The sequence below is a fragment of the Sphingopyxis sp. HIX genome (assembly GCF_001468285.1).
In the GTDB taxonomy this organism is placed as follows: Bacteria; Pseudomonadota; Alphaproteobacteria; order Sphingomonadales; family Sphingomonadaceae; genus Sphingopyxis.
In genome coordinates this window covers 1-87,554 of sequence record NZ_LNSB01000020.1, presented here as the reverse complement: position 1 = coordinate 87,554, position 87,554 = coordinate 1, and the positions used below count along the sequence as shown (strand labels likewise).

76 protein-coding genes are annotated in these 87,554 nt (G+C 68.3%); 33 read left to right on the top strand and 43 right to left on the bottom strand.

All coding sequences use genetic code 11. The annotated features are described in order from the left end of the window. A partial coding sequence (locus ATE62_RS11390) for a tetratricopeptide repeat protein (RefSeq protein WP_231736246.1) occupies positions 1-641 on the top strand: 641 nt, incomplete at its 5' end. A gap of 13 nt (positions 642-654) precedes the next feature. Here the strand turns inward: ATE62_RS11390 and ATE62_RS11385 are convergent. After that, positions 655-1,941: a sensor histidine kinase gene (locus ATE62_RS11385; RefSeq protein WP_058808146.1), complete on the bottom strand. Its 1,287-nt coding sequence runs from the start codon at positions 1,939-1,941 to the stop codon at positions 655-657. After that, positions 1,941-2,669: a response regulator transcription factor gene (locus tag ATE62_RS11380; protein WP_197411673.1), complete on the bottom strand. Its 729-nt coding sequence runs from the start codon at positions 2,667-2,669 to the stop codon at positions 1,941-1,943. The genes ATE62_RS11385 and ATE62_RS11380 overlap by 1 nt, the downstream gene beginning before the upstream one ends. Positions 2,670-2,767: 98 nt before the next feature. On the opposite strand from ATE62_RS11380, the gene ATE62_RS11375 reads away from it, so the two are divergent. The 3 genes from ATE62_RS11375 (at position 2,768) to ATE62_RS11365 (ending at position 5,909) form a co-directional block, all read left to right on the top strand. Further along, positions 2,768-3,826: a type 1 glutamine amidotransferase domain-containing protein gene (locus ATE62_RS11375; protein ID WP_058808145.1), complete on the top strand. Its 1,059-nt coding sequence runs from the start codon at positions 2,768-2,770 to the stop codon at positions 3,824-3,826. A gap of 76 nt (positions 3,827-3,902) precedes the next feature. Next, positions 3,903-4,658: a hypothetical protein gene (locus ATE62_RS11370; protein WP_058808144.1), complete on the top strand. Its 756-nt coding sequence runs from the start codon at positions 3,903-3,905 to the stop codon at positions 4,656-4,658. Positions 4,659-4,808: 150 nt separating this feature from the next. Next, the gene (locus ATE62_RS11365) at positions 4,809-5,909 is read left to right on the top strand and encodes a pyridoxal phosphate-dependent aminotransferase (protein WP_058808143.1); all 1,101 of its coding nucleotides are present in this window, start codon (positions 4,809-4,811) and stop codon (positions 5,907-5,909) included. Positions 5,910-5,951: 42 nt separating this feature from the next. Here ATE62_RS11365 and ATE62_RS11360 read toward each other — a convergent pair whose 3' ends face one another. Next, entirely contained in the window at positions 5,952-6,872 is a 921-nt protein-coding gene (locus tag ATE62_RS11360) for a hypothetical protein (RefSeq protein ID WP_197411672.1), read from the bottom strand. 74 nt (positions 6,873-6,946) lie between these two features. On the opposite strand from ATE62_RS11360, the gene ATE62_RS11355 reads away from it, so the two are divergent. Beyond that, positions 6,947-7,681 (top strand): helix-turn-helix transcriptional regulator, encoded by a 735-nt coding sequence (locus ATE62_RS11355; protein ID WP_082662760.1) that lies wholly within the window; start codon positions 6,947-6,949, stop codon positions 7,679-7,681. A gap of 76 nt (positions 7,682-7,757) precedes the next feature. Next, a complete protein-coding gene (locus ATE62_RS11350) occupies positions 7,758-8,735 on the top strand; it encodes a threonine/serine dehydratase (RefSeq protein WP_058808140.1) in 978 nt (325 codons plus the stop codon). Here ATE62_RS11350 and ATE62_RS11345 read toward each other — a convergent pair. Further along, positions 8,711-9,496: a class I SAM-dependent methyltransferase gene (locus tag ATE62_RS11345; protein ID WP_058808139.1), complete on the bottom strand. Its 786-nt coding sequence runs from the start codon at positions 9,494-9,496 to the stop codon at positions 8,711-8,713. The two genes, ATE62_RS11350 and ATE62_RS11345, sit on opposite strands and share 25 nt — an antisense overlap. 92 nt (positions 9,497-9,588) lie before the next feature. Here ATE62_RS11345 and ATE62_RS11340 point away from each other — a divergent pair, with 92 nt between their 5' ends. Beyond that, positions 9,589-10,839: a hydrolase gene (locus ATE62_RS11340; RefSeq protein ID WP_082662759.1), complete on the top strand. Its 1,251-nt coding sequence runs from the start codon at positions 9,589-9,591 to the stop codon at positions 10,837-10,839. Here ATE62_RS11340 and ATE62_RS11335 read toward each other — a convergent pair. The 3 genes from ATE62_RS11335 to ATE62_RS11325 form a co-directional block, all read right to left on the bottom strand. Beyond that, positions 10,822-11,829: an alpha/beta hydrolase gene (locus tag ATE62_RS11335; RefSeq protein WP_058808138.1), complete on the bottom strand. Its 1,008-nt coding sequence runs from the start codon at positions 11,827-11,829 to the stop codon at positions 10,822-10,824. The two genes, ATE62_RS11340 and ATE62_RS11335, sit on opposite strands and share 18 nt — an antisense overlap. Beyond that, positions 11,826-14,396 carry an aconitate hydratase AcnA gene (acnA, locus tag ATE62_RS11330; RefSeq protein WP_058808137.1) on the bottom strand — a complete coding sequence of 857 codons (2,571 nt, stop codon included), beginning with the start codon at positions 14,394-14,396 and terminating at the stop codon, positions 11,826-11,828. The genes ATE62_RS11335 and acnA overlap by 4 nt, the downstream gene beginning before the upstream one ends. Positions 14,397-14,461: 65 nt before the next feature. Then, positions 14,462-15,325: a GntR family transcriptional regulator gene (locus ATE62_RS11325; protein ID WP_082662757.1), complete on the bottom strand. Its 864-nt coding sequence runs from the start codon at positions 15,323-15,325 to the stop codon at positions 14,462-14,464. Positions 15,326-15,387: 62 nt separating this feature from the next. Between ATE62_RS11325 and ATE62_RS11320 the strand changes: the two genes are divergently transcribed. The 3 genes from ATE62_RS11320 to ATE62_RS11310 are packed head-to-tail and all read left to right on the top strand — an operon-like array spanning position 15,388 to position 18,211. Next, complete coding sequence (locus tag ATE62_RS11320; RefSeq protein WP_197411671.1) at positions 15,388-16,458, top strand: isocitrate/isopropylmalate dehydrogenase family protein; 1,071 nt, start codon at positions 15,388-15,390, stop codon at positions 16,456-16,458. After that, entirely contained in the window at positions 16,455-17,822 is a 1,368-nt protein-coding gene (locus tag ATE62_RS11315) for an aldehyde dehydrogenase family protein (protein WP_058808136.1), read from the top strand. Before ATE62_RS11320 ends, ATE62_RS11315 begins: the two co-directional genes overlap by 4 nt. Then, positions 17,819-18,211, top strand: a complete 393-nt coding sequence (locus ATE62_RS11310) for a cupin domain-containing protein (protein ID WP_058808135.1) — start codon at positions 17,819-17,821, stop codon at positions 18,209-18,211. The genes ATE62_RS11315 and ATE62_RS11310 overlap by 4 nt, the downstream gene beginning before the upstream one ends. Here ATE62_RS11310 and astD read toward each other — a convergent pair whose 3' ends face one another. Both astD and ATE62_RS11300 read right to left on the bottom strand, forming a co-directional pair. Beyond that, on the bottom strand, positions 18,212-19,633 hold the full coding sequence (astD, locus tag ATE62_RS11305; RefSeq protein ID WP_082662756.1) for a succinylglutamate-semialdehyde dehydrogenase: 1,422 nt from the start codon (positions 19,631-19,633) through the stop codon (positions 18,212-18,214). A gap of 157 nt (positions 19,634-19,790) precedes the next feature. Then, positions 19,791-22,046 carry a TonB-dependent siderophore receptor gene (locus ATE62_RS11300; RefSeq protein WP_058818514.1) on the bottom strand — a complete coding sequence of 752 codons (2,256 nt, stop codon included), beginning with the start codon at positions 22,044-22,046 and terminating at the stop codon, positions 19,791-19,793. A gap of 140 nt (positions 22,047-22,186) precedes the next feature. On the opposite strand from ATE62_RS11300, the gene gcvA reads away from it, so the two are divergent. After that, complete coding sequence (gcvA, locus tag ATE62_RS11295; protein ID WP_058808152.1) at positions 22,187-23,089, top strand: transcriptional regulator GcvA; 903 nt, start codon at positions 22,187-22,189, stop codon at positions 23,087-23,089. 11 nt (positions 23,090-23,100) lie between these two features. Here gcvA and ATE62_RS11290 read toward each other — a convergent pair whose 3' ends face one another. The 6 genes from ATE62_RS11290 to ATE62_RS11265 form a co-directional block, all read right to left on the bottom strand. Continuing rightward, entirely contained in the window at positions 23,101-24,123 is a 1,023-nt protein-coding gene (locus ATE62_RS11290; RefSeq protein ID WP_058808133.1) for an arginine N-succinyltransferase, read from the bottom strand. Next, on the bottom strand, positions 24,120-25,244 hold the full coding sequence (locus tag ATE62_RS11285) for a PepSY-associated TM helix domain-containing protein (protein WP_058808132.1): 1,125 nt from the start codon (positions 25,242-25,244) through the stop codon (positions 24,120-24,122). The genes ATE62_RS11290 and ATE62_RS11285 overlap by 4 nt, the downstream gene beginning before the upstream one ends. Next, positions 25,241-26,635, bottom strand: coding sequence for a M20/M25/M40 family metallo-hydrolase (locus tag ATE62_RS11280; protein ID WP_231736245.1), 1,395 nt, complete (start codon positions 26,633-26,635; stop codon positions 25,241-25,243). Before ATE62_RS11280 ends, ATE62_RS11285 begins: the two co-directional genes overlap by 4 nt. Before the next feature lie 7 nt (positions 26,636-26,642). Then, complete coding sequence (locus ATE62_RS23875) at positions 26,643-27,407, bottom strand: hypothetical protein (protein ID WP_058808131.1); 765 nt, start codon at positions 27,405-27,407, stop codon at positions 26,643-26,645. Positions 27,408-27,563: 156 nt separating this feature from the next. Next, positions 27,564-28,979 (bottom strand): sensor histidine kinase, encoded by a 1,416-nt coding sequence (locus ATE62_RS11270; RefSeq protein ID WP_058808130.1) that lies wholly within the window; start codon positions 28,977-28,979, stop codon positions 27,564-27,566. Then, positions 28,980-29,648 (bottom strand): response regulator transcription factor, encoded by a 669-nt coding sequence (locus tag ATE62_RS11265; protein ID WP_058808129.1) that lies wholly within the window; start codon positions 29,646-29,648, stop codon positions 28,980-28,982. It lies immediately after the preceding gene. Between the two features lie 83 nt (positions 29,649-29,731). On the opposite strand from ATE62_RS11265, the gene ATE62_RS11260 reads away from it, so the two are divergent. Next, a complete protein-coding gene (locus ATE62_RS11260; protein WP_197411670.1) occupies positions 29,732-30,853 on the top strand; it encodes an ABC transporter substrate-binding protein in 1,122 nt (373 codons plus the stop codon). Positions 30,854-30,864: 11 nt separating this feature from the next. Here the strand turns inward: ATE62_RS11260 and ATE62_RS11255 are convergent, their stop codons facing one another. The 3 genes from ATE62_RS11255 to ATE62_RS11245 form a co-directional block, all read right to left on the bottom strand. After that, positions 30,865-32,184 carry a CitMHS family transporter gene (locus ATE62_RS11255; protein WP_269433967.1) on the bottom strand — a complete coding sequence of 440 codons (1,320 nt, stop codon included), beginning with the start codon at positions 32,182-32,184 and terminating at the stop codon, positions 30,865-30,867. A 156-nt stretch (positions 32,185-32,340) separates the two neighbouring features. Then, positions 32,341-33,996, bottom strand: coding sequence for a hypothetical protein (locus ATE62_RS11250; RefSeq protein ID WP_058808128.1), 1,656 nt, complete (start codon positions 33,994-33,996; stop codon positions 32,341-32,343). A 25-nt stretch (positions 33,997-34,021) separates the two neighbouring features. After that, positions 34,022-35,554: a serine hydrolase domain-containing protein gene (locus tag ATE62_RS11245; RefSeq protein ID WP_058808127.1), complete on the bottom strand. Its 1,533-nt coding sequence runs from the start codon at positions 35,552-35,554 to the stop codon at positions 34,022-34,024. Between the two features lie 219 nt (positions 35,555-35,773). Between ATE62_RS11245 and ATE62_RS11240 the strand changes: the two genes are divergently transcribed. The 3 genes from ATE62_RS11240 (at position 35,774) to ATE62_RS11230 (ending at position 38,573) form a co-directional block, all read left to right on the top strand. Next, positions 35,774-37,054, top strand: coding sequence for a putative porin (locus tag ATE62_RS11240; RefSeq protein ID WP_058808126.1), 1,281 nt, complete (start codon positions 35,774-35,776; stop codon positions 37,052-37,054). Continuing rightward, positions 37,055-38,260 carry a carbohydrate porin gene (locus ATE62_RS11235; RefSeq protein ID WP_058808125.1) on the top strand — a complete coding sequence of 402 codons (1,206 nt, stop codon included), beginning with the start codon at positions 37,055-37,057 and terminating at the stop codon, positions 38,258-38,260. 64 nt (positions 38,261-38,324) lie between these two features. Further along, the gene (locus ATE62_RS11230; protein WP_058808124.1) at positions 38,325-38,573 is read left to right on the top strand and encodes a hypothetical protein; all 249 of its coding nucleotides are present in this window, start codon (positions 38,325-38,327) and stop codon (positions 38,571-38,573) included. Positions 38,574-38,631: 58 nt separating this feature from the next. On the opposite strand, the gene rtcR is transcribed toward ATE62_RS11230, so the two are convergent. Continuing rightward, on the bottom strand, positions 38,632-40,221 hold the full coding sequence (rtcR, locus tag ATE62_RS11225) for an RNA repair transcriptional activator RtcR (RefSeq protein WP_058808123.1): 1,590 nt from the start codon (positions 40,219-40,221) through the stop codon (positions 38,632-38,634). Positions 40,222-40,526: 305 nt separating this feature from the next. Between rtcR and ATE62_RS11220 the strand changes: the two genes are divergently transcribed. The 4 genes from ATE62_RS11220 to rtcA are packed head-to-tail and all read left to right on the top strand — an operon-like array spanning position 40,527 to position 43,996. Then, a complete protein-coding gene (locus ATE62_RS11220; RefSeq protein WP_058808122.1) occupies positions 40,527-41,753 on the top strand; it encodes an RtcB family protein in 1,227 nt (408 codons plus the stop codon). Positions 41,754-41,784: 31 nt separating this feature from the next. Beyond that, complete coding sequence (locus ATE62_RS23635) at positions 41,785-42,204, top strand: hypothetical protein (protein WP_058808121.1); 420 nt, start codon at positions 41,785-41,787, stop codon at positions 42,202-42,204. Then, a complete protein-coding gene (locus ATE62_RS11210; protein WP_058808120.1) occupies positions 42,201-42,983 on the top strand; it encodes a nucleotidyltransferase domain-containing protein in 783 nt (260 codons plus the stop codon). Before ATE62_RS23635 ends, ATE62_RS11210 begins: the two co-directional genes overlap by 4 nt. Next, the gene (gene rtcA, locus ATE62_RS11205; RefSeq protein ID WP_058808119.1) at positions 42,980-43,996 is read left to right on the top strand and encodes an RNA 3'-terminal phosphate cyclase; all 1,017 of its coding nucleotides are present in this window, start codon (positions 42,980-42,982) and stop codon (positions 43,994-43,996) included. The genes ATE62_RS11210 and rtcA overlap by 4 nt, the downstream gene beginning before the upstream one ends. Before the next feature lie 12 nt (positions 43,997-44,008). Here the strand turns inward: rtcA and ATE62_RS11200 are convergent, their stop codons facing one another. From ATE62_RS11200 to ATE62_RS23630, 5 genes are all read right to left on the bottom strand, one after another. Next, the gene (locus tag ATE62_RS11200; RefSeq protein WP_231736244.1) at positions 44,009-45,634 is read right to left on the bottom strand and encodes an arylsulfatase; all 1,626 of its coding nucleotides are present in this window, start codon (positions 45,632-45,634) and stop codon (positions 44,009-44,011) included. A gap of 131 nt (positions 45,635-45,765) precedes the next feature. Beyond that, positions 45,766-46,719: a TauD/TfdA dioxygenase family protein gene (locus ATE62_RS11195; protein ID WP_058808118.1), complete on the bottom strand. Its 954-nt coding sequence runs from the start codon at positions 46,717-46,719 to the stop codon at positions 45,766-45,768. 36 nt (positions 46,720-46,755) lie between these two features. Next, positions 46,756-48,105 (bottom strand): MFS transporter, encoded by a 1,350-nt coding sequence (locus ATE62_RS11190; protein WP_058808117.1) that lies wholly within the window; start codon positions 48,103-48,105, stop codon positions 46,756-46,758. Next, entirely contained in the window at positions 48,102-50,519 is a 2,418-nt protein-coding gene (locus ATE62_RS23870) for a TonB-dependent receptor (protein ID WP_058808116.1), read from the bottom strand. Before ATE62_RS23870 ends, ATE62_RS11190 begins: the two co-directional genes overlap by 4 nt. Continuing rightward, positions 50,519-50,698, bottom strand: a complete 180-nt coding sequence (locus ATE62_RS23630) for a hypothetical protein (RefSeq protein WP_058808115.1) — start codon at positions 50,696-50,698, stop codon at positions 50,519-50,521. Before ATE62_RS23630 ends, ATE62_RS23870 begins: the two co-directional genes overlap by 1 nt. Positions 50,699-51,254: 556 nt before the next feature. Here ATE62_RS23630 and ATE62_RS11180 point away from each other — a divergent pair. The 9 genes from ATE62_RS11180 to ATE62_RS11140 all read left to right on the top strand — a co-directional run bounded on the left by ATE62_RS11180 (position 51,255) and on the right by ATE62_RS11140 (position 64,544). Then, positions 51,255-51,836 (top strand): ANTAR domain-containing response regulator, encoded by a 582-nt coding sequence (locus tag ATE62_RS11180; RefSeq protein ID WP_058808114.1) that lies wholly within the window; start codon positions 51,255-51,257, stop codon positions 51,834-51,836. Further along, on the top strand, positions 51,833-53,044 hold the full coding sequence (locus tag ATE62_RS11175; RefSeq protein ID WP_058808113.1) for a CmpA/NrtA family ABC transporter substrate-binding protein: 1,212 nt from the start codon (positions 51,833-51,835) through the stop codon (positions 53,042-53,044). Before ATE62_RS11180 ends, ATE62_RS11175 begins: the two co-directional genes overlap by 4 nt. A 247-nt stretch (positions 53,045-53,291) precedes the next feature. Beyond that, a complete protein-coding gene (locus ATE62_RS11170) occupies positions 53,292-54,524 on the top strand; it encodes a nitrate/nitrite transporter (RefSeq protein ID WP_058808112.1) in 1,233 nt (410 codons plus the stop codon). A gap of 2 nt (positions 54,525-54,526) precedes the next feature. After that, positions 54,527-55,729: an alginate export family protein gene (locus ATE62_RS11165; protein WP_058808111.1), complete on the top strand. Its 1,203-nt coding sequence runs from the start codon at positions 54,527-54,529 to the stop codon at positions 55,727-55,729. After that, positions 55,729-58,206 (top strand): nitrite reductase large subunit NirB, encoded by a 2,478-nt coding sequence (gene nirB / locus ATE62_RS11160; protein ID WP_058808110.1) that lies wholly within the window; start codon positions 55,729-55,731, stop codon positions 58,204-58,206. Before ATE62_RS11165 ends, nirB begins: the two co-directional genes overlap by 1 nt. Beyond that, on the top strand, positions 58,203-58,544 hold the full coding sequence (nirD, locus tag ATE62_RS11155) for a nitrite reductase small subunit NirD (RefSeq protein ID WP_058808109.1): 342 nt from the start codon (positions 58,203-58,205) through the stop codon (positions 58,542-58,544). The genes nirB and nirD overlap by 4 nt, the downstream gene beginning before the upstream one ends. Next, a complete protein-coding gene (locus ATE62_RS11150; RefSeq protein ID WP_058808108.1) occupies positions 58,544-61,141 on the top strand; it encodes a nitrate reductase in 2,598 nt (865 codons plus the stop codon). The genes nirD and ATE62_RS11150 overlap by 1 nt, the downstream gene beginning before the upstream one ends. Continuing rightward, the gene (cobA, locus tag ATE62_RS11145; RefSeq protein WP_082662750.1) at positions 61,131-61,964 is read left to right on the top strand and encodes a uroporphyrinogen-III C-methyltransferase; all 834 of its coding nucleotides are present in this window, start codon (positions 61,131-61,133) and stop codon (positions 61,962-61,964) included. Before ATE62_RS11150 ends, cobA begins: the two co-directional genes overlap by 11 nt. Before the next feature lie 321 nt (positions 61,965-62,285). After that, positions 62,286-64,544: a sensor histidine kinase gene (locus tag ATE62_RS11140; protein ID WP_058808107.1), complete on the top strand. Its 2,259-nt coding sequence runs from the start codon at positions 62,286-62,288 to the stop codon at positions 64,542-64,544. On the opposite strand, the gene ATE62_RS11135 is transcribed toward ATE62_RS11140, so the two are convergent. The 5 genes from ATE62_RS11135 to ATE62_RS11115 form a co-directional block, all read right to left on the bottom strand. Beyond that, entirely contained in the window at positions 64,530-65,147 is a 618-nt protein-coding gene (locus ATE62_RS11135; RefSeq protein ID WP_058808106.1) for a response regulator, read from the bottom strand. The two genes, ATE62_RS11140 and ATE62_RS11135, sit on opposite strands and share 15 nt — an antisense overlap. Positions 65,148-65,229: 82 nt before the next feature. Continuing rightward, positions 65,230-68,424, bottom strand: coding sequence for an efflux RND transporter permease subunit (locus ATE62_RS11130; RefSeq protein WP_058808105.1), 3,195 nt, complete (start codon positions 68,422-68,424; stop codon positions 65,230-65,232). 2 nt (positions 68,425-68,426) lie between these two features. After that, entirely contained in the window at positions 68,427-69,560 is a 1,134-nt protein-coding gene (locus ATE62_RS11125) for an efflux RND transporter periplasmic adaptor subunit (protein WP_058818512.1), read from the bottom strand. Next, the gene (locus ATE62_RS11120) at positions 69,557-70,822 is read right to left on the bottom strand and encodes a TolC family protein (RefSeq protein ID WP_058806742.1); all 1,266 of its coding nucleotides are present in this window, start codon (positions 70,820-70,822) and stop codon (positions 69,557-69,559) included. Before ATE62_RS11120 ends, ATE62_RS11125 begins: the two co-directional genes overlap by 4 nt. Positions 70,823-70,886: 64 nt before the next feature. After that, positions 70,887-71,225 (bottom strand): hypothetical protein, encoded by a 339-nt coding sequence (locus ATE62_RS11115; protein WP_058806743.1) that lies wholly within the window; start codon positions 71,223-71,225, stop codon positions 70,887-70,889. A gap of 171 nt (positions 71,226-71,396) precedes the next feature. Between ATE62_RS11115 and ATE62_RS11110 the strand changes: the two genes are divergently transcribed. Beyond that, positions 71,397-72,746: an alpha/beta hydrolase family protein gene (locus tag ATE62_RS11110; protein ID WP_058806744.1), complete on the top strand. Its 1,350-nt coding sequence runs from the start codon at positions 71,397-71,399 to the stop codon at positions 72,744-72,746. Here the strand turns inward: ATE62_RS11110 and ATE62_RS11105 are convergent. After that, positions 72,704-73,717: an XdhC family protein gene (locus tag ATE62_RS11105; RefSeq protein ID WP_082662748.1), complete on the bottom strand. Its 1,014-nt coding sequence runs from the start codon at positions 73,715-73,717 to the stop codon at positions 72,704-72,706. The genes ATE62_RS11110 and ATE62_RS11105 overlap by 43 nt on opposite strands. A gap of 51 nt (positions 73,718-73,768) precedes the next feature. Between ATE62_RS11105 and ATE62_RS11100 the strand changes: the two genes are divergently transcribed. Further along, complete coding sequence (locus ATE62_RS11100; RefSeq protein WP_058806832.1) at positions 73,769-74,344, top strand: nucleotidyltransferase family protein; 576 nt, start codon at positions 73,769-73,771, stop codon at positions 74,342-74,344. 25 nt (positions 74,345-74,369) lie between these two features. On the opposite strand, the gene paoC is transcribed toward ATE62_RS11100, so the two are convergent. From paoC to ATE62_RS11050, 10 genes are all read right to left on the bottom strand, one after another. Further along, complete coding sequence (gene paoC / locus ATE62_RS11095; RefSeq protein ID WP_058806745.1) at positions 74,370-76,577, bottom strand: aldehyde oxidoreductase molybdenum-binding subunit PaoC; 2,208 nt, start codon at positions 76,575-76,577, stop codon at positions 74,370-74,372. Positions 76,578-76,580: 3 nt separating this feature from the next. Then, positions 76,581-77,531, bottom strand: a complete 951-nt coding sequence (locus ATE62_RS11090) for an FAD binding domain-containing protein (protein ID WP_058806746.1) — start codon at positions 77,529-77,531, stop codon at positions 76,581-76,583. Continuing rightward, entirely contained in the window at positions 77,528-78,166 is a 639-nt protein-coding gene (paoA, locus tag ATE62_RS11085) for an aldehyde dehydrogenase iron-sulfur subunit PaoA (protein WP_058806747.1), read from the bottom strand. The genes ATE62_RS11090 and paoA overlap by 4 nt, the downstream gene beginning before the upstream one ends. Positions 78,167-78,343: 177 nt before the next feature. Further along, positions 78,344-78,991: an NrsF family protein gene (locus ATE62_RS11080; protein ID WP_058806748.1), complete on the bottom strand. Its 648-nt coding sequence runs from the start codon at positions 78,989-78,991 to the stop codon at positions 78,344-78,346. A gap of 1 nt (position 78,992) precedes the next feature. Continuing rightward, on the bottom strand, positions 78,993-79,514 hold the full coding sequence (locus tag ATE62_RS11075) for a sigma-70 family RNA polymerase sigma factor (RefSeq protein ID WP_058806749.1): 522 nt from the start codon (positions 79,512-79,514) through the stop codon (positions 78,993-78,995). Next, entirely contained in the window at positions 79,511-79,969 is a 459-nt protein-coding gene (locus tag ATE62_RS11070) for a DoxX family protein (protein ID WP_058806750.1), read from the bottom strand. The genes ATE62_RS11075 and ATE62_RS11070 overlap by 4 nt, the downstream gene beginning before the upstream one ends. Positions 79,970-79,972: 3 nt before the next feature. Beyond that, positions 79,973-80,671, bottom strand: coding sequence for an HvfC/BufC N-terminal domain-containing protein (locus tag ATE62_RS11065; RefSeq protein ID WP_058806751.1), 699 nt, complete (start codon positions 80,669-80,671; stop codon positions 79,973-79,975). Next, the gene (bufB, locus tag ATE62_RS11060) at positions 80,664-81,530 is read right to left on the bottom strand and encodes an MNIO family bufferin maturase (RefSeq protein ID WP_058806752.1); all 867 of its coding nucleotides are present in this window, start codon (positions 81,528-81,530) and stop codon (positions 80,664-80,666) included. The genes ATE62_RS11065 and bufB overlap by 8 nt, the downstream gene beginning before the upstream one ends. A 12-nt stretch (positions 81,531-81,542) precedes the next feature. Next, positions 81,543-81,839 carry a BufA1 family periplasmic bufferin-type metallophore gene (locus tag ATE62_RS11055; RefSeq protein ID WP_058806753.1) on the bottom strand — a complete coding sequence of 99 codons (297 nt, stop codon included), beginning with the start codon at positions 81,837-81,839 and terminating at the stop codon, positions 81,543-81,545. Positions 81,840-81,921: 82 nt separating this feature from the next. Further along, entirely contained in the window at positions 81,922-82,395 is a 474-nt protein-coding gene (locus tag ATE62_RS11050) for an Lrp/AsnC family transcriptional regulator (RefSeq protein WP_197411602.1), read from the bottom strand. A 118-nt stretch (positions 82,396-82,513) separates the two neighbouring features. Here ATE62_RS11050 and ATE62_RS11045 point away from each other — a divergent pair, with 118 nt between their 5' ends. Both ATE62_RS11045 and ATE62_RS11040 read left to right on the top strand, forming a co-directional pair. After that, on the top strand, positions 82,514-83,572 hold the full coding sequence (locus ATE62_RS11045) for a Leu/Phe/Val dehydrogenase (RefSeq protein WP_058806754.1): 1,059 nt from the start codon (positions 82,514-82,516) through the stop codon (positions 83,570-83,572). Next, positions 83,569-83,799 carry a hypothetical protein gene (locus ATE62_RS11040; RefSeq protein ID WP_058806755.1) on the top strand — a complete coding sequence of 77 codons (231 nt, stop codon included), beginning with the start codon at positions 83,569-83,571 and terminating at the stop codon, positions 83,797-83,799. Before ATE62_RS11045 ends, ATE62_RS11040 begins: the two co-directional genes overlap by 4 nt. A 3-nt stretch (positions 83,800-83,802) precedes the next feature. On the opposite strand, the gene ATE62_RS11035 is transcribed toward ATE62_RS11040, so the two are convergent. Genes ATE62_RS11035 through ATE62_RS11025 form a run of 3 tightly spaced genes read right to left on the bottom strand, consistent with a single transcriptional unit; the run spans position 83,803 to position 86,415 of the window. After that, positions 83,803-84,219, bottom strand: coding sequence for an acyl-CoA thioesterase (locus tag ATE62_RS11035; RefSeq protein WP_058806756.1), 417 nt, complete (start codon positions 84,217-84,219; stop codon positions 83,803-83,805). Then, complete coding sequence (locus ATE62_RS11030; protein ID WP_058806757.1) at positions 84,216-84,893, bottom strand: alpha/beta fold hydrolase; 678 nt, start codon at positions 84,891-84,893, stop codon at positions 84,216-84,218. Before ATE62_RS11030 ends, ATE62_RS11035 begins: the two co-directional genes overlap by 4 nt. Before the next feature lie 25 nt (positions 84,894-84,918). Next, positions 84,919-86,415 (bottom strand): 4-hydroxyphenylacetate 3-hydroxylase family protein, encoded by a 1,497-nt coding sequence (locus ATE62_RS11025; protein WP_058806758.1) that lies wholly within the window; start codon positions 86,413-86,415, stop codon positions 84,919-84,921. A gap of 101 nt (positions 86,416-86,516) precedes the next feature. On the opposite strand from ATE62_RS11025, the gene ATE62_RS11020 reads away from it, so the two are divergent. Continuing rightward, positions 86,517-87,506 carry an AraC family transcriptional regulator gene (locus ATE62_RS11020; RefSeq protein ID WP_058806759.1) on the top strand — a complete coding sequence of 330 codons (990 nt, stop codon included), beginning with the start codon at positions 86,517-86,519 and terminating at the stop codon, positions 87,504-87,506. Positions 87,507-87,554: the final 48 nt, after the last annotated feature.

Sequence of the window (87,554 nt, the reverse complement as noted above, 5' to 3'; positions counted from 1 at the left end):
CTCCCCCTCCGCCCCCGCCCGCACCACCGCCGTCGCCTGCCGGTATGCTCGCCGAAAAGGCCGCGCCTATTGTGGTCACAGGACGGGCAAGGGCGGCAGCGCCATCGCAGGATGTTCCGTTGGCCGTTTCGGCCGTGGCGGCCGACGACTATGCGCGCGGCGCGGAACGCGAAGTCGTCGTCACCGGCACGCGCGTGGCGAAAAGCGTTCCGATCGGCCGCGGCGACTGGAACGCCTGCACGGTGAACGACCCGAGCCAGGCGCTGCCGCGATGCCGGAAACTCGCCGGCAAGGCGCCCAAAGCGGTACGGCGTGACGCCGATACCCATCTTGCCGATGGCCTGAAGCAGGCGTGGGACGGCAATTTCGATCAGGCGATCGCGGCGTTCGGCGAGGCCATCGCGGTCGCCCCGGACCTTTCGGTCGCCTATCTCAACCGCGGCCTGGCCTATGATCGCCAAGGCGACAGCGAGGCCGCGCTTGCCGATCTCGACCGTGCGGTGCAACTAGCGCCGAAGTCGGCCCGCGCCTATTACAGCCGCAGCGTCCTGCTCCGGAAATATGGCAATCCCAATCGCGCGAGCGCAGACGAACAACGGGCCATCGATCTGGATCCCCGTTACCGGACGATCCTCCGGTAGGCGGCGGACCGGATCAACCGGCGTCGAACTCCAGCAGGAATTGCGTTCCCCGGCCATCGTCGGCATCGCGGCAGGAGAGGCGAATCCCGGTCGCATTGCAGAGCCGCCGCACGATATCGAGCCCGAGCCCGCTACCCGTGCTTGCGACGCCCCTTGCGAAGGGCTCGAACAGATGCGGGTCGTTGCCGAGCCCCGGTCCGGCATCGGCGATGACCAGCGCCGTGCCTTCGGCGCGAATGACCAGCTTTCCGCCCCCCGCATGCTGAAAGCCGTTGCCGATGAGATTGCCCAGAATGAGCTGGAGGGCGGCGGCATCGGCCATCACGCGCATGTCGGCCGGCACATCGACGGAAAGCTGCATCGCCTGCGCCGGAAAGCGAACCGCGGCGTCGGCCGCCGCCTTTTCCACCAGCGGCAGCAACAAGGTGGCGCTCCGGTCGCGACGCTCCCCCTCGCGGGCGACCGACAACAGAAGGTCGAGCGCCTGCGTCATGTCGGCCGCGGCGCCTTCGATCCGTCGCAAGGCCTCGGGGACGGGCGCGGGCAGGTCAGGACGCAGGGCGATGACATCGACCGCGCCGCGGATCACCGCGACGGGTGTCCGCAGTTCGTGGCTGGCGTCGCGGGTAAAGGCTCGTTCGCGGTCGACAAAATCGGCGATCCGGCGAAAGGATCGTTCGAGAGCCCCCGCGAGCAGGCCGATCTCGTTCCCGGGATAGTCGGCCGCGACGATCCGGGGAATGGCTCCGTCGGCACCGGCGATCTCGCGCGCGAGGCGGCCGAGCGGCGCTGTCGCGCGATGCGCCAGCCACCCGCCAATCAGTGCCGTCGACGCCGCGATGGCAAGGCCGAGCGCGAGCAGCATTTCGATCATCGCGGTGCGCTGCGGACGAACGATGAGGTAGCGGCCGACCTCGGCGACGGCGATGGCGGATCCAGCCGGGGCGCCGTCGCGGCCGGCATCCAGCGTGAAGCGCAGGATATGATAGTGGCGCCCCTGCTCGCCCGCGAATTCGATCCGCTGCGGGCTTTCGGCGAATTGCGCGCGCAGATCGGACGGGAGCCGCGCCGGATCGCGATAGATCCGGACATAGGCGCGCTCGGGCGGCAGCAGAACGGCATCGCGGCGCCAGCTCGCCTGCTGGCGACCGGCTTCCTCGGTCAGCGCCGCGACGAATTGCTCATCTTCGATCGCATAAGCGAACACGAAGGCGGCAAGGCCGAACACCGCGCTGGTGGCGAGCACGGCCGCGACGATGATCGCGACGATGCTTCGCCGCAGGCTCGATTGCCGCACCATCACGCCGGGACCACCAGCCGGAAACCGACGCCGTGCACCGTTTCGATCATGGGCGCGGCGAATGGCTTGTCGACGATCTGGCGAAGCAGGTGGATATGGGCGCGGAGCACGTCGGACGATGGCGGCTCGTCGCCCCACAGCCGGCGCGTCGCGTCGATACGCGCAACGGGATTGGGCGACATTTCGGCGAGCAGGAGCAGGAGGTCCCAAAGGCGGGGCGACAGGTGCAGCAGACGGCCGTCGCGCGTCGCTAGCCTCGCCTGGCGATCCACCGCCAGCGGCCCGATCACGAGACGATAGGGCTCCTGAAGGGTGGTGCGATGCGCGAGGGCGCCGATGCGCGCTGCCAGTTCGGCGAGCGCGAAGGGCTTGACCAGATAGTCGTCGGCCCCGCTCGCGAACCCGGCGAGCTTGTCACCCAGCGTGTCGCGGGCGGTCAGCATCAGGATCGGGATGCGGCGATCGGCGCGGCGCCGGACCTCGGCGCAAACGCTCAATCCGTCGCGCCGCGGCAGCGCCACGTCGAGCAGAACCAGATCGATCGGGCGGGTGAAGACGTCGCGCAGCCCGGCGTCGCCATCGGCGGCATAATGAAGGCGGTGGCCGATCGCTTCGAGATAGTCGATGATATTCGCCGCAAGATCGGCATTGTCCTCGACGAGCAGAATGTCGAGCCTGTTGTGCACATCGCCTCCCTGTCCCGGCCCGACCAGATAGCGCTGCTTCACGCGAAGCGCGTCAAAGAATCGTCAAAGACGCTTTTACATCCTTGTGACGCGCGCCGTGACATTCCTGCCCGTCCCGACAAACCGGCAGGAAACCGATAATGAAACTCTGGACAAAGCTTGCGTTGCCCGCCCTGGCCGGCGCGGTGGCCACCATCCCCCTCCCCGTGCACGCCGACACGGGTGCGGCGGAACGCGCGGGGCATGTGCTCATTGTCGTCAGCGGACACGGCCTCGACGGCGGCAAGACGCGCCCTGGGTTCGAAATGGACGAGCTTTCGCAAGCCTATGCGGTATTTACCGACAATGGGCTGACGGTCGATATCGCCAGTCCCAAGGGCGGCACGCCCGTGGCCGACGCGTTCGACCCCGACAAACCCTATAACCGGCGGTTCCTCGACGACCGCGAGGCCAGCGCCAAGCTCGAGACGGCACAAGCACTGCCGAGCGTGAAGGACAAGACATACGCCGCGATCTTCATCATCGGCGGCAAGGGCGCGATGTTCGACCTGCCCGTCGATCTCGACCTCAAACATCTGTTGGCGACCACCTATGGCGCGGGCGGGGTCGTCGGCGCGGTGTGCCATGGCCCGGCCGCCCTGATCAACGTGCCGATGCCGGATGGAAGCCGGCTGGTCGCGGGCAAATCGGTGACGGGCTTTTCCAACGAAGAAGAGGCCCTGTTCGGCAAGCGCTGGGCCGCCGCTTTCCCGGTTCTGCTCGAGGACGGGCTGCGCGGAGCCGGGGCGCGGTTCAGCGAGGCGCCGATGATGCTCGACCATGTGGTTACCGACGGCCGCCTGGTGACCGGACAAAACCCCTATTCGACCTCCAGCGCCGCGGAAGCGGTCGTTCGCGCCATGGGCCGCGTGCCCGTTGTCCGCGAGCCTTTCGCGGACGAACGAAGCATAGCGCTGATCGCTCGCGTTCAAGCGGGCGATGGCGCGGGCGCGCGCGCCGAGCTGGCCGCCGGCCCGTCAGGACACGATGTGCCGCTCATCGCCGCCTGGGGACATTATCGCGCCAAATCGCCCGGTGCCGACCGCGCGACGCTGAAGACGGCGATCGAAGTCATGGAATTGGCTTCGCCCTACTATAAAGAACCCCGGCTGGCGGCGGCGCTGACCGACGCCCGGCAAAAGCTGGCGGAAATGCCCTGATGGTCAAGCTTACGCGCCGGCGCGCGCTGCAGCCGGCGCCGCATTCCCTGCGCTGCTCTTTTTTTCGGAGATTGTCATGCCACACCCCGACCTCGTCAAATATGGCTTGGCGAGCGGCGCCGCGTTGCTGGCGCTCGTCACCGCTGCGCCGGCGGCCGCCTGCTCCGACCTCCCCAATATCTGTGCTGCGCAGGCTCAGCATCACCAGCAGATGATCGATATCGCCGCGACGTCGCCGCAGGGCGAGGAGGATCCGCGCTATGAAGAACCGCCCGCCGACCCGATGCGCGACCGGATGACCGTGGCGACCGGCATGGTCGCGCTGATGCAGGAGAGCGTCAACAATATGGTGAAGCGCGCCGAACTGATGAAAAATCCGCTCTACACCCGCTACGAGAATGGCGGCTGGGACTTTTTCCAGGATCATGCCGAGCCGGCGCCGGGCGAATATTGTGCGGCATTCTACTGGAAAAAAGACGGGTTTGTCCGACTGTCGGGCCCCGGCGGCGACTATGACGGCGCGCTGCTGACCTTTTGGAGCGACGACATTCCGCGTCCCGACACGGTCCGCAAGCTGCAGGTAACGCTGACGCAATCCGATGGAAGCCCGCCGCAGACGGTCGAGGCGCTGAACTATCATCTGGCCGGCGATGCCTATGGCGCCATCGCGCTGACGGTACCGTCGGTCGATGCGCTGCTCGACAATATGCTCGACAGCCACGGATTCGACGTGTCGATCAAGGGAAAATCGGTCGCCAAGGTCGATTGGACGGGTGGTTTGGCCGCGCGCGACCGGCTGAAAAAATGCGTGGCGAAGCGCGCGCGTAAATGACTGGGTGCCGCCCGACGCCCGCCCGGGACCGCATGATCGCGCGGACCCCGGCATGAGGGCGCGAATTCGCCCATATCCCTCGGTGGAGGGGTGGAATGATCGTCGATTGCCCGGCATCCTGGCCCCTCCAATCATGCGAGGGGCCATGCCATGCGTTACGCCAGACTGCCGATCGAGGTCGAATCTCCCGAAGAGTTCGGTTACGGGAATATCCGCAACAATCTCGCCGAAAGCTCGATCTCGGACCGCAAGCTGTCCGACCTCGGCCTGACCATTCCCGACCTCACCCTGCTCTACACCGAGCATCGCGGCAGTAGCGCGCTGCGCGCATTGATCGCGCGCGACGGCGCAGGCCTTTGCGCCGACGACGTGCTCGTCACGACCGGCGCGGCGGGGGCGCTGTTCATCATCGCGACCGCGTTGCTCGCGCCCGGCGACCATATCGTGGTGGTCCGCCCCAATTACGGGCTCAACCTCGAAACCCCGCGCGCGATCGGGTGTGCCATCGACTATGTCGACCTGACCTTCGACACCGGCTTCCGCATCGACGTCGACGCCCTCGCCGCCAAGGTCACGACGAAAACCAAGGTGATCAGCATAACCCACCCGCACAACCCGAGCGGAATCCTGTCCGACGAGGCCGAACTGCGCCGCCTGGCGGAGATCGCCGCCGACAACAACGCCTATCTGGTCGTCGACGAAACCTATCGCGAGCTGTGCTTCGGGCCGCTGACCCCGCTCGCGGCGACGCTCGGCAGCCATGTGATCAGCGTGTCGTCGCTGTCGAAAGCCTATGGCATCCCCGGCACGCGCATGGGCTGGCTGATCGTCAAAAACCCCGAACTGCACGAGATCTTCCTCGCAGCGAAGGAGCAGATCGCGATCTGCGGCAGCGTCGTCGACGAATGGATCGCCGAGCAGCTGCTGTCGCGAAAGGACGAGGTACTTGCCGAGACGCTCGCCGAAATGCGCGAACGCCGCGCGCGGGTGATCGAATGGATGGCGGGCGAGGATTTGCTCGAGTGGAACGAGCCGTCGGGCGGGGTCGTCGGTTTCGTGCGCATGCGCTCGGAGCCGGCGGGCGGCACCGCGGGCTTCTACGAGCGGCTGCTGAACGAGCATGGGACTTACGTGGCGCCGGGCCACTGGTTCGACCTGCCCGACAGTTATTTCCGCCTCGGCTATGGCTGGCCGACGCGGACGGAGCTGGGAGCGGGGCTGATCGCGATATCGGCGGCGCTGCGGGGATAGGCCAAGGCCGTCGCCCCCGCGAAGGCGGGGGCCGGCGGCAGCTCAGCCACTTAGCCGCTCCCACACGGTCTTGGCGATCGCGATGTCCTGCACCGCGACGCCGGTCAGGTCGGCCACCACGATATCGGTCTCGGCGAAGGCGACCGGATTTTCGAGCAGCGCGCCGAGTTCGACGAGCGATTCCGCCGCGACCAGGCCCGCGCGGACCGGCCAGCCCGCCTCGCCATGATGCGCGCACTGCACCGCGGAATCGACGATCAGCCGCGCTTTCGCAGTGAGCGCGGTTTCGAGTTCCTGCTTGCCCGGCGTGTCGGCACCGACCGCGACGATCCGCGTTCCGGGCCGCACCATCGCCTCGGTCAGCACGGGCGTCGTCGACGGCGTCGTGGTGACGATCAGGTCGGCGCGCGCACATAGTTCGGCGGGGCTCACGGCTTCGCCGCCCAATTCGGCCGCCAGCGCGGCTGCCCTGCCCGCGCTACGGCCATGGACGAGGATTTCGTCCAGACCCAGCAGCCGCGCGATCATTTCGCCCTGCATTTTCGCCTGGATGCCCGTCCCCACGACGCCGAGGGTCGTCGATCCCGGCCGGAGGATCGCACGCGCGGCGATCGCGCCGGCGATCGCTGTTCTTGTATCGGTGAGCAGCCCCTCGTCGCGGAGCATCGCCAGCTGCTCGCCCGTCTCGGCGCTCACCACGATCATGAAACCGTTGCTCGACGACAGCCCGCGCGCGGGGTTGCGGTAGAAGCTCGTCGCGAATTTGAAGACGAAGACCGTGTCGCCCGCGATATGCCCGCCCTTCACATGGCAGTCGCCGGGCGGGTCGGCGAAATTCAGATGCCCGACCTCGGCGAGTTGGACCTCGCCGCGGTGCAGGCGGCGAAACCCGTCCTCGATCGCCGCGATCGCCGCTGCCTCGTCCAGCGTCGCGACGATCTCGGGCAATTCGACTATCCGCATGTCGGTCATCCTGCTGTTGCACGACAAGCAGGTGTCAGCTTTGTCGGAATAGTCCATCCCCCGACGGAGGGATCATGGCTGCAACGATGCAATCGGCACTGACCACGATGATCGGCGCCATCGGCGACGCGGGCTTCGCCGCGGCCGCCGCGGAGGGATTACGGTCGGCCATCGGCTTCGATCTGGCGGCAGCGGTACTGCATCGCGCCGACGCGCCCGCCGAGCTTCTTTTCGACGGATTTGCGCCCGCGGGTTTCGGGCAGGGCCTCGCCAATTATTGCCGCCATACCCATGCGATGAGCCCGATGCTCCATCCCGCACCGATGCTCGGCGCGGTACGTGCGAGCGACTTTGCGATCGAAGGCGGCGCGCGACCCGGCGACTATCTCGTCTGGACGAGCGAAGAGGAAATGGGGTTCCGCACGCTCGGCTGGCCCGAACGCTGCGAGGAGATCGGGCTCTATGTCGCGGCGTTGGGCGGCGTCGTCGAGCTCAGCTTCTATCGCGAGCGCGCCTCCACCGCGCTTTCGCCCGCCGACCTAACGGCGCTGGGCACCTTGTCGGGCCCGGTCAAGGCGGCCTTCGATCGCCACGCGGCGCTGTGCCGCCCGGCGCCTTCGCTGGACCGCCTGACCACACGCGAATGCCAGGTTTACGACTTGATGGTCGCGGGCTGTTCGAGCGAGGCGATCGCGCTGCGGCTCGACATCAGCCGGCACACGGTCAAGGATCATCGCAAGCAGATCTTCCGCAAGCTCAACGTGGGCTCGCTCGCCGAACTGTTCGCGCAGAGCCGCCGCGCGAACTGATCCCTCCGAGGAGGGATGGCCGGCGCGCGCTGCGGCGCGCAAAGCCTGCGCGATACAGTCGGCGACGGAGCGCAGCATGGATCCTCTTTTCGAACAGATATGCGGGGCGCATGCCGCCATCCGGCCGCAGGTCGCGGTCACCCCGCTCGCCCGCAGCCCCGCGCTGTCCGCCGCGCTCGGCTGCGAGGTGTCGCTCAAGCTCGACTTCCAGCAGCCGACGGGATCGTTCAAGATCCGCGGCGCGACCAACAAGGTCCGCTCGCTGGACGACGCCACGCGCCGGCGGGGGGTGCTGACCGCCTCGACCGGCAATCATGGCATGGCGGTCGCGCGCGCGGGCGCGCTCGCCGGGGTCCCGGTCACCGTCTATGTCGGCAACGACGCCGCACCGATGAAGGTCGACGGGATCAGGGCGCTCGGCGCCGAGGTCGTCGTGGTCGACGGCCCCGCGGGCGACGCCGAGGCGACCGCGCGTCAGTGTGCGGAGGAAGAAGGCCGCACCTATATCTCGCCCTATAACGACCCTGCGGTGATGGCCGGCCAAGGCACGCTCGGTATCGAACTCGCCGAACAGGACCCCGACCTCGACGCCGTATTCATCGCCGTTGGCGCGGGGGGCCTGATGGGCGGCGCCGGAACTGCGCTCCACGCGCTCCGCCCCGGGGTCGAAATGGTCGGAGTCTGGCCCGAGGCCTCGCCGTGCATGCTGCGCGCGCTCGAGGCGGGCGCGATCGTCCCGACGCCCGAATTTCCGACCTTGTCCGACGGCACGCTCGGTGCGATCGAGCCGGGGTCGATCACCTTTCCTGCCTGCCAGAAGGTCATCGATACGCGGATCATGGTCGACGAGGCCGAGATCGCCGCCGCGATGAGGACGATCGCAGAGACCGAGTGCTGGATGATCGAGGGCGCGGCGGGCGTCGCTTTCGCCGGGCTGATCCAGCAGGCCGAACGCTATCGCGGGCGCAAGGTCGCGGTCGTGCTGTGCGGCCGCAACATCGCACTCGACCTGTTCCTGCGCACCGTCGGTCAGCCCGGCGAGCGCGCCGTATAGAGCGGAGTCCGGAAGATGCGGTCGAACCGCTCGCCGCGCTCGCGTAGCGCCTGTTGTTCGACGGCATCGAGCCGCGCCTCGCGCCGGTCGGCGGGCAGGTTGCGCACGGCCGAAAAGGTCGAGAAGAGCTGCCGCAGCGCGGCCGGGGTCATCGCGACCGTGCGGCGCAGCATGACATGCGCGACATCGACCAGCCCGGCGGCCGCCAGTTCGGTACAGCGCGCCTTGCTATCGAGCGAATAATGCCGCCCGGTCAGCAACGACGGCGGCCGCGCCAGGCCGTCGAAAAGCGCATTGAACAGCCTGTCCTCGCCGGGCTCCTGAAAGACGTTCCACCACATCGCGAAGGCGCCGCGGGGTTTCAGCAGGCGCCGGACGTCGCAGAGCGCCGATGCGCTCTCCAACCAATGGAACGACGTCGCGGCGACGATGAGATCGAAGCTGTGATCGCCGGCGATCGCCGGGCCGAAAGCGCGCTGATCGACGTCGAGCCGTGCCTCGCCCCAGTCGCGCAGATGCGCGGCGAGCGCGGGGTCGGGTTCGACCGCCGTCACGCGCGCAACGCCGGCGTCGAGCAGCCTGCGCGTCGCCTGCCCCGTGCCCGGCCCGATTTCCAGCACGCTGATACCCGCGCCGAGCCCGCAATGGTCGGCGAGCGCCTCGAACAACGCATCGGGGTAATCGAGACGCCCCGCGGCGTAACCCGCGACATCGGCGCCAAAGGCGGTGATCCCGACGGCGCGATCCAAAGCTTCGGTCATGCGAACTCCCTTCGCGCTCTGCCTAACGCCGAAAGCCTGTCCTTGCGCTGTCGCGACAGCGGCGTGACAGCGCCAAGTGACAGGACTCCCCTATGACTCCTCATGGCATCACCCGCGACGAAGCCGCAGCCCTCGCCTGGATCGATGGCCTCGGCCCCGCGATGCTCGACCGCACCCTCGCCTGGTCGGCGATCAATTCGGGCAGCTTCAACCTGCCGGGCTTGTCGCGGATGGCCGAGCTTGTCGGGACCGAGACCGAGCGCCTCGGCGGGACGACAGTGCTGCGCGACCCCGCCCCCTTCGCCTATCCCGACGCGCGCGGCGATTTGCAGCCGGTGCAGCATGGCCGCAACCTCCACTTCCGCCGCGACGCCGCGGACGCGTGCAACCGGGTGCTGCTCGTCGGGCATATGGATACGGTGTTCGGCGTCGATCACCCGTTCCAGGTGCCCGAACGGATCGACGCGCAGACCATCCGCGGCCCCGGCGTCGCCGATATGAAGGGCGGCATCGTCGTGATGCTGACCGCGATCGAGGCGCTGTCGCAAACGTCGCTCGCCGACCGGCTGGGGATCGAGGTGATCGTCAACGCCGACGAGGAAGTATCTTCGGTCGGCTCCGAGCCCCTGCTCGCCGAAGCCGCGCGGCGCTGCACCGTCGGGCTCGCCTATGAACCGTCGGCGACGCCCGAGGGTGTGCTCGCGGGTGCACGCAAGGGCTGCGCCAATTTCGCCGCAGCGATCGGCGGCCGCGCGGCGCACGCCGGGCGCAATCCGCACGAGGGCCGCAATGCGATCGTCGCCGCGGCCGACCTCGCCGGGCGCATCGCCGCGCTGACCGAAACGCGCCCCGACCTCACCGCCAACCCGGCGCGGATCGACGGCGGCGGGCCAGAGAATATCGTGCCCGACCGCGCCGTGCTGCGCTTCAACGTCCGCCTCGCCGACCCAGCCGACCAGACTTGGCTGCTCGACACCCTGGACCGGCTGGTCGCCGAGACCGCTGCGCGCCACGACGTGGAAATCGCACTGCACGGCGGGATCCAGCGGCCGCCGAAGCCGATGGATGCGCATCAGCGGCGGCTGTTCGATCTTGTCCGCGATTGCGGCGCGGCGCTCGACCTCGACATCGCATGGCAGGCGACCGGGGGCGCATGCGACGGCAACAATCTCGCGGCGCACGGGCTCGCAGTCGTCGATACGCTCGGCGTGCGCGGCGGTGCGATCCATTCGGACCGCGAATATATGCTCATCGACTCGTTGGTCGAGCGCGCAAAGCTGTCGGCGTTGCTGCTGATGCGCCTCGCGCGGATGGAAACGAGCTTCTCAGCGCCGCGCGAGTGACTCCAAGAAGGCGAAGGTCCGCCCGAGCGCGCGCAGGTTGGCCTCGCGCGTCGCTTGCGCCGTGTCGCCCATCAGGCCGTGGTCGACGCCCGGGATCATCAGCAATTCCGCGCTGCCGCCCGCTGCGCGGAGCGCCGTCGCCATCGCTTCGGATTGCGACGCTGCGACGGTTTCGTCCTTGGTTCCATGAATCAGCAGCATCGGCGGCGGGCTCTTGCCGACGCGGTGAAGAGGGCTCGCGGCGCGTGCCACGTCGCTGCAGATCGACGGATCGCAGCCGAGCAGCCTCGCGACATTGACGGCCGGCGTGTGCTCGAGGTCGAAGACGCCGTACCAGAGCGCCGCGCCCTGCACGCAGTCGCTTGCCACGGGCGCCTCGCGGTCTTCGAGCGCCGCAATCTCGCGTCGCTCGAGTCGGCCGGTCGACGGCTGGGGTTCATATTCGGGCGCGCCGCAGGTCAGCGCGGCCAGCGAAGCGAGATGCCCGCCCGCCGAGCCGCCCCAGAGGTAGATGCGCGATGCGTCCACTCCCAAAACGTCGGACTGCAGGCGAAGATGGCGGATCGCCGCCTTCACATCCTGGATTTGCGCGGGGAAACGCGCCTCGCCGCTCAGCCGGTAATCGACCGACGCGACGACGAAGCCGCGCGCCGCGAGCGAGGCGAGGACCGCCGGCCAGTTCTTGTAGGCACCCGACGTCCGGGCGTCGCCACGGCTCCACCCGCCGCCGTGGACCCACAGCACCGCCGGGCGCTTCCGGCTGCGATCGCGCGGCGCATAGATGTCCATGCGGATCGGCCGGTAGCCGTCGAGGTTCGATATCTCGACCTGCGGCCAGGCGACGACGTCGCCCGGAAAACCGATTTCAGGCTGCGGAAAGACGTCGGTCCGGACGGTCTTCGCCGCTATATCGGCCTCGACGGATGTCTGCGCCGTGGCCACGACACAGCTCGACAGCAGGGTGAAGAGCGCGACCCCGACGATCTTCATCCCGCCACCCCCTGCATATCGGCCCCAAGCCGCTGGAGCAGCGCAGGCAGCATGCCGCCGCGCGCGATGATCTCGCATTCGACGGCGGTGTCGGCGGCAAGGATCGCGGTCACTTCGCGCGTCGTCCCGCGATCCTCGATCGTCAGCCCGACCGCCGCGCCGGGCATGAGCGGCATCGCCGCGGGGAAGCGGATCAGCGCGTCGCTGGACAGCGTGCGCAGCGCCACCGCTTCGTCCACCGCGACGGTGAATGGAAGGATCGCCATATTGACGAGATTGCTGCGGTGGATGCGCTCGAAGCTCGACGCGATCACCGCGCGGACGCCGAGCAGCGCCGGGCCCTTCGCCGCCCAGTCGCGCGACGAGCCGGTGCCATAGCGTTCGCCCGCCACGATGACGAGCGGCGTGGCGTCGGCGGCATAACGCTCCGCCGCATCCCACAATGTCATCTCCTCGCCGCTCGGCGCATGGACTGTTCGCCCGGGGGCGATGCCGGGGCGGAGCAGATTGTCGACCGACGGGTTGGCGTAGAGCCCGCGAACCATCGCCTCCCAATTGCCGCGGCGCGCCGCAAAGACGTTGAGGTCGCCGGGCGTCTCGCCGCGCTCGATCAGATAGCGGGCAGCGGGGGTCCCCGCCGGGATCGCACCCGCGGGCGAGATATGGTCGGTGGTGACATCGTCGCCGAGCACCAGGATCGGCCGCGCGGTCGCGCCATCGAGCGGCGCGCGGGCCTCGGCGCGGACAAAGGGCGGCGGGCGGACATAGGTCGAGGCCGGATCCCACGGAAAGAGCATCGTCTCGGGCGCATCGAGCGCCGCCCATTCGGCATTCGCCTCCGCCGCATCATAGCGCCGCTGGACATCGTCGGGGGCGCGGGCGCTGGCGAGCAGAGCATCGACCTCCGCCGCGTCGGGCCAGATATGGCCGAGCATCACGGGCGTTCCATCGGCCCGATGCCCGATCGGGTCGCGCTCTATATCGCGCGCCGCATCGCCCGCGAGCGCGAAGGCGATCGCCATCGGCGGCGAGAGGAGGAAGCTTTCGCGCACCTCGGGATGCACGCGGCCGGGGAAGTTGCGGTTGCCCGACAGGACGGCGACAGGGGCCACGCCGCCAGCGATAGCCTCGAGCATGCGCGGTGCCAGCGGCCCCGAATTGCCGATACAGGTCGTGCAGCCGACCCCGACGATCGCGAAGCCGAGCGCCTCGAGCGGCCCCATAAGCCCGGCACGTTGCAGCAGCGCACCGGCGGCCGGAGATCCCGGCGCGAGCGACGTCTTCACCCAATCGGGCACCGCCAGCCCCGCCGCGACGGCGTTGCGCGCGAGCAGTCCGGCGCCGACCAGCATGCGCGGGTCGCTGGTGTTGGTGCAGCTGGTGATCGCCGCGATCGCGATAGCGCCCGCCGGCACATCGCCCGCCGCAACTCCTGCCGTGATGAACGCCGCCGTCTCTCCCGCGCCGCGCAAATCCTGCGGCCGCGTTGGCCCCGCCGCGCCGCGCGCGACGGTGGCAAGGTCGATCGTCAGCACCCCGGCATAGTCGGGCTCGGCGGCGGGATCGAACCATAGCCCCTGCGCGCGGCAATATTGTTCGACCAGCGCGGCGGCCTTCGGCGGGCGGCCGGTTTCGAGCAGATAGGCGATGGTGCGTGCGTCGACCGGGAAGAACCCCGTCGTCGCGCCATATTCGGGCGCCATATTGGCGACAGCGGCGCGGGTGTCCGCCGAAAGAGTGGCAACCCCGGGCCCGAAGAACTCGACGAAGCGGCCCGCGACACCATGCGCCCGCAAACGCTGGGTGACGAGGAGCGCCAGATCGGCCGCGAACACGTCGCGCGGCAATTCCCCGATTAGCCGGACCCCGACGACCTCGGGAATGCGCAGGATGACGGGAAGCCCCAGCATCGCCGCCTCGGCCTCGAGCCCGCCGACGCCCCAGCCGAGCACGCCGATGCCGTTCACCATCGGTGTGTGGCTGTCGGTGCCGATCAGCGTGTCAGGCACCGCCCAGTCCACCCCGTCGCGGTGCTCGACGCGCACGACGCGCGCCAGCCGCTCGAGGTTGAGCGTGTGCATGATACCGGTGCCCGGCGGGTGGACGGTCAATTTCTCGAACGCGCCGCTCGCCCATTTCATCAGCCGCAGCCGCTCGGCATTGCGTTCGCGCTCGCGCTGCATGTTGAGCGCTGCCGCGTCGGCACGCGCATAAAAATCGACCGCCAGCGAATGGTCGGTCGACACATCGACCGGTACCACCGGATCGATCCGCCCCGGATCGCCTCCCGCCGCCGCGAGGACGTCGCGCGCCGCGGCGAGATCGACGAGCGCGGGCACGCAGGTCGTGTCGTGCATCATGATCCGACCCGAAAAAAAGGGGAGCTCGACGTCCCGCCGCCCCTCGCCGATCCATGCGTCAAAGGCCGCCGCGCCGTCGCTTCCGCCCGCGCGCAAAAGATTTTCGGCTACCAGCCGGTGGATCACCGGCATGGCGTCGAGGCGCGCGCCCAGTCGCCCGCGAAGGTCGGTGATGCGGAGCTGCCGCCCTGCCAATTCGAGAATCATGATCGCCCTCGCAGGTTTCCCGCTCAGCTGGGTCGATCCATGACTTTTGTCAATTCAAAATGCAATCACTCGACGAGCCCGACCTTCGCGTCGAGCGCCTGACCGATATGACGGCGCAGGAAGTCGGCGGCGAGCAGCATGTCGCCGCGTTCGATCAGGTCGAGCAGCGCCAGATGTTCGCGGCACTGCTGATCGAGCCGCGCGCGATCGGCGTTGGCGCGGAACTCTATCAGCCGGCGCAGCCGATTCACGCGCCTTATCGCGTCGAGGAAAAAGCGGTTGCCCGACCAGGCGACGATCGTTTCGTGCAGGCCGGCGTTGATCGCGTAGAGCCCGACGCGCGGCAAGCTGGCGATCCCGCCTTCCAGCAGACGGCGTTGTCCAGCGCGCAAGGCCTCCATCTCGGCAGGAACGAAGCGATATCCGGGCTGCAGCAGCGCCTCGGTCTCGATCGTCGCGCGAAAGCGATAGGCCTGTTCATAGGCCTCGGCGCTGTGCAGCGTCGCGAGGAACAGCCAGCCATGGCCGGGGAGCCGCTCGACCCAGCCCTCCTCGGCGATCTGCGCCAGAACGCGCTGCAACCGCACGCGCGTCACGTCGAAGCGCCGCATCATCTCATTTTCGCTCGCGCGGTCGGGCAGATCGGCGGACAGGCGCGCCTCGACGATCGCGCTGTAGAGCGGGTCGTCGCCCTGCCCCGCTTCCACGGCGCCATCGGGCGCCCGCCGGACGAAGAAGCCACGATTAGCCCGCGCCTCGACGACGCCCGCCGCGGCCAACGCCTTCAGCGCCGCCGTCACCGGCGCGCGCGACACGCGAAAGCGGTCGGCGAGCGCCTGCGCTGCCAGATGCTCGCCCTCACCCAGCCCGTCGGTGCGGATAAGGTCGGCGATCTGTCGCGCGATCCGGTCTGCCAAGCGTTCACTCATGGCAACGACTTGAATCGACAAAATGCAATTTTCAAGCAAAAACGGCGCGCCGTGTCAGCGGCATGACAGCCAAGAAAGTGCAACAGACGCGCATGACCCGCATCCTCACACTTCCCGGCGATGGCATCGGCCTCGAAATCACCGAAGCGACGCTCGCCATCGCCCGTGCCGCCGCGGGCGACACGATCGCCTTCGAAACGACGGATATCGGCCTGGCGAGCCTCGCGGCGCAGGGCAGCACGCTGCCCGACGCGGTGCTCGATGCCATCCCGGGCGCCGATGGCGTGATCCTCGGCCCGGTCTCGCACTACGACTATCCCGCGGGGCAGCCCAATCCCTCGGCGAAGCTGCGCACCCATTTCAACCTGTTCGCGAACATCCGCCCGTGCCGCGCGCGCGAGGGCCTGTCGATCCTGCGCAAACCGATGGACCTCGTCATCGTGCGCGAGAATACCGAGGGCTTCTACGCCGACCGCTCGATGCACATGGGGCCGGGCGAATTCATGCCCGATCCCGACAGCGCCTTCGCGATCCGAAAGATCACCGCCCCCGCGGTGCGCCGCGTGGCGCGCGCCGCCTTCGAACTCGCCGCCGAACGCCGTCGCAGGGTGACCGCGGTGCACAAGGCGAATGTGCTGAAGCTGACCGACGGGCTCTTCCTGCGCGAGGTGCGCGCGGTGGCGGCGGATTTCCCCGATGTGACGCTGGACGAGGTGATCGTCGATGCCGCCGCGGCGCTGCTGATCCGCAGCCCCGACCGCTTCGACGTCATCGTCACCACCAACATGTTCGGCGACATATTGTCCGACGAGGCGTCCGAACTCAGCGGCAGCCTCGGCCTCGGCGGGTCGATCAACGCGAGCGACGATATCTGCGTCGCGCAGGCGCAGCATGGTTCGGCCCCCGATATCGCGGGTCAGGGCATCGCCAACCCGACCTCGCTGATCCTGTCGGCGGCGATGCTGTTCGACTGGCTGGGCCGCAAACGCGGCGACGCGGCGCTGACCGGCGTCGCGCGGCGGATCGAGACGGCGGTCGAGGCGGCGCTCGCCGATCCGGCGACGCGCACGCGCGACATCGGCGGCCCGCTCGACACACGCGGCTTCACCGACGCGGTGATCGCGGCGCTATGATCGCGACGATCGATCCGGCGACCGGCGAGACGCTCGCGCGCTTCGAGGTTCACGCGGTCGCCGAGATCGATGCGCGGCTCGGGGACGCCGCGCGCGCGCAGGCCATTTGGCGTTGGCGGCCCGCCGAAGAGCGCGCCGCGCTGCTGCCCCGTCTCGCGGCGCTGCTGCGCGCAGAAAAGGATGCGCTCGCGCTGCTGATCACGACGGAGATGGGCAAGCCCGTCGGCGAGGCGGCGGCCGAGGTCGAGAAATGCGCGCTCAACTGCGATTTCTACGCCGAACATGCCCCGGCGATGCTCGCCGACGCGCCCGTCGCGGCGGTTCCCGGCACCACCCTCGCCTTCGAGCCGCTCGGCGTGATCCTGGCGATCATGCCGTGGAATTATCCGCTGTGGCAGGTGGTGCGCTTCCTCGCCCCGGCGCTCGCGGCGGGCAATGGCGCGATCCTGAAGCATGCGGCGAACGTCCCGCAATCGGCGCTCGCGCTCGAACGGCTGGTGCGCGAAGCGGGCTTCCCCGAAGGGCTGTTCGCGAACCTCTTCGTCGAACCGGGCGATGTGGCCGCGGTGATTGCCGATCCGCGTATCGCGGGGGTGGCACTCACCGGATCGACCGAGGTCGGCGCGATCGTCGCGGGGCAGGCCGGCGCCGCGCTCAAGAAGCAGGTGCTCGAGCTCGGGGGCTCGGACCCGTTCGTCGTGCTCGCCGACGCCGACCTCGATCGCGCCGCAGCGGTCGCCGTAACCGCGCGTTTCACCAATGCCGGACAGAGCTGCGTCAACGCCAAGCGCTTCATCGTCGAGGCCGGCGTTGCCGATGCCTTTGCCGAGCGCTTTCTTGCCGGCATCGCCGCGCTCAAACTCGGCAATCCGCGCGATGCGGGGACGACCTTGGGTCCGCTCGCGCGCGGCAATCTGCGTGCGGCAATCGACGACCAGGTGCGGCGCAGCGTCGCGTCGGGCGCACAGCTCCGCACCGGCGGGACGATGCCCGAAGGACCGGGCTTCTATTACCCCGCGACCCTGCTCGACCATGTCGCGCCCGGCATGGCGGCGTTCGACGAAGAGACCTTCGGGCCGGCCGCGGCGATCGTCCGCGCCGCCGATACCGACGAGGCGATCGCGCTCGCCAATCGCACCAGCTTTGGCCTCGGCGCCTCGATCTGGACCGCCGACGCCGACCGCGGCCGTGCGCTCGCGCGGCGGATCGACGCGGGGGCGGTGTTCGTCAACGCGATGGTCGCGTCGGACCCGCGCGTGCCGTTCGGCGGGATCAAGCGCTCGGGCTACGGCCGCGAACTCGGCGAGGCGGGCATGAAGGAGTTCACCAACATGAAGACGATCCGCGTGGCGGACCCCGCATGAGCGCGCCGCAGGTTCTCGTGCCCGACGGCCTGCCGGTCAAGGATCGCGGCAACGGCATCGTGACGACCCCGCTGGTCACCGCGGGGCGCGGGTCGAAATCGATGCTCAACGGCATCACGCATATCGCACCGGGCGCCGCGGTGCCGCTGCATATCCACAATTGCGAGGAAAGCGTCGTCGTGATGTCGGGCCATGGCAAGGTGCATATCGACGGCGTCGAAACCCCCGTCGCGCCGGGCGTAACCAGCTGGATCCCGCCCGAGGTACCGCATTGCTTCCTCAACCTCGACGGCCGCGAGCCGCTGGTGATCTTCTGGACCTATGCCTCGGTCGATGCGACGCGGACGGTGATCGCGACCGGCGTCACCACCCGCATCGACGAAGAATGATCAGCCGACGCCCCTGAGCGTCGCGCGCTGATCGACGACCCGGTCGGCCTCGAGGCTGGCAACGGGCCAGGCGCAATAATCAGCCGCATAATAGGCGCTCGGCCGGTGGTTGCCGGACTCGCCGATCCCGCCGAAGGGCATGTCCGACGAGGCGCCGGTGATCGCGCGGTTGCGGTTGACCACACCGGCGCGCGCCTCGCCACGGAAGCGCGCCCACAGCGCATCGTCGTCGCTGACCAGCCCCGCCGACAAGCCGAAACGCGTCGCGTTGGCCGCGGCGAGCGCGGCGTCGAAATCGGCGACGCGGCGGACCTGCAGCACCGGTGCGAAAATCTCCTCGTCGGGGACGTCGAGCCCGGTCACGTCGAGGATCGCCGGACGCACAAACGCCGCCGAACGCCCCGCGACAGCGCCGAATGCACGGATCACCCGCGCGCCCAGCCCAACCAGGGTTTCGACCTGAACGCCGGCGCGTCCGGCGGCGCCCCCCGAGATCAGGGGTCCCATGAAGGGCTCGGGAACCTCGTCCCACGCCCCGATCCGCAGCCGGTCGGCGAGCGTCGCCACCGCGTCGACAATGGCATCGCCCGCCGTTCCTTCGGGAACGATCAAGCGCCGCGCACAAGAGCAGCGCTGCCCGGCGGTGATGAAGGCCGAGCCGGCGACGATCGACGCGACCGCGGCGGGATCGCCGTCCCAGGCGACAAGCGGATTGTTGCCGCCGAGCTCGAGCGCGAGGATCACCGCGGGCCGGTCCGCAAATAGCCGCCGGAAATGCGCGCCGGCCCCTACCGAGCCGGTGAAGAGCAGCCCGTCGATATCCTGCGCGACCAGCGCCGCGCCGGTTTCGCGCCCACCCTGCAGCAGGATTGCCGCATCCTCAGGTACCCCGGCGGCGTGCAGCGCCTCGACCAGCAACTGCCCGACCAGCGGCGTTTCCTCGGACGGCTTGAAGACGACCGTGTTCCCCGCGAGGAGCGCGGGCACGATATGGCCGTTGGGCAGATGGCCCGGGAAATTATACGGACCCAGGACCGCCATCACGCCATGCGGGCGGTGCTGGAGCCGCGCACGACCGAAGGGCGTGGCGCTTTCGCGCTGCCCCGCGCGCTCGGCCTGTGCCGCGATCGAGATCGCGATCTTGCCAATCATCGACGCGGTTTCGGCCCCGGCCTCCCACAGCGGCTTGCCCGTTTCGCGCGCGATCGATTCGGCGATCGCTGCCTGTCGCTCACCTAGGATTTCGGCATAGCGGCGCAGGATCGCGACCCGCGCGCCCACGGTGTTCCCTGCCCAATCGGGAAAGCCGCGCCGCGCGGCTGCGACCGCGCGCGCGCAATCGTCGCGCGACGCCGCCGCACCCTCCCACAGCGTCTCGCCGCTGGCAGGATCGACGGATATGAAGCTAATCGGGGCAGTCATCTTGATCTCCGGAAGAACCCAATGGCCACCGTTTATATGCGGATAGCTCAGTAAGGGGTGGAGAAAATGTCAGATAATATGCGAGTAATTCGATACTATATATTCGACTTTGGAATGAACCGGGGCGAGCCGCCGCCCGCCCCGGCATCCCACGGGATCAGAAGAAAGTCGTCTCGATCGAGAATTTCACCGTCGACGGAGCCGCCTGCGACAGCAGCAGGCCGGCGGTCGACGCCCAGTGGCGCTTGCCCGTGATATTCTCGGCACTGATGCGGAAGGTGGTGTCCACGCCCGCAATGTCGGTGGTGTAGCCGGCGCCGAGGTCGAACAAGGTGTGGCCCGGAATGAAGGCCTGGTTGCGCGAGTTGATCGCACGGTTGCCCGTGTAATAAACCGCGCCGTTGATGCTGAAACCGGGCAGCATGTCGGTGAAGCGATATTCGGTGGCGATCGAGAAGGTCCGCTTGGGCGCATTCTCGACCCGGTTGCCCACGATCGTCGGCGAGATCGTCGGGGTCAGGATCGTCGGCGAACCCGACGTATATTTGGCATTGAGGAACAGCGCGCTGGCATAGACCGACCAGTCGTCGGTGACATTGCCCGTCGCGCTGAGTTCGACGCCCTTGTACGTCGAGCGCCCGTCCTTCACCCAGCGGTTCGCGCCGTTGATCACCGCCGAATCGCGCTTGATGTTGAAATAGGCGGCCTGGAACAGGAAACCGCGCCACGGCTCCCACTTCACGCCGCCCTCATATTGCGTCGACGCGCTCGGCGGCAGCTGCTCGTTGGCGTTGACCGCAGTCGTGGGCGCGGCGGGCGTCGATTCCAGGCCCTCGATATAGGTGCCATAGAAGCTGAGCGATTCGAGCGGCTTGATCACCGTGCCGAACGACAGCGACGTCGGCGAGGCGGAGAAGGTCTTCAGCCCGGTATCGAGCCGCTTTTCCTGATAGTCGGAAATGCGGATGCCGCCCAGCACCTGAAGCCATTCGGTGAACTTGATGCGATCGAAGAGGAACAGCCCCTTGTCGGTGATCTCGGTCGGGTTGCTCGCCGCGGGCAGCGGTTCGCCGAGTTGCGGAATGGCGTGTGGATTGGTGATGCTCTGACGGCAGGTCTGCCGGGTCGCACCCGCCGGGACTGGCGTCGTCGGGAACCCCGCGCCGAGCAGCGCGCCGGTCGCGCTGTAGAAGCAGGTCTGCGCCGTGCTGGCCGACGACCGGTTCGCGCGGATGTTGATCGACCCGCCGAACAGCAGTTCGTGCTCGATGCCGAAAGTGTCGAAGGCGCCGGCGATCTCCGCGCGATAATTCTGGTTCTTGAACTTCGCGACCGGCTGGTAGCTGATCGACAGCGGGAATTCGCCGACCGGCCCGTTCGCCGGGTTGGTGTTCGGGTTGTTCGGGTCGATCGTGTTGAAATGGCGGGCACGCTCGAGCTGCGCGACGCCGGCGCTGACGACGATTTCCCACGCCGGGCTGAACTTCCAGATCGCCTTCGCGAGCGCGTTGGTTGCCTCGGTCCGGTTGAACGCCCAGTCGGGGCCGAAATTGGTGCTGGGATCGATCAGCGCCGGGATGGTGATCGCCGGGTTGAGGTTGGTCGGCGTCGCCGCGGGGACGGCAATGAAGCGATAGATGCCGGGCTCGTTGACCTTCTTGAAGATATGCTCGGCGTCGAGCTGGATCGTCAGCGTGTCGGCGGGCTTGATGTCGAACGCCCCCGCGAGCACGGTGCGGCGGCCGCGCGTGTTGTCGATGCCCGAGTCCGGCCGGTCGTAGACGCCGTTGATGCGGTAGCCGAGGATGCCCGTGGTGCCGCCGAAGTCGACATGGCCGCCGACGCGGCCGTGCTGGTTGCCGAAGACCTTCACCGCCAGATAGGGATCGAGCGTCGGGCGCTTCATCGTGAGGTTGATGATACCCGACGGCGTCGTGAAGCCGTAATAGAGCGCCGACGCGCCCTTCAACGCCTCGACGCGCTCCTTGTCCTCGAGCGGCAGGTCGGTGAGGTTGATGATCGGCAGCGTGCCGTTGAGGCGATAATTACCGCGATTTTCGACGTCGATGCCACGGATCGCGAGGTTGTTGTATACGGTCGGCGCGGTCTGCGACGTCGTGACGCCCGCGGTGTTGCGCAGCGCGTCGATCAGGCTGCTCGCCTGCTGGGTGTCGAGGACGTCGCGCGGGATGACCGCGATCGTCAGCGGCGTGTCGATGATCTTCGCGCCGCGGAAGCTGCCGACCTGCACCAGTTCGGTCCCGGTCTTGTCGGCGGTGACGACGATCTCGTCGAGCACGGGGCCGCCCTGCTCTTCGCTGGTCTCCGTATCCTGCGCGACGGCCATCGACGGCACGGCGAGGCCGCCCAGCGCGGCGCTCGCAAAAAGAAGCGACCTATGCAATTTAGTCATGATAATTTCCCTCCAATTTTTCCTGGACCCTCAGACTCGGGGAAATATTCTTTGATTTATCCCCACAAAAACTTTCATATCTGGCACGATTCCGGTTTCGCGTCTTGTGATCATTTCGCATGTGTTTATGATCGATGCTCATGAACGAACATGCGCGTCGCCTCCTGCCGCCGATGGCCGCCCTCCACAGCTTCATGGCCGCGGCGCGCCATGAGAGTTTCTCCAAGGCGGCCGAGGAAATCGGCCTGACCCAGAGCGCGGTGAGCCGTCAGGTCGCCGCGCTCGAGGACTGGCTGCAGATCGCGCTGTTCGACCGCAACGGCCGGCGGGTGCAGTTGAACGCCGACGGGCGCGCCTATGCCGACGCGATCGGCCCCGCGCTCGCGGCGATCCGCGTCGCCACCGCGCGCGCGCTGGCCGAGCCCGCCGAGACCGCGCTGCGCATCGCGACGCTGCCGACCTTCGGCATGCGCTGGCTCGCGCCGCGGCTGGGCCAGCTGACGCGCGATATGCCCGACCTGGTGATCGAATTCGCGGCGCGCAGCCACGAGTTCGACTTCGCCGAACATCATTTCGACGCCGCGATCCATTATGGCCTGCCGACCTGGCCCGGCGCCGAGCACGACCTGTTGTTTCGCGAGCGCGCGATCCCGGTCATCGCACCGCGGCTGCTGGACGAGCATCGGGTCGCGGCGCCGCGCGACCTGCTCCACTTCCCGCTGCTGGCGCAGGCCGAGCGTCGCGATGCGTGGCGTGCTTGGCTGCACCATATGGACGTGCCCACCGACCGCATGATCGCCGGCCCGACCTTCGAACATTTCCTGATGCTCGCGCAGGCCGCCGTGGCCGGCGCCGGCGTCGCGCTGCTCCCCAGCTTCATGATCGGGCCCGAGCTCGAATCGGGCGATCTGGTCTGCCCCTTCGACCAGGCGGTCATGGGGGAATCGGCCTATTATCTCGTCTATCCGGCTGGGCGGCTGAACAATGCCCGCTTCGCGCGTTTGCGCGAATGGATATTGGCCGAGGCGGCGCAGCAGCGCTGATCGCCGCGCCGTCATGGGCCCGCCTCCAGGTCGAGCGGCGACGCGCGAAGCGGCTCGCCGCGCTCCGCGCCGAGCGCCCTTGCCGCCTCGTCACCCAGCGCAACCTCGTCGCCATCCGCCAGCGCCGGGGCGACGGTGACGCGAAAGCGCGACAGGTCGGTCGTGCAGAGCAGATGATCCGGCGCGCCCGACGCGAGTATCTTCGGCGTCCCGGTCCGCGAGCGGCGGACGGTCGCGATCTGGTCGCGGTCGCAATGGACTTGCGGCCCGACGTCGAACACGTCGACATAGCCCTCGTAACGGAAACCCTCGCGCTTCAAGAGCGCCATCGCGGGCGCCGACGCGTCGTGCGGGCGGCCGATGACCGCGCGCGCCGCCTCGGGCAGCAGCTCGATATAGACGGGATGCTTGGGCAGCAGTTCGGCGATGAAATCGGACCCGCGCACCGCGCTCAACTTGTCAGCGGTCGCGAAATCCATGTTGAAGAAGCGCGCGCCGACCGCATTCCAGAAGGGGTTCTCGCCCTCGCTGTCCTGCCACCCGCGCATTTCGGCCATCAGCAGCGGCGCGAAGAGATCGGGCCGTGCCGCGACGAGCATGTAACGCGCCCGCGCGAGCAACGGCCCGGCACCCGTGCCTTTCGCACTCGGCCGCACCGCGAGCGTCCCGACCTCGGTCGTCCCGGTATAGTCGTTGGCCAGCGTCAGCATCTCGACGTTGCAGCTCGCGCCGACCGCCTGGCTGCGCTGCACCAGCCGCAGCCGCTTGTACGAAAAGAAGCCGAAGGGCGCGCCGACCGAAGGATAGAGCGCCGAGGTTCCGAGCAGCCGGCCGACCTCATCCTCGAGCACCAGCAGATAATGGGCATCGGCGCGGTCGATGCTGCCCGCGAAGCTGGCGACCGAACGCTCGACCTTGTCGGCCAGCGCGGCGTGATCGGCCGGCAGGGTCGTCATCCCCGGCCCCAGGCTTTCGGCTAGGTCGACCAAAGCCGCGAGGTCGCTCGTCTGGATGGGGCGCACGACGCGCATCATGCGGCTTCCGCCATCGAAGGCGCGGCGACCGCGGGCGCGCGCTTGCGCTTGCGCGACGTCCGCGAATACCAGAGCCAGAGACCGCTCGCCGACAGCCCCGCGAGCGACAGGCCCGCGATCACCGCCAGCAGCCGCGTCGCGGCCCCGCCGAACATGCCGTTGTGGACTATGACCAGCCAATCGACGATCTCGGTCCCCACCGGCAACGCGCCCGCGACATAATGGCCGACGTCGCTGCCGTCGTAGCGGTTGTAGTAGATCTGCTTCGTGCCCTCGGGACGAATGGTCAGGTCGCTTTCGAGATGGATCGCCGCGACGCGCCCGCCGTCCGAAAAGCGTATCTGGCGCAGCTCGGACGCGCCATAATCGGCGCGAGCCTTGGCAACGAGCGCGTCAAGCGGCACCATCGTCCTGCCGGGCTCTTCGGTCACCTTGGGCGATGGTTTGTCGGTGACCGCGGTAGCGAGCCGCAGCCCGTCGCGAAACTGCGGTTTCCAGACCATCAGCACGCCGGTGAGCGCCGACCCGACGAGCACGACCGCAACGAGCGCGCCGCCCGCGCGGTGCAGCGTCCGCCATTTGAGGTCGGCGCCGCGGTCGGTGATGACCTTGAGTCCTTGCTTGATCCGCTTGCGGCCCGGCCACCATATGATCGGCCCGGTGAGCGCCAGGAACAGCAGGCCGAAGCCTTCGATGCCGACGATCGTCTCGCCGACGGGGCCCGCCAGCAGGCTGTCATGCAGCAGGAACAGCCACTCGCCGGGCCAGGCGGTCAGCGAGCCGTCGCGCACGATGACCGCGCGATAGGGGTCGACCGCGGTCAGCCAGCGCGTCCCGTCCTTCGCGGTCAGCTTGAACAGCACCGCACCGTCGTCCCATGCGGAAAATTCGGCGCGACTGACGGGTACGCCCGGGTGCCGGGCCTCGACCGCGTCCATCAGCGCCTGCACCGGCGCGCGCGTCGCGGCGGGCTCGACGGTCATCGCGGGATGAATTCCCCGCTCGATCTCGTCGCGAAAGACGAGCAGCGCGCCGCTGAGCCCCTGCACGGTCAGCAGCAACGCCAGGGTCAACCCGACCCAGCGGTGCAGCTTGAGCAATTTGGGCTTCAAGGCCTTCATTTTGCGCTCGCGTAGGTCTTGACGAGGCGGTGGAGAAACTGGCGCGCGTCGTAGAGCGACTTCACGCGCACGCGTTCGTTGAGGCCGTGGACGCCGTTGCCGTCGGGATCGACGAAGATCGCAGAAATGCCATAGGTCGGAATGCCCGCCGAATTGAGGAAGCGGCCGTCGGTCGCGCCGGTGCTGATATTCGGGATCACCGGCACGCCGGGCCACATCTCGGCGACCAGCTTCTCGACGGGCTTCATGATCTCGGGCGTCAGCGGCGGCGGTGCGGGCACCGGGCTCGGCTCGTCGGCGGCAACGACGGTGATCCGCGGGTCGGCGACGACCTCGATCAAAGCCTTATGGATCGTATCGACGCTGGTGCCTGGCAGGATGCGGCAATTGACGTTCGCCTCGGCACGCTGCGGCACCGCATTATGCGCGTGACCGCCAACGACCTGCGTATTGGTGCAGGTGGTGCGGATCATCGCGTTCCACACCGGGTCGGCTTTACCGAGCAGGTCGAGCGCGGCGGGATCGTCCTGCCCTGCGCCGACGATCCGCATCGCATCGCCCTTCTCGCCCGGATAGAGCGGCGCCGAGCGCGCGAAAAAGTTGCGCACCGCTTCGCCCGGCATCGCCGGGAAATGATAATTGCCGACACGCGCGAGCGCTTCGGACATGCGGGTGATCGGATTGTCGGCGTGCGGCCGCGCGCTATGCCCGCCCGGCCCCGACGTCGCGAGCGTGAAATCCTGATAGACCTTCTCGCCGACCTGGATGCCGAAGGTGCGCGGCGCGCCCTTGTCGTCGAGCCAGCCCTTGCCACCCTCGTTGATTGCGAAGCCCGCCTTCAGCGTCTGCGGCTCGGTCGCGAGCAGATATTCGACCCCGTCGAAGACGATGTCGGTTTCCTCGCCGCAGGTCAGCGCGATCTTGATCGTGCGGCGCGGTTTGAACTTCTCCTCGCGATAACGGATCAGCGAGTCGACGAAGATCGCCGCCATCGCCTTGTCGTCGATCGCGCCGCGCGCGAAGAAATAGCCGTTCTCCTCGACCAGCTTGAACGGATCGCGCTCCCAATCCTCGCGTTTCGCCTCGACCACGTCGATATGCGCGACGAGCAGGATCGCCGGCGCCTTGGCGTCGCTGCCCGGAATCTCGCCGACCAGATTGCCGAACTTCGGGAATTTTTCGGGCACGACGACGCGGAACTGCCCCTCGGGATAGCCCGCCGCGACGAGCCTTGCCTTCATCCGGTTCGACGCGAGCGTGCAGTCGCCGTTCGACAGCGTCGTGTCGGTCTCGATCAGTTCCTTATAGGTCTCGCGAAAGCGCTCGCGCCCCGCGTCGCCCTGCGCCTCGGCCGCGGCCGGGAGCAGCAGCAGCGCGGCGGCAGCCAGCAAGCCGGGCTTAATGGGCAATGAGTTCGGCAATGCTGTTCTCCGTTTCGCTGCGAATGTCGCCCTTGCGCTTGTGCCAGCCCATCCATTCGGGGCTTTCGCGCAGGCCGACGCGCACCTTGTCGAGCACCTGCTGGCGCTTTCCGAAGGCCTGGAAATCGCGGTAGCGCTGGATGAAGAGCGAATCCCACGGCGCGCCGACCGCATAGCGGTTCATGTAGAGCTGGTAGCCCGACAGCGCCCCCTCGCGGATCCAGCCGTCGAACTGCGGCAGGACGTAGCCGGCGACATAGTCGCGATATTCGCCCGCCTCGCGGAACGAATAGGGGATGACATAATAGACCTCGCCGACGTCGAGATCATCCTGGCTCTTTTCCCACGACAGGTCGGCCGAATAGGTCGCGACGGGTTCGCCAAGCGCGAGTCCGGCGGCGTCGAGCCCGCCGGGCCGGCTGCGTTCGACCGCCAGCCATTGCTGGACGTCGGCGTAGCTCGCGAAATGGAGCACCGCCATCGCGTCCCAGACGTCGGGTTGGCGGTACCAGGAATAATAGACCTCATAGGCGGCGAGCTTGCCCTCGCGGCGAAGCGTCGCGAGGCGGTCGGCGAAGGGCCCCGCCATATGCCGCCGGAACTCGGTCCGTTTCGCGGCCTCGGCGCGATAGCTGACGATGAGCGTCCGCGGTCCCTCGGCGAGCTCGGGTGCCTCGGACGCCGATACGGGCGCGACCATGGTCAGCGCGGCGACGAGCAGCAGCACGGGCTGCAAAAGCATGCGAAGAACGCCGAATGGACGCACGTCTACTCCCTCCCTTGGAAGCTCCGATGAGACTCTGTGCGGGCTGCGCCCCGCGCCCGCCCTTTGCGGGCGATGTTTATGGGAGGAGCCTATGCAGGCTTCCTGTCACCGCGCTGTCACGTTGCGGGACGGTTACGACCGCATGTCGGTCGGCGCTTTTTCCGGCGCTGCAGAAGGGAATCGGACGGTGACGCGAAGCCCCGGCAGCGCGCCGCGATCGGCCAGTTCGACCGCGACGCCCAGGCTGTCGGCCAGCGCGCGGACGATCGCGAGGCCAAGGCCGCTGCCTTCGCGCCCCCGGTCGGGCGCGAGCCGCCCGAAGCGTTCGAACGCCGTCGCGCGCGCATCGGGTGGAATCCCCGGCCCATCGTCCTCGACGACGACCACGCCCTCTTTCGCCACCGACACCGTCACGACGCCCGCGTCGCGATTGTAGCGGATGGCGTTGTCGATGAGATTGCCGACCAACTCGCCCGCGAGATCGGGCTGCGTCAATATCGTCACCTCGCCCTCGGGCGCCTCGAAATGCAGGTCGATCCCCGTCTTCACCGCCTGCGGCGCATGCTCCATGCTCGCCGCGCGGGCGATCGCGACGAGGTCCACCGGTGCGCGCAGGTCGGGCCCGCCCTCGCGCGCACCCTCGGCGCGGGCCAGCGCCAACAGCTGGGTCAGCAGCCGCTGGAGCCGCCCGGTCGCGGCCTCGATATCGGCAACCGACTGCTCGGCCGCCCCGGCGGGCAGCTTCGCCGCGCGCAGCGCCGCGACATGCGCGCGCAGGATCGACAGCGGCGTACGCATCTGGTGCGAGGCGTCGGCGGTAAAGCGGCGGATCCCCTGCATCGCCGCGTCGAGCCGGCCGAGCAGCCCGTTGAAGGCACCGACCAGCCCGCGCAGCTCGACCGGGACATAATCGAACGACAGCGGCGTGAAATCGGCCTCGCGCCGGGTTCCCATCGCGCTGAGCACGCGCTTCAGCGGCGCCAGCCCCCAGCGCACCGCGAGCGGCAGCAGCCCCAGCGAAACCGCGATCAGCATCGCCTCGAGGATCGCGAGCGCGACGAGCATGCGGTTGCGCAGCGCATGGCGTGCCTCGAGCGTCTCGGCGACCTCGACGATGACGGGCTCGTTGATCCGCGGCACCTTGCGCGCGACCGCGGCGATGCGGATGCGATAGTCGCGGTACTGCGCATATTGGAACACCATCTCGCCATCGTCGTCGGGCGGCTCGCTGACGCGCGGCAGATCGGGATAGCCGGTCAGCAATTCGCCGTTCGCCCAGACGCTGTAATAGACATTGTCGCGCGCGTCATTCTCCAGCATCCCCAGCGCCGAGGCCGGCAGGTCGAGCGTCACTTCCTCATTCTCGAGCGCCAGCGTCTCGGCGATCGCCCGCGCCGACGCGCCGAGCAGGCGGTCGTTCACGCCCTCGACGACCTCGTTGATCGTGACCGCGCCGCCCACGCCCAACAAGACCGCGAGCACCGCGAGGGGAAGCCCCATCCCCACCATCATCCGGCGTGTGATCGAACTGACGCGCCGCGTGGGCACCTATTCGTCTTCCATCAGATAGCCGAGCCCGCGCAGCGTGCGGATCGTCGGTCCGTCGGGTTCCAGCTTCTTGCGCAGCCGCGCGATATAGACCTCGATCGCATTGGGCGCGACGGGCTCGTCATAGCCGAAGACTTCGGCCGCCAGCCGGTCCTTCGACACGACTTGGCCGACACGCGACAGCAAGCGTTCGAGCACCACCCATTCGCGGCGGCGCAGGTCGAGGTCACGACCGTCGATGCGGGCGACATGGTGCGAACGGTCGAATTCGAGCTTGCCGACGCAGATGACCGGCGCCGGATCGACCTGCGGCCGGCGCAGCAGCGCGCGGATCCGCGCCGCCAGCTCGCGTGGTTCGAAAGGCTTGAGCAGATAGTCGTCGGCACCGAGGTCGAGCCCGCGCACCCGATCGTCGATCTCGTCGCGCGCGGTCAGGATCAGCACCGGCGCGCGGCATCCCTTGGCACGCAGCGACTTCAGCACGTCGAACCCCGACATGTCGGGCAGGCCGACGTCGAGCGTGATGATCGCATAGGGCTCGTCCGACGCCATTTCCAGCGCGGAGGCACCGTCGGGCGCGGGATCGACCGAATAGCCCTCCGCGGTGAGCGCCGCGACCAGCCCGCGCGACAGCGCGGCATCGTCCTCGATCAGCAATATGCGCGCCATAGCCTCGATCCGTGACAGCCGGGTGAAAGGTTGACCATGTTTCCCTCGGTCATAAACATAAGCGAAATCGGGGAGAAGAAAACGTGGCGCATTCCGCCGGACGCCGAAAGCTTGTCGCCACGATCCTGCTGGCGTTCGCGGGCCCCGTGCTGCTGACCTCTGCCGCCAAGCCGCTGAGCGATCCGCCCAAGGGCTATCCGCGTTCCTATCGCGCGATCATGGACGCGGCGCGCGCCGAGAAGACGTTGGTGATCTATTCGACGACCGACCGGCGCGAGGCCGAGGGGCTGATCGCCGCGTTCGAGCGCCGCTATCCCTTCGTCCGCGTCGATTACCGCGAACTGTCCTCGGCGACGCTGCACAATATGGTGCTCGCCGACGCGCGGCTGAAGCGCCCCGGCGCCGACCTGCTGTGGAGCGCGGCGATGGACCTGCAGACCAAGCTCGTGAACGACGGCTATGCCCAGGCCTATGCCTCGCCCGAAAAGCCGAACCTGCCGGCGTGGGCGGCGTGGAAGAACGAGGCGTGGGGCACGACGGCCGAGCCGATCGTCTTCGCCTATAACCGCAAGCTGGTTCCCAAGGCCGACGTGCCGCGCACCCACGCCGATCTGACGCGGCTCCTGCGCGCCAAGACGGGCTTTTATCGTGGCCGCATCGCGACCTTCGACCCGCAGCGGTCGAGCGCGGGCTATCTCTTCCTCAGCCAGGACCTGCAGGTCAGCCGCGACACCGTGCCGCTGATGTCGGCGCTCGGCCGCGCGAAGGTCGGGCTCTACGCCAACAGCTCGGACATGCTGACGCGGCTCGGCAGCGGAAAACTCGTCTTCGTCTACAACATGATCGGCTCCTATGCGCTCGAGCGCCAGTCGCACGATCCCAATATCGGCGTCGTGATGCCCAGCGACTATACGCTGATCATGTCGCGCATCGCGATCATTCCCGACCGCGCGCGCCATCCCAACGCCGCCAAATTGTTCCTCGATTTCATGCTGTCGCGCCCGGGGCAGGCGCAGCTGTCGAGCCGCTACATGACCCCGGTGCGCACCGACGTCACCGCGCGCGCCGGGGCGCGGGCGCCGGCCAATATCGCGCGTTCGCTGCGCATCGGCCCGGCGCTGATCGCCAATCTCGACCAGATGAAACGCCGCCGCATCATGAACCAGTGGAGCGCCGCGATCGGCGCCCCCGCCACCAAGAAATAGCGCGGCGCGCGTCATCCCGCGTGGAGCGGGAAGATGCCGGTCAGCAGGCACGTCGCCATGAAGACGAAGCAGGCGCCGACGGCCCAGCGGAAGATGAACTTCTGGTGATCGCCAAGCTCGATGCCCGACATGCCGACCAGCAGATAGGTCGAGGCGACGAGCGGACTGAGCAAGTGAATCTGCTGCCCGACCAGCGACGCGCGCGCCATTTCCATCGGCGTCACCCCATATTCGGCGCCGGTCCCGGCAAGGATCGGCAGCATCCCGAAATAGAAGGCGTCGTTCGATATGAGCACGGTGAAGGGCATGCTGATCAACGCGGTGATCGGCGCCATATAGGGGCCGAGCGCATCGGGGATGACCGCGATGACCGACCCCGCCATCGCGTCGACCATCTTCGTCCCCGACAATATGCCGGTGAAGATGCCCGCCGCGAAGACCAGGCTGACCGTCGCCATCGCATTGCCGGCGTGGGCGGCGATGCGATCCTTCTGCTGCTGCAGATTGGGATAATTGACCGCCGCGGCGATCGCAAAGGCGCCCATGAACAGGATGACGAGCGGGATCGAGCCGCCGATCAGCAGGCCGAGCAGGCCGAGCGTCAGCGCGAGGTTGAACCAGAAGAGCTTCGGGCGGCGATGATCCTCGCCGTCCATCTGTTCGCGGATGATCTCCTCGCCCGTCGCATCCTCGTCTACCGCGTCCGCGGGCAGCCTGGCGAGGCGCACGCGCTCGCGGCGGCCGAAGATCCAGGCGACGAAGATCACCCAGATCGCGGTGGTGATCATCGCGGGAATGAGCGAGACGAACAAAGCGCGCGGATCGACCCCCACCGCCAGCGCCGCGCGTGTCGTCGGACCGCCCCAGGGCACGACGTTCATCACCGCGACCGACATCATGATCAGGCACGCCATGATGCGCACGTCCATCTTCATATGGCGATAGAGCGGCAGCAGCGCCGAGACGGTGATCATATAGGTGGTGGTGCCATCGCCATCGAGCGCGACGATCAGCGTCATCACCGCGGTCCCGATGCAGATGCGCATCGGATCGCCATGGACGATGCGGACGATCGTCTTCACCAGCGGGTCGAAGAGGCCGACGTCGATCATCAGCCCGAAATAGAGGATCGCGAACAGCAGCATGACGCCCGTCGGCGCCAGGTCGCGCACGCCCGCCAGCATCATCTCGCCCAGCTCGGCACCGAACCCCGCCAACAGGGCAAAGAATGTCGGCACGACGATGAGCGCGATCAGCGCCGACAGCCGCTTGGTCATGATCAACGTCATGAAGGTCGCGACCATCAGGAAGGCAAGAAATGTCAGCATCATCCCCGTCTCGATTGCCGGTGCGCTTTGCCGCGCACCTTGTTTCTTGCTCTGGCTAGATCGCCGTGCCTGTCATGCTGCTGTCACGCCGTTTGCGGCTCATTCGCCCTGAAAAAGCCCCCCGGAGCCACGGCTCCGGGGGCGAAGGTCGGGTGCCGGTCAGGGCAGCACCGTCGGTTTGGTGGAAGGCTCCCAGACGTCCGAACTGGTCGCGACCAGCTCTTTCATGTCGCGCCACGGCCGGCCGCCGGGGATCGCGGTCTTGCCGAGGATGACCCCGGTCGCAAAGGCGACCATCCGCTCGCGCACGCGCGCGCGTTCGGCCTCGGGCCAGACCTCATAGGGATGCGGCGCGCGCACGACGACGAGCTCCTTGGGGCCCTGGACGCGGCGATAGCTTTCGACCGTCCCCTGCAGCGACGCCGCATAGTCCCACAGCCCGCGCGCGAAGAAGGCGGCAGGCCATTTGTCGATGCCGCCGAGGATCGCCGAGCTGGGGAAGAAGACGAGGTTGTTCTCGACAGCGTTGCCGCCGATGAAGTTCGGGCGGTCGCGGCCCAGCCCGCGCTCTTCATCCTCCTCGCTCGGCTTGTCCATCACGAAGCCGGGACCGCTGGTGAACTCGGCCATCAGCAGCGCGCCCTTGATGCTCTTGTCGCCGACCGCCTTGGTGCAGCGGATCTTGGGGAGGTCGTAGGAGCAATTCTGATCGAAATTCATCGTCATCGCCCAGCCGCTCGCCATCGTGCCGCGCGAATTGCCGAACAGCAGCACCGGCAGTCCGTCACCGGACTCGGTGCCGCGCAGCGCCGCCGCCGCCTCCTTGCCACGCTGCTCCTTGCCGTCGGGCGACAGGATGCGCAGCCCCTCGCCGCTGCGCAGGCTGGCGATCATCGCCAATATGTCGCGCCCCTGCTGGAGCGTGTTGATGTCGTTGAACCCCGTCGACAGCCCGACGCCGCGCCGGTCGTAGAGCAGAATGTCGAACCCGGCGGCGTTGAAGGTCCGCGCCAGCTCGCGCCACATCTGCTGCCCCGTGCCGCCGCTGCGCTCGCTGGGGAATTTGTTGATCTTGGTCTCGCCGTCGTCCTTGATCCGGTACAGGCGGTCGTCGGGATGGGTAATCGCGGCGATGCGCCCGCCGCCGCCCGGCGTCATCACGATCAGCGCGCGGCGCTTGCCGCCCGCACCATCGTCGACGCCGTCGCCCCGGACATACCAGCCGCGCAACCGGACATCGCCCTTCATCTTGTGATGAATCGTCTCGTGCGGATCGCGCGGCGCGGTGAATTCGACCGTGTGCGTCCGCGCATCAAGCGCCGCGAAAGGCTCGCTCCACGGTTCGGCCGCGAAAAAGGCCGGGCGGCGCACGCGGGCGAGGTCGATGTCGCCGGTCTCGTCCTGCGGCAGCTTGCCCAGCAGGTGGATGTGCGCCGGGTCGATGGTCTTATATTCGCGGTTGGGTGGGCGCCGGTCGTGGATCTGCTCGCCGACGCGCTCGTGGCATTTCTTGTCCTTCTTGCAGCCGGCCCAGCGCGCGCGCAGCCGCTGGTCGCTATATTCGTCGACATAGAAATCGCCGCGATAATCTTCGGGCGGGCGCTGGCCGACGGTCGAAAAGGGAATGCAGGTCTTCGCTCCCGCCGAGGTCGGCAGGATATAGCCCGTCATCTTGCGGTCGCGGTCGTACCCGACGCGCGCCTCGCATTCGGCCGCCGGCTCTGGAATCTCGCCGCCCGGAGCCTTGGCTTCCGCCATTTCGAGCGGCGCCAGCGCCAGCGCGCCGATCCCCAGATAGTGCAACGTCGATCGCATATTTCCCCTCCCCCGGGATATCGGCTCAGGCCATGCGGCCGGTCAAAAGCGGCAGCCGCATCTCGGCCGAGTTCACATTGACGCTGCGGTCGACCGTGACCGCGCCGCCCGCGAACTTGCAGACCAAAGTGTCGCGGAACGCGGTGTCGACGAACTGCCAGGCCATCTCCAGCGTGTCGGGCGCGGTCCAGCGCGCACCGGCGACGACGCGCTGGCTCGGCGGGCGATATTCATGGTGGAGCCGGTTGCCGGTCATGCTCGTGTCCTGCTCGAGATAATCGGAAAAACCAGCGGTTACGGCATGCTCGCCATTGGCGTCGTGCATGCGGTAGGTGCACGCGCCGTCGGCGAAATCGAAGGACAGCCATTCGACGCCCTGGTCGTTGGCCTCCACAGCGAAGCGGCGGCCACCGACCGATGCGGCCACCGGCGACGTCGTGGCGGCGAGCGGCGGCAGGAGCCGAAGCGAGGCCGTCCGCGTCTTGAGCTCGGCCGCCGCGGCGCCCGGCTGCGACGGCGCTCCGAAGGCCGCGGGGAAATGTTTCCAGATGTAGGGCTTGATCTTCTTGCTGCCCTTGATCGCGGCAAAGATCGCGAGCACCGCATTGTGCTCCGGAAAGACGATCGCGAACTGGCTGAACAGCCCGAGCGCCAGATAGGCGCTGCCCGGACCCATCCACCATTGATAGCCATAGGCGCCGTCCTCGTCGCCCGGCGTCCGCTCGGTCGTCGCAGCCTTGACCCATTCCTCTGACAGGATGCGGTTGCCGTTCCACAGACCGCCGCTGGCGTGCACCGCGCCGAGCTTCAGCGACGCCGAGGTGTTCCAGCTGAGCCCGTTGCCGCCGGGGCTGACCCCGCCGGGGCTGCTGTCCCAATGCCAGCGGTCGATCCCCAGCGGCTCCATGAAGCGCGGCGCCAGATAATCCGCCATCGACCCGCCGGTCGTCTTGCTGACGATCGCCGAGAGCATGAAGCTCGCCGCGCTGGTATATTGGAAATGCCCGCCGGGCTGGTGCGGCACCGGGATCTTGAAGAATTCGGCCGCCCAGGGCGTGTCGATCGGGCGCCAGACCGAGCCCGAGGTCTCCTTGTCGTGCCCGCACTGCATGGTGAGCAGGTTGCGCACGGTCATCGCGCGCATATTCTCGCTGGCGTCGGCGGGCACATATTCGGGGAAGAAGGAGACGACCTTGTCGTCGAGGCCGAAGCGGCCCTCGTCGATCGCCAGCCCGACGGCCGCAGCGGTCACGCTCTTGGTCAGCGAATGGGTGATATGGACGCGCCCCGGCTGATAGGGCCACCACCAGCCCTCGGCGACGACCTTCTGGTTGCGCATCAGCATGAAGGAATGGAGTTCGAGCCCGGCGGCATCGACGTCGTTCAGAAAGGCCAGGATCGCCTCCGACGAGACGCCCTCGGCCTCGGGCGTGCTGCGCGTCAGCCCGTCGCGATAGCCGTCGGCGAGCAGCGCGGGGGCGACGCCCGGCGGTAGCGCGCCGACGCGCGCCATCACCGGCGCGCAGCCCGCGGTCAACGCCCACAGGCCGCCACCCATCGCCAGCGATCCGAACCGCCGCCTCGATATCCCGTGCGCGTGCATCTCCGCTCCTCCCTGCTCTCCTTGGCATAGGTTGTGGAAGCTGTGCCTGTCACCAGCCTGTCGCATTCGCCGATAGCCGCGCGGGGCGTGTCAGCTTGGTGTCAGCGACCCCGGCATAGGGAGGCGGCAATCTGAGGTGCGGTCGACGCACCGAGCCTCTTCGGGGAACGGGACATGCAAAAACGCCTCCTTCTTTTCGCCACCACCGCGCTCTCCATCGCCGTTCCGGCGCATGCGCAGGAAGACCGGCTCGACCGGCTCGAGCGGCTGCTCAGCCAGCAGCAGGCGCGGATCGACCAGTTGGAGGCGGTCGTCGCCCGGCAGAATGAGGAGTTGCGCCAGCGCGGCAGTGAGCCGCTGCCGCCACCGCAGCCCACCCTCCCCGCGCCGGTTCCTGCGACGACGACGGCAGCAAGCGCCGTGCCTTCGGCCGAAGCCTTCCGCATCCCCGGCCTCGACGTCAGCGGCGACATGCGCGTGCGACAGGAGTGGAATGTTGCGGGCGGCCGCGACCGCTCGCGCACCGCACTCCGCGCGCGCCTGCGCGCGACGTACAAGATCGACGACCATCTTGCTGTCGGGACGCAGATCGCGACGGGCGATCCCGACGATCCGAACAGCACCGACGTCACGCTCGGCAATTTCGTCGACGATCTGCAGGTCTCGCTCGACCAGGCGTGGATTCGCTACACCAGCGGCGGCCTGACCGCCTATGCCGGCAAGTTCCCGCAACCGTTCCAGCGCACCGACATGCTGTGGGACAGCGACGTGTCGCCACAGGGCGTCGCCGCGGTCTATGGCGCGCCGATCGGCAAGGCGCGCGTCGATGCGCGCGGCATCTGGTTCGTCATCGACGAGGCGTCGGTCGCGCGCGACAGCGACATGCTTGGCGGCCAGCTGGCCTTCTCGGCACCGTTGTCGCCGGACTTCAAGGCCGGGCTGACCGGCAGCTATTATCACTACCGCCTCGGCTCGGTCGCGGGGGCCGACGCCGGCGATTTCCGCGGAAATTTGTTATCGGGCGGCCGCTATCGTTCCGACTTTCACCTGCTCGAAGCCATCGGCACGCTGAACTGGACCGGCCTGTCGCCGCGCTGGCCGCTGAGCTTTACCGCCGACTATGTCCATAATAGCGGCGCCGCTGTCGCGGGCGACACCGCCTTCAACCTCGAATTCGCCGCGGGCCGCGTCGCCAAGCCTGGCGACATCCGCCTCGCCTATAATTATTCGGAGGTCGAAGTGGACTCGGTGCTGGCGGCGTTCAGCCACGACAATATCGACCTGTCGACCAACTATAAGCTGCACGGGGTCGGCCTCGCCTATGTCCCCGCCGAGCATCTGCAGCTCGACCTGCTCTGGTACCACTACCGCCCGCTCGACCCGGCCTATGCCGGCGGGCTGGCGCCGAACGACTGGCTCGACCGTATCCGTCTGGCGTTCATGGTCAGCTTCTAGATGCTGAGCTGTGCAATCTTGCTCGCCGCTTCGGCGAGCGGCCCGGCCGAAGCCGCGCCGCATCCGACGCACCACGGCCACCTGCCGCACAGCCACACCCACGCGCCCGAGGAGATCGACGAGACGCACGGGCCGCTGCTCCTCCAGGTCACCTATACCGGCGAGGGGATGGGCAATGCGTCGGGCGGCGTGCAGCGCGGCACGCGCTATCTCGACAATCTCGACATCGTGTTCGAGGCCGACATGGAGCGGCTCGTTGGCTGGACCGGCGCGCAGGTCCATGTCTATGGACTCTACAATAACGGCAAGTCGATCAGCGACCTCGCCGGCGATACACAGGCGGCGAGCAATATCGAAACCGGCACGCGCGCGCTGCGGCTCTACGAGGCGTGGATCGACCAGAAGATCGGCGAGCGGCTCTCGGTCAAGGCCGGCCTCTACGACCTCAATTCGGAGTTCGATGCGCTCGACGCCGCGGGCCTGTTCGTCAGCAGCCCGCACGGCATCGGCACCGACTTTGCGCAGAGCGGCCGGAATGGGCCGTCGATCTTTCCCTCGACCTCGCTCGCCGCGCGCGTGCAGTGGGCGCCCGCCGAAGGGTGGGCGCTGCGCGCCGCGGTGCTCGACGGCGTGCCGGGCGACCCCGCCCATCCCGGCCGCACCGCGATCGAGCTCGGGAAAGGCGACGGCGCGCTGCTGGTCGGCGAGCTGGAGGCGCCCGTCGGCGGCGGCAAGCTGCTGCTCGGCCGCTGGCAATATACGGCGCGCTTCGACCGCAACGACGGCCTCGCCGCCGACAGGGGTAATGCGGGCACCTATATTCGCGGCGAATTTCCCGTGATCGATCGCGGCGAGCGCAAGGTCGACGCCTTTTTCCGGCTCGGCAAGGCGGCGGGGCGCTTCAACATGTTCGAGGGGTTTGCGAGCGGCGGCGTGAAATTCAGCGGCTGGGTGCGCGGGCGCGACGAGGATGAGTTGGGTATCGCGGTCGCTGCCGCCTTTACCTCGGACAGCTATCGCGCCGCGACCGGCGCGGGCCGATCCGAGGTCGCGATCGAGGCCACTTATCGGGCGCCGATCACCTCCTGGCTCTCGCTCCAGCCGAGCGTCCACTATATCCGGAACCCGTCGGCCGACCCCGCCATCCGCGACGCGCTAGTCGTTGGCCTGCGCGCCGAAGCCAGTTTCAGCATTGCGGGTTTCTGACCGCTTCGCCTCTCACATCGACGCCGGCCGAAACGACCAGTTTGCGAAGCAATATGACGTTAATGTGCTCGGGACGCAGCGGGTCAATCGCGCAGTGCTGCCGCTTATGCGGGCGGCGAAGCAGGGCTTCGGCGAGGCGATCCAGCGGGCTTTTGCCGCGATCGTGCCCGACGAGGCCGATCCGGCGGGTGTCGCCGAACGCATCGTCGACGCGGTGGGCATGGACTTCGGGACACGGCCGTTCCGCATCCACTATGACCCCAGCCAGGACGGCGCCGATGTCGGCTTCACCAAGCCCGCGAAACTGGTCTGAGCGGGCGGCCGGTAGCACAGGGGCCCGCGCAGACGGCGCGGGCCTTTTTTTTCCGGCGTCAGACCGCGAGAATCGCGGGCAGATCGAGGTCGAAGCGCGCCAGATATTTGCGCAGGCGGTCGGCGTCGTTGGTCGATTTGCGCTGTTCGCGCGACGCCGCGAACAGTTTTCGCCCCGCCGCCGACAGGCTCCCGCTGCCGCGGCACACCGCGACCGCATAGGAAAGTTGTACGCGATCGAAGGGATCGATCCGCGCGAGCGCGTCGCCGGGCAGCAGCCTGCCGAGCAGATCCTCCTCACTCTTCGCCCCCGACCAGAGCGTACGCAGCCGCGAAATCTCGAGCGCGACCGCATCGGTATCGATACGCCCCGCGGGGCTCAGCGTCGCCATCCGCGTCACGCTGGCGGCGAGGTCGCGGAAATTGCCTTGCCACAGCGCATCGCCGCCCTCGCCAAAGCGCAGATAGCGCTCGCGCGCCTCCTTGTTGAACGTCACGCGCGTGCCTTCGCGCTCGGCGAAGCGCTCGAGTTCGAAATCGAGGTTGGGGGCGATATCCTCGCGGCGCTGCGCGAGCCCCGGCAGGCTGAAGGTCCAGAGGTTGAGCCGCGCGAACAGATCCTCGCGGAACCGCCCCGCCGCGACTTCGCCGACGAGGTCGCGGTTGGTCCCGGCGATCAGCTGGAAATCGCTCGCCGCCTCCTTGTCCGCACCGACCGGAAGGAAGCGCCCGTCCTCGATCGCGCGCAGGATCATCGCCTGCTCGTCGAGGCCGAGTTCGCCGATCTCGTCGAGGAAGAGCAATCCCTTGTCGGCCGTCCGCAGCAGGCCCGGCCGATCCTGGATCGCGCCGGTGAACGCGCCCTTGTGGTGGCCGAACAGCGCCGACATCGCGCTGTCGCCCTTCAGCGTCGCGCAATTGACCTCGACGAAGGCGCCGCCGATCTGGTGGCGCAGTTTCTTGAGCTCGTAGATCTTGCGAGCGAGCTGGCTCTTGCCCGCCCCCGTCGGCCCCATCAGCAGGATCGGCGCACGGCTGCGCACCGCGACCTGCTCGATCTCCTCGATCATCCGGTTGAAGGCGGCGTTGCGCGTTTCGATCCCGCTCTTGAGGAAGCTGGCGCTCTCGGCGCTCGCCTCGGCGAAGCGCGTCGCGATGCTGTCGTAGCGCGAGAGGTCGAGGTCGATGGCATTCCAGGTCCCCACCGGCTGCGGCGCGCCGCGCTGCGGCTGCGTCTGGAGCAGCCGTCCGGGCAGATAACGCGCCTCGGTGAGCAGGAAGAGACAGATTTGCGCGACATGCGTGCCCGTCGTGATGTGGACCAGATAATCCTGCGTATCGGGATCGAAGGGAAAATCGCGCGCGAAATCGAGCAGCTTGCCATACACCTCTTCGAAATCCCACGGATCGTCGAAGTCGAGCAGGTGTGGCACGACTTCGGTTTCGGGCGAGACGTCGCGGATATCGTCCATGACGAACTCGGCGAGGCGGCGGTGGTAGCCGCCGTGGAGCAGGATGAAGCGATCGACGCGCAGATCCTCCTGCATGCAGATGCTGACCGTCGGGCGCCACTTGTTCCAGCGCGAAGGGCCGAACTTGGCGGCGTCGAGCGTCGAGCCGAGGAATCCGATGACGGTAAGAGGCTTCATGGATGAGCTTATATGATTGTATAAGCGACACGACAACAGGATATGATCTTTTGACCCCTTCAAGATGGTGCGGTCAGCCGCGATCAATAATAAATGTTATAAAACAATATATTACAAAATTTTCACGGATCACGCCGCCATTTGGCACGCCTCCTGCTTAGCTGTGGGCGTCGGGATCACGTCACCCGGCGACGCGGGACGGAGGGGCGGCCGGAATGGGCCGGCCGCCCCAAAGCCCCAAGAGATTTCGGGAGGGCTCGCCATCGCGGCGCCCTTGCCCCAAGGAAAAGAAGAGGAGGTCCGCCATGACCGAGACGAGCTATGAAGTGATGAACGTCGAGGGCGGACGCCCGGTCAAGATGTGGACGCGCGGCGTCCCCGTCGAGGACATGGCGCGCGCGCAGCTGACCAAGGCGGCGAAGATGCCGTTCGTGTTCAAGCATGTCGCGGCGATGCCCGACGTCCATGTCGGCATCGGCGCCACCGTCGGATCGGTGATCCCGACCAAAGGCGCGGTGATCCCGGCCGCGGTCGGGGTCGACATCGGCTGCGGCATGATGGCTGCGCGCACCACGCTGATGGCGCACGACCTGCCCGACAACCTCGAGGGCATTCGCAGCGCGATCGAGGCGGCGGTTCCGCACGGCCGCTCGATCGGACGCGGCAAGCGCGACCATGGTTCGTGGGGCGACCCCCCGCAGGCCATCGTCGACGCCTGGGCGACGCTCGCCGAGCGCTTCGGGCGCATCGTCGCCAAGCATCCGCGGCTGAAGAATACCAACAACCTGACGCATCTGGGGACGCTCGGAACGGGAAACCATTTCATCGAGCTGTGCCTCGATACGGAGGCGCGGGTGTGGGTGATGCTGCATTCGGGATCGCGCGGCGTCGGCAATGCGATCGGCACCTACTTCATCGAACTCGCGAAGAAGGACATGCGCAAGTGGTTCATCAACCTGCCCGACGAAGATCTGGCGTACTTCCCGGAAGGGACCGACCATTTCGACGATTATGTCGAGGCGGTCGGCTGGGCGCAGGACTTCGCGGCGCTGAACCGGCGCATAATGATGGCGAACGTCATCGCCGCGCTCCGGCTCCAGATCGCCAAGCCTTTCGAGGCCGAGGCCGAAGCGGTGAACTGCCATCACAATTATGTGACGCGCGAGAACCATTTCGGCGAGAATGTGCTCGTCACCCGCAAGGGTGCGGTGCGCGCGGCGAAGGGCACGATGGGGATCATCCCGGGATCGATGGGCGCAAAATCGTTCATCGTGCGCGGGCTGGGCAACGCCGAAAGCTTCGATAGCTGCAGCCACGGCGCGGGCCGCGTCATGAGCCGCACCGCGGCGAAAAAGCTCGTCACCCTCGACGAGCATATCGCCGACACCGCGGGCGTCGAATGCCGCAAGGACGAAGGCGTCATCGACGAGACGCCGAAGGCGTACAAGCCGATCGAGGCGGTGATGGCGGCGCAGGCCGACCTCGTCGAGATCGTCCATACGCTGAAGCAGGTGGTGTGCGTGAAGGGGTGATCCCCTTCACGCCGCTATCCGGGGGAAGGCCGTGAACAAGATCCTGTGCTGCGGCGCCTGCGAGGCGCGCCTGACGCCCGCGCTGACGCTCGTGTCGAGCAAGGCGCCCGGCGTCGTTGCGCCCGAGCAGGAGCCCGGCAAGCCGCTTATCGCGCGCGGGATCGCCTTCAAGAGCTGGGAACCGATCGAACGGTCCTTTGGCAACGTTCCGTCGCTGCTCGAATTCGTCCCGCAATATTGGCTGAACCCGGACGATCTGACCGACGCCGTGCGAATAACGCGCAACAAGGACCGGCTTAGCGGGTGCTGCGGGCTCGGCGGGCTTGGCGGTCCCAATCAGATATGCCGGTGCGGCGCCGAAGTCGGCACGCTACGCACCGATTGCTGGACACCGCATTTGTTCGTCCCCGATCCGGCGAAGACGAACTGGATAGAAGAAGAAGAACGATGAGCATCGAACCCGCCATCCGGCACGAAATCGAAACCCGCCTGTCCGCCGTCGAGGCGGAGGATGGCGTGCGCCTGCTGCTCGCGATCGAATCGGGATCGCGCGCCTGGGGCTTTCCCTCGCCCGACAGCGACTACGACGTGCGCTTCCTCTATGTCCGGCCGCGCCGCGACTATCTGGCGCTGAGCCCGGTGCGCGACGTGATCGAGCGGCCGATCGTCGACGAGATCGACCTCAACGGCTGGGATATCCGCAAGGCGCTGGGGCTGATGCTGCGCAACAATTCGGTGCTGTCCGAGTGGATCGAATCGCCGATCCACTATCGCGACGCGCACCCGGTCATCGCGCGCATGGCAGAGCTCAAGGATCGACATTTCGACCCAAACGGCTTCGCGCTGCACTATGCGAAGCTCGGGCGGACGTCGGTCGCGCGCTGGCTGCAGGACGCGCATGAGGTCTCGGTGAAGCGCTATTTCTACGCGCTGCGCCCCGCCCTCGCGATCCGCGTGCTGCGGCGCGACCCCTCGCGCCGGCCGCCGATGCAATTGCAGCAATTGATGGCCGAGGCCGACCTCTCCGCCTCCCTGTCGGGCGAGATCGAGCGGCTGGTCGCGCTGAAGGCGGGCACGCGCGAGGCGGGACCGATCGCGCGCGTGCGCGAAATCGACGCGCTGATCGCCGACGAACTGGGGCGCGCGGGCGAAGTGCCGGCGCGTCCGCCGAGCGAGGCGTTCGCCGCAGAAGCGAACGCGCTGTTTCTGGATTTGGTAGAAGACTCATGATCATCATCGACGGATCGGAAGGCGAAGGCGGCGGACAGGTGCTGCGCTATGCCTGTGCGCTGGCGCTGCTCACCGGCACGCCCTTCACGATCGAGAATATCCGTGGGCAGCGCGAGAAGCCGGGGCTCATGCGCCAGCATGTGACCGCGATCGAGGCCGCGTGCGTAATCGGCGGCGCCGAATGCAGCGGGCTCGCGGTCGGGTCGAACAGCATCGGCTTCCGTCCCGGGCGCGTGACGCCGGGCGACTATCATTTCGCGGTCGGCACCGCGGGCAGCACGGGGCTGGTCCTCCAGACCATCCTCGTGCCGCTGATGTCCGCCGAAGCGCCCTCGCATCTCGTGATCGAGGGCGGCACGCACGCGATGGCCGCGCCGCCGTTCGAATTCATCGAACGCACGCTGCTGCCCGTCATCAATCGCATGGGGCCGACGGTGTCGGCGCGGCTGGTCCGCCACGGCTTTTTCCCGCGGGGCGGCGGGCGGATCGAGGTCGACATCGTGCCGGCGCCGCTGCGTGCGATCGAATGTATCGAGCGCGGGGCGGCGGGAGCCGTGGAGGCGACCGCGGTCGTCGCCGGCATCCCGTTCGACGTGGCGCAGCGCGAGCTCAAGGCGGCGCGAAAGATACTGACCGACTGGCCGGAGGAGGCCTTCGTCACGCGCCAGCTTCCGGCCGACCAGGGCCCGGGCAACGCGCTGCTGGTCGAGGCGCGCTTCGACCATGTCACCGAGATCGTCTCGGCCTTCGGCAAGCTCGGCATCCCCGCCGAGCGGCTGGCGACCACGGCGGCGCGGCGTATGGCGGGCTATGTCGCGTCGTCCGCCTTCGCCGGGCCCTATCTGCAGGACCAGCTGTTGCTGCCGATGGCGATCGCGGGAGGCGGCGCCTTTACCTCGGTCAAGCTCAGCGAGCATAGCAATACGGCGATGGCGCTGATCGAGCGCTTCACCGGCCGCCGGTTTCATGTGTCGGCCACCGGCGACGCCAATCTGGTCGAAGTGATCGCCTGACCGGCCCCCGCCTCAGGGGCGATAGGGTATCGCGTCGGGCAGGGTCACGCCGACCTCGTGCGCGTAGCGGTCCCACGCCGCCGCGAGGGCGTCGCGGCGTGCGGGCTCGGCAAGCGACAGGTCGCGCGTCTCGCCGGGATCGCGCGCGATATCGAACAGCCGCCATTGCCCGTCGCCGATGTCGGTGAGCTTCCAGTCGCCCTGTCGCCAGGCGCGCGAGCCGAAGAGTTCGGCACCGAAGCCGTCGCCCGCGCCATAGACGCGCGCGGCGGGATCGCGGAGCCAGGCGAGCCACGAGCGGCCGGTGATCGGCTTGACCGCCCGGCCCCCGACGTCGGTCGCCGCGGCGTCGACGCCCGCGAGACCGAGCAAGGTCGGCGCGACGTCGGCGACCGAGAGGAATTGCGTGTCGGCCCCCTCGCGCCGCGGGATGCCCGCGCCGCTGATGAAGGCGACCGCGCGCGTGCCGCCTTCGCTCTGATAACCCTTGGTCAGCCACGAGGGCGCGGTCGCCGCCTGCGCCCAGCCCGCGCCATAGGTGACATACGAGCTGGCCGCGCCGCGGTTGGCATAGGCGTTGTCGGCGCCCTCGATCCGCGCGGCGAGCATTTCCGCGCCGGTGGTCTCGATATCGAGCGCCTCGGCGCCATTGTCGGCGAGGAAGAGGATCACCGTATTGTCGAGCTCGCCCGAGGCGCGCAGCGCCTCGACCACGCGGCCGACATTCCGGTCCATGCGGTCGACCATCGCGGCATAGATTTCCATGTTGCGCGCGGCGGTGCGCTGCTGGTCGGCGGTCAAGGAGTCCCAGCTGCCGTCGCGATTGCGCGGCGTGTGCGGCACGACGTCAGGCGCGAGGATGCCCAGCGCGCGCTGGCGGGCCAAGCGGCGTTCGCGCAGCGCGTCGAAACCGTCGTCGTAGCGCCCGGCGTAGCGCGCGATATCCTCTGGATGTGCCTGCAGCGGCCAGTGCGGCGCGGTGAAGGCGAGATAGGCGAAGAAGGGCTGACCTTCGCTCTCCTTTGCCCGCTCGCCGAGGAAGTCGATCAGGCGGGTGGCGAAATAGTCGCTCGAATAGAAATCTGCAGGGAGCTTGGCGAGTGCCCTGCCCTGTTCGGTGTAGGTCGCGGTGGTGCCTACGTCGGTGCCGAAATGATTGTGCCCGCCCTGAAGCAGCGCGAAGCTGCGCCGGAAACCGCGCGCGTGCGGGTCCTGCTCGGGGGTCAGGCCGAGGTGCCATTTGCCCGAGAAGAGCGTGGCGTAGCCGCCCGCCGCCAGCCGCTCGGCGAGCGTCGCGACGTCGCTTCGGAGATAGCCCTCGTAGCCCGGCTTGTCCTTCTGGTTCGGGCGGATCATCTCGGCCATCGTGCCCAGGCCGGCAATGTGATTGTCGGTCCCCGACAGCAGCATCGAGCGCGTCGGCGAGCAGGTCGGCGCGGTGTGGAAACCCGCGAGGCGCACGCCCGCGAGCGCCAGCCGGTCGAGATGCGGCGTACTGATCTCGCCCCCGAAGGCGCCGAGGTCCGAATAGCCGAGGTCGTCGGCGACGATGACCAGGAAATTGGGGCGCTTCTCCTTCGCCTGCGTGGGCGCGGCGGCGATGACGAACAGGAACAGCAGGGACACAAGGCGCTTCATTCGGGGCATCCTGTCAGAAAAAGGGGCGGCGCGCCGCGGGCGAATGGAACCCGGGCGCGCCGCAGTCGGGACCGGCGCAGTCAGAGGAAGGGAGGTCGTAGGCCGGTCCGGGGGCTGGTCAGCGGCGCGGGTCAGGCGGGTTCGTACTGGACCGCCTTTTCCTGCCGCACGGTCTTGCTACGACGGCCGTCGATCGCGACGGGCACCTCGCCATGGATCGTCGCGCGGCGCAGCGTGCGGCGCTGCAATCCGAAGTCGGCGGTCGCGCGGTGCTGCGTCGCCTGGTTATCCCAGATCGCGACGTCGCCTTCCTTCCAGCGCCAGCGCACGACATTTTCGGGCTTGGTGATATGCTCCTGCAGCGTCTGGAACAGCCGCGCGCTGTCGGTCGCGTTCAGCCCGACGAACTGCTTGACGAAATGGCCTAGGAGCAGGCTGCGCTGCCCGCTGACGGGATGGACGCGAACGACCGGATGCTCGGTCTCGTAGACCGTCGAGGCGAAGACATTGCGATGCTCCTTGATCCTTTTCGCCGCGCTTTCGGCGTCGGGCGCCGACTGCAGGATCGAGGCGTAATCGTAGAGGTTGGTGTGCGTCGCCCAGAGATTGTTGACGAGCTGGCGCAGCACCTCGGGCAGGCCCTCATAGGCTGTCTCGCCATTCGCCCATTGCGTGTCGCCGCCCGCCTCGGGGATGGTGATCGCGCGCAGGATCGATGCCTTGGGATAGGCATCCACGAAGGTCACGTCGGTGTGCCAGCTCGATGCCGCATAGCCTTCGCGGCTGTCGAGTTCGAGCAGGTAGCGCGATCCTTCGGCGACGGGCACCGTCGGGTGCGCGACGGGATCGCCGAGCAGCGCGGCGAAATCCTCATGCTCCGCATCGGTCAGATGCTGCTGGTCACGGAAGAAGAGCACCTTGTGCCGCACCAGCGCCGCCTCGATCGCCTGCACCACCGGCGCGGGCAGGTCGCCCGACAATTCGATGCCGTGGACGATGGCGCCGATGGTGCCGGTCACGGGGGTGATGTCGAGCGGGATGCTCTTGTCGCGGGCATTGGCGTAGCTGTTGTGAAGTTCGGTCATGTCAGTCTCCTTTGGGGTTATGGTTGGCGGCGGGGGTCATTCGGCGAAGGCGTAATCGGGCGGTCCCGGATCGAGCTGTCGGCGAATTTCGGCGTGCGCCGCCTCGTCGAGCGGGAAGCGCGCGATGAGGGCGGCGGACAAGGCGTGGGCGATGGCGGGGCCAAGCCCGAAGACGAGGAGCAGGCCGTTCAGTGCGTCGGGGCTGTTGACGCCTTTCGGGTCGAAACCCAGCCAGGCGACGAGCGGCAGTGCGATGCCGACGGCGACCGCGGTGGCGGTCTTTCCAGCGAGGCTGAACACCGAATAATAGAGGCCGGTGCGGTCCTCGCCGCTGTCGAGGCGGTGCTTGTCGGCGACGTCGGCGACGATCGCGCGCAGCATCAGATTGCCCGATCCCTGCGCCAGGCCCTGTGCCAGCGTGAGCGCGAGGAGCAAGCCGAACGTATCCGGGGTGACGAGCAGCAGCCCGAGGTTGATGACGACCTGCACCAGCTCGCCGGCGACGGCGGTGCGATGCTTGCCGTAGCGGCGCCCGATCTTGAGCCAGATCGGCCCGGCGAAGATGCCGAAGACGAACTGGAAGAGGAACAATCCGCCCGCCCATTCGGGACGCCCCATGTAGAAGGTCACGAAGAAGACGATCAGCGCGGCGCGGATATTCTGCGCCAGCGTCACCGCAAAATCGGACGCGAGCACGCGGAGGAGAAGCGGTTCCCCGGTTATCGCGCGGACGCTTTCCTTGAGGCTGAGCCGCGCGGTCGGCAGCGGCGGCAGCGGCGGCTCCTTCAATGCGGTCAGCGTCAGGAGCAGCGCCGGGACGATCGACAGCAGCACCAGCCCGCCCATCAGGCTGAGCTGAAGATGCCCGTCGCCCGGCCGCAACTGGTCGGCAATCGTCGGCAGGATCAAAGTCAGCAGCAGCGCGCTCGACGTGACCACGGTCTGATAGGTCGCGATGCGCGTGCGCTGGTGATAATCGCCCGACACCTCGCCCGACCAGGCCTGGAACGGGATCTGCACCGCGGTCCAGCCGAGATAGAAGAAGAAGAGGACGATCCCCAGCGACAGCGGCGTCACCCCGAAGGGCGGGAAGAAGAGGACGATCGACGACAGCCCGAAGACCACCCCGCCCGCCGCGATCCACGGCTTGCGGCGGCCGAACCGGCTGCGCGTGCGGTCGCTGAGCGAGCCCATGAAGGGATCGGCGATCGCGTCCCACAATCGCCCGAGCAGGAAGATCACGCCGATCACGGTCAACGACAGCCCGTAATCGCGCGCATAGATGGCGGGGAGGTAGACGCCGAGCGGCAGCCCGGCGGCGGCGAGCGGGACGGCGACCGCCGAGAAGCGGATCAGCTGCCCCGAGGTGGCGGGCGCGGCGCTCACAGCTTGGTCCTCAGCGTGACGCCGAGCGTGCGCGGCTCGCCGATCAGCGCGGTGACGATGCCCGTCACCGCGGGCGACAGCGTCTGGAAATAATCCTTGTCGAACAGGTTGCGCGCCCAGAGCGACAGGTCGAACAATCCGTCCTCGGTACGGATGCCGATGCGCGCATTGGCGATGCCATAGGCGGGGACATCGGCGTAGATGCTGTTGCTCGACGAGGTGTTGAACGACGAGCGGTGCGAATAATCGCCATGCGCATAGACCGCCAGATCGCGCCCGCCGAGTTCGCCGAGCGGCGCCGACACGTCGCCGCCCAGCGTATAGGTGAATTTGGGCACCCCCGGCAGCTGCTCGCCGGTCAGGTCCTGGATGCCCCCTTGGTTGAGCCGCTCGGGCGCCTGCGGGGCGTTGGGATAATCGCTGTACGTCGTGTCGGCATAGGCGACCGACGCGTAGAAGCTCGCCCGGCTCGACGGCGCGAAGACCAGGTCGCCCTCGACCCCGCGCGAACGTACGCCGGGGATGTTCGCGATATATTGGCGGACGTTGACCGTGTTGGGCACCTGTTCGGTGATCGCGGTCTGGTAATCGCCGATCTCGGTCCAGTAGCCCGCGACGTTCAGCGTCACGCGCCGGTCCCACCATTGCGACTTGATGCCGACCTCGTAGCTGTCGACCGTCTCGGGCGCGACGTCGGGGTCGATGCCCGGCGGCAGGTTGGTGAGGTTGAGCCCGCCCGACTTGTTGCCGCGCGAGTAAGTGGCGTAAGCGAGCGCATCGTCTGTGAACTGCCACGACAGGGTCGCGAGCCCCGACAGGCTGTCGTCGCTGAAGCGCGTCGAATAGCTCGTCACGGGGTTGAACTGCGCGCGCACCGCCGCCGCCTGCGCCGCAAGCGCCGGCGTCAGCGTCGAGAGGTCGATGCCCGCGACGTGGACCTGGTTGAACGAGCCGCTCTTCTTCTCGTGCGTGTAGCGCAGCCCCGCGGTGAGCGTCAGCCGGTCGGTGAATTTCCAGTCGAGCTGGCCGAACAGGGCATAGCTCTTCGTGCGCGGGTCCGAGGTCGAATTGGCCTCGAACCCGTCGAGCGCCGCCTGCCACGCGTCGAGCGGGATCGGCGAGGTCGCGGGCCGGTTCCACAGCGCCGCGGCGGAGCCATAGGCGCTCGCGCCCTTGCCGTTGATGACCTGCCAGAAATAATAGGCGCCGACGACATAGTTCAGCGGCCCGCCGCCGTCCGAGGCGAGGCGGATTTCCTGGCTGAACTGGCGCTGGCGGTTGGCCTGCTGCGCCTTGGTGACAATCGGCAAGGCGGTGGAATCGCCATCGTTCGCGGGGTTCCAGTCCCACCAGCGATAGGCGGTGATCGAGGTCAGCTTGGCGCCGCCGAGGCTCCAGTCGACCTGCCCCGACACGCCATAGCCGTCCATGTTCGACTGATAATGGCCGTCGGCCTCGCCGCGCCGCGCGAAGGCATCGATCGTCGGAAAGGCGTAACCCGGAAAGCGCGCGGCGCGCTGGGCAAAATTGTTCGGGATGACCGCGCCATTGGCATAGGTGCCGAAATAGTCGGCGAAGATGTTGAGAACGTGGTTCTGCTTCTGGCGCGAGAAATCGCCGATGATGCGGACCTCGAGATCGGCCGATGGCGTGACCAGCAATTGCCCGCGCACGCTCCAGTTCGAATAATCCTGCGCGCGCTCGTTCTGGGTGACATTGTAAAGGAAGCCGCGCCGCTCGGTGACCGCACCGCTGAGGCGCACCGCGATCAGGTCGTCGACGAGCCCGGTCGAGGCCGAGCCGCGGAGCTGATAATAGCCATAGTCGCCGACGCTCGCCTCGCCCGAAAATTCGGGATCGAAGCTCGGTTTGCGCGACGTGATGTTGATCGCGCCCGAGGTGGTGTTCTTGCCGAACAGCGTCCCCTGCGGCCCGCGCAGCACCTCGATCTGCTGCAGATCGACCAGGTCGAACTGCGTCTGCCCGACGCGGCCGTAATAGACATTGTCGATATAGAAGCCGACGCCATTCTCGAGCCCGTCGTTGGTCAGCGCGACATTGCTGCCGAGCCCGCGGATGTTGATGTTGGTGTTGCGTGGGTTGAAGCTGAACACCTGCAGGCTGGGTACGATCTGCTGGATTTGGGTCAGCGTATAATTGCCGGTCTTTTCGAGCGTTTCGGCGCCGATGGCGGTGAGCGCGATCGGCACGTCCTGCGCGCTTTCGTCGCGGCGGCGGGCGGAGACGATGATCTCGGTGCCGTCGTAGCTGTCGCCTGCGGATTCGGCCGCGTCGTCCGTGGCAGCGGCTGTATCGACAGCGACTTCCTCGGTGGCCCAGGCTGGCGCCGCCGGGCTCAGCAGCGCCGCGCCGAGCAAAAGCCTCAAACGATGATCGGGAGAGAATTTCGACATTATGATATTTCCCCGGGCGGCCGTCCCGCCCCTTTTTTGATGTGATGGATGGTGGCGCGGGGCGCCGCGCCGGACCGGGCGGCCGCCGGCTCGCGGCCCCACAGCGCGCGGGCGGCGCTGCGCAAGGACGCGGGATAGCGGGCCAGATCCGACAGGTCGGACTGGGTCAGAGTGGGCATGGTTCACCTGCCGCCGGCGCGCAGGCGCCGGACGCAAAGCCGCATTGCGCCCTAACGAAAGGGAGGCGCGGCCAGGATGAAAGAGAGTGCCGCCGCGCGGAGGGGAAGCGGTCGTCCGCTATCCCGCGCGCGGGTCCGGCTATGGTCTAGACGCTGCTGTTACACATGCGCATCGCAATACCCCTACAGGGGGAACGCAATGCCTGGCGCTGTCGCCCGAGCATCACGCGCTTTAGCCGTTGGTGACGCGGAGCAAGCTGCTTCCCGATCAAAAGCCGCGGGTCGATGAGAGGCGGGAGAGCCTGCCACCCGGTCCGACCAGTTCCGGATGACAAACTCAACTTAAAAGATTGATATTTGATTCGTCAACCGCGGCGCGGCGTTTCTGCGATGAAGAAAATCTTTCGCAAGGCGAGTTGAGCCTATGCCGAGGCTCGGCCTGGGCGTGCCCGCCGAAAAAACCGGAAGTTTCAAGAGGGCGCCGCGCTGCACCATAATCATGCGCCGCCGACAAAGCCGCTGGCAGATTTGTGCGCTGCAGCGTAAAGGCCCTGGCATGAGGATCGCGATCATCGACACCAGCACGACGCGCGCCGCCATCATCTCCGATGGCCTGCGCGAGGCCGGGCTCGACGATCTGATCCTCATCGATCCCGCGGGTCCACTCGTCGCGCAGGTCGAGGCGGCGAAGCCCGAGGTCGTGCTCATCAACCTCGAAAACCCCAGCCGCGACCTGCTCGAGGATTTCTTCGCCATGTCGCGCGCGCTCGCACGGCCGATCGCGATGTTCGTCGACCAGAGCGACGCCGAAGCAACCGGCGCGGCGATCGACGCCGGCGTGTCGGCCTATGTCGTCGATGGCCTGTCGAAACAGCGGATCAAGCCGGTGATCGACCTTGCGGTCCGGCGCTTCCAGGCCTTTTCGCGGCTCCAGCGCGAACTCGACGATGCCAGGAATGCGCTCGCCGAGCGCGCGGTGATCGACAAGGCGAAGGCGATCTTGATGAAGCGCCGCCAGATCGACGAACCCGCGGCCTATGCGCTGCTGCGCGGCCAGGCGATGCGCACCAACCGCCGCATCTCGGAAATTGCCGAAGCGATCGTGACCAGCGAAGCGCTGATGGGGGACATGGAATGATCGGCGAGCGTTTCCGTATCGGCTTCCTGCCGCTGGTCGACGCCGCGCTGCCGATCCTTGCGCACGAACTCGGTTTTGCGGCGCGCGAGGGCTTCGCGCTCGAACTGGTGCGCGACATGACCTGGGCGACGGTGCGCGACCGGCTGCTCTATGGCCACACCGACGCCGCGCATATGATCGCGCCGCTCGCCATCGCGACGACATTGGGCCGCGACCGGCCGCCGGTGCCGCTCGCGGTGCCTTTCGTGCTGGGGCTCAACGGCAATGCCGTGACCTTCTCGACGCGCCTCGCGGGCGAGGTCGGGCTGGGTGACACGCTCGGCGATCCGCTGGCGATCGGCGCGGCGCTGAAGCGCGTCGCGACCGCGCGCGTCGCCGCGGGCAAGCCGCTGCGCTTCGGCGTCGTGCACCGCTATTCGAGCCACAATTATATGCTCCGCTACTGGCTCGCGGGGGTCGGCGTCCGCCCCGACCAGGATGTCGAGATCATCGTCACCAGCCCGCCCTTCGCCGCCGACGCGCTCGCCGCCGGCGACGTCGACGGTATCTGCGTCGGCGAGCCGTGGAACTCGATCGCGGTCGAGCGCGGCGTCGGCCACATCGCGCTCGCCACCGCGCAGATCTGGCGGCGCGGGGTCGAAAAGGTGCTCGCGATCCGGGAGACGGTGCTCGATGAGCGCCGCGAAGCGGTCGAGGCGCTGGTACGCGCGCTGCACGCTGCCGCCGGCCATTTCGTCGAGCCCGGCGCGGCGGAGGAAAGCGCCGCGATCCTCGCGCGCCCCGAATATCTCGACGCGCCGCAGGACGCGATCCTGCGCGCGATCACCGACCGCATCCGCCTGGTCCCCGGCGGCGAGCCGATCCACTATCCCGACTTCATGTTCCAGTATCGCGAGGCGGCGAACTTCCCTTGGCGCAGCCAGGCGGCGTGGCTCTATTCGCAGATGGTGCGCTGGGACTATATGGCGTTCGATGCGGCGGGCGCCGCAGCGGCCGGCAAGGTCTTTCGCCCCGACGTCTATCGCGCCGCGCTCGCCGGCTCGGGCGCCCCGCTGCCGGGCGCGAGTTCGAAGCTCGAAGGCGGACTCGCCGAGCCGATCGGCGCGGGGTCGACGCAGGGCCGCCTCACCCTCGGCAGCGACCGCTTTTTCGATGGCCGCGCCTTCGATCCCGACGATATCGAGGCCTATCTCGCTGAACTGCCGTAGCTTTTATTTTATGCTGCACCTGCGAAATATCCGCTTGCGGCGTGCCTAAAAATCAGGCAGTTTAATCGCACTCGGCAGGGCTGCCGGGGCAGGACAAAGCGGCGACGGCTCCAACGAGGGGGCTGGCCCGCGCGGCACATGGGGAGCCTTTCCCCATAATCCAACAGGCAATGAAGCCGTCAGGATGCGCCCGCGTGGCCGCCGTCCTGGCGGCTTTTTTATTGCCCGTCACGCAAGGGGACGGACGATGACGACTGCAATCCCGGGCGCTTCGGCACCCAAATCGAGCTTCTGGGCGAGCGGCCACTGGCCGACCCTCGTCGCTGCCTTTCTCTATTTCGACCTCGCCTTCATGGTATGGGTCGTGCTGGGCCCGCTGGCGCCCGCGATTTCCGAGGACCTTGGCCTGACCCCCGCGCAAAAGGGGCTGATGGTTGCGGTGCCGACGCTGGCGGGCGCGCTGCTCCGCGTCGTCAACGGCCTGCTCGTCGACCGCATCGGGCCGAAGCGCTCGGGGGCGATCAGCCAGGCGATCGTCATCGCCGGACTGTTCACCGCCTGGGTGATGGGCGTCCACAGCTTCGCGGGTACGCTCGCGCTCGGCGTAATCCTCGGCTTTGCCGGCGCCAGCTTTGCGATCGCGCTCCCCCTCGCGAGCCGCTGGTACCCGCCCGAGCATCAGGGCAAGGCGATGGGGCTCGCCGGCATGGGCAATTCGGGCACCGTGCTCGCCGCGCTCTTCGCGCCCGGCCTCGCCAAGCTGTTCGGCTGGAACGCCGTGCTCGGCCTCGCCTGCATCCCGCTGACGATCGTCTTCTTCGTCTATCTCGTCATGGCCAAGGACGCGCCCGATGCGCCGGCGCCCAAGAAGCTGATCGACTATTTCGAACCGCTCAAGACTGCCGACGCCTGGTGGCTGATGGCCTTTTATTCGGTGACCTTCGGCGGCTTCGTCGGGCTCGCCGCCTCGCTCCCCATCTATTTCACCGACCAGTTCCACCTCACCCCGGTGATGGCGGGCTATTGCACCGCCGCCTGCGTCTTCGCCGGGTCGCTGGTGCGCCCCATGGGCGGCGCGCTCGCCGACCGGATCGGCGGGGTCAAGGCGCTGATGATGGTCTTCGTTGTCGCCGCGCTGGCGCTCGCCGGAGTGCCGCAGGCGGCGAACCTGCCCGCCGCGCTGACGCTCTTCGTCATCGCGATGCTCGCGCTCGGCACCGGCAACGGCTCGGTCTTCCAGCTCGTGCCGCAGCGTTTCTCGGCCGAGATCGGCGTGATGACCGGGCTCGTCGGCATGGCGGGCGGCGTCGGCGGCTTCTACCTCGCCTCCTCGCTCGGCTTCGCGAAACAGTGGACGGGCAGCTTCGCACCCGGCTTCTATACCTTCGCCGGGCTCGCGGTGCTCGCGCTCGTCGCTCTGCTCTTCGTCAAGGGCCAGTGGCGCGCGACCTGGGGCGCGGCCGAAGGCGTGCGGATCTAGTCATGACCCGCACCCTTGCAATCTTGCTGGCACTTGCGCCGGCCGAGGTGGCGCACGCCCAGGACGTCACCCTCAAGCCCCTCGGCGAAGCCCGGCTCCGCTACGAGAGCGTCGACCAGGACGGCCTCGCCGCCGAGGCCAATGCCCTGACCCTGCGCGTCCGCGCCGGGGTCGAGGCGAAGGCCGGGAACTGGTCAGCGCTCGTCGAAGGCCAGGGCAATCTCGCCCTTGTCGGCGACTATTTCGACGGTCTCCACGGCCCCGCCAATCGGCCGCTGGTTGCCGATCCTCAGAATATCGCCCTCGCCCGCGCCCAGCTCCGCTACGCCACCCCGAGCTTCGCGGTGACCGCGGGGCGCCAGCGGATCGCGCTCGACGACGAGCGTTTCGTCGGCGCGGTGCCCTTTCGCCAGAACGGCCAGAGCTTCGACGCGCTGCGCGCCGAAATCACCCCGGCGAAGGGCGTAAAGGCTGATCTCACCTATGCGTGGAGCGTGCGCACCATCTGGGGCATCGACGGCGCCGGCGCGCGGCAGCAAGCGGTGTCGGGCGACAATCTCTTCGGCAATCTCAGCATCGCGACGCCAATCGGCAAGGCCGTCGCCTTCGCCTATCTCGTCGACCAGGACGAAGCCGCGATGCAGGGCTTCCGCATGTCGAGCCAGAGCTATGGCGTGCGGCTCGACGGCAGCCAGAAGCTCGGCAAGGCGAAGCTCGCGTATCAGCTCAGCTATGCGCGCCAGTCCGACTGGCACCGCAACCCCAATGACTATGCCGCCGACTATTGGCTCGCCGATGTCGCGGTCGATCTTGGCGGCCCCCGGGTCGGCGCCGGGTACGAAATACTCGGCGCCGACAAGGGAGCGGCCCTCACCAGCTTCCAGACCCCGCTCGCCACCGGGTTCAAATATCAGGGCTGGGCCGACAAGTTCCTCGTCACCCCGCCCGACGGCGTGCGCGACCTATATGCGAGCGCCGGCTGGGGCTGGAAGGCGGTCGGCCCCTTGAAAGCCGTCACGCTGCAGGCGGTCTACCACGACTATCGCAGCGACCGTGCCAGCCGCGCCTATGGCGACGAGATCGACCTGCTGGCGAGCGCCAAGCTCGGCAAATTCACCGCCTCGGCGCGCTACGCGCACTACGACGCGGACAATTTCGCCACCGACACCGACAAATTCTGGCTGCAACTGGACTGGAGCCTCTGATGGAACACCGCCACCTCAAACCCGACGCCGACACGCGCGAGCATCTCGTCGTCATCGGCAACGGCATGGCCGGCTGCCGCGCGGTCGAGGAACTGCTCGCGCGCGATCCGAGCCGCTACCGCGTGACGATCTTCGGCGCCGAACCGCGGGTCAATTACAACCGCATCATGCTCTCCCCCGTCCTCGCGGGCGAGAAATGCTTCGACGATATCGTGATCAACGATGCCGCTTGGTACACCGATAATGGCATCGCGCTCGTCGCCGGCGACCCCGTTGCCGCGATCGACCGCGCGGCGAAGACGGTGACGACGCGCAGTGGGCTCGCCGAAAGCTACGACCGGCTGCTGATCGCCACCGGCTCCGATCCCTTCATCATCCCCGTTCCGGGCAAGGACCTGCCCGGCGTCATCGCCTTTCGCGACATGGACGATGTCGACACGATGCTCGCCGCCGCCGATGCGGGCGGCGACGCGGTGGTGATCGGCGGCGGGCTGCTCGGGCTCGAGGCCGCCCACGGCCTCAGCTTGCGCGGCATGAAGGTCACGGTCATCCACCTGATGCCGACGCTGATGGAACGCCAGCTCGACGAAGCCGCGGGCTGGCTGCTCAAAAACGCGCTCGAAGCGCGCGGTCAGACGATCCTGACCGGCGCCGACACCGCCGAGATCGTTGGCACCGGCAAGGTCGAGGGCGTAAGGCTCAAGGACGGCACGCTGATCCCCGCCAGCCTCGTCGTCATGGCGGTCGGCATCCGCCCGTCGACCCAACTCGCGCGCGACGCGGGCCTCGCGGTCGGGCGCGGCATCCAGGTCGACGACCATATGGTCACCAGCGACCCCGCGGTGCTCGCCGTCGGCGAATGCGTCGAGCATGACGGACAGGTCTATGGCCTTGTCGCGCCGCTGTGGGACATGTGCCGCAGCCTCGCCGACGGGCTGGTCGAACAGCACAGCGGCTATCGCGGCTCGGTCACCTCGACCAAGCTCAAGGTCTCGGGCATCGACGTCTTCTCGGCGGGCGATTTCTCGGGCGGCGACGGCTGCGAGGACATCGTGCTGCGCGACGCGAGCCGCGGCGTCTACAAGCGCGTCATCGTCAAGGACGACCGCATCGTCGGCGCGGTGCTGTACGGCGATACCGCCGACGGCGGCTGGTATTTCGACCTGCTCAAACGACAGGAGGACGTCTCCGACCTTCGCGACCTCTTGATCTTCGGGCAGGCCTTCGCCGCGGGAGGCGGCGCGGCGGACCCTAAGGCGGCCGTTGCGGCGCTCTCGGACGATGCCGAGATCTGCGGCTGCAACGGCGTTACCAAGGGTCAGGTCGTCTCGTGCATCGCCAAGGGCGCACACAGCCTCGACGCGGTGCGCGGCACTTGCAAGGCGTCGGCGAGCTGTGGTTCGTGCACCGGGCTCGTCGAGAACCTGCTCGCGCTGACGCTCGGCGACGATGTCCAGTCGGGGCCGAAGACGATGTGCAAATGCACCAGCTTCGGCCACGACGACGTTCGCCGCGAGATCGTCGCGCAAGCGATGCGCTCGATCCCCGAGGTGATGCAGAAGCTGCACTGGACAACCCCCGACGGCTGCTCCTCGTGCCGCCCCGCGCTCAATTACTACCTCCTCTGCGCGCTGCCCGGCGACTATATCGACGACCAGCAGAGCCGCTTCGTCAACGAGCGCCTCCACGCCAATATCCAGAAGGACGGCACTTATTCGGTCGTGCCGCGCATGTGGGGCGGGCTCACCAACCCCAGGGAGTTGCGCGCGATCGCCGACGTCGTCGAGAAGTACAACGCCCCGATGGTCAAGGTCACCGGCGGCCAGCGGCTCGACATCTTCGGGATCAAGAAGGAGGATCTGCCCGCGGTGTGGGCCGACTTGGGCGCCGCCGGCATGGTCTCGGGCCACGCCTATGGCAAGGCGCTGCGCACGGTGAAGACCTGCGTCGGCTCCGAATGGTGCCGCTTCGGCACGCAGGATTCGACCGGGCTCGGCGTCAAGCTCGAACGGATGAGCTGGGGCAGCTGGATGCCGCACAAGTTCAAGATCGCGGTGTCGGGTTGCCCGCGCAATTGCGCGGAGGCGACGATCAAGGATTTCGGCGTCGTGTGCGTCGACAGCGGCTACGAACTCCATGTCGGCGGCAACGGCGGCATCCACGTCCGCGCCACCGACCTGCTCTGCAAGGTCGCGACCGAGCAGGAGGCGATGGATTATTGCGCCGCCTTCATCCAGCTCTACCGCGAGGAAGCGCGCTACCTCGAACGCACCGCGCCATGGATCGAGCGTGTCGGGCTCGCGCATATCGTGGCGCGCATCGTCGACGACGAGCCGGGCCGCGAGGCGCTGCGCGCGCGCTTCCTCTTCTCGCAAAGCTTCAGCCAGGACGACCCCTGGGCGCAGCGCGCCGAGGGCGCCGAGGCCGAACATCATGCGCCGATGGCGCGCTTCATCCCGCAGGGAGAATATGCATGAGCACTGCCACATGGCTCGACATCGGCTGGGTCGACCACATCCCGGTGCGCGGCAGCCGCACCGTGCAGGTCGAGGGGGGCGACGACATCGCCGTCTTCCGCACCGCCGAGGGCAAGGTCTTCGCGCTGCTCGACCGCTGCCCGCACAAGCATGGCCGCCTGTCGCAGGGTATCGTCCACGGCGGCGCGGTCGCCTGCCCGCTCCACAATTGGCGGATCAGCCTCTCGACCGGCGAAGCGCTCGGCGAGGACAAGGGCTGTACCCCGACCGTTCCGGTCAAGATCGACGGCGGCCGCGTCCTCATCTGCCGCGCGGGCACATTGAAGGCTGCAGGCTGATGGTCGAGACGGTCCGCACCACCTGCGCCTATTGCGGCGTCGGCTGCGGCATCCGCGCGACGGTGACCGGCGCGCGGAGCGTCGAGATCGCGGGCGATCCCGACCATCCCGCCAATCGGGGCAAGCTCTGCTCGAAGGGCACGCATCTGGGCGAGACCGTCGGCCTCGAAGGCCGCCTCCTCCGTCCGATGATCGGCGCCAAGCGCGCGAGCTGGGACAAGGCGCTCGATCTCGTCGCCAAGCGCTTCAAGGAGACGATCGCGCGTCACGGCCCCGGCAGCGTCGCCTTCTACGTCTCGGGCCAATTGCTCACCGAGGATTATTATGTCGCCAACAAGCTGATGAAGGGCTTCATCGGCACCGCGAACATCGACACCAATTCGCGCCTCTGCATGTCGAGCGCGGTCGCGGGCCATATGCGCGCCTTCGGCGAGGATATCGTGCCCGCTACCTATGACGACCTCGACGCCGCCGACCTGATCGTGCTCGTCGGGTCGAACACCGCCTGGTGCCACCCGATCGTCCATCAGCGCATCCGCGCGCGCTGCGAGGCGGGCGCGAAGCTCGTCGTCATCGACCCGCGCCGCACCGAGACCGCCGAGGAAGCGGATCTGCACCTTGCGATCCGGCCCGGCAGCGACGTCGCGCTGATGAACGGCCTGCTCCAGCATTGCCGCGAAACCGGCATCGTCGACGACGACTATCTCGCCGCGCACGTCGCGGTGCCGCAGGATTTCTGGGACCAGCTTGGAGAGGGGAACGACCTGTGGTCGGTGGCGCGTACGTGCGACGTGCCGGCCGCTGACCTCAGGCGTTTCTGCGAGCTGTTCGCCGCGACCCCGCGCACCGTCACCCTGTTCAGCCAGGGGATAAACCAGGCCACGGCGGGCACCGACCAGGTCAACGCGATCCTCAACCTCCATCTCGCGACCGCGCGCATCGGCAAGCCCGGCGCGGCGCCCTTCTCGATCACCGGCCAGCCCAATGCGATGGGCGGGCGCGAGGTCGGCGGGCTCGCCTCGACCCTCGCCGCCCACATGGATTTCGCCCCCGAGAACCGCGCCCGCGTCCAGCGCTTCTGGGCCTCGCCAACGATGGCGGAGAAGCCCGGACTCAAGGCGGTCGACCTGTTTCGCGGCGTCGGCGAGGGCCGGATCAAGGCGCTGTGGGTGATGGCGACCAACCCCGCAGTTTCGATGCCCGACGGCAATGCGGTGCGCGATGCGCTCAAGACCTGCCCCTTCGTCGTCGTCAGCGACGTGATCGAAAAGACCGACACCGGCGCCTTTGCGCATGTCCGCCTGCCCGCGGCGGCATGGGGCGAAAAGGACGGCACCGTCACCAACAGCGACCGCACCATCAGCCGCCAGCGCGCGCTCTTCGCGCTGCCCGGCGAGGCGATGCCCGACTGGTGGATCGTCAAGGAAGTCGGCCGGCGCATGGGGTGGAAAAATGCGTTCACCTACGATCGCCCGGCCGATATCTGGCGCGAGCATTGCCGCCTGTCCAACTACGATAACGACGGCGCTCGGGTCTTTGCTTTGCCCGGTGCAGCGCTGGGCGGCAACGCCGCCTATGATGCGATGCTCCCCTTTCGCTGGGGCGGCGACCATCCTTTCGCCGATGGGCGTTTTTCGACCGACGACCGCCGCGCGCGTCTGGTCCCCGTCGCGCAAAAGCCGCTGCCCGAACCGCTCGCCAAATGGCCGCTGACCCTCAACACGGGCCGCTACCGCGACCAGTGGCATACGATGACCCGCACGGGGCTTGCGCCCAAGCTCGCGCGGCATCGCGAAGAACCGCTGGTCGAGGTCCACCCCGACGACGGCGCCCGCCTCGGCCTCACCGAGGGCGGCCTCGCGCGGGTCGAGACGCCGCAGGGTGACAGCCTCTACCGCGTCGCCTTCCACAGCGGCCAGCGCCCCGGCGAGCTGTTCGTCCCGATCCATTGGACCGACCGCACCGCGAGCGGCGGTCGCACCGGCCTGCTCCCGCGCCCGCTCGTCGACCCGGTGTCGGGCCAGCCGGGGTTCAAGCGCACCCCCGCGTCGATCGCCGCCGTCACCCCGAAATGGCGCGGTTTCCTGCTCCTCGCCCGCGAACTCGCCGACACCCCGCGCTGCCTGTGGGCGACGCGCGTGGCGGTGCCTTCGGGGGTGCTATGGGAGGTCGCGGGCAATGGCGATCTCAAGAGCATCGAGGCATTGCTTCCCAAGGGCGAACGGATCGAGGCGCAGGACACGGCGCGCGGCACACGGCGCATTGCCATCGTCGCGGGCGGCCGCCTCATCGGCGCGCTCTTCGTCACCGAGAGCGGCGAGTTGCCCCCGCGCGACTGGTTGATCGCGCAGCTGGCGGCGCCCGACGTCGCGCCCACCCTGCTCGCCGGCCGCGCGCCAGGGGTGCAGGCCGACCGCGGCCCGATCATCTGCGTCTGCTTCGACATCGGGCTCAAGACCATCGTCGCCGCGATCCGCGACCAGAACCTCGCCGACGTCGCCGCCGTCGGCACCGCGATCGGCGCCGGCACCAATTGCGGCTCGTGCCGCCCCGCGCTCGCGCGCATCCTGACCGAGGAGAAAAGCGATGCAGCCTGACGATTTCGCACCCGGCACCGTCTGGCTCGTCGGAGCGGGCCCCGGCGACCCCGAACTGCTGACGATGAAGGCCGTGCGCCTGATCGAGGCCGCAGACGTCGTCTTCTACGACGCGCTGGTCGGGCCCGCGATCCTCGCGCTCGTTCCGGCCACCGCGGAGCGGATCAACGTCGGCAAAAGATCGGGGCGCCATTCGAAGGACCAGCCGACCATCGACGCGCTGCTCGTCGAGGCCGCGGCGGCGGGCAAGCGCGTCGTCCGGCTGAAGGGCGGCGATCCGTCGCTCTTCGGGCGGTCGGCCGAGGAAATGAGCGCGCTGCGCGCCGCGGGACACGCCGTTCATGTCTGCCCCGGCGTCACGACCGCGAGCGCCGCCGCCGCATCGGCGGGGATCTCGCTCTCGCTGCGCGGCGTCGCGCGCGAGGTCCGTTTCGTCACCGCGCACAGCCGGCGCGGCGTGGCGCTCGATCTCGACTGGACCGAACTGGCACGCGCGGGGACGACGCTGGCCTTCTACATGGGGCGCGACGCCGCACCCGAAATCGCGCGCGAACTGATCGCCGCCGGGATGCCTGCCGCGACGCCGGTGCTCATCGCCTGCAACGTCAGCCTGCCGCACGAGATGCTGCTGTCGACGCGGCTCGACCTCTTGGGGCTGGCCACGCGCTCGCTCGCCGCGACCGCGCCGACGCTGATCCTGATCGGCGAAGCCCTGAAGACCGACAGCCGCCAGGCGGCGGCGGCCGAAAAGGACGAGGCCGGCGCAATCCCGGGGATCGTGCCGGCCTCTAACCCCCAGAACCGGAACAGATCGGGTCGCTAGATCGGAAAGCGGTTCGGGAGGCTATGCAGGCGCCCTAGTCGGCGCAGCGCAACGCCGGCGCGCCCCCACCCGCTCGGCGTTGTTTCAGCTTGATATTTCGGGCTCGGGCGGCGCGTCTACCCAATGTTTATTGGGGTGGCGCGGCGACGGCGCATGCGCCAGCAGCACGCATCCCCGCTGCGCAGCGAGACCCCGCGCGACGGGGCAGCGGCGGCGGCGGAGAGGGGGCCGTCCGTCGCCGCGACTAAGGTCGCCGGCCTATGGCCTTATTTTCCAAATGAAAATTGACTTTCGCGGACGGGCACGCGACAGATTGCTTAGATGTCGCAGTACCATCGGCTCGTTCGATTCTGGTTCGCCCTGCTGGCCCTGTTGCTGGCCGGTTTCGCGCCCCCTGCGGCCGCCGCCGATATCCCCGTCGTCGAGCTCAGATCGGGGCAGGATGCGCCCGCGCTCGCGCCTTATGTCCGCTACCGCATCGACGGCGCCGACCCGCTGACGACCGCCCCCGCCGATCTGCTCGCGGGACCGCTGCAGCGCGTCACCGGGTCGACGATCCATTTCGGCCCGCCCGGGCGCAAGACGACCGTCCTCGTGCGGGTGCGCAACGGCGGCGACAACCAGGGCAGCTGGATTTTCACCACCGGGCGCGGGTCGCTCGCTTACTTCCGCCTCTACGAGGTCGCGAACGGCGACCTCGGCCTACTCGTCGACGGATCGGACCCCCGTGCCGCGGAGGACAATCTCCAGACCTACCAGGCGTTCAGCACCGAATTCGTGCTCGATCCGGGACAGGAGAAATTGCTGCTGATCGATTTCCTCTCCGAAAACTCGACCTATCTCCCGCTCAAGATCAACAGCTATGGCACCTTCTTCAAGGAGCGGCGGTCGAACATCGCGATGGTGTCGGGGGTGGTGTTCGGCGTGGTCGTGCTGATCCTGCTCAACTTCCTCTTCTTCTCGATCACCGGGCACCGCGAGTTCGTGTGGCTGGCGGTGGCGCAGGCCTTTTTCGCGCTGAACACCGTCCATTCGGAAGGCTATATCACCATCTTCTTCCTCGCCGACCAGCCGCTCACCGGGGTCGCGGTCGAGGATGTCTTCAAATGCGGCTTCGCCGCGGCGATGGCGCAATTCGGGCGCAGCTTCATCGACACGCGCACCCATTTCCCGCGGCGGGACATCGCCTTGCGCGTGCTGATCGGCGCCGCGCTGCTGATCATGGTGCTTCAGCCGGCGCTGTCGCTCTACCCGCCCGCGATGCGCCACACGCTGCACATCGGCGGCTGGCTGGTCGCGATCGGCGGCGCGCTGTTCCTCCCCTTCGTCGGTTTCGCCGCGATGCAGCAACTCGGACGCCAGCTGTGGCCGCTGTTTGTCGGCTGGGGCAGCCTCGCAGCGTTCATCCTCTATTCGGCGATCGCCTCGATGGGGGTGTTCGCCTGGCTGCCGATCAACTGGCACCTCGCGGGGCCGGTCGGGCTGTTCGAATCGATCATGGTCACGCTCGCGCTCGGGCTCAATCTCAAGAAGATCCAGCACGACAAGCTAGTCGCCGACGGCAATTATGCGCGATCGATGGCCGAACGCGTCGCGATCAGCGAGCGCGCCGCGCGGCTCGCCGAGGAAAAGGCCTTCGCGCTCGAAACGGTGAACAGCCAGAACGCCCTGCTCCACGCCTCGGGCCACGACAGCCGCCAAGTCATCCTCGCGCTCAATAGCGCGATCGACGTGCTGAAGCGCGGCGACGACCAGGGCGCGAACGCCGACCTCACCGCGATGCTGCAAAGCTCGGCGACCTATCTCGGCGAGATCGTCTCGACCACCCTTTCGGGCGCGAGCATCGCGGGCAGCGACGCCGATTTCATCGCACTCGGCGCCTTCGACGCGCGCGCGCTGGTCGAACCGCTGCAGATGATGTTCAAAGCCCCCTTCGCCGGCAAGAAGCTGACGCTCGAGACCGAGGTCGATGGCGCGATCATGATCGTCTCGGACAAGCCGCTCCTGATGCGCGCGCTCGCGAACCTGCTGAGCAACGCGTACCAATATACCGAGCGCGGCGGCACGCGCGTGTCGGTCGAACGGCGCGGCGAACAAGCCGTGATCAGCATCGCCGACACCGGCCGCGGCATGGCGCCCGCGATGGTCGAAGCGCTGAACGAAGACCAAGCCACACGCCTGCGCGCCGACGAAGAGGTCGAGGGCACCGGATCGGGCTTTCGCGCCGCAAAGCGGCTGGTCGAAACGCTGTCGGGCACGCTGACCATCGCCGCCTCGTCGGACGCCGGCACGGCCGTCGAAATCAGCCTGCCCGCCGCCTTCGCGGGCGTCACGCCCTGCACCGCCGAGGAGTTGCAAGCGGGCGCACCGCAATGGCGCATCCTCGACTTCGACCAGCGCACCGCCTTCGATGGCGCCATCGCCGCCGGCAATGCGCCCGAACGCCTCGCCGCGCTCACCTACGACGACAGCAGCGTCACCCGCGGCCGCCTCGGTGAAATCGTCGCCATGGCGATCATCAAGCCGCCGTGCCGCGAAATGCTGCGGCACCCGGCGCTCACGGGGTCAGAGCAACCCTAGCTCCTGCGCGCGCTCGACGATCTTGCGGTTGTTCGCGACGTCGAGCTTGCGGCGCAGCTCGGCGATGTGAAAGGACACCGTCGGCTGCGCGATCGCCAGCCGATAGGCGATCTCCTTGTTGCTCTCGCCCTCCGCCAGATAGTGGAGGATCGCCATCTGGCGCGACGACAGCGCGACCGGCGGCTGCTGGAACTTGCCCAGCGCCTCGCGCATGTGCGGCGACACGAAGATATCGCCCGCCAGCGCCGCGTCGCACGCCGCGACGATCTGGTCGGGCGGGTCGGCCTTGCTCACCACCGCGCGCGCGCCGAGCTTCAGCGCATAGTCGATCTCGCCCGGCACCGTCTCGCCGGTCAGGATGATCACCGTCATGTCGCGCGACCCGACGATCTCGGCGAGCACGTTGATCCCGCGCACGTCGGGCAGGTTGAGGTCGAGGATGACGAGGTCCACCGGCTGCGACTGGACGAAGGCGCCGACCATCGCGCCGCGGTCGAGCGTGCCGGCGACGGCATAACGGTCGAGCCCGGCGAAGAGCAGCTTGATCCCGCTCCGCGTAATCGCATGATCGTCGACGATCAGGATATTATGCTTGGCCGTCATCGCAGCATCCCCGTTCCCCGACAGCGATGCCCGACAAGTTCGCGTCGCCGCAACCCGAATATTCTTGGGTGTCTTCGCATCGTCAGCCACCTTCCGCAGGAGCGCCCACCCGCGGCCGCCCATAGCGCGCGTAGAGCGTCGGCAGCACGAACAGGGTGAGCAAGGTCGCAGAGACCAACCCGCCGATCACCACCGTCGCGAGCGGCTTTTGCACTTCGGCTCCCGCGCCGGTTGCGAGCGCCATCGGCACGAAGCCGAGCGATGCGACCAGCGCGGTCATTACCACCGGCCGCAGCCGCGCGAGCGCGCCCGCCCGCGCCGCCTCGGCGCGCGCCATGCCGTCGGCGATCAGCCCCTGGATCGAGGTCACCATCACCAGCCCGTTGAGCACCGCGATCCCCGACAGCGCAATGAAACCCACCGCGGCCGAAATCGAGAAGGGCATGCCGCGCAGGAGCAGCGCAAGCATGCCCCCGACCAGCGCCAGCGGCACCCCGGTAAAGACGATCGCGGCATCGCGCACGCTGCCCAGCGCGCCATAGAGCAGCAGCAGGATCAGCGCGAAGCACGCCGGGACGACGAGCGCGAGCCGGTCGCGCGCCGAGGCGAGATTTTCGAACTGCCCGCCCCACTCCAGATATTGGCCTGCGGGCAGGCGGACCCGTTCGCGGATCGCGCCCCGCGCATCCTCGACGACGCCCGCGACGTCGCGGCCACGGACATTGGCCTGCACCACGATCCGCCTCTTGCCATTCTCGCGGCTGATCTGGTTCGGGCCATCGGTCACCGCCAGCTCGGCGACGCTTTCGAGCGGAACGAACTGCCCGTCCGGCGTCGGCACCGGTACCTGCGCGAGCGCCGCAAAGTCCGCGCGTGCGCTGTCCGCGAGCCGGATCGTCACCGCAAAGCGCCGGTCGCCTTCGAAGATCACGCCGGCGTCGCGCCCGCCGATCGCCGCCGCGACGGTTTCCTGCAGCGCCGCGGCGCTGACCCCGAGCCGCGCCATCGCGTCGCGTTTCGGGCGGATGTCGAGCATCGGAAGCCCCTCGGTCTGCTCGACGCGCACGTCGGTCGCGCCCTGGGTCGTGCGCAGGATCGCAGCGATCCGGTTCGCGGTCGCGGCCATCGCGTCGCTGTCGTCGCCGAAGACCTTGACCGCGACGTCGCCGCGCACCCCCGCGATCAGCTCGTTGAAGCGCATCTGGATCGGCTGGCTGATCTCGAACGCGCTGCCGGGCAGCCCGGCTAGCTGCTTTTCGACCTTGGCGGTCAGCTCGGCCTTGCTCAGCCCTGGGTCGGGCCAGGTCCCCCGGTCCTTCATGATGATGAAGGTGTCGGAGATGTTCGGCGGCATCGGGTCCGACGCGAGCTCGGCGGTGCCCGTCTTCGAAAAGACGAACTTGACCTCGGGCAGCGCCGACAGCGCACGCTCGACGCGCAATTGCATCGCCTGGCTCTGGTCGACCGAGGTACCCGGCACCCGCAGCAGTTGCGCGGTCAGGTCGCCCTCGTCGAGCTGCGGCAGGAATTCCTGCCCCAGCGCGGCATAAGCACCGACCGCGACGAGCAACGCCGCGCCCGCGCCGAGCATCGTGTTCCGAGGCTTTTCCATCGCCCGGTCGAGCCGCGGCGCATAATGGCGCCCCAGCCAGGCCATGATCCGCCCTTCCTTCTCTTCGACCGGCTTCGACAGCCAGATCGCGAGCATCGCCGGAATGAAGGTCAGCGACAGGACGAAGGCGCCGACGAGCGCGAAGATCACCGTCAGTGCCATCGGGGTGAAGGTCTTGCCCTCGACCCCGGTCAGCGTCAGCAGCGGGACATAGACGAGGATGATGATCGCCTGCCCATAGACCGACGGCCGGATCATCTCGCGCGCGGCGGCGGCGACCGCCGTCAGCCGCTCGTCGCGGGTCAGCGTTCGCCCGATGCGGTGCTGTTGCTCGCCGATCCGCCGCAGCGCATTTTCGACGATGATCACCGCGCCGTCGACGATCAGCCCGAAATCGAGCGCGCCGAGGCTCATCAGGTTCGCCGACACCCCGCCTTGCAGCATGCCGAAGCTGGTGAGCAGCATCGTCACCGGAATGACCAGCGCCGCGATCAGCGCCGCGCGGAAATTGCCGAGCAGCAGGAACAGGATGACGATGACGAGCAGCGCGCCTTCGGTCAGGTTTTTCGCGACCGTCTTCACCGTCGCCTCGACGAGGCCGGTGCGGTCGAGCACCGGCTGGATGACGACGTCGGTCGGCAGCGAGGCATTGATTTCGTCGAGCCGCGCCGCGACGCCGCTCGCGACCTCGCGGCTGTTCTCGCCGATGCGCATGATCGCGGTACCGACGACGACTTCCTTGCCGTTTTCGGAAGCCGATCCCATGCGGATCGCCTGCCCGGTCTTCACCGTGGCGGCCTGCCCCAGCGTGATCGGAACCCCCGCCCGCGTCGCGATGACCGTCCCGGCGAGTTCGGCCGCGCCGCCGATGCGCGCGTCGGAGCGCACCGACAGGCCCTCGCCGTTGCGGTCGACGACCCCGGCGCCGATCGCGCGATTATTGGCCTCCAGTGCGGCGGCGAGATCGGTCAGGCTCAGCCCCAGCGCCGCCAGCCGCTGCATGTCCGGCACCACCTGATATTGCTTCACATAGCCGCCGATGGTGTCGATGCCCGCGATCCCGGGCACTGTCTTGAGCAGCGGGGTGACGATCCAGTCCTGCGCGGTACGCAAATAGGTCGCCTTGTCGGCCTCGCTCACCAGCCGCTCGCCCTCGGGCGTGATATAGCTGCCGTCGGGCTGCAGGCCGGGCTCGCCCGGCTTGTGCTTGTCCTCGGGCCGATGCGCCAAGTGGACGGTCCACATATAGACCTCGCCCAGCCCGGTCGCGATCGGCCCCATTTCGGGGTTCACCCCCTCGGGAAGCCCCTCCTCGGCCTCGCGCAGCCGCTCGGCGACCTGCTGACGCGCGAAGTATATATCGGTCGTGTCGGTGAAGACCGCAGTGACCTGCGCAAAGCCGTTGCGGCTCAGCGAGCGGGTATTCTCGAGCCCCGGAATCCCCGCGAGCGCGGTCTCGATCGGAAAGGCGACCTGGCGTTCGACCTGCTCGGGCGACAGCGCGGGTGCGCGGGCGTTGATCTGTACCTGGTTGTTGGTGATGTCGGGGACGGCGTCGATCGGCAGGCGCGCGAGCGCCCATGCTCCGACGACGGTGGCGATGGCGGTGACGAGCAGCACGAACCAGCGCCGCGCGACCGCAAAGTCGACGATATGGGCGATCATGATCAGTGCCCCCCATGCTCGGCTTCGCCCTTGCCGAGCTCCGCCTTCAGCGTGAAACTGCCCTTGCCCGCGACCTGTTCACGGCCCGAAAGCCCGGTCACCGTCGCCTGGCCACCGCCGCGGCTCGTCACCGCGACCGGCGCGGCGCGAAACCCCTCGGCAGTGCGTATGAAGACGACCGTCCGGCCCTCGACCGTCTGCAGTGCGCTTTCGGAAATGGTGATCGCATCCGAGGTGGCGCCCGTCCGGATCGCGACCGTCACCGGCTCACCGGGGCGCAGGATCGCGCCGCCGTTTTCGAGCAGCGCGACCGCGGGCACCAGCCGCGTCGCTTCGTCGAGCACGGGTGACACGAAACCGATGCGCGCCTCCGCGCGACGGTCACCCGATCGCACCTCGACCGGCATGCCGGCACGGACCTTCCCCGCATCGGCGGGCGAGAGCGTCAGGTTGATCGCGACGCGCCCCAGATTGGCGACGCGGAACAATTCGGCGTCGGGCGCGACGGTCTGGCCCAGCACGACGCTGCGCGCCGTCACCTGACCGCCGATCGGCGCGGGGACGCCGATGCGGTTGAGCGCCCCGCCGCCGACACCCGCCGCGGCGAGTTGCTGCCGTGCGAGCCGCAGCGCGATATTCGCCTCGGTCATCGCGGTGCGCGCGGCGATCAGGTCGCGCTCGGGCGAGACCTTGAGCTTGAACAGCCGCTCCTCGCGTTCGAGCGTCGAGCGCGCGAGCGCGGCGCGCGCCTGCGCGGCCTCGACCTCGGCCCGCAGCCCCGCCGCGTCGCGGCTTTCGATCACCGCGACGATCTCGCCGCGGCGGACCGTCTGGCCGAGGTTGCGATGGAGCGCAACGATACGCCCGCCGATCGCGGCAGAGACGACTTGCGTCGCCTGCGGGTCGCTTTCGATCGTTGCGGGCAGCGTGAGCACGCCCGCCCCGCCGACGGCGGGCCGCACGATCTCGATCCCCGCCGCCGCGATCTGCTGCGCGGTCAGATGGACCGTGCCTTCTTCTTCCTCGCGCGCCTTTTCGGTCTCGGCAGGTTTTTCGGCGGTCGGCTGCCCGCAGCCCGACAGGGCGAACGCCAGCGCGAGCGGCAGCGCCGCGCGGATGATGGTCTTCGATGTCATCGGATATCTCCTGCGCCCCTAAGGCGCGTCGTCAGGCGCGCGAGGCGCGCGACGGCATTGTGGTAATCGGCGCGCGCGTCGATCGCGGCGCGCTGCGTGTCGAGAAGCGTGCGCTCGGCGTCGAGCAGCACCATCTGGTCGAACTTGCCCTCGGCATAGCCGATACGCGCGATGCGCGCGGCCTCGCCGGCGGCGGCGAGCGAGGGGTTCGATCCCCAGACCAATGTCGCCGCACGGTCGCGCTCGGCCTCGGCGGCGGCGATCGCGCGGTCCGCATCGAAGCGCGCGACGCGCTGCCGCGCCTCGGCGTGGTCGCGCTCACGCGCCGCCTGCGTCACCGCGGCCCTGCCGCTGTCGAAGAGGGGCAGCGGGATCGAGACGCCGAAGACCATCGCCTGATCGTTCGACGCCTCCAGCCGCCGCGTGCCCGCGGTCAATGTCAGGTCGGGCGCGCGCTGGGTGCGCGCGAGACGCAGGCCGGCTTCGGCCGCCTCCGCGTCCGCCGCGGCGGCGGCCAGCGCGAGCGTGCCCTCGGCCCCGGTCGCCGTCGCCGGGCCGTAAGAACCCGTCGCCGCGCGATCGAACCACGCCGTATCGAGCGCGCCAAGCGCCGGGTCGCCGGCATAATGGCGCAGCATCGCGCGCGCCGCGCTTGCGGCTCCCCGCGCGGTGTCGGCCTCGGTGCGCGCCTTCGCCTCTTCGAGCAGCGCGCGCTGCGCATCGATCGGCGGATTGGCGCCGACCATGACGCGGTCGTTCGCAACGCGCAGATTTTCGGCGGTCACGGCCAGCCGGTCCTCGGCAATCGCCGCGCGCCGATCCGCCGCGATCGCGGCGACATAGGCCTCGGCCACGACCAGCCGCAGGTCGGCCGCGGCCACGGCGACCTCGACCTCGGCGCGGCGGATGCGCGCGTCGGCGACGGCGATGCGCGCCGAGCGCTTGCCGCCGAGTTCGACGGGCAGCGCGAAGGCCAGCGTCGTGTCGCTCTCATCGAAACCGCGGTACGGACCGGTACCGAGCGCATTTTCGGTGTCGATGCTGACCGAGGGATTGGGCCGCAGCCCGGCGACGGCGCGCCCGGCTTCGGCGGAGAGTCTACCCGCCTCGGCTGCGGCGGGTCCCGGCGACCGCGCGCCGGCCTCGGTCAGCGCTTGGTCGAGTGTGAGCACGTCACTGCCCGGAGCGGGCGGCGACGTCTGCGCCTGCGCCACAAGGACGCAGAGCGGTGCGGCCAGCACGGCCGCGATCAATCGCTTCATAGAATCTTATCCTGAACAATCCGGAAGGAGCCGGCGTCGCCAAGCGGACGTCGGCGCGGATGGTTCAGGCGATGGGCGGGCGCAGGCTGGCGTCGGGGACGAGTTGCGGCAGGAAATCGTCGCCGCCGGCGAAGTTCAGCGCGCGGATGGGCGGTGCGAGGGTGGCATTTCCCTTGCCGACCGTGTCGCCCTGGTGATGGCCGTGGCAGCCGCCATGCGCGTGCAGGCCCCATTTGTCGCTGTCGCCGTCGCGGGGCTCATCGTCGCGCTGCTCGTGCGCGGCGCTTTCGATGCAGGCATTGGCGTCGCCATCGGTCAGCGCTTCGCCGGCGTGCGCGATCGCGCCCATCCCCAGGGAGAGCGCGACCATCAGGCCGAGAAGGAGGCGCATCAGCGGACGCATGGCGGAGCCTATAACGCCGCGTCGCATGCAAGTCACGGGGGTTCGGCAAACGTTACCCTCACCGCGGGCCGAATTTTCCCGATCATCGCCCTTGCCACGCCTGAGTGTATTGCCATATTAATACACATAGAGCTGGCGCGGCGCCGGCCGAGGAAAGAGACAGGAACCGTCATGCCGATCAACCGCCTTCAGTTCGCGCTTTGCTCATTCGGCGCCGCGCTCGCCATCGTCGGGGCTTCGGGTCCGGCGCACGCGGCGGAATCGGTCGAATGCCATGTCGGGAGCTACCAGCTTTCGGACGGGCGGATCGTCGACATCGCCCCGCTGGAGGGCGAGCGGCTGCGCTGGCGCAGCTTCGACGGCGCGGTCGGCGAACTGAAACCGCAGCCCGGCGGCGGCTGGCAGAGCCTCTACGGTTGGACAGGGCGCCCCGACGGGATCGACGTCGATCTCGGGGCATGCGCCGCGGGCAAGATCCGCTTCGCCGGATCCGAGGGGCAGCGGCTGGCTTTCGACGTGGCCGAGCGAGATTTTACCGGCCGCGACGGCGTCACGCTCAAGGGTCGGTTGGTCATGCCCAAGGGTGCGGGCAAGGTGCCCGTCGTCGTGCTCGTCCACGGCGCCGAGCGCGACGCGGCGTTGCGCTTCAACTTCCTCCAGCGGCTGTTCCCCGCGGTGGGGGTCGGGGTCTTCGTCTACGACAAGCGCGGCACGGGCACGTCGGGCGGCGTCTATACGCAGGATTTCGACCTGCTCGCCGACGACGCAATCGCCGCGATGGCCACCGCGCGGCAGCTCGCTGGCGACCGCGCGGGTCGCGTCGGTTATCAGGGCGCGAGCCAGGGCGGCTGGGTCGCGCCGCTCGCCGCCAACCGTACGCCCGCAGATTTCGTGATCGTCAGCTTCGGCCTCGCGGTCAGCATCCTCGACGAGGACCTCCAGCAGATGGAGATGGAGCTGACCGACAAGGGCTATCCGCCCGAGATCATCGCCAAGGCGCAGGAGATCGCGCGCGCGGCGGGCGAGATTTTCGCGAGCAACTTCAAGGGCGGCTACGCCGAGTTCGACGCGGTGCGCGCCAAATATCGCGGCGAGAGCTGGTACAAGGACGTCCACGGCCACATCACCTGGCTGCTGCTGCCGCACGAAGAGGCGGCGATGCGCGCCGAGGGGCCCAAATATGACTGGGGCACGCCCTTCCGCTACGATCCGATGGCGACGCTGACCGCCAACAGGACACCGCAGCTCTGGGTGCTGGGCGGGCGCGACTATCAGGCACCCGCGAAGGAGACGAGCCGCCGCATCGGCACGCTGATCGGCGCGGGCAAGCCTTTCACCCTCGCCGTCTATCCCGGGGCCGAGCACGGCATCACCCTGTTCGAGACCGCGCCCGACGGCACCCGCGTCTCGACGCGCTTCGCCGAGGGCTATTTCGCGATGATGCGTGACTTCATCAAGGACGGCGCGATCGACGCCGCTTATGGCGACGCGGCGATCCGCCGCGCCGGGCCGGGCGACTGATATGTGCCGGAAGGCGTTTCGGCCGCCGCAGGATCCAGAACACCGACGATCGCGGCATAGTCCTGCACGATCTGCGCCAGCGCCGACAGTGCCAGTGTCGCGGGGTCGCGGGCGGCTGGAATGAGGCCGACCGAGGTCCGCAGCCGCTGGCAGAGGCGATCGGGCACGCCCGCGCTGCGCAGCGCCTCGAGGCGCATCGCCTGCGTCCGGCGGCTGCCGATGGCACCGACATAGAAGGCGTCGAGGCCGAGCGCATGGGGCAGCAGCTCGTCCTCCCAGTCGCGGTCGTGAAACACCGACAGGATCGCGGTCCAGCGGTCGGCGGTCAGCGATGGCGGGATGGTGCGCGTCGCCAGCCGGGTGGTTTCGAAGCCCTCGGCGCCGAGGTCCGCCAGAACACGCGGGTCGGGGGAAAGGATCGCCATCTCTGCACCGAATGTGCGCGCCAGCCGCGCGAGCGCGATCAGCTCCTCGCCCTGCCCCATCGCGACGATCCGCAATGTGGGGTGATAGCGGAGATCGAAAGTGCCGCCCTGCCAGCCCGTGGTATCGACCGGCATCTCCGAAAGAACGCCATCGGCCGACAGGCAGAGGCCGGCCGCCTCGCGCCGGTCGAGCCGCGCCAGCGTGTCCGCGATCGCATGGCGGTCGGGGTGCGGGTTGAAAAGCAGATCGATCCCGCTGCCGCACGGCAGGCGAATGTCGAGATAGGGCGATCCCGCGCCGAAACGCACCAGCCGCGCGCGCGCCGGGGCGAGAGTCTCGATCGCCTCGGCCACGACCGCGGCCTCGATACAACCGCCCGAGAAGGAGCCGATATAGCGTCCATCGGCCGCAACCGCCATCTGCGCCCCGATCGCGCGCGGCGCGGCGCCCTCGATGCCGGTGAGGGTCACCAGGATCGTCGCCACGCCCTCTTCGATCCGGGCCAGGGCAAAGCGCAAAATATCGGCGGGGGTGGTTGCTATCATGCCTGCTTTGGACCGACTATGGCGACGACAATCGAAGCAGCGGGACCGGATTTGATCGACGCACGCGACATCGCCGCCATCCTGCTCGCCGCCGGCGGATCGCGGCGCTTCGGCGCCGACGACAAATTGCTGGCGCCGCTCGCCGGCGAGCCACTCGCGCTGCACGCCGCGCGGCGGATCGTGGAGCTGGCGCCGGGGCGGCGGATCGCCGTGTGCCGCGACGGCGACGGGCAATTGGCAAGGCGGCTCGCCGCGCTCGATTTCGAGATCGTCGTCAATCCGGCCCCCGAGGCCGGATTGTCGCAATCGCTGGCGTGCGGCATCGCCGAAGCGGCGCGCGGCTCCGAAACCGCGGCGCTCATCGCCCTCGCCGACATGCCCTTCGTCGGCGTCGCCCATTTGCGCCGCCTGCTCGCACGTTTCGATGCGGCCGACGCACCCGTGGTCGCATCGACCGACGGGAGCACGGCGATGCCGCCCGCGTTATTCGCGCGGTCGCTGTTCGGCGCCTTGCAGGAAGGGAAAGGCGACCGCGGCGCCAAGACGTTGCTCGCCGATGCGGCGCTCGTCGCGGCCGGCGACGGCGAGCTTGCCGACATCGACCGGCCCGAGGACCTTGAAAGCTGACGCGACGCGGCCCGTTCGGTTGCCGTCATGCGATATCCGGCAATTCGCCGAGCAGCTTGTCGAGCGTGATCGGATAGTTGCGCACGCGCACCCCGGTCGCATTGTACACCGCATTGGCGACCGCCGCCGCGACGCCGCAGATGCCGAGTTCGCCGACCCCCTTGGCTTTCATTGGTGACGTCGTGGGATCGGTCTCGTCGAGGAAGATCACCTCCTGGTGCGGGATGTCGGCGTGGACCGGGACCTCGTAGCCCGCGAGGTCGTGGTTGACGAAGAAGCCGAAGCGCTTGTCGACCGCCAGTTCCTCCATCAGCGCCGCGCCCGCGCCCATCGTCATCGCACCGATGACCTGGCTGCGCGCCGCCTTGGGGTTGAGGATACGCCCCGCGGCGCACACCGCGAGCATGCGGCGGACGCGGATTTCGCCGGTCATCGCATCGACCCCGACCTCGGCATAATGCGCGCCGAAGGTGGACTGCTGATAGGTTTTTTCGAGGTCGCCATATTCCATCCGGTCTTCGGCGACGAGCTCGCCGTCCGCCGCCGCCTCGCCGAGCGCCGCGCTGCGCCCGCCCGACCGCACCTTGCCGTCGGCGAACGCCGCATCGGACGGATTCATGCCCAGCTTCTGCGCGACCGCTTCGCGCAGCTTGACGCAGGCGGCGTAGACCCCCGCGGTCGAGCTGTTCGCACCCCACTGCCCGCCCGAGCCCGCCGACACCGGAAAGGCCGAATCGCCGAGCTTCACCACGACCTTGTCGAGCGGCAGGCCCATCATTTCGGCGGCAGTCTGCGCGATGATCGTATAGGTGCCGGTGCCGATGTCGGTCATGTCGGTCTCGACCGTGACCACGCCCGATTTGTCCAGCCGCACGCGCGCCGCCGACGGCCCGTTGATATTGTTGCGGAAGGCCGCGGCGACGCCCATGCCCACGAGCCAGCGCCCGTCGCGTGTCTGCGCGGGTTTCGCGCTGCGCTTGGCCCAGCCGAATTTGTCGGCGCCGATCTGCAGGCATTCGTTGAGCTGGCGTTGCGAAAAGCGGCGCTCGGGCTTTTCGGGATCGACCTGCGTGTCGTTGAGGATGCGCAGCGCCACCGGATCCATGCCCAGTTTCTCGGCCAGCTCGTCGACCGCGATTTCGAGCGCCATGAGGCCGGGTGCCTCGCCCGGCGCGCGCATCGCATTGCCCTCGGGCAGGTCGAGCACCGCGAGACGCATCGCGGTCATGCGGTTTTCGCCAGCGTAGAGCAGGCGCGTCTGTCCGACCGCGGTTTCGGGACCGCCGCCGGGCAGGTCGCCCGACCAGCTTTCGTGGCCGATCGCGGTGATCTTGCCCTCGGCCGTCGCGCCGAGGCGGATGCGCTGGATCGTCGCGGGGCGGTGCGGGGTGTTGTTGAACATGAAAGCGCGCGGCAGCGCGACCTTGACCGGCCGCTTCGCCGCGCGGGCGCCGAGCGCGGCGAGCACCGCGTCGGCGCGGATGAACAATTTGCCGCCGAAACCGCCGCCGACATAGGGCGAGTCGAGGCGGACATTCTCCTTGGGAATGCCCAAGGTTTTCGCCATGTCGCCCACCGACCAGGCGATCATCTGGTTCGAGGTCCACAGGGTGAGCTTGTCGCCCTCCCACGCCGCGATCGAGGCATGCGGTTCCATCATCGCATGCGCGTGATCGGGGGTGAAGTAACGCGCATCGACCTGCACCGGTGCGCCGGCGAAGGCGCCCGCGAAATTGCCGACCGCGGAATCGGCCTCGGTCCCGAAGGACGGCGGCGGCTTGATCGCGCCGTCGAGCGACTTCGCGAGATCGAAATTGCCCTTGCCGCGCGCATATTCGACGCGGACGAGCGCGGCGGCGGCGCGCGCCTGTTCGAAGCTTTCGGCGACGACGAGCGCGATCGCCTGGTGATAATGGTCGACCGCGGGGCCGCCGAGCAATTTGGCGGTGTTGAAATCGCCCTTGCCGAGCTTGCCGGCGTTGGCGGCGGTGACGATCGCGAGCACGCCGGGCGCGGCTTCGGCGTCCTCGAGGTTCATCGACGCGATCCGCCCCTTGGCGATCGCCGAACCGACGACATAGCCATAGGCCTGGTTCGCCGCGACATCGTGGCGCTCATAGGCGTAGGGCGCGGTGCCCGTCGTCTTGAGCGGGCCGTCGATGCGGTTGGTGGGCTTGCCGACGACCTTGAGCTGGTCGATCGGATTGGTCGTGGCGGGAGTGTCGAATTTCATGGCTCAGCCCCTCGCCTGTGCCAACACCCCGGCGAGCGTTCGCTCGACCAGCGGCAGCTTGTAGGCATTCTCGTGCGTGGTCTTGGCGCCCGCGAGCAGCCCGGCGGTCACCGCCTTGGCGCCGCGCGGCAGTTCGGCCTCGGCTGCCTCGACGCGCCACGGCTGGTAGCCGACCCCGCCGAGTGCGACGCGCCCGCTGCCGTCCTTCTGCACGATCGCGCCGACCGAGATCAGCGCAAAGGCATAGGACGCGCGGTCGCGCACCTTGTGATAGATATGCGTGCCGCCCACCGGCCTCGGTAGCGTCACCGCGGTGATCAGCTCGCCGGGTGCCAGCACGGTTTCGAGGTGCGGCGTCGCGCCCGGCGCACGATAGAAGCCGGACAGCGGGATCGCCCGCGCCTTGCCTGCGGCGTCGACGGTCTCGACCACCGCGTCGAGCGCGCGCATCGCCACGGCCATGTCGCTGGGGTGCGTCGCGATGCACGCCTCGCTGGCGCCGACTACCGCGTGCAGCCGGTTGAAGCCGCCGATCGCGGCGCAGCCGCTGCCGGGCCTCCGCTTGTTGCACGGCTGATTGGTGTCGTAGAAATAGGGGCAGCGCGTCCGCTGGAGCAGATTGCCCGCGGTGGTCGCCTTGTTGCGGAGCTGCCCCGAGGCGCCCGCGACGAGCGCGCGCGACAGCAGGCCGTAATCGCGGCGCACCCGCGCATCGCTGGCGAGGTCGGTGTTGCGCACCATCGCGCCGATGCGCAGCCCGCCGTCATCGGTCTTCTCGATCTTGTCGAGCGACAGGCGACTGACATCGATCAGATGCGCGGGCGTCTCGATCTCCAGCTTCATCAGGTCGAGCAGATTGGTGCCCCCGGCGATGAAGCGCGCGCCGGGCGCGCGGGCGAAAGCGGCGGTGGCGGCGGCGGGCGTCGCGACGCGCTCGTAGGTGAAGCTCTTCATGTCTTCGCCCCCGCGACATCGACGATCGCATCGATGATGTTCGAATAGGCGCCGCAGCGGCAGATGTTGCCGCTCATCCGCTCGCGCAATTCGGCTGGCGTGACCTTGGGCTTGGCGGTGAGGTCGGCGGTGACGTGGCTCGGCACGCCCGCCGCGATCTCGCCCAGCACCGCGACTGCCGAGCAGATCTGGCCGGGGGTGCAATAGCCGCACTGATAGCCGTCGTGGACGACGAAGGCGTCCTGCATCGCGTGCATCCTGTCGGGGGTACCGAGCCCCTCGATCGTCGTGATCTTCTCGCCCTCGTGCATCACCGCGAGCGTGAGACAGCTGTTGATCCGCCGCCCGTCGGCGATCACCGTGCAGGCGCCGCACTGGCCGTGGTCGCAGCCCTTTTTGGTGCCGGTGAGGTGTAGATGTTCGCGCAGCGCGTCGAGCAGCGACACGCGCGTGTCGAGTTCGAGCTCATGCGCCTGGCCGTTGACGCTGAACGCCACTTTGGCGGTTGGCGGCGGCACGGGCGTGGGCGCCGCCATCGCCGGTCCGGCCGGAACCAGTGTCGCCGTCGCGACCGACGCCGCGCCGCCGACGAGCACGCCGCGCCGCGACACTTCGAACTCCTCGGGAGTCTGCACCGCGTTCCTCCATTTCTGAATCTGTCGCCCGCGGGCACGCGCACCCGCAGGAGAGTCAGGCAGTCAATGCCGCGCGGCGATTATCGGTTGCCGCTTCGGCCCAGAAAATCCGGATTCGATTACGGTGGTTACCATATCGGCGCGCGGGGGAACAGCGGCGCGCGCCGATTTTCAGGCCTACCAGCGGAGCAGCGGGGTGAGGAACAACCGGCCCGCGATGGCCGAGAGCACCACCGCGAGGCCGTGCCACAGCGCGATATGGATCAGCCCGTCGTCGGCGCAGTGCAGTGCGACGATCGTCGCCCCCGACGCGCCCGCCGCGAGCCCGATAACCCAGCCCGCGCGCGCGGGCGAGGTCGGCGCGCCGGCCTTGAGCCAGGCGAAGAGCGCGGCGCCGACGCCGAGGCCCGAGAGCGCGCCCTGGAGCAGGCAGCGCGGGCCATAGCCGTGGCGCATCGCCTCCATCGCGGCGTGGCTGTCGCCGAGGCCCACGACCAGCGCCGCGAGCGGCAGCGACAGCGCGGCGAGCCCTGCCCAGCGCCAACCGCTATAGTCGCGCCCGACGCCCGGCAGCCCCATGCGCAGCGCGCTCCACGTCGCGGCAAGGCCGGTCGCGGCGATCAGCCAGAAAGCGAGCATCGACAAGGGGGGCATGCCGCCGGGCGCGAGGTCGTGGCGCATGCCATAGAGCCACAGCAGCATGCCGGCGCCCGCCAGCCATCCCGCCGCGACCCACAAGGACCCGCGCACGATCCGCCGGGGACGCACCGGGGTGAGCTCGCCCGCCAGTCCGTCGATCAGATCGTCGATCGATGCGTCCTTCATGTCATTCGCTTTCGATGAGTTCGGCGAGCTTCTTGAGCCCGCGATGGATATTCACTTTGACGAGCGACTCGCTCTGCCCGCAGATGCGCGACGCCTCGGCGATCGACGCGCCCTCGATCTTGACGAGCGTGATCGCCTGCGCCTGCTTCGGCGGCAGTAGCGTCATCAGATGGTCGATGCTGAGCCGCGCGTGCACCGCCTCGTCCTCGGCGCCGACCGCGGCGTCATTGTCGCCGAGTTCGGCCTCGTCGCGCTGGCGGCGCAGCGCGTCGATCCAGCGATAGCGCGCGATCGCCGCGAGCCAGGGCAGGAAGGCGCGGGTCGAATCCCAGGTCGCGAGCTTGCGGTGCATCGACACGAGCGTTTCCTGCACCAGGTCGTCGATCTGGTGCGGCGCGATGCGGCGCGCGAAATAGCGCTCGAGCCATTTGCGGCAGTCGCCGAGCAGTGCGCGATAGGCGGTGCGATCCCCGCGCTGCGACGCGGCCATCAGCCGCGCCAGCGAGGGTTCGTCGATGCTCATTTCGTCCGCACCCTGGCGATCAGCGCATCGAGCGAGAAGACCCCGCCGCCGCGCACGATCAGGATCGCCGCCATCGCCGCCCACAGCGAGTGCACCGGCCACCAGGCGTCTGGAAAGACGAAGATCTGGATGACCAGCGTCATCACCAGCAGGGCGCCGGCCGAGAAGCGCGTCGCGAAGCCGAAGAGGAGGAGAAGCGGGAAAAAATGCTCGGCGAAGGTCGTCAGCGGCACCGCGATGACGGGGTCGAGCGGAAGACCCGAAAACTCGCTGCGGAACAGATCATATTGCGACGGGTCGATCCGGAGGAAGCTGCCCTCGACGACCTTGGTCTGGCCCGAGCGCCAGAAGACGCCGGCAAGCGCGACGCGGAGCAGGAACAGCGCGAGACCCTCGGTCAGGCGCGATGCGGCGATGGCGACGCCGCGATCGTAGAATCCGACAATCCGGTTCATGTCTCAAACCTTTTCAAAAGCCCCTGCGTCGATCAATGCCGCGATCGCGGCACCACCGTCGGGATGGTCTTCGGCCAGGTCGGCGATCAGGTTACCGAGCGTAAAAATATTGTCGGCCTCGGCGAGGAGCGCGGCCTCGAACGCGCCGGTCGCGAAGAGCCGGACTTCGGCATCGGGGCGCGTGATCAGCAGCGCCGCGGTGCCCGCCGCAAAGGCCGGATCGACGAGCGGCGCGGCGTCGCTGGCCAATGCCAGCGCGCGCGCCGCGGGATGGCGGCGGACGCGAAGCGCGAGCAGCGCCGCTTCGTCGTGCCCCACGAGGTCGGCGAGCGCCAGCGCGGGCGCCTCGGCGGCGTGATAGCTTTCGAGCCAGAGCCATTCGACGCGCGCGAGATCGGCGGTGCGCGGGTCGGTCAGCCAGTCGGGGAAGCCGGCGCCGATGTCTGTCAGCGACCGCCCCTGCGCCCCGCCCTGCTCGACGAATGCGCGCGACAGAAGGTTGAATTCGGCCTCGCCCAGATAGTCGCGGGTGCGCGGGAAGCTCTCTTCGAGCGCGACGAGCCGCGCGTGCGAGATGGTGTTGGCGTGGACCCGCAAACCCCGCAGCACGGCGCCGTCGTCGCCCGCGAACAGGCCGGGCGGGAGGTGGCCGGGGCCATGCAGCAAGGTCGCCGCAATGGCCGACTGCTCCTGCTCAAGCATCGGCCGGCTCGGCGAGCAGCAGCGCGTCGGCGGTCGCCGCCTCGGCGCACAGCGTGGCGTAATCGGGAATATCGGTGTCCCACTCGACGAGCACCGGCTTCGGCCCCGCCCGTTCGAGGAAGGCCGCGAGCAATTGCCAGCAGCCCGGCCGGACCGGCGAGCCATGGTCGTCGATCGCGATCGTGCCGCCCATGTCGTCGTCCTTCACGGCATGGCCCGCGACATGGATTTCGCCGACGAACGCGGGGTCGAAAGCGCCGAGCCATGGAGCCGGATCGAGGCCGAGGTTGAAGGCCGATACCTCGACATTGTTGATGTCGAGCAGCAGGCCGCAGCCGCTGCGGCGGCAAAGTTCGTGAAGAAAATCGACCTCGTCCCGGTCGCCTTCGGCATAAGCGAGATAGCGCGAGGGGTTTTCGATCAGGATCGGGCGCCGGAGGCGATCCTGCACCCGGCCGACCTGCGCCGCGAAATGATCCAGCGCTTCGTCGGTATAGGGAATGGGCAGCAGGTCGGGGAATTTGTCGTGCGGGCCGTTGCTCCAGCTGAGATGGTCCGAGACCATCGCGGGCGCGTAGCGCGCGCAGAGCGCCGCCAGCGCTTCGAGCTCGCCGGTGTCGACGCCCGCCGCCGAGCCGAGCGACAGCCCGACCGAATGGAAGCTGAGTGGCAGATGCTCCGCAATCGCGGTCAGCCAGCGATGCGGTGGCCCGCCCGCGCCGAAGTAATTTTGGGGGTGTACTTCGACCCAGGCGGGCGCCGTTCCCCGCTCCGCCGCTGCGAGCACATCGGCATAGTGCCGGGATTTGAGCCCTATGCCGGCACGCGGCGGCAGCGAGTGGAGCGGGGACGCGGACATGGTCGCCGGCGATCAGCCCTTCTTGGCGACCGGCTTGGCATTGCCCTTGTGCGCGGTCAGCGTGCCGCCCATCTTGACGCAGGTGCCGGCCTTGACGTGCTTCCAGGCGTTGCCCTGGTAATCGACGGTCGAGGTGCCGGCGCAGCTGGTGCCCGGGCCCGCAGCGCAGTCGTTCTTGCCCTTCAGCGAAACGCCGTAGCATTTCTCCTTGGCGCCCTCGGCAGCGACGGCGGTGCCGCCCATCGCCGCGCCGGCGGCCATGGCGAGAACCGCCGAAGCGGCGAGCGAAAGTTTCAGCGTGTTGGTCATCTTAATCTCCCTTGGAAAATGGGCGATGCGGGGGATGGCATCGTCCCATGTTCGCGGCGACTGGCGCGATGGTTACGCCCCGTCATCCGATCGGCAGCGCCGTCGTGCTCTTGATCTCCGACAGCGCGATCGCCGAGTTGATTTCCTGGACGCCCGGCAGCCGCGACAATTTTTCGAAGAAGAGTTTTTCATAGGCTTCGACATTGGCCGCGACAATGCGCAGCAGGAAGTCGACCGTGCCCATCAGCACATGGCATTCGATGACTTCGGGGATGTCGGCGATCGCCGCCTCGAAATCGGCGAGGTGCGCGCGGCCGTGCGCCGACAGCTTGACCTGCGCAAAGACCTGCGCGCTGAGCCCGACCTTGCGGCGGTCGACCAGCGCGACGCGCTTGCGGATCACCCCCGCCTGTTCGAGCGCGGCGACGCGGCGCCAGCAGGGCGATTGCGAGAGCCCGACGCGCTCGGCGAGCTCCGCGGTTGAAATATCCGCATTCTCCTGCAGGATTTCCAATATCGCCTTCTCGTGCCGGTCGAGCTGCATAAAAATCCCCATGATGGCCTAATTTCGGAACAGACTTACCGATTATTCACGCGATTGGGAAGCAATGGGACCAGATATTCCCGCAAGATTGCGTCATTTTCCGCGCATCTTTTCCGACGGAGCCTGATCGATGCCGCATCGTGACCCACCCCAATTGCCGCACGAGGCGGTCCATTTGTTCCACGACGACCAGACGGGCCTCCGCGCGGTGGTCGCGATCCACTCGACCGCGCTCGGCCCGGCGATCGGCGGGTGCCGCGTCCAGCGCTATGCGAGCGAGAGCGACGCGACGCACGACGCGCTGCGCCTGTCGGAGGCGATGACGTACAAGAATGCGCTCGCCGGCCTGCCCTTCGGCGGCGGCAAGGCGGTGATCATGCTGCCCGAGCATGGCGTGCCCGACCGCGCGGCGCTGTTCGAGGCCTTCGGGCGCTGCGTCCAGTCGCTGGGCGGGCGCTTCATCACTGCCGAGGATGCAGGAAGCGGGGTCGCCGATATGCAGGCGGCGGCGCGCGCGACGCGGTTCGTCGCGGGGCTGCCGCAGCAGGCCAGCGGGCTCGGCGGCGATCCCTCGCCCTGGACCGCGAGCGGGGTGTTCCAGGCGATGCGCGCGGCGGTGGCCGCGCGCGGCGGCTGGCTCGACGGCGCGGTGGTCGGCGTGCAGGGGCTGGGTAACGTCGGCATGGCGCTGGCGAGCCTGCTGCACGGCGCGGGTGCCAGGCTGCTGGTCAGCGATGTCGACGAAAGCCGCGTCGCCGATGCGGTGGCGCGCTTCGGCGCCGAGCGCGTCGCGCCCGACAAGATCGTCACCGCGCCGATGGATATCTTCGCGCCCTGCGCGCTCGGCGGCGCGATCGACGCGGTCACGGTGAACCGGCTGCAGGCGCGGATCGTCTGCGGCGGCGCGAACAACCAGCTCGCGCATCCATCGCTCGGCGCCGAACTCGCGCGGCGCGGGATATTCTACGCGCCCGACTATCTGGTGAATGCCGGCGGGATCATCGCGGTGTGCGCCGAATATCAGGGCGGCGACGTCGGTGCGGTCGGGGCCGCGGTGGCCGAGATCGGCCCGCGGCTGGTCGATGTCATGCGCGACGCCGATATGCACGGCGGCACCCCGGCCGAGATCGCCGACCGCCGCGCGCGGCAGATGGTCGCCGAGGGCTGGTCGCGGCGGCGCGCGGCATGAGCGACGGCGCGCTGCACCTGCATAGCGGCGGCGAGCTCGCGGGGGCGCTACGCATCCTCAACCTGTTTGCGCAGCGCGGGCTGGCGCCGCGGTCGGTCGCGCTGACGCTGGCCGAGGGCGGTTACGAGCTGGCGATCGACGCGGGCGACGCCGACCCGCGCATGGTCGCGATCGTGCGCGAGAAGATCGCGGTGATGCCGATGGGGGTGGAATTCCGCGCCAGCTGACCGTTACGGAAGGATCAGGCTTTCGAGGCGGTCGCGGATCGGCGGCGCGAGCACGCCTTCGGCCGCGACGACGATGCTGTCGGCGCAGCCGATGCAGCGCCCCTCGACGAACAGCCCTTGCCCGATGGTGATCGACCTTTCGCCGACGCGCACGATGCCCGTCGCGACGTCGATGGTGCCCGGATAGCGCGCCTGGCCGAGGAAGGCGGTGTCGACATTGGCGATCACCAGCGCCGGGCTTTGCTCGCGCGGCACGAGCCCGCGCAGCTCGGCGAGCAGTTCGTAGCGCGCTTCCTCGTAGAATTGCCCCGTCGCGACATTGTTGAGGTGGCGGAACATGTCGACGTCGGCGAAGCGGATCGGCACCGGCTTGTGCAGCGGATAGCCCGCGGGATCGAGCCGCGCGGGGGTGGGTTTCATGGCCTTATCCTTTCGCGCCAGCGCAGCAGCATCGCGCTTGTCATGTCGGGGGCCTCGCGCTGCGGGACATGGCCGCAGTCGGGGATCATCGCGAGCACCGCGTCGGGGATGGCCGCCGCCATCTCGCGCGAGCGGTCGGGCGCGACGATCGCGTCCTGCGATCCGGCGAGGACGAGCGCGGGCACGGCGATGCGGGGCAGCAGGGCACAGCGCTCGACGCGCGTCGCGGTCGCCGCCTGCTGTTCGGCGAAGCGCTCGGCGCCGCAGCGCAGGATCATCGCGTGGGTGTCGGCGAGCAGCGCGGTGTCGGCGCGGCTGCTGCGCGACAGCATCGCGCGGGCAAGGCGATCGGCGAGCGCGGGGAAGTCGGCGCGTGCCTGCTCGATCGCGGTCCGGCGACCCGCTTTCGCCTCGTCGCTGTCGGCGGCGCAGGCGGTGCTGAGCAGGGCGAGGCCGGCGAGCCGCTCGGACGCGAGGGCCGCCATCGCGAGCGCGACATAGCCGCCCATCGAATGGCCCGCGAGCGCGAAGCGATCGGGGAGTTCGGCGAGGATCGCCGCCGCCATCGCATCGACGCTCGCGCCGCGCGGCACGACGATGCGATCGACGGGCATGCCCGCCCAACTCGCTTCGTCGGTGGCGATGCCGCAGATCGCGATGACCGGAAACTCCACGCCCTCTCCTCTCGCGGCGATGCTGCTATTCCTCGGCGATTCCCGCAAGGTCGCGCGCGAGGCCCTTCTTCTTCTCGACCTCCATGCCGCGCAATATCTGGATGCGCTGCGCCTGCGGCGAGCCCGCGCCATGCATCGATTCAGTGAGGTAACCGACGGCGTTGCGGCCGAGGGTCATATTCTCGATCAGGCGCAGGATGCGCTGGCGATATTCGACCGGGACATTGTGCTTGCCCTTCATATATTTCTCGAGGATCGGGCCGATCGCCTCATTCTTGAAGTCGGCGTCCGAGGGCATCGTCACCATGATGCCGCCCGCGAGATCCTGCGCGAGGCGCGAAATCTCGTAGGGGAAGCGCGTGACATTGTGCTTGCACACATTGGCGAGCATCGCGTCGTTCATATAGATGCCCGAGGGCAGCGGCTTGGCTTCGTGGCTCGAGGCGATCGCCGAGGAATAGATGGTCTCGTTGAGATGCGTCATCTCGACGAGCTTGTCCTTGATGTGGCTCGCGGCCTCGGCGCCGTTGTAATCGGCGACCTGCGCCGCGGCGCCGACCATCACGTCGCCGAGCCCGGTTTTGCAGACATAGGACGCGCGGTGATAAGCGGTGAAGCGCGCGACCATGTCCTGTGCGAACTCATATTCGCCGTCCATCAGCACATGTTCGTGCGGGATGAAGACATTGTCGAAGACGACAAGCGTCTCCTGCCCGCCGAAGCGCGCATTGCCCTGGTCGATGTCGCCCGCCTCCATCGCGCGCGTGTCGCACGACTGGCGGCCGTAGATATAGGTGATGCCGGTCGCGTCGCCGGGGACGAGACCGACGATCGCGAAGTCGCGGTCGGCCTCGCCCATGTTCATCGTCGGCATGACGCAGATCCAGTGCGAGTTCAGACCGCCGGTCATATGCGCCTTGGCGCCGGTGACATAGACGCCCGCGTCGGTGCGTTTCGTCACGTGCAGGAACATGTCGGGGTCGGCCTGTTCGTGCGGGCGTTTCGAGCGGTCGCCCTTGGGATCGGTCATGCCCGCGCCGATGATGATGTTCGCGCGCTGGGCGTGCGCCATGAAGTCGAGGTAGCGCTGGTGGTACGGCGTGCCGTGCTTCGCATCGATGTCGAAGGTGATCGAGTGGAGCACGCTGATCGTGTCGAGCCCGGCGCAGCGCTGGAAACAGGTGCCGGTGAGCTGGCCCATCTTGCGCTGCATCCGGTTCTTCATGACGAGGTCCTGCGGTGACCCGACGATGTGGAGGAAACGGTTCACCGGCGCGTCGATGAGGTCGCTGTGCGCGGTCGCGAGCTCGGGCTCGGCGAGTGCGAGGTCGTAGGTCATCTTGAGCGCGTTGATCGAGGGGCGGATGATCGGATGGTCGACGGGCTCCTCGACGCGCTCGCCGAAGAGCCAGACCTCGACGCCGCGGCCGCGGAGCGAGGCGACATAGTCGTCGCCGGTGACGATGGGGCGGAAGCGCGACCAGCGGTCGGCGGCGGATTCCTCGCGGGGGTGGATGGGCATGTGCAGTCTCCCGATATGGCGAACTTCACGCCTATCGTGGATGGGAGGGGGTAAAACAGGGCATGACAGGCGAGGAAAACTCACCATAATGCGCAAGCATCATGGCGACGATCGACGGCTATTATTTCTGGGTGTGCACCAAGGGGGCCGAGCGCAGGGGCAAGCGCATCGGCGCGCTGGTCGCGGGGACGGGGCTGGACCCCAGGAATTTTATGCGGCCGGGGTGGCGCGGGCCCACGGAGGCGATGGCGCTGCTGGTGCGCAACGTCTGGGCGAGCCTGGACGACGAATATATGGGCTATACCGCGCGGCGGGTGCGGCCGGGGAGCTTTGCCTTTGCCTGCGAGCTGGCGCTGGAAGGGGCGAGCGTCGCCGACGGGCTGGCGCGCGCGGCGCGGTTCTACAACCTGCTGGGCGCGGGGATCGGAACGGGAGTGCGGTCGGTGCCCGCGGGGCTGGAGATCGAGGTGCGCTTCGAGCGGCCCGCGCTCGACCCCGACCATTATTTCAGCGAATTCTGGCTGATCATCTGGCACCGGCTCGCCTGCTGGCTGGCGGGCGAGACGATCTCGCTGCTGTCCGCCGAGTTCGATTATCCGCGGCCCGACGCCTATTTCGAGGAGTTCAAATATCTCTTCCCGTGCCGCCACCGCTTCGACGGCGGCGCGCGGCGAATCGTGATGGACGCGCACGCGCTGCACGCACCGGTGCGGCGGACCGCGGGCGAGCTGGAAGCGATGCTGGCGGCGGCACCGCTCGACATCATGACGATCCCCGCGAGCGACGCAAGCGTGGCGCGGCAGGTCCGGCAGTTTCTGACGCGCGGGCCCGACCTGACGCTGGACGAGCTGGCGCACGAGACGGGGCTGTCGCCGCACAAATTGCGGCGGCTGCTCCGCGCCGAGGGGACGACGCTGGCGACGATCCGCGAGAATGTACGGCGCGACAAGGCGATGCGGCTGCTGACGAGCGGCAATGCGACGGTCGAGGCGATCGCCGAGATGCTGGGCTATACCGAGGCGCGGAGCTTTACGCGCGCATTCCGGCAGTGGACGGGGCGCTCGCCTTCGGCGTGGCGAGCGGGGGGATAGCGCTGGCGTATATCTCCCCTCCCGCAGGCGGGAGGGGAGATATACGCC

Bases quoted from the DNA above. Each gene is read 5' to 3' on its own strand.
- ATE62_RS11385 (WP_058808146.1), bottom strand. From the start codon at position 1,941: ATGGTGCGGCAATCGAGCCTGCGGCGAAGCATCGTCGCGATCATCGTC.
- ATE62_RS11375 (WP_058808145.1), top strand. From the start codon at position 2,768: ATGAAACTCTGGACAAAGCTTGCGTTGCCCGCCCTGGCCGGCGCGGTG.
- ATE62_RS11370 (WP_058808144.1), top strand. From the start codon at position 3,903: ATGCCACACCCCGACCTCGTCAAATATGGCTTGGCGAGCGGCGCCGCG.
- ATE62_RS11365 (WP_058808143.1), top strand. From the start codon at position 4,809: ATGCGTTACGCCAGACTGCCGATCGAGGTCGAATCTCCCGAAGAGTTC.
- ATE62_RS11360 (WP_197411672.1), bottom strand. From the start codon at position 6,872: ATGCGGATAGTCGAATTGCCCGAGATCGTCGCGACGCTGGACGAGGCA.
- ATE62_RS11355 (WP_082662760.1), top strand. From the start codon at position 6,947: ATGGCTGCAACGATGCAATCGGCACTGACCACGATGATCGGCGCCATC.
- ATE62_RS11350 (WP_058808140.1), top strand. From the start codon at position 7,758: ATGGATCCTCTTTTCGAACAGATATGCGGGGCGCATGCCGCCATCCGG.
- ATE62_RS11345 (WP_058808139.1), bottom strand. From the start codon at position 9,496: ATGACCGAAGCTTTGGATCGCGCCGTCGGGATCACCGCCTTTGGCGCC.
- ATE62_RS11340 (WP_082662759.1), top strand. From the start codon at position 9,589: ATGACTCCTCATGGCATCACCCGCGACGAAGCCGCAGCCCTCGCCTGG.
- ATE62_RS11335 (WP_058808138.1), bottom strand. From the start codon at position 11,829: ATGAAGATCGTCGGGGTCGCGCTCTTCACCCTGCTGTCGAGCTGTGTC.
- acnA (WP_058808137.1), bottom strand. From the start codon at position 14,396: ATGATTCTCGAATTGGCAGGGCGGCAGCTCCGCATCACCGACCTTCGC.
- ATE62_RS11325 (WP_082662757.1), bottom strand. From the start codon at position 15,325: ATGAGTGAACGCTTGGCAGACCGGATCGCGCGACAGATCGCCGACCTT.
- ATE62_RS11320 (WP_197411671.1), top strand. From the start codon at position 15,388: ATGACAGCCAAGAAAGTGCAACAGACGCGCATGACCCGCATCCTCACA.
- ATE62_RS11315 (WP_058808136.1), top strand. From the start codon at position 16,455: ATGATCGCGACGATCGATCCGGCGACCGGCGAGACGCTCGCGCGCTTC.
- ATE62_RS11310 (WP_058808135.1), top strand. From the start codon at position 17,819: ATGAGCGCGCCGCAGGTTCTCGTGCCCGACGGCCTGCCGGTCAAGGAT.
- astD (WP_082662756.1), bottom strand. From the start codon at position 19,633: ATGACTGCCCCGATTAGCTTCATATCCGTCGATCCTGCCAGCGGCGAG.
- ATE62_RS11300 (WP_058818514.1), bottom strand. From the start codon at position 22,046: ATGACTAAATTGCATAGGTCGCTTCTTTTTGCGAGCGCCGCGCTGGGC.
- gcvA (WP_058808152.1), top strand. From the start codon at position 22,187: ATGAACGAACATGCGCGTCGCCTCCTGCCGCCGATGGCCGCCCTCCAC.
- ATE62_RS11290 (WP_058808133.1), bottom strand. From the start codon at position 24,123: ATGATGCGCGTCGTGCGCCCCATCCAGACGAGCGACCTCGCGGCTTTG.
- ATE62_RS11285 (WP_058808132.1), bottom strand. From the start codon at position 25,244: ATGAAGGCCTTGAAGCCCAAATTGCTCAAGCTGCACCGCTGGGTCGGG.
- ATE62_RS23875 (WP_058808131.1), bottom strand. From the start codon at position 27,407: ATGCTTTTGCAGCCCGTGCTGCTGCTCGTCGCCGCGCTGACCATGGTC.
- ATE62_RS11265 (WP_058808129.1), bottom strand. From the start codon at position 29,648: ATGGCGCGCATATTGCTGATCGAGGACGATGCCGCGCTGTCGCGCGGG.
- ATE62_RS11255 (WP_269433967.1), bottom strand. From the start codon at position 32,184: ATGATGCTGACATTTCTTGCCTTCCTGATGGTCGCGACCTTCATGACG.
- ATE62_RS11250 (WP_058808128.1), bottom strand. From the start codon at position 33,996: ATGCGATCGACGTTGCACTATCTGGGGATCGGCGCGCTGGCGCTGGCG.
- ATE62_RS11245 (WP_058808127.1), bottom strand. From the start codon at position 35,554: ATGGGTGGCGGCCTGTGGGCGTTGACCGCGGGCTGCGCGCCGGTGATG.
- ATE62_RS11240 (WP_058808126.1), top strand. From the start codon at position 35,774: ATGCAAAAACGCCTCCTTCTTTTCGCCACCACCGCGCTCTCCATCGCC.
- ATE62_RS11235 (WP_058808125.1), top strand. From the start codon at position 37,055: ATGCTGAGCTGTGCAATCTTGCTCGCCGCTTCGGCGAGCGGCCCGGCC.
- rtcR (WP_058808123.1), bottom strand. From the start codon at position 40,221: ATGAAGCCTCTTACCGTCATCGGATTCCTCGGCTCGACGCTCGACGCC.
- ATE62_RS11220 (WP_058808122.1), top strand. From the start codon at position 40,527: ATGACCGAGACGAGCTATGAAGTGATGAACGTCGAGGGCGGACGCCCG.
- ATE62_RS11210 (WP_058808120.1), top strand. From the start codon at position 42,201: ATGAGCATCGAACCCGCCATCCGGCACGAAATCGAAACCCGCCTGTCC.
- rtcA (WP_058808119.1), top strand. From the start codon at position 42,980: ATGATCATCATCGACGGATCGGAAGGCGAAGGCGGCGGACAGGTGCTG.
- ATE62_RS11200 (WP_231736244.1), bottom strand. From the start codon at position 45,634: ATGAAGCGCCTTGTGTCCCTGCTGTTCCTGTTCGTCATCGCCGCCGCG.
- ATE62_RS11195 (WP_058808118.1), bottom strand. From the start codon at position 46,719: ATGACCGAACTTCACAACAGCTACGCCAATGCCCGCGACAAGAGCATC.
- ATE62_RS23870 (WP_058808116.1), bottom strand. From the start codon at position 50,519: ATGTCGAAATTCTCTCCCGATCATCGTTTGAGGCTTTTGCTCGGCGCG.
- ATE62_RS23630 (WP_058808115.1), bottom strand. From the start codon at position 50,698: ATGCCCACTCTGACCCAGTCCGACCTGTCGGATCTGGCCCGCTATCCC.
- ATE62_RS11180 (WP_058808114.1), top strand. From the start codon at position 51,255: ATGAGGATCGCGATCATCGACACCAGCACGACGCGCGCCGCCATCATC.
- ATE62_RS11175 (WP_058808113.1), top strand. From the start codon at position 51,833: ATGATCGGCGAGCGTTTCCGTATCGGCTTCCTGCCGCTGGTCGACGCC.
- ATE62_RS11170 (WP_058808112.1), top strand. From the start codon at position 53,292: ATGACGACTGCAATCCCGGGCGCTTCGGCACCCAAATCGAGCTTCTGG.
- ATE62_RS11165 (WP_058808111.1), top strand. From the start codon at position 54,527: ATGACCCGCACCCTTGCAATCTTGCTGGCACTTGCGCCGGCCGAGGTG.
- nirB (WP_058808110.1), top strand. From the start codon at position 55,729: ATGGAACACCGCCACCTCAAACCCGACGCCGACACGCGCGAGCATCTC.
- nirD (WP_058808109.1), top strand. From the start codon at position 58,203: ATGAGCACTGCCACATGGCTCGACATCGGCTGGGTCGACCACATCCCG.
- ATE62_RS11150 (WP_058808108.1), top strand. From the start codon at position 58,544: ATGGTCGAGACGGTCCGCACCACCTGCGCCTATTGCGGCGTCGGCTGC.
- cobA (WP_082662750.1), top strand. From the start codon at position 61,131: ATGCAGCCTGACGATTTCGCACCCGGCACCGTCTGGCTCGTCGGAGCG.
- ATE62_RS11140 (WP_058808107.1), top strand. From the start codon at position 62,286: ATGTCGCAGTACCATCGGCTCGTTCGATTCTGGTTCGCCCTGCTGGCC.
- ATE62_RS11135 (WP_058808106.1), bottom strand. From the start codon at position 65,147: ATGACGGCCAAGCATAATATCCTGATCGTCGACGATCATGCGATTACG.
- ATE62_RS11130 (WP_058808105.1), bottom strand. From the start codon at position 68,424: ATGATCGCCCATATCGTCGACTTTGCGGTCGCGCGGCGCTGGTTCGTG.
- ATE62_RS11125 (WP_058818512.1), bottom strand. From the start codon at position 69,560: ATGACATCGAAGACCATCATCCGCGCGGCGCTGCCGCTCGCGCTGGCG.
- ATE62_RS11120 (WP_058806742.1), bottom strand. From the start codon at position 70,822: ATGAAGCGATTGATCGCGGCCGTGCTGGCCGCACCGCTCTGCGTCCTT.
- ATE62_RS11115 (WP_058806743.1), bottom strand. From the start codon at position 71,225: ATGCGTCCGCTGATGCGCCTCCTTCTCGGCCTGATGGTCGCGCTCTCC.
- ATE62_RS11110 (WP_058806744.1), top strand. From the start codon at position 71,397: ATGCCGATCAACCGCCTTCAGTTCGCGCTTTGCTCATTCGGCGCCGCG.
- ATE62_RS11105 (WP_082662748.1), bottom strand. From the start codon at position 73,717: ATGATAGCAACCACCCCCGCCGATATTTTGCGCTTTGCCCTGGCCCGG.
- paoC (WP_058806745.1), bottom strand. From the start codon at position 76,577: ATGAAATTCGACACTCCCGCCACGACCAATCCGATCGACCAGCTCAAG.
- ATE62_RS11090 (WP_058806746.1), bottom strand. From the start codon at position 77,531: ATGAAGAGCTTCACCTACGAGCGCGTCGCGACGCCCGCCGCCGCCACC.
- ATE62_RS11080 (WP_058806748.1), bottom strand. From the start codon at position 78,991: ATGAAGGACGCATCGATCGACGATCTGATCGACGGACTGGCGGGCGAG.
- ATE62_RS11075 (WP_058806749.1), bottom strand. From the start codon at position 79,514: ATGAGCATCGACGAACCCTCGCTGGCGCGGCTGATGGCCGCGTCGCAG.
- ATE62_RS11070 (WP_058806750.1), bottom strand. From the start codon at position 79,969: ATGAACCGGATTGTCGGATTCTACGATCGCGGCGTCGCCATCGCCGCA.
- ATE62_RS11065 (WP_058806751.1), bottom strand. From the start codon at position 80,671: ATGCTTGAGCAGGAGCAGTCGGCCATTGCGGCGACCTTGCTGCATGGC.
- bufB (WP_058806752.1), bottom strand. From the start codon at position 81,530: ATGTCCGCGTCCCCGCTCCACTCGCTGCCGCCGCGTGCCGGCATAGGG.
- ATE62_RS11055 (WP_058806753.1), bottom strand. From the start codon at position 81,839: ATGACCAACACGCTGAAACTTTCGCTCGCCGCTTCGGCGGTTCTCGCC.
- ATE62_RS11050 (WP_197411602.1), bottom strand. From the start codon at position 82,395: ATGGGGATTTTTATGCAGCTCGACCGGCACGAGAAGGCGATATTGGAA.
- ATE62_RS11045 (WP_058806754.1), top strand. From the start codon at position 82,514: ATGCCGCATCGTGACCCACCCCAATTGCCGCACGAGGCGGTCCATTTG.
- ATE62_RS11040 (WP_058806755.1), top strand. From the start codon at position 83,569: ATGAGCGACGGCGCGCTGCACCTGCATAGCGGCGGCGAGCTCGCGGGG.
- ATE62_RS11035 (WP_058806756.1), bottom strand. From the start codon at position 84,219: ATGAAACCCACCCCCGCGCGGCTCGATCCCGCGGGCTATCCGCTGCAC.
- ATE62_RS11025 (WP_058806758.1), bottom strand. From the start codon at position 86,415: ATGCCCATCCACCCCCGCGAGGAATCCGCCGCCGACCGCTGGTCGCGC.
- ATE62_RS11020 (WP_058806759.1), top strand. From the start codon at position 86,517: ATGGCGACGATCGACGGCTATTATTTCTGGGTGTGCACCAAGGGGGCC.